Source organism: Shewanella zhuhaiensis, from assembly GCF_022484835.1.
Classification (GTDB): domain Bacteria; phylum Pseudomonadota; class Gammaproteobacteria; order Enterobacterales; family Shewanellaceae; genus Shewanella; species Shewanella khirikhana.
On the sequence record NZ_JAKUDL010000008.1, the window covers coordinates 1 to 115,343 of the forward strand.

At 55.9% G+C, this 115,343-nt stretch carries 101 protein-coding genes, 2 pseudogenes and 1 riboswitch (1 of these 104 running past the window's edge); of the genes and pseudogenes, 71 read left to right on the plus strand and 32 right to left on the minus strand.

What is annotated here, in order from left to right:
* The 4 genes and pseudogenes from MJ923_RS17685 to MJ923_RS17700 form a co-directional block, all read left to right on the plus strand.
* Positions 1-228: pseudogene (locus MJ923_RS17685) on the plus strand (glucose/galactose MFS transporter); the annotation flags it as partial.
* Positions 225-2,816, plus strand: a complete 2,592-nt coding sequence (locus MJ923_RS17690) for a glycoside hydrolase family 3 protein (RefSeq protein ID WP_240592232.1) — start codon at positions 225-227, stop codon at positions 2,814-2,816. The pseudogene MJ923_RS17685 and the gene MJ923_RS17690, both read left to right, overlap by 4 nt.
* A 25-nt stretch (positions 2,817-2,841) precedes the next feature.
* Entirely contained in the window at positions 2,842-3,777 is a 936-nt protein-coding gene (mak, locus tag MJ923_RS17695) for a fructokinase (protein ID WP_240592233.1), read from the plus strand.
* A 239-nt stretch (positions 3,778-4,016) separates the two neighbouring features.
* A complete protein-coding gene (locus tag MJ923_RS17700; protein WP_240592346.1) occupies positions 4,017-4,901 on the plus strand; it encodes a DMT family transporter in 885 nt (294 codons plus the stop codon).
* A gap of 56 nt (positions 4,902-4,957) precedes the next feature.
* Here the strand turns inward: MJ923_RS17700 and MJ923_RS17705 are convergent, their stop codons facing one another.
* Positions 4,958-5,461 carry a glycine cleavage system transcriptional repressor gene (locus MJ923_RS17705; protein WP_126166564.1) on the minus strand — a complete coding sequence of 168 codons (504 nt, stop codon included), beginning with the start codon at positions 5,459-5,461 and terminating at the stop codon, positions 4,958-4,960.
* A 212-nt stretch (positions 5,462-5,673) separates the two neighbouring features.
* Here MJ923_RS17705 and MJ923_RS17710 point away from each other — a divergent pair, with 212 nt between their 5' ends.
* Genes MJ923_RS17710 through phoU form a run of 4 tightly spaced genes read left to right on the plus strand, consistent with a single transcriptional unit; the run spans position 5,674 to position 11,215 of the window.
* On the plus strand, positions 5,674-7,923 hold the full coding sequence (locus tag MJ923_RS17710) for an ABC transporter permease subunit (RefSeq protein ID WP_240592234.1): 2,250 nt from the start codon (positions 5,674-5,676) through the stop codon (positions 7,921-7,923).
* A 51-nt stretch (positions 7,924-7,974) separates the two neighbouring features.
* The gene (pstA, locus tag MJ923_RS17715; protein WP_240592235.1) at positions 7,975-9,627 is read left to right on the plus strand and encodes a phosphate ABC transporter permease PstA; all 1,653 of its coding nucleotides are present in this window, start codon (positions 7,975-7,977) and stop codon (positions 9,625-9,627) included.
* A gap of 35 nt (positions 9,628-9,662) precedes the next feature.
* Positions 9,663-10,481, plus strand: a complete 819-nt coding sequence (gene pstB, locus MJ923_RS17720) for a phosphate ABC transporter ATP-binding protein PstB (protein WP_126166567.1) — start codon at positions 9,663-9,665, stop codon at positions 10,479-10,481.
* A gap of 23 nt (positions 10,482-10,504) precedes the next feature.
* A complete protein-coding gene (gene phoU, locus MJ923_RS17725) occupies positions 10,505-11,215 on the plus strand; it encodes a phosphate signaling complex protein PhoU (RefSeq protein ID WP_240592236.1) in 711 nt (236 codons plus the stop codon).
* Between the two features lie 70 nt (positions 11,216-11,285).
* Here phoU and MJ923_RS17730 read toward each other — a convergent pair whose 3' ends face one another.
* Positions 11,286-11,684, minus strand: a complete 399-nt coding sequence (locus tag MJ923_RS17730) for a VOC family protein (RefSeq protein ID WP_240592237.1) — start codon at positions 11,682-11,684, stop codon at positions 11,286-11,288.
* A 188-nt stretch (positions 11,685-11,872) separates the two neighbouring features.
* Here MJ923_RS17730 and MJ923_RS17735 point away from each other — a divergent pair, with 188 nt between their 5' ends.
* Entirely contained in the window at positions 11,873-12,445 is a 573-nt protein-coding gene (locus MJ923_RS17735; RefSeq protein ID WP_240592238.1) for a DUF502 domain-containing protein, read from the plus strand.
* A 29-nt stretch (positions 12,446-12,474) separates the two neighbouring features.
* Here MJ923_RS17735 and MJ923_RS17740 read toward each other — a convergent pair whose 3' ends face one another.
* From MJ923_RS17740 to MJ923_RS17765, 6 genes are all read right to left on the minus strand, one after another.
* On the minus strand, positions 12,475-12,885 hold the full coding sequence (locus tag MJ923_RS17740; protein ID WP_240592239.1) for a GFA family protein: 411 nt from the start codon (positions 12,883-12,885) through the stop codon (positions 12,475-12,477).
* Positions 12,886-13,015: 130 nt separating this feature from the next.
* On the minus strand, positions 13,016-13,900 hold the full coding sequence (locus MJ923_RS17745; RefSeq protein ID WP_240592240.1) for an MBL fold metallo-hydrolase: 885 nt from the start codon (positions 13,898-13,900) through the stop codon (positions 13,016-13,018).
* Positions 13,901-14,005: 105 nt separating this feature from the next.
* Positions 14,006-17,056, minus strand: coding sequence for an efflux RND transporter permease subunit (locus MJ923_RS17750; RefSeq protein ID WP_240592241.1), 3,051 nt, complete (start codon positions 17,054-17,056; stop codon positions 14,006-14,008).
* Positions 17,056-20,298 (minus strand): efflux RND transporter permease subunit, encoded by a 3,243-nt coding sequence (locus tag MJ923_RS17755; RefSeq protein ID WP_240592242.1) that lies wholly within the window; start codon positions 20,296-20,298, stop codon positions 17,056-17,058. The genes MJ923_RS17750 and MJ923_RS17755 overlap by 1 nt, the downstream gene beginning before the upstream one ends.
* A 12-nt stretch (positions 20,299-20,310) precedes the next feature.
* Complete coding sequence (locus MJ923_RS17760; protein WP_240592243.1) at positions 20,311-21,375, minus strand: efflux RND transporter periplasmic adaptor subunit; 1,065 nt, start codon at positions 21,373-21,375, stop codon at positions 20,311-20,313.
* A gap of 297 nt (positions 21,376-21,672) precedes the next feature.
* Positions 21,673-22,959, minus strand: coding sequence for a citrate synthase (locus MJ923_RS17765; protein ID WP_126166577.1), 1,287 nt, complete (start codon positions 22,957-22,959; stop codon positions 21,673-21,675).
* Between the two features lie 411 nt (positions 22,960-23,370).
* On the opposite strand from MJ923_RS17765, the gene sdhC reads away from it, so the two are divergent.
* The 10 genes from sdhC to MJ923_RS17815 all read left to right on the plus strand — a co-directional run bounded on the left by sdhC (position 23,371) and on the right by MJ923_RS17815 (position 34,520).
* Entirely contained in the window at positions 23,371-23,766 is a 396-nt protein-coding gene (gene sdhC / locus MJ923_RS17770; RefSeq protein ID WP_126166578.1) for a succinate dehydrogenase, cytochrome b556 subunit, read from the plus strand.
* The gene (gene sdhD / locus MJ923_RS17775; protein ID WP_126166579.1) at positions 23,760-24,107 is read left to right on the plus strand and encodes a succinate dehydrogenase, hydrophobic membrane anchor protein; all 348 of its coding nucleotides are present in this window, start codon (positions 23,760-23,762) and stop codon (positions 24,105-24,107) included. Before sdhC ends, sdhD begins: the two co-directional genes overlap by 7 nt.
* Positions 24,108-25,874 (plus strand): succinate dehydrogenase flavoprotein subunit, encoded by a 1,767-nt coding sequence (gene sdhA, locus MJ923_RS17780; protein WP_126166580.1) that lies wholly within the window; start codon positions 24,108-24,110, stop codon positions 25,872-25,874.
* Positions 25,875-25,886: 12 nt separating this feature from the next.
* The gene (locus MJ923_RS17785) at positions 25,887-26,594 is read left to right on the plus strand and encodes a succinate dehydrogenase iron-sulfur subunit (RefSeq protein ID WP_126166581.1); all 708 of its coding nucleotides are present in this window, start codon (positions 25,887-25,889) and stop codon (positions 26,592-26,594) included.
* 193 nt (positions 26,595-26,787) lie between these two features.
* Positions 26,788-29,610 carry a 2-oxoglutarate dehydrogenase E1 component gene (sucA, locus tag MJ923_RS17790; protein ID WP_240592244.1) on the plus strand — a complete coding sequence of 941 codons (2,823 nt, stop codon included), beginning with the start codon at positions 26,788-26,790 and terminating at the stop codon, positions 29,608-29,610.
* A 28-nt stretch (positions 29,611-29,638) separates the two neighbouring features.
* Positions 29,639-30,835, plus strand: a complete 1,197-nt coding sequence (odhB, locus tag MJ923_RS17795; RefSeq protein WP_240592245.1) for a 2-oxoglutarate dehydrogenase complex dihydrolipoyllysine-residue succinyltransferase — start codon at positions 29,639-29,641, stop codon at positions 30,833-30,835.
* Positions 30,836-30,912: 77 nt separating this feature from the next.
* Positions 30,913-32,079, plus strand: a complete 1,167-nt coding sequence (gene sucC, locus MJ923_RS17800) for an ADP-forming succinate--CoA ligase subunit beta (RefSeq protein ID WP_011759544.1) — start codon at positions 30,913-30,915, stop codon at positions 32,077-32,079.
* Complete coding sequence (gene sucD, locus MJ923_RS17805) at positions 32,079-32,951, plus strand: succinate--CoA ligase subunit alpha (RefSeq protein WP_011759545.1); 873 nt, start codon at positions 32,079-32,081, stop codon at positions 32,949-32,951. The genes sucC and sucD overlap by 1 nt, the downstream gene beginning before the upstream one ends.
* 81 nt (positions 32,952-33,032) lie before the next feature.
* Positions 33,033-33,950 carry an AEC family transporter gene (locus MJ923_RS17810; RefSeq protein WP_240592246.1) on the plus strand — a complete coding sequence of 306 codons (918 nt, stop codon included), beginning with the start codon at positions 33,033-33,035 and terminating at the stop codon, positions 33,948-33,950.
* Between the two features lie 66 nt (positions 33,951-34,016).
* A complete protein-coding gene (locus tag MJ923_RS17815; protein ID WP_126166585.1) occupies positions 34,017-34,520 on the plus strand; it encodes a GNAT family N-acetyltransferase in 504 nt (167 codons plus the stop codon).
* A 59-nt stretch (positions 34,521-34,579) separates the two neighbouring features.
* On the opposite strand, the gene fur is transcribed toward MJ923_RS17815, so the two are convergent.
* Complete coding sequence (fur, locus tag MJ923_RS17820; RefSeq protein WP_126166587.1) at positions 34,580-35,011, minus strand: ferric iron uptake transcriptional regulator; 432 nt, start codon at positions 35,009-35,011, stop codon at positions 34,580-34,582.
* 253 nt (positions 35,012-35,264) lie between these two features.
* Here fur and cobB point away from each other — a divergent pair, with 253 nt between their 5' ends.
* Together cobB and MJ923_RS17830 are read left to right on the plus strand one after the other, a co-directional pair.
* A complete protein-coding gene (gene cobB, locus MJ923_RS17825) occupies positions 35,265-36,011 on the plus strand; it encodes a Sir2 family NAD+-dependent deacetylase (protein WP_240592247.1) in 747 nt (248 codons plus the stop codon).
* A 27-nt stretch (positions 36,012-36,038) separates the two neighbouring features.
* On the plus strand, positions 36,039-36,479 hold the full coding sequence (locus MJ923_RS17830; protein WP_240592248.1) for an AAA family ATPase: 441 nt from the start codon (positions 36,039-36,041) through the stop codon (positions 36,477-36,479).
* A gap of 154 nt (positions 36,480-36,633) precedes the next feature.
* On the opposite strand, the gene MJ923_RS17835 is transcribed toward MJ923_RS17830, so the two are convergent.
* Positions 36,634-37,110 carry a DUF417 family protein gene (locus tag MJ923_RS17835; RefSeq protein ID WP_240592249.1) on the minus strand — a complete coding sequence of 159 codons (477 nt, stop codon included), beginning with the start codon at positions 37,108-37,110 and terminating at the stop codon, positions 36,634-36,636.
* A gap of 79 nt (positions 37,111-37,189) precedes the next feature.
* Complete coding sequence (gene grxC / locus MJ923_RS17840) at positions 37,190-37,474, minus strand: glutaredoxin 3 (protein WP_240592250.1); 285 nt, start codon at positions 37,472-37,474, stop codon at positions 37,190-37,192.
* Positions 37,475-37,600: 126 nt separating this feature from the next.
* Between grxC and MJ923_RS17845 the strand changes: the two genes are divergently transcribed.
* A complete protein-coding gene (locus MJ923_RS17845; RefSeq protein WP_240592251.1) occupies positions 37,601-38,449 on the plus strand; it encodes an AraC family transcriptional regulator in 849 nt (282 codons plus the stop codon).
* A gap of 93 nt (positions 38,450-38,542) precedes the next feature.
* Here MJ923_RS17845 and bioA read toward each other — a convergent pair whose 3' ends face one another.
* Entirely contained in the window at positions 38,543-39,853 is a 1,311-nt protein-coding gene (gene bioA / locus MJ923_RS17850) for an adenosylmethionine--8-amino-7-oxononanoate transaminase (protein ID WP_240592252.1), read from the minus strand.
* Between the two features lie 110 nt (positions 39,854-39,963).
* On the opposite strand from bioA, the gene bioB reads away from it, so the two are divergent.
* Genes bioB through bioD form a run of 4 tightly spaced genes read left to right on the plus strand, consistent with a single transcriptional unit; the run spans position 39,964 to position 43,611 of the window.
* Positions 39,964-41,040 carry a biotin synthase BioB gene (gene bioB, locus MJ923_RS17855; RefSeq protein ID WP_240592253.1) on the plus strand — a complete coding sequence of 359 codons (1,077 nt, stop codon included), beginning with the start codon at positions 39,964-39,966 and terminating at the stop codon, positions 41,038-41,040.
* Between the two features lie 8 nt (positions 41,041-41,048).
* A complete protein-coding gene (locus MJ923_RS17860) occupies positions 41,049-42,170 on the plus strand; it encodes an aminotransferase class I/II-fold pyridoxal phosphate-dependent enzyme (RefSeq protein WP_240592254.1) in 1,122 nt (373 codons plus the stop codon).
* Positions 42,167-42,931, plus strand: a complete 765-nt coding sequence (locus MJ923_RS17865; RefSeq protein ID WP_240592255.1) for a methyltransferase domain-containing protein — start codon at positions 42,167-42,169, stop codon at positions 42,929-42,931. Before MJ923_RS17860 ends, MJ923_RS17865 begins: the two co-directional genes overlap by 4 nt.
* Positions 42,931-43,611, plus strand: coding sequence for a dethiobiotin synthase (bioD, locus tag MJ923_RS17870; protein WP_240592347.1), 681 nt, complete (start codon positions 42,931-42,933; stop codon positions 43,609-43,611). The genes MJ923_RS17865 and bioD overlap by 1 nt, the downstream gene beginning before the upstream one ends.
* A gap of 157 nt (positions 43,612-43,768) precedes the next feature.
* On the opposite strand, the gene pepE is transcribed toward bioD, so the two are convergent.
* On the minus strand, positions 43,769-44,476 hold the full coding sequence (gene pepE / locus MJ923_RS17875) for a dipeptidase PepE (protein ID WP_126166597.1): 708 nt from the start codon (positions 44,474-44,476) through the stop codon (positions 43,769-43,771).
* Between the two features lie 308 nt (positions 44,477-44,784).
* Here pepE and htpX point away from each other — a divergent pair, with 308 nt between their 5' ends.
* From htpX to MJ923_RS17925, 10 genes are all read left to right on the plus strand, one after another.
* A complete protein-coding gene (gene htpX / locus MJ923_RS17880) occupies positions 44,785-45,645 on the plus strand; it encodes a protease HtpX (RefSeq protein ID WP_240592256.1) in 861 nt (286 codons plus the stop codon).
* Between the two features lie 318 nt (positions 45,646-45,963).
* On the plus strand, positions 45,964-46,314 hold the full coding sequence (gene cctA, locus MJ923_RS17885; RefSeq protein ID WP_126166599.1) for a tetraheme c-type cytochrome CctA: 351 nt from the start codon (positions 45,964-45,966) through the stop codon (positions 46,312-46,314).
* A 147-nt stretch (positions 46,315-46,461) separates the two neighbouring features.
* Positions 46,462-47,625, plus strand: coding sequence for a tetratricopeptide repeat protein (locus MJ923_RS20855; RefSeq protein WP_240592257.1), 1,164 nt, complete (start codon positions 46,462-46,464; stop codon positions 47,623-47,625).
* A gap of 155 nt (positions 47,626-47,780) precedes the next feature.
* Complete coding sequence (locus MJ923_RS17895) at positions 47,781-50,432, plus strand: nitrate reductase (protein WP_240592258.1); 2,652 nt, start codon at positions 47,781-47,783, stop codon at positions 50,430-50,432.
* On the plus strand, positions 50,425-51,273 hold the full coding sequence (cobA, locus tag MJ923_RS17900; RefSeq protein ID WP_240592259.1) for a uroporphyrinogen-III C-methyltransferase: 849 nt from the start codon (positions 50,425-50,427) through the stop codon (positions 51,271-51,273). Before MJ923_RS17895 ends, cobA begins: the two co-directional genes overlap by 8 nt.
* Positions 51,266-52,549, plus strand: coding sequence for a hypothetical protein (locus tag MJ923_RS17905; protein ID WP_240592260.1), 1,284 nt, complete (start codon positions 51,266-51,268; stop codon positions 52,547-52,549). The genes cobA and MJ923_RS17905 overlap by 8 nt, the downstream gene beginning before the upstream one ends.
* A 222-nt stretch (positions 52,550-52,771) precedes the next feature.
* Positions 52,772-55,369 carry a nitrite reductase large subunit NirB gene (gene nirB, locus MJ923_RS17910; protein ID WP_240592261.1) on the plus strand — a complete coding sequence of 866 codons (2,598 nt, stop codon included), beginning with the start codon at positions 52,772-52,774 and terminating at the stop codon, positions 55,367-55,369.
* Positions 55,366-55,692, plus strand: a complete 327-nt coding sequence (gene nirD, locus MJ923_RS17915) for a nitrite reductase small subunit NirD (protein ID WP_240592262.1) — start codon at positions 55,366-55,368, stop codon at positions 55,690-55,692. The genes nirB and nirD overlap by 4 nt, the downstream gene beginning before the upstream one ends.
* Positions 55,693-57,156, plus strand: coding sequence for a NarK family nitrate/nitrite MFS transporter (locus MJ923_RS17920; RefSeq protein ID WP_240592263.1), 1,464 nt, complete (start codon positions 55,693-55,695; stop codon positions 57,154-57,156).
* 9 nt (positions 57,157-57,165) lie between these two features.
* Positions 57,166-58,950 (plus strand): bifunctional protein-serine/threonine kinase/phosphatase, encoded by a 1,785-nt coding sequence (locus MJ923_RS17925; RefSeq protein ID WP_240592264.1) that lies wholly within the window; start codon positions 57,166-57,168, stop codon positions 58,948-58,950.
* On the opposite strand, the gene MJ923_RS17930 is transcribed toward MJ923_RS17925, so the two are convergent.
* Entirely contained in the window at positions 58,947-59,696 is a 750-nt protein-coding gene (locus MJ923_RS17930; protein ID WP_240592265.1) for a cytochrome b/b6 domain-containing protein, read from the minus strand. The two genes, MJ923_RS17925 and MJ923_RS17930, sit on opposite strands and share 4 nt — an antisense overlap.
* A gap of 229 nt (positions 59,697-59,925) precedes the next feature.
* Between MJ923_RS17930 and MJ923_RS17935 the strand changes: the two genes are divergently transcribed.
* From MJ923_RS17935 to MJ923_RS17960, 6 genes and pseudogenes are all read left to right on the plus strand, one after another.
* Entirely contained in the window at positions 59,926-60,432 is a 507-nt protein-coding gene (locus tag MJ923_RS17935; protein ID WP_240592266.1) for a curlin, read from the plus strand.
* A 26-nt stretch (positions 60,433-60,458) separates the two neighbouring features.
* Positions 60,459-62,192, plus strand: a complete 1,734-nt coding sequence (locus MJ923_RS17940; protein ID WP_240592267.1) for a curlin — start codon at positions 60,459-60,461, stop codon at positions 62,190-62,192.
* A 178-nt stretch (positions 62,193-62,370) separates the two neighbouring features.
* Positions 62,371-63,002, plus strand: a pseudogene (locus MJ923_RS17945) (LuxR C-terminal-related transcriptional regulator).
* Positions 62,999-63,463, plus strand: coding sequence for a curli production assembly/transport protein CsgE (locus tag MJ923_RS17950; RefSeq protein ID WP_240592268.1), 465 nt, complete (start codon positions 62,999-63,001; stop codon positions 63,461-63,463). The pseudogene MJ923_RS17945 and the gene MJ923_RS17950 overlap by 4 nt, the downstream one beginning before the upstream one ends.
* A 14-nt stretch (positions 63,464-63,477) precedes the next feature.
* Positions 63,478-63,864 carry a curli assembly protein CsgF gene (locus MJ923_RS17955; protein WP_126166605.1) on the plus strand — a complete coding sequence of 129 codons (387 nt, stop codon included), beginning with the start codon at positions 63,478-63,480 and terminating at the stop codon, positions 63,862-63,864.
* Entirely contained in the window at positions 63,864-64,715 is an 852-nt protein-coding gene (locus tag MJ923_RS17960) for a CsgG/HfaB family protein (RefSeq protein WP_218567776.1), read from the plus strand. The genes MJ923_RS17955 and MJ923_RS17960 overlap by 1 nt, the downstream gene beginning before the upstream one ends.
* 125 nt (positions 64,716-64,840) lie before the next feature.
* On the opposite strand, the gene MJ923_RS17965 is transcribed toward MJ923_RS17960, so the two are convergent.
* Positions 64,841-66,607 (minus strand): M61 family metallopeptidase, encoded by a 1,767-nt coding sequence (locus MJ923_RS17965; protein WP_240592269.1) that lies wholly within the window; start codon positions 66,605-66,607, stop codon positions 64,841-64,843.
* A 429-nt stretch (positions 66,608-67,036) separates the two neighbouring features.
* Here MJ923_RS17965 and hinT point away from each other — a divergent pair, with 429 nt between their 5' ends.
* From hinT to MJ923_RS18015, 10 genes are all read left to right on the plus strand, one after another.
* The gene (hinT, locus tag MJ923_RS17970; RefSeq protein ID WP_126166607.1) at positions 67,037-67,390 is read left to right on the plus strand and encodes a purine nucleoside phosphoramidase; all 354 of its coding nucleotides are present in this window, start codon (positions 67,037-67,039) and stop codon (positions 67,388-67,390) included.
* 3 nt (positions 67,391-67,393) lie between these two features.
* Complete coding sequence (locus tag MJ923_RS20905) at positions 67,394-68,383, plus strand: PaaI family thioesterase (RefSeq protein WP_240592270.1); 990 nt, start codon at positions 67,394-67,396, stop codon at positions 68,381-68,383.
* A gap of 80 nt (positions 68,384-68,463) precedes the next feature.
* Positions 68,464-68,862: a YcfL family putative periplasmic lipoprotein gene (locus MJ923_RS17980; RefSeq protein WP_240592271.1), complete on the plus strand. Its 399-nt coding sequence runs from the start codon at positions 68,464-68,466 to the stop codon at positions 68,860-68,862.
* Positions 68,863-69,026: 164 nt separating this feature from the next.
* A riboswitch (TPP riboswitch) is annotated at positions 69,027-69,132 on the plus strand.
* A 57-nt stretch (positions 69,133-69,189) separates the two neighbouring features.
* Complete coding sequence (locus MJ923_RS17985; protein ID WP_240592272.1) at positions 69,190-71,379, plus strand: TonB-dependent receptor; 2,190 nt, start codon at positions 69,190-69,192, stop codon at positions 71,377-71,379.
* A 57-nt stretch (positions 71,380-71,436) separates the two neighbouring features.
* On the plus strand, positions 71,437-71,697 hold the full coding sequence (locus MJ923_RS17990; protein ID WP_240592273.1) for a hypothetical protein: 261 nt from the start codon (positions 71,437-71,439) through the stop codon (positions 71,695-71,697).
* A gap of 3 nt (positions 71,698-71,700) precedes the next feature.
* A complete protein-coding gene (gene pnuC / locus MJ923_RS17995) occupies positions 71,701-72,348 on the plus strand; it encodes a nicotinamide riboside transporter PnuC (protein ID WP_240592274.1) in 648 nt (215 codons plus the stop codon).
* Positions 72,345-73,346 (plus strand): phosphotransferase, encoded by a 1,002-nt coding sequence (locus tag MJ923_RS18000; protein WP_240592275.1) that lies wholly within the window; start codon positions 72,345-72,347, stop codon positions 73,344-73,346. The genes pnuC and MJ923_RS18000 overlap by 4 nt, the downstream gene beginning before the upstream one ends.
* A 62-nt stretch (positions 73,347-73,408) precedes the next feature.
* Positions 73,409-74,260 (plus strand): DUF6279 family lipoprotein, encoded by an 852-nt coding sequence (locus tag MJ923_RS18005; protein WP_240592276.1) that lies wholly within the window; start codon positions 73,409-73,411, stop codon positions 74,258-74,260.
* 174 nt (positions 74,261-74,434) lie between these two features.
* Positions 74,435-75,031 (plus strand): HvfX family Cu-binding RiPP maturation protein, encoded by a 597-nt coding sequence (locus tag MJ923_RS18010; protein ID WP_240592277.1) that lies wholly within the window; start codon positions 74,435-74,437, stop codon positions 75,029-75,031.
* 121 nt (positions 75,032-75,152) lie between these two features.
* Positions 75,153-75,701, plus strand: a complete 549-nt coding sequence (locus MJ923_RS18015) for an NAD(P)H nitroreductase (RefSeq protein ID WP_240592278.1) — start codon at positions 75,153-75,155, stop codon at positions 75,699-75,701.
* Between the two features lie 306 nt (positions 75,702-76,007).
* Here the strand turns inward: MJ923_RS18015 and MJ923_RS18020 are convergent, their stop codons facing one another.
* Positions 76,008-76,739, minus strand: coding sequence for an oxygen-binding di-iron domain-containing protein (locus MJ923_RS18020; protein WP_126166616.1), 732 nt, complete (start codon positions 76,737-76,739; stop codon positions 76,008-76,010).
* Positions 76,740-76,754: 15 nt separating this feature from the next.
* Positions 76,755-77,366 (minus strand): chemotaxis protein, encoded by a 612-nt coding sequence (locus MJ923_RS18025; RefSeq protein WP_126166617.1) that lies wholly within the window; start codon positions 77,364-77,366, stop codon positions 76,755-76,757.
* Positions 77,367-77,475: 109 nt separating this feature from the next.
* Between MJ923_RS18025 and MJ923_RS18030 the strand changes: the two genes are divergently transcribed.
* Both MJ923_RS18030 and MJ923_RS18035 read left to right on the plus strand, forming a co-directional pair.
* Entirely contained in the window at positions 77,476-77,985 is a 510-nt protein-coding gene (locus MJ923_RS18030) for a GNAT family N-acetyltransferase (RefSeq protein ID WP_240592279.1), read from the plus strand.
* A gap of 184 nt (positions 77,986-78,169) precedes the next feature.
* Positions 78,170-78,793 carry a 2OG-Fe(II) oxygenase gene (locus MJ923_RS18035; protein ID WP_240592280.1) on the plus strand — a complete coding sequence of 208 codons (624 nt, stop codon included), beginning with the start codon at positions 78,170-78,172 and terminating at the stop codon, positions 78,791-78,793.
* 138 nt (positions 78,794-78,931) lie between these two features.
* Here MJ923_RS18035 and MJ923_RS18040 read toward each other — a convergent pair whose 3' ends face one another.
* Genes MJ923_RS18040 through MJ923_RS18050 form a run of 3 tightly spaced genes read right to left on the minus strand, consistent with a single transcriptional unit; the run spans position 78,932 to position 82,971 of the window.
* Positions 78,932-80,452, minus strand: coding sequence for an OprO/OprP family phosphate-selective porin (locus MJ923_RS18040; protein ID WP_240592281.1), 1,521 nt, complete (start codon positions 80,450-80,452; stop codon positions 78,932-78,934).
* A gap of 26 nt (positions 80,453-80,478) precedes the next feature.
* Positions 80,479-81,786: an OprD family outer membrane porin gene (locus tag MJ923_RS18045; protein ID WP_240592282.1), complete on the minus strand. Its 1,308-nt coding sequence runs from the start codon at positions 81,784-81,786 to the stop codon at positions 80,479-80,481.
* Between the two features lie 9 nt (positions 81,787-81,795).
* Positions 81,796-82,971 carry an amidohydrolase family protein gene (locus tag MJ923_RS18050; RefSeq protein ID WP_240592283.1) on the minus strand — a complete coding sequence of 392 codons (1,176 nt, stop codon included), beginning with the start codon at positions 82,969-82,971 and terminating at the stop codon, positions 81,796-81,798.
* 314 nt (positions 82,972-83,285) lie between these two features.
* Between MJ923_RS18050 and MJ923_RS18055 the strand changes: the two genes are divergently transcribed.
* The 9 genes from MJ923_RS18055 to MJ923_RS18095 all read left to right on the plus strand — a co-directional run bounded on the left by MJ923_RS18055 (position 83,286) and on the right by MJ923_RS18095 (position 91,716).
* Positions 83,286-83,885: a GNAT family N-acetyltransferase gene (locus tag MJ923_RS18055; RefSeq protein WP_240592284.1), complete on the plus strand. Its 600-nt coding sequence runs from the start codon at positions 83,286-83,288 to the stop codon at positions 83,883-83,885.
* A gap of 65 nt (positions 83,886-83,950) precedes the next feature.
* Positions 83,951-84,352, plus strand: a complete 402-nt coding sequence (locus MJ923_RS18060; RefSeq protein WP_240592285.1) for a hypothetical protein — start codon at positions 83,951-83,953, stop codon at positions 84,350-84,352.
* A gap of 150 nt (positions 84,353-84,502) precedes the next feature.
* On the plus strand, positions 84,503-85,636 hold the full coding sequence (locus tag MJ923_RS18065; protein WP_240592286.1) for a serine hydrolase domain-containing protein: 1,134 nt from the start codon (positions 84,503-84,505) through the stop codon (positions 85,634-85,636).
* A gap of 300 nt (positions 85,637-85,936) precedes the next feature.
* On the plus strand, positions 85,937-86,182 hold the full coding sequence (locus MJ923_RS18070) for a hypothetical protein (RefSeq protein WP_240592287.1): 246 nt from the start codon (positions 85,937-85,939) through the stop codon (positions 86,180-86,182).
* 229 nt (positions 86,183-86,411) lie between these two features.
* Positions 86,412-87,104, plus strand: a complete 693-nt coding sequence (locus MJ923_RS18075; RefSeq protein WP_240592288.1) for an ABC transporter ATP-binding protein — start codon at positions 86,412-86,414, stop codon at positions 87,102-87,104.
* On the plus strand, positions 87,097-88,095 hold the full coding sequence (locus MJ923_RS18080; protein WP_240592289.1) for an HlyD family secretion protein: 999 nt from the start codon (positions 87,097-87,099) through the stop codon (positions 88,093-88,095). Before MJ923_RS18075 ends, MJ923_RS18080 begins: the two co-directional genes overlap by 8 nt.
* Entirely contained in the window at positions 88,092-89,273 is a 1,182-nt protein-coding gene (locus MJ923_RS18085) for an efflux RND transporter periplasmic adaptor subunit (RefSeq protein WP_126166628.1), read from the plus strand. The genes MJ923_RS18080 and MJ923_RS18085 overlap by 4 nt, the downstream gene beginning before the upstream one ends.
* Positions 89,270-90,466: an efflux RND transporter periplasmic adaptor subunit gene (locus MJ923_RS18090; protein ID WP_240592290.1), complete on the plus strand. Its 1,197-nt coding sequence runs from the start codon at positions 89,270-89,272 to the stop codon at positions 90,464-90,466. The genes MJ923_RS18085 and MJ923_RS18090 overlap by 4 nt, the downstream gene beginning before the upstream one ends.
* Positions 90,463-91,716 (plus strand): ABC transporter permease, encoded by a 1,254-nt coding sequence (locus tag MJ923_RS18095; protein ID WP_240592291.1) that lies wholly within the window; start codon positions 90,463-90,465, stop codon positions 91,714-91,716. Before MJ923_RS18090 ends, MJ923_RS18095 begins: the two co-directional genes overlap by 4 nt.
* Positions 91,717-91,850: 134 nt before the next feature.
* On the opposite strand, the gene MJ923_RS18100 is transcribed toward MJ923_RS18095, so the two are convergent.
* Positions 91,851-92,660: a substrate-binding periplasmic protein gene (locus tag MJ923_RS18100; protein WP_240592292.1), complete on the minus strand. Its 810-nt coding sequence runs from the start codon at positions 92,658-92,660 to the stop codon at positions 91,851-91,853.
* 133 nt (positions 92,661-92,793) lie between these two features.
* On the opposite strand from MJ923_RS18100, the gene MJ923_RS18105 reads away from it, so the two are divergent.
* From MJ923_RS18105 to MJ923_RS18120, 4 genes are all read left to right on the plus strand, one after another.
* Complete coding sequence (locus MJ923_RS18105) at positions 92,794-93,885, plus strand: DUF2157 domain-containing protein (protein ID WP_240592293.1); 1,092 nt, start codon at positions 92,794-92,796, stop codon at positions 93,883-93,885.
* Positions 93,882-94,949, plus strand: a complete 1,068-nt coding sequence (locus MJ923_RS18110) for a DUF4401 domain-containing protein (RefSeq protein WP_240592294.1) — start codon at positions 93,882-93,884, stop codon at positions 94,947-94,949. Before MJ923_RS18105 ends, MJ923_RS18110 begins: the two co-directional genes overlap by 4 nt.
* Positions 94,946-95,446, plus strand: coding sequence for a GDYXXLXY domain-containing protein (locus MJ923_RS18115; protein ID WP_240592295.1), 501 nt, complete (start codon positions 94,946-94,948; stop codon positions 95,444-95,446). The genes MJ923_RS18110 and MJ923_RS18115 overlap by 4 nt, the downstream gene beginning before the upstream one ends.
* Before the next feature lie 187 nt (positions 95,447-95,633).
* Positions 95,634-98,450: an ExeM/NucH family extracellular endonuclease gene (locus MJ923_RS18120; RefSeq protein ID WP_240592296.1), complete on the plus strand. Its 2,817-nt coding sequence runs from the start codon at positions 95,634-95,636 to the stop codon at positions 98,448-98,450.
* A 356-nt stretch (positions 98,451-98,806) separates the two neighbouring features.
* On the opposite strand, the gene MJ923_RS18125 is transcribed toward MJ923_RS18120, so the two are convergent.
* The 9 genes from MJ923_RS18125 to MJ923_RS18165 all read right to left on the minus strand — a co-directional run bounded on the left by MJ923_RS18125 (position 98,807) and on the right by MJ923_RS18165 (position 109,312).
* The gene (locus MJ923_RS18125; protein ID WP_240592297.1) at positions 98,807-99,265 is read right to left on the minus strand and encodes a hypothetical protein; all 459 of its coding nucleotides are present in this window, start codon (positions 99,263-99,265) and stop codon (positions 98,807-98,809) included.
* A 112-nt stretch (positions 99,266-99,377) separates the two neighbouring features.
* Positions 99,378-99,770 (minus strand): hypothetical protein, encoded by a 393-nt coding sequence (locus MJ923_RS18130; RefSeq protein ID WP_240592298.1) that lies wholly within the window; start codon positions 99,768-99,770, stop codon positions 99,378-99,380.
* Between the two features lie 872 nt (positions 99,771-100,642).
* The gene (locus tag MJ923_RS18135; RefSeq protein ID WP_240592299.1) at positions 100,643-100,960 is read right to left on the minus strand and encodes a YdbL family probable chaperone protein; all 318 of its coding nucleotides are present in this window, start codon (positions 100,958-100,960) and stop codon (positions 100,643-100,645) included.
* A gap of 10 nt (positions 100,961-100,970) precedes the next feature.
* Positions 100,971-101,129 (minus strand): YnbE family lipoprotein, encoded by a 159-nt coding sequence (locus MJ923_RS18140; RefSeq protein WP_083766438.1) that lies wholly within the window; start codon positions 101,127-101,129, stop codon positions 100,971-100,973.
* Between the two features lie 41 nt (positions 101,130-101,170).
* A complete protein-coding gene (locus tag MJ923_RS18145) occupies positions 101,171-104,488 on the minus strand; it encodes an intermembrane phospholipid transport YdbH family protein (RefSeq protein ID WP_240592300.1) in 3,318 nt (1,105 codons plus the stop codon).
* Positions 104,489-104,606: 118 nt separating this feature from the next.
* On the minus strand, positions 104,607-105,998 hold the full coding sequence (locus MJ923_RS18150; RefSeq protein ID WP_276313164.1) for an aspartate aminotransferase family protein: 1,392 nt from the start codon (positions 105,996-105,998) through the stop codon (positions 104,607-104,609).
* Between the two features lie 157 nt (positions 105,999-106,155).
* Positions 106,156-107,220, minus strand: coding sequence for a DUF3083 family protein (locus MJ923_RS18155; protein WP_126166640.1), 1,065 nt, complete (start codon positions 107,218-107,220; stop codon positions 106,156-106,158).
* Between the two features lie 202 nt (positions 107,221-107,422).
* Positions 107,423-108,541, minus strand: coding sequence for a DUF481 domain-containing protein (locus MJ923_RS18160; RefSeq protein ID WP_240592302.1), 1,119 nt, complete (start codon positions 108,539-108,541; stop codon positions 107,423-107,425).
* Between the two features lie 114 nt (positions 108,542-108,655).
* Positions 108,656-109,312 (minus strand): arylesterase, encoded by a 657-nt coding sequence (locus tag MJ923_RS18165; RefSeq protein WP_420854496.1) that lies wholly within the window; start codon positions 109,310-109,312, stop codon positions 108,656-108,658.
* Here MJ923_RS18165 and MJ923_RS18170 point away from each other — a divergent pair.
* Positions 109,293-110,030 (plus strand): ABC transporter ATP-binding protein, encoded by a 738-nt coding sequence (locus tag MJ923_RS18170; RefSeq protein ID WP_240592303.1) that lies wholly within the window; start codon positions 109,293-109,295, stop codon positions 110,028-110,030. The genes MJ923_RS18165 and MJ923_RS18170 overlap by 20 nt on opposite strands.
* On the plus strand, positions 110,024-112,480 hold the full coding sequence (locus MJ923_RS18175) for an ABC transporter permease (protein ID WP_240592304.1): 2,457 nt from the start codon (positions 110,024-110,026) through the stop codon (positions 112,478-112,480). Before MJ923_RS18170 ends, MJ923_RS18175 begins: the two co-directional genes overlap by 7 nt.
* A 94-nt stretch (positions 112,481-112,574) precedes the next feature.
* On the opposite strand, the gene MJ923_RS18180 is transcribed toward MJ923_RS18175, so the two are convergent.
* Both MJ923_RS18180 and folX read right to left on the minus strand, forming a co-directional pair.
* Complete coding sequence (locus MJ923_RS18180; protein WP_240592305.1) at positions 112,575-113,462, minus strand: TIGR01777 family oxidoreductase; 888 nt, start codon at positions 113,460-113,462, stop codon at positions 112,575-112,577.
* A gap of 58 nt (positions 113,463-113,520) precedes the next feature.
* Positions 113,521-113,889, minus strand: a complete 369-nt coding sequence (folX, locus tag MJ923_RS18185; protein WP_240592306.1) for a dihydroneopterin triphosphate 2'-epimerase — start codon at positions 113,887-113,889, stop codon at positions 113,521-113,523.
* Positions 113,890-114,019: 130 nt separating this feature from the next.
* Between folX and MJ923_RS18190 the strand changes: the two genes are divergently transcribed.
* Together MJ923_RS18190 and MJ923_RS18195 are read left to right on the plus strand one after the other, a co-directional pair.
* A complete protein-coding gene (locus MJ923_RS18190; protein ID WP_240592349.1) occupies positions 114,020-115,045 on the plus strand; it encodes an AI-2E family transporter in 1,026 nt (341 codons plus the stop codon).
* A 134-nt stretch (positions 115,046-115,179) separates the two neighbouring features.
* Positions 115,180-115,343, plus strand: the start of a protein-coding gene (locus tag MJ923_RS18195; RefSeq protein ID WP_240592307.1) for a class I SAM-dependent methyltransferase. Its footprint extends 751 nt past the window's final position; the window shows 164 of its 915 coding nt (coding positions 1-164); it begins with the start codon at positions 115,180-115,182; its stop codon lies beyond the right edge, outside the window.

Below are 115,343 nucleotides of genomic sequence, written 5' to 3' on the forward strand. Positions count from 1 at the left end.
TTCCCGACTATTTTCAGTCTGGCGCTGAAAAACTTAGGCCCGGCAACGGCTCAGGGCAGCGGTATCCTGTGTCTGGCTATCGTCGGTGGCGCCATAGTGCCATTGGCGCAGGGGCTGATTGCCGATGCGGCGGGGCTGTCGGTGTCCTTCCTGCTGCCGGTGCTGTGTTATGCCTACATCCTCTATTACGGCCTCAAGGGCTCAACGCCGGTGGGGGAGCCAGCATGAGACTCAGGCTTTCCCGAACGGCAGCTGTAATTGGCAGTGTGCTTGGACTCTCGGTCGCTGCAGCCTCGACAACGGCAATAAGCGCAACAAGTACAGGTGCCAGCGGCACTGAATCGCGGCACATCAACACCAGCCTCGACGTTTGGCCACAAGGAGTGTATCGCGCACCTGTGGATGCGGCGCTGGAAGCCAGAGTGGAGACATTGCTGTCGCAGATGAGCCTTGAGCAAAAGGTTGCGCAAATCATCCAGCCGGAAATCCGTGACTTCAGCGTTGAGGACATGCGCCGGGTGGGATTCGGCTCCTTTTTGAATGGTGGCGGCTCATTCCCCGGTAATAACAGTCAGGCCCGGGCAGCGGATTGGGTGACCCTTGCCGATGCCATGTACGAGGCTGCGATGGATGCAAGTCTCGATGGCACGGCCATTCCGCCGCTTTGGGGCACAGATGCGGTGCATGGCCACGGCAACGTGTTTGGCGCGACCCTGTTTCCCCACAACATTGGTCTGGGCGCAACCCAAAATCCGGCGCTTATTAAAGCCATCGCGGCGACTACCGCCAGGGAAGTGCGTGCCACTGGCATCGACTGGGTGTTTGCACCCACAGTCGCCCTGGTGGATAACCTGCGCTGGGGCCGCAGTTACGAAGGCTACGCCCGCGATCCACAGCTGATTGAGCGCTACGCCCGCGCCTTTGTGGCTGGGATGCAGGGCGAGGGTGATAGCTGGCTCGATGGCGCTCACACCCTGGCCACAGCCAAGCACTTTATTGGCGATGGCGGCACTGAGAATGGTGACGACCGGGGCGACACCCGGGTGGATGAAGCCACCCTTGCTGGCCGTCACGGCCAGGGCTATGTGGGCGCACTGGCGCAAGGGGTGCAAACTGTAATGGCGTCGTTCAACAGCTGGAACGGCGAAAAGCTGCACGGCAGTCACTATTTACTGACCGAGGTGCTTAAAAACCGGCTTGGCTTCGATGGTGTAGTCGTGGGTGACTGGCTGGGACATGGCTTTGTGCCCGGCTGCAGTTACGAGCGCTGCGCGGCCGCCATTAACGCAGGGGTCGATATTTTGATGGCGCCCGGCGACAGCTGGAAGGCGCTGTATCCCAACACCATAGCCGATGTAAAAGCCGGTGCTGTGCCGGCGTCGCGTCTCGATGATGCGGTAAAACGTATTCTTCGGGTCAAGCTGCGCGCCGGGCTGTTTGATGGTTTGTCGCCATCGAAGCGCCCCTTTGCCGGTGATGCCAGCCTGATTGGTCATCCTGAGCACAGGGCTCTGGCCCGTCAGGCGGTGGCCGAGTCGCTGGTGCTGCTGAAAAACAATCCGGTGGAAGGGTCGCCACTACTGCCAATCAAGTCATCTGTCCGGGTGCTGGTGATAGGCGAGGGGGCTGACAATATCCCCCAGCAGACCGGTGGCTGGAGCATGACCTGGCAAGGGACGGAAGTAACCAATGCAGATTTCCCCGGCGCCACCAGTATTTTTGCCGGTATCAAGGATGCGTTGAAAGCAGGGGGCGGCGAGGCGCGTCTTAGTGTGGACGGCAGTATTCCTGCTGACTTTACTCCGGATCTTGTGCTCGCCGTATTTGGAGAGTCACCCTATGCCGAGGGCAATGGCGACCTGGACAATCTTGAATATCAGCGCGGTGACAAGCGCGATCTGGCGATGCTGAAGCGGGTCAGGGCAGCCGGTTTACCGCTGGTGTCGGTGTTTTTGACAGGCAGACCTTTGTGGGTCAATCCCGAGCTGAATGCGTCCGATGCCTTTGTGGCTGCCTGGCTGCCCGGCAGTGAAGGCGCCGGTGTTGCCGATGTACTGATTGGTGACAAAGATGCCAAACCCAGAGCGGACTTTATTGGACGGCTGCCATTTCCCTGGCCTGCAACCCCGGATGCCGATGGCTGGCAGAGTGAGGAAAAACCGCAAGGGGTGCTGTTTGAGCTGTGGCAAGGCTTTGATTATCAAAGCGATGCAAGGCTTACCAAACTGGATGAGTCCAGCGGCGCTGAGACTGCGCCGTCGAGGCTGGCGATTTTTGATAAGGCCATCAAGGCTCCCTGGCATTTGGCCGTGGGCGATGACACCGGCATGCACCGAGTGGGTGCCGGAGTGTGGCAACAGGGCCCCTGGTCGGTCAGAAGTATCAACCGTGAGGTGCAGGAAGATGCGCGCCGTTTCAGCTTTGCAGCCGCTGGCCGCTTGAGTTTCCGGGATGATTTCCCGATGGACTTGCGCCGCTTTAACCGTAAAACGGCGGTGCTTGGCTTCGACGCTGCGCTGGAGTCGGTGCCAGCCCAGGCGGAGCTGTCGATGCAATGCGAAGGGAATTGTGGTCAGACCCTGAATCTTGCCGCGTCCCTGGTGGCCGATGCCAAATGGCGCCGATATCAGGTGCCCCTTGGCTGCTTTGGCCTCGGCGTAAATGAACTTGGTCGGGTTTTCAGTCCTATGACGCTAACCCTGGGCGCCGGTGATGCGCTCACCCTGGCCAATGTAGCCATCGAAGAAGCCGGCGCGGCGTCGGCGGCGAATATCCTGTTGGCGGAATGTGGTCAAGCTGAAGCAATGCCACGTTAACCACCAACCTTCTTTGGAGAGCAGTATGTATCGCAGTGGGATAGATTTGGGCGGCACCAAGATTGAGTTGGTGACATTAAACGACAGTGGCGAAGAGGTGTTTCGAAAGCGGGTGCCTACGCCTAAAGATTACCGCGCCACACTGGAGGCGGTGGCATCACTGGTGCGTGACTCCGAGAGCGAGACCGGCCGGGTGTCCAGCATTGGCATAGGGATCCCCGGGGTAGTGTCGTCGGTCACCGGTAGGGTGAAAAATTCCAACGCGGTCTGGCTCAACGGCCAGCCGATGGACAAAGATCTGGGGGCCATGCTGTGCCGCGAAGTGCGCATTGCCAATGACGCCAACTGCTTTGCGGTGTCAGAGGCGGTGGACGGCGGCGGCGCCGGCAAGGGCGTGGTGTTCGGCGCCATTCTCGGCACCGGCTGCGGCGCGGGCATTGCCATTCATCATAAGGTGCACGCCGGCGGTAACGGTATTGGTGGTGAGTGGGGCCATAACCCCTTGCCCTGGATGACGCCGGAGGAGTTCAACTCCACCCGCTGTTTTTGCGGCAATGCCGATTGTATCGAGACCTTTGTGTCCGGCACCGGCTTTGTGCGTGACTTTCGTGCCCACGGCGGTGAGGCGGCGAGCGGCATTGAAATTGTGGCACTGATGACGAAGGGCGATCCTTTGGCCGAGGCTGCATTTGGCCGCTTTATCGACCGCTTGGCCCGGGCGCTGGCCCATGTGATTAATACCCTGGACCCGGATGTGATAGTGCTGGGCGGCGGGGTATCCAACATTGATTTGATTTACGAATGTTTGCCAGCGCTGCTGCCCAAATATGTGCTTGGCGGCGAGTGCGCCACCGCGGTAGTGAAAAATCGCCACGGCGCCTCGTCCGGCGTTCGGGGCGCCGCCTGGCTTTGGGCGCCCGGTGAGCGTGCTGCATTGCCCGGGTTAACGACCGGCCGCTAATTGCGTCGGCATTTACTTTGTAAGGTTTGTTTTTCAGGAGGTTTTACCGCTGATCCGGTTTGTGTCTGCCTTGTCTCAGGGAAGAGACATTTTGTGCTTGTCCTTTCTGGCGCCCCGGCTTATCGCCGAATCGGGCGCCGTTTTTTATTCTGCACATGACGTTGTAAATCGTTTGCCGGCTCGGCAGAATAGCCGCTCGCTGTAGGTTTTGAAATTTTGGGGGAAGTGTGGCCAATTTGATGTTATTGCTGGCTGCGGCCATTTGGGGTTTTGGCTTTGTGGCGCAGCGGCTTGGGATGGACCATCTCGAGCCGTTTGCTTTTAATGGCCTGCGCTTTGTGATTGGCGCACTGAGTTTGCTGCCACTTATCTGGATGATGAAACGTCAGGGCCGTCTGAAAGGTTTGTCTGACAAAGATTTTTTACGCAGGGCTTTTGCCGGTGCCCTGGGATGTGGCGGCATTTTGTTTATTGCTGCTTCGTTCCAGCAGGTGGGGCTTTTGCACACCACTGCGGCCAACGCCGGATTTATCACCGGGCTCTACATTGTGCTGGTGCCCGTGCTGGGGCTGGCGCTGAAACACAGTACCGGCCTTAACACCTGGCTTGGCTGCGCCGTGGCCGTGGTGGGACTGTATTTTTTAAGCGTGGGCGATGATTTCAGTATCTCTTATGGCGATGGTTTGCAGCTGATTGGCGCGCTCTTCTGGGCGATGCACATTCTGGCGGTGGATCATTTTGCCGCCCGGGTGGCCCCGGTGGTGCTGGCCTGTGGTCAGTTTTTGGTGTGTGCTCTGGCAAGCTTTGGGGTGTCTTTGGTGCTTGAAACCACCACGGTGGAAGGTATTCAGGCGGCCTGGGCGGCGCTGGCCTATGCGGGCGTGGTGTCGGTTGGGGTGGCGTACACCCTGCAGGTACTGGCGCAAAAACATGCCCATCCGGCCCATGCGGCCATCATCCTGAGTTTGGAGACTGTGTTTGCTGCCATTGGCGGTATGCTGTTTCTCGATGAAAGCCTGTCTGGCCGGGCGCTGTTTGGCTGTGGCCTGATGTTGGTCGGGATGCTGATAAGCCAGGTGCCACTAAGGTATCTGGTTAAATCCCGCCATCAAAAAGCGGCATAAACTGCCGCTTTCAATGCATCCGGTTGCTGGGTCGGCTTTCCTCGCGATTATCAGACTTATTCGCTGACAAGCTGATCCAGCAGCACATCATCGCCAATCAAATACAGGGATTCGGCCAGCAGTTCCTGCTTGCCAAGCTCTTCCAATCCAAGCACAAAGGTTGCTCTGAACAGTGGCACGCCTGTGTGACTTGCGCTTTCAAGCTGGGTCGAAAAGTGCTCGATATTAATGCCCAGTGCATTGATTTTATTTGATATTTCAAGCACCAGTCCCGGTCTGTCGTAGGCCACAAGGGTATAGCTGCGCTTGTGGGTGGGGCGCTTGGCCGCACGGGTACTGGCGTGGGTGAGGGTCAGGCCCTCGATACATTCGAGGTTCTCAATCAGGCCGTCCCAGTTATCCGCCGGGATTTCCAGCACTATGATGGCGGCGAAGATGCCGTCGATATGGCGCAGCTCAGAATCCAGCCAATTGCCACCATGGCGGCTCACCGCGTGGGCAATCTGTTCCACCAACCCGGTTCTGTCCGGGGCCTGCAGGGTGATGAGGTATCTCAGCATCGCTCGCTTACTCCTTGTGTTTGCTAGAAAATGGCGTCTTTGATGGCTGCGTATTTTTGCCAGTGAATTGGCGCTGGCGTAACACAACTGTCATATTGGCGTCATATAATGCGCCCATCCCAAGTTGGGTGTGACCCGGATAAGTATAGTTAGCACAGGCTAACGGGCATGCCCAGCGAAAAGAGCTCAGGCCAATCAATCAGAGGTTATGAATGGAAATTCAGGTCACTAAGCCTGAAATGGCTGCCAGCATACTGGCAGGCAGGGGCACGGGGCGACGCGCCCTCAAGGACAAGGCAACGGCAATCGGCGTCAGTGTTGGCGGCGTGATGGTGTTCGTGGCCCTTTTGTTGATCTTCTTTTACCTGCTTTATGTGGTGAAACCGATTTTTGATGGTGCTTCGGTGAGCGAACGCACCGCCATTCCTTATGCCGATAACAGTGCCCCGGCGCTGATGGTGGGCAGCGATGAGCAAAATGAATTGCTGTTCCGGGTTGGCACTGACGGTCAGGTACAGTTTTACCGCGCCAGCGGTGAACTGGCAGAGACTGTTCAGCCTGAGCTGCCAGCGGGTGTGACCGTTGTCAGTTCTGCCGCCTCAGTTCCCCATGAGCAAAGCTTTGCGCTGGGGCTGTCAAATGGTGAGCTGCAACTCTACCGGGTGGAGTTCGGAGTAACCTATCCGGACAACCGCCGCATGATAACTCCACGCCTTCGCCGCCTGAGTCAGGATGGCGAGCTGGTGATTAGCCAGTCCGGCGCCCCTATCAGTCAGTTTGCTTTTGGCCGTACCAATGAGCAGTTAACCGTGGCCTTTAATGGCGAGGGTGAATGGCAGCTGACTCGCCTTGAAGGGGAGGAGAACCTGCTCACCGAAGAGATTGAATGGACCAACAGCAGCGCCTCGCTGCCGGATGCGCCATCTCAGGTTGAGCAGCAGTTGATGACGCCGGATCAGCGTCAGTTGATGCTGCGCTCCGGCAACAAGATTTTTGTGTATGACATCCGCGATGCCGAAGAGCCTTCGCTGATGCAGGTGATTGATGCCGGCCGTGCCAAGAGCCGTCTTACCGGCGTATCGCTGCTCTCAGGTGCAAGTTCGCTGCTGCTGGCTTACGACAACGGTGAAATGGTGCAGTACTTCCAGGTCAGCAGTGACAAGGGCCGTCTGTACCGTGAAATCCGCGACTTCAAAGGCCTGGGCCACATTGAGTCCGTGGGCACCGAGTTCTACCGCAAAAGCTTTGCCACCGTCACCGATGATGGCCGCCTGACACTGCTGTACACCACCAGTCAGCGTGAGCTGTTAAGCGAAAAGTTCGATATTGCCAAGCCCCAGGCGCTGGGCTTTAGCCCCCGCTCCAACGCACTGGTTGTGGATGCCGGTAACAAGCTGCATCTGTTTGCAGTGGACAACGCCCACCCAGAGGTGAGCTGGAGCGCCCTGTGGAATAAGGTGTGGTACGAAGGCTACCCAGAGCCGCAATTTGTGTGGCAGTCTACCTCGGGTTCCGATGACTTTGAGGCCAAACTCAGCCTGATGCCACTGGCATTCGGCACCATGAAAGCGGCGCTTTATGCCATGTTGTTTGCGGTGCCGCTGGCCATTGCCGGTGCCATTTACACCGCTTACTTTATGTCGCCCAAGGTGCGCGGCATTGTGAAACCCACCATCGAAATTATGGAAGCCCTGCCAACCGTTATTCTGGGTTTCCTTGCCGGTCTGTGGCTGGCGCCGCTGATTGAAGAGCACCTGCCGGGCATTTTGGTGATGCTGATTCTGCTGCCGGCCTCGATTCTGCTGAGCGCCTTTGGCTGGAGCAAGCTGCCAGGTCGCTGGAAACAGCGTCTGCCTGAGGCATATCAGGAATTGATGCTGGTGCCTGTGCTGTGTCTTGTGGGTTATCTGTCATTTGCCATCAGCCCGACCCTGGAAGTGCTGTTCTTCCACGGCGATACCCGCCAGTTTATTACCAACGAGCTTGGGATCACCTTCGACCAACGTAACGCGCTGGTGGTGGGCATTGCCATGGGCTTTGCGGTTATCCCAACCATTTTCTCCATCGCCGAAGACGCTATTTTCTCGGTGCCGCGTCATCTGTCCAACGGCAGTCTGGCTCTGGGCGCAACCCAGTGGCAGACCCTTACCCGGGTAGTGCTGCTGACCGCCAGCCCCGGTATCTTCTCAGCCATCATGATGGGTCTTGGCCGCGCCGTAGGTGAAACCATGATTGTACTGATGGCAACCGGTAACACCGCCATTATGGAATGGAGCGTGTTTGAAGGTATGCGTACCCTGGCGGCGAACATTGCGGTGGAAATGCCTGAGTCGGCCATTGGCAGCAGCCACTACCGTGTGTTGTTCCTCGCGGCCTTTGTACTCTTTGTCTTTACCTTTATTTTCAACACAGTAGCTGAGGTTGTACGTCAGCGTCTGCGTGAGCGTTACAGCTCGCTGTAAGCAGGAATGAATTCAAGATGGAATGCTTTGATTTGAGTTGGGGACAGCACTATGGGTAAGTGGTTTAAATCGGGTTCCCCCTGGATTTGGATGACAGGCGGCGCGGTGAGCCTCAGTCTTATCGCCGTACTGGGTCTGCTGCTGCTCATTGCCTGGCGTGGTCTGTCCTACTTCTGGCCTGCCGATATCTATCAGTGGCAGCTGCGTGATGCCAAGGGCGTTGAGTCCACCCTGATTGGTGAAATCTACGACAGTGAACAGGTGCCAACCGAGCGCCTGATCACCGCCGGTGTAGAGTTTGCCGAGCATCCGGGCGAGTTTGTGACCCGCTATCTGGTGAAAACCGGTAACCGTGAGTTCGTAGGGCTGGATTTCCGCTGGGTGCTGGCAACTGACATTGTTTCCCGCGATACCCCGGAAGGGCTGGCCAGACTTGAGCGCAGCAAAAACGGTAACTTCTACGGTTATCCTGTTGCTGTGATTGAAGATGGTAAGCGTCTGGAGCTCACCGATGTGCAGCACTCGCTGGAAGAGCACATTGAGCGCGCCGTTGAAATCAGTGACCGTGCTACTGCGCTGCAAAAGCGCGATATTGGCGCCATTAACTACGAGCTTGAGCGCCTGCGCCTGAAAGAGCGCCGCGCCGAACTCGATGGCGAGCTGACCGACAGCAAGAAGCAGGAATTTGCCTCGGCCCGTAAGAAGCTGGAAGCCGACTACCTGGTGCTGGAAAAAGAACTGTTTGCCCTGCGCGATGAAGCGGGCAGAGACAGCGTGATTGTGCGTGATATGCGCGGCGAAGAAGTGGTGCTCAAGCTCGACAGCGTGCTGGACGTTACCTACGCCAACCGTCTCGGTTTTATGGGCAAGCTGGGGCACTGGTTCAGCGGTGTCGCCAATTTTATCAGCGCCGATCCCCGCGAAGCCAACACCGAGGGCGGCGTATTCCCGGCGATTTTCGGTACCGTATTTATGGTGCTGCTGATGGCGGTGATTGTGACCCCATTCGGCGTGATTGCTGCCATTTACATGCACGAATATGCCAAGAAAGGCCCGCTGACCAAGATGATCCGCATTGCGGTGATTAACTTAGCCGGTGTGCCATCCATTGTGTACGGCGTGTTCGGTCTGGGCTTCTTTGTGTACATGCTCGGTGGCTCCATCGACCAGCTGTTCTACCCCGAAGCACTGCCATCGCCTACCTTTGGCTCACCCGGGGTGATTTGGTCGGCACTGACGCTTGCCATTCTGACTCTGCCGGTGGTGATTGTATCTACCGAAGAAGGCCTGTCACGTATCCCCAGCGCCGTGCGTCAGGGCAGTCTGGCCCTCGGTGCCACCAAGGCCGAAACCCTGTGGCGGATTGTTATTCCTATGGCAAGCCCGGCGATTATGACCGGTCTGATTTTGGCCGTGGCCCGCGCCGCCGGTGAAGTGGCGCCGCTGATGTTGGTGGGTGTGGTGAAGCTTGCCCCAACCCTGCCAGTTGACATGAATTTCCCCTTTGTGCACCTGGACCGTAAGTTCATGCACCTGGGTTTCCATATTTACGACGTGGGCTTCCAGAGCCCCAACGTGGAGGCGGCGCGCCCGCTGGTGTATGCCACCTCCTTCCTGCTGGTGTCCGTGATTGTGGCGCTCAATTTGACCGCCATCAGTGTACGTAATCACCTGCGTGAGAAATACCGCTCTCTTGAGCATTGATAATCCGGCGATTATCCTGAAAATTGGTACAGAATATGATTTCGATAGACAGCTCAGTAATGAAAACCGAAGCCCTGGATCTGGAAAATCTGCCCGCGTCGGAAACGGCTCTGGAGATCCACAACCTGAATTTGCACTATGGCACCAAGCAGGCGCTGTTTGATGTGTCGATGAAGATCCCCAAGAAGCGGGTGACGGCCTTTATCGGCCCCAGCGGCTGTGGTAAGTCGACCCTGCTGCGTTGCATCAATCGCATGAACGATCTGGTGGACAACTGCAACATCAGCGGCGAAATCCGCCTGCACGGCCAGAACATCTACGACAAAGCCGTGGATGTGGCTGCGCTGCGCCGTAACGTCGGCATGGTGTTCCAGCGCCCCAATCCGTTCCCCAAGTCCATCTACGAAAACGTGGTTTATGGCCTGCGCCTGCAGGGTATCAACAATCGCCGCGAGCTGGATGAGGCCTGTGAGCGCTCCTTGCGCGGCGCAGCGATTTGGGATGAAGTGAAAGACCGGCTGCACGATAACGCCTTCGGCCTGTCCGGTGGTCAGCAGCAGCGTCTGGTGATTGCCCGCGCCATTGCCATCGAGCCGGAAGTTTTGCTGCTGGACGAACCTACTTCGGCGCTGGACCCTATCTCCACCCTGACCATCGAAGAGCTCATTACCGAGCTTAAGACCAAGTACACAGTGGTTATCGTAACCCACAACATGCAACAGGCCGCGCGGGTGTCGGATCAGACCGCCTTTATGTACATGGGCGAACTGGTGGAATACGCCGACACCAACACCATCTTTACCACACCGTCCCAGCGCAAGACGGAAGACTACATCACCGGCCGTTACGGTTAACAGCAAGAGGCAGCTGAATTCTCATGGATAAACTGAGTACCAATAAGCACATTTCCGGCCAGTTCAATGCCGAGCTGGACGATATCCGTAACCGCGTTCTGGCCATGGGTGGCCTGGTTGAACGCCAGTTGGAGCAGGCGCTCGACGCCCTGGGAGGCCTGGATGCCGAGCTTGCGCAAAAGGTGATTGACGGTGACCACAAGGTCAATGGCATGGAAGTGGCCATCGATGAAGAGTGCACCCGCATCATCGCCAAGCGTCAGCCAGCGGCGAGCGATTTGCGTCTTATCATCGCAATCTCCAAAACCATTGCCGATCTCGAGCGCATTGGTGATGCCTGTGTGCGTATCGCCAAGGCTGCGCTGGAGAAGCGCAACAATCAGCAGCAGCCGCTGCTGGTGAGCATTGAGTCAATGGGTCGACACGCCACCCGCATGCTGCATGCCACTTTGGATGCGCTGGCGCGGATGGATGTGGAATCAGCTCTGGAACTGCACCGCGAAGATGCGCGCCTCGATAAAGAATACGAAGGCATTATCCGTCAGCTGATGACCTACATGATGGAAGACCCGCGCTCCATTCCCGGCGTGCTTGATGTGCTCTGGGCCGCCCGTGCCGTTGAGCGGGTAGGGGATCGCTGCAAGAACATTTGTGAATACATCATCTACTATGTGAAGGGTAAAGATGTGCGCCATACCTCCTACGAGGACATGGAAAAAGACATCAATCGCTGATTTCATGCCGGTGAAAAAGGGGCCTTAGTGGCCCTTTTTTTATACCCACAAAACGCCAGCAGCAGACAGCTTAGGCGACCCGGTAGCGGGAAAGCTCAATCAAATTGCCATCCGGGTCGCGAATATACACCGAATCCAGGGCGCCGGTGGCGCCGCTGCGGGCAACAGGTCCGGCTTCTATGGCAAAACCAAGCCCGGTCAAATGGGCTATGACGCCGTCAATCGGCTCAGACACCAAAAAGCACAAATCCGCAGTGCCAGTGGCGGCAGCCTTGGCGTTGGGCTTAAATTCCTGCCCCAACTGATGCAGGTTGATTTTCTGATCGCCAAAGTAAAGTGCATGGCGCTCGCTGCCGTCGGTGGCGGTAAACACCTGATGGCGCATACCCAGCACCTTGCTGTAAAAGGCGCAACTTGTGTCTATATCGGCAACCGTCAGTACCAGATGATCCAACATGGTAACTCGCATTCTTCCCCCTAAAAAGCGCTCGCAGTAACAACAGGATAGCAGGGCTGTTACCGCCAATTTGTGATAGATGAGTTCTTATAACAGAGTGCTGATAAAAGCGCGATCCACTGTGCTACCATAACGGCTCATCAGCCCGTCAGCCGGGCTTTTTTGCGGCCATTTTTTGCAGAGACTTTTTCGAGGAACACATGAAAACCACACTGACCCGGGGTTTGATGAATGTACTGCCGATGGCGCTGAGCCTGTGGCTGTTTTGGTCTCTGTTTGTCTCCTTGGATGAACTGGGCCGATTGCTGCTGGAGCTGGTGGGATTGCCACGGCTGTTTATCGGCGAAGGCTTTATGCTGGTGATAGCGCTGGTGTTTGCCGCAGGGCTGTTGTTTTCCGTCAGCCCCATCGTGTGGTTGTGGGGCAAGGTCGAGCGTGCCCTGATGCGTTTTCCGCTGTTTAAATCGGTCTATGGCAGCATTCGCGATATTGCGTCGCTGATGAACCGTGATGGCAAGCCCAAGAACCAACAGGTGGTGCTGGTAAAGCAGGCCAATGGTGGTTATGTGGTGGGCTTTATCATGACCGACAAGGCGCCAGAGCCTTTGTCTGAGGCCCTTGGCGAAGGGGATTGGGTGCCTGTGCTGTTTCAGCTGTCCTATCAAATGGCGGGGGTCACCACTCTGGTGCGCCGGGAAGATTTGGTACCGGTTAACTGGAGCTTTGAAGAGGCAATGCGCTTTAACCTCACCGCCGGTATTTCCAAGTCGTAGACGCCAGCGCCAGTCGCGCTCACGGTTTGCTACTTGGATGTTTCGCTGCGTGGGCCGGGGTAACGTGGGCTGCGGTCATCTATCACCAGCCAGGACGGCGCGTCTTTGGTGTAGATATGATATTTGGGCGCCATCAGCGCCGGGTCGTCCAGTGAGCCGATTGCTACAGTGAAATAGTCAGGATGGGCGGTACTTCGATAACTCAAGGTGCTGCCACACTCGGGGCAAAAGCCGCGGCGGATGGTTTCCGATGAGGCATATTCCTTTGGCTTGGCGCCATGCCAGCTTAGCTGCGTCGTTTTGATATCCACCCAGGCACTCACAGGCGCGCCGGTGATTTTATGGCAATCACGGCAGTGACAGTAATCGGCATCGAAAGGCATGCTACTGATTTCATACCGAATATGGCCGCAGTGACAGCCGCCGCTTAATCTGTCCATGCTGACTCCTTGTTTGCAGGGTTATGGGTGCTGAACCTGGAAGCGTTTAGGTTTGATCCCAAAACTGTCCCGGTTCAGCATGTGTTGATCCAAGGGCATCGCGCTCGATGCCGCTCATCCTCATGGCTGATCAGTGTGCCAATCCCTTGTGCAGGGTAGCAATCCACTTCTTTTCGTCGATAAACTGCCAGCTCCAGCTGTCATAATTGGGAATGCCGTCGGCGGTCATTTGCTCCAGGGTTTTGCCTTGCTCTTTTGCAGCCTTGGCCCAGTTAATACTGGCATCCAGCATATGTTTAAAGCGCAGCAAATCGGTTTTGGAGGCAAGTTCGCCATGGCCGGGAATGACCTGCGTCTTATCATCTATCATGGCGAGCACGGCTGCCACATTGTCGCGATAACCAATCACAGATCCACCGGCATCGAGGTCTATGTAGGGAAAGCGGTCTTTAAAAAACAGGTCGCCCATATGGACCACATTGGCGTTTTGCCAGAACACCACACTGTCGCCATCGGTATGACCCGGGCCAAGGTGCACTACCTTGAGGGTGTCGCCGTTGAAGCGGATATTGATGCCTTGCTCATAGGTGATCACTGGCAGCGCCGCCGCGGCGGTCTTGTCGTCACTTTGCAGCCTTTTCAGTACATTATCGTGGGCCATAATGGTGCCCTGTAACCCGAAGTGGCCGTTTCCACCGGTATGGTCACCGTGGTAATGGGTGTTGATGATATATCTGGGCATGGCGGAGGTTTTGGCCCCTGGGGTGGTCGCAAGCGCGGCGGTTATTTTATCGGCCAGCGGCGCAAACTGATCGTCGATAATCAAAATACCATCATCGCCACTGCTGACGCCGATATTGCCGCCGGCGCCTTCAAATAACCAGGCACTGGCATTGAGATGGGTACTCTTGATGTCGACTTTGGCAAACCTGTCATCGTCGGCTGCCTGGGACAGAAACGACAGCGCCAACATCGATGGCAGCCAAAGTGTGTGCAGGCGAGGGGACTTGTTCATCTTGTTATCCTTTTCCTTACGGGGAGCCGTGTAGTTTTTGTTTTACCTCATAAGCCAAAGACCGCGTTGCGGCGGTCTTTGTTTCTGTCTTTGCACTATATTTGGTTATTTTGCCAGCCAGGGCAAGAAGCGATTTGCGCGCTTGTCTGCCATCCACAGGCCCTGGGCCGATCTGTGTCTTAACCGATACAGCGCCTGATAACACAGGGGCACCAGATACAGACTGGTCAGGGTGGAGAAGCTCAAACCACCTATGATGGCAATGGCCATGGGGTAGTAAGGTGGGCCGCCGCCGCCAATCTGGGTGTCGCCCATGGCAAGGGGCACCAGCCCCAGCACAGTGGTACCCACCGTCATCAGCACCGGCCGCAGACGGGTGACACACACCGCGTGTATGGTCGCTGACAGTTCATCCAGCTCCGGCGTCATCTGGTTGATTTGGTCAACCAGTACAATGCCGTTGTTCACCACAATCCCCATCAAAATCAATATGCCAATCATGGCCATAATGCCGTTGGGTGTGCCGGTAAGCCACAGGGCCCAGAACACCCCTGTGATGGAGAACAGGATGGAGGTAATGATGGCAGAGGGCAGCAGCAGTGACTCGAACAGCGCCGCCATCACGATATAAATCATCGCGACCGCCAGCAGCATGTTCACTACCATCAACTGCTGATCTTCATCCTGACGCTCGAAACCACCGCGCAGCGAATAGGCATAACCGTGGGGGAAGTTCATATGGCTCATGGCCTGATTGATCTTCTCCTGGGCCTCTTCGGTGGTGATGCCTTCAAGATTGGCGCCAATCGACAGTGAGGTCTTGCGGTTATAGTGGCGTATGGTATCGAAGCGCGGCACGATTTCCACTTCGGCCAGGCTTGAGAGGCTGTACACCTGCTCGCCAATTCGCAGCACCGGCAGCTGTTTCAGACGCTCGAGCGACTGCTGCCAGGATTTGTCGTAGGCAAGCTCGATGCGGATTTCACCGCTCGGGTCGTGACGAAAACTTCTGAGCATCTGACCGCGCAGGGCGGTGGCAATACTGCGGGCGATGTCACCGGCCTGGGTGCCCAGACGCGCTGCCATTTCACGGTTCACCTTGACCAGCACTTCCTGCTGGGCGCCGTTGACCTCAGAGTTCACATCTTCCAGCCCTTCGATGGCGGAGATCATGGGGATCACTTCTTCGCTCAGGCGGATCAGCTCAGTGGTTGAACGGCCGGTGAGGGTAATGCGAATGCCCTGACGGTCGTTACTCCAGCCAAATTGTGGCTTGGCGATTGAGAACTTGGGGAAGCCTTCGCGCATGGTCTTTTTCAGCGCTTCCAAATCAAACTCGGCGCCTTTTTTGAACAGCACAGTGGAGCTTGCCCGCTCGGGGTTGTAGTAGCTGTAAACCGAATCGATAAAGAACTCTTCCTGATGGGCGTACAGGTAGGCTTCCATTTCGGACACCACAGCTTCGGTGACTCCCAGGGAGTGGCGGCCTTCAATCTGGTAATTGATAAACACCCGCTGCTTGTTGGAGCCATCTTCCTGATCCTGCTTCACCATGCTGATGGGCAGCGCGGTAGAGGCCAGCATCAGCAGCGCAATGGCGGTGCTCCACTTGGGATGATGCAGTACCCAGCCAAGAGACTTCTCATAAAAGCGCTGCACCACAGACTTGTTGAGTTTGTCCTCGTGATGAATATGCACATGTGTCAGCATCAAGGGGATCAGGGTTTTGGCAACCAGCAGCGATGCACCCAGCGAGATACAGATGGCAATGGCTACGTGCTCAAGGAAGATGGTGAGCTGCACCTTGGCACCAAAGATATTGGGGAAGAACACAATGGCGGTGGTCAGAGTGCCGGCCAGCACCGCCAGCGCGACTTTGTCTACCCCGGCCAGCACGGCCTTGTCTTTGGTTTCATGCTGCTCTTTTTGCTTTTCCTGCAATACGCTCTCGGTCACCACCACGGCGTTGTCAATCAGCATACCCACGGCCAGCAGCAGCCCCATCATCGACAGAATGTTAAGGCTGTAACCGAGGAAGTACATGGCTGCCAGCGTCATACAAATGGAGATGGGCACAGACGAGACCACAATCAGCGTCATGCCTATGTTGCGCAGGAACAGGTACAGCACCGCAAAGGAGAGCAGGGCTCCAATCAGACCGGCCATCATCAGATCCCACAGCGAGGACTTAACGCCTTCAGCCTGATCTTCCATGATAAAAAGCTTAATGCCGCTAAACTGCTTGTCGGCTTTCACCTCTTCAATCACCCGCATCACCCGGCTGGAGACCTCCACCAGGTTGGCGCCGGACTCTTTAAATACGTCCAGACCCACGGCATAGCGCTGATCCAGATGGCGCCCCTCGATACGCTCGGGCAGTTCGTACTGCACAGTGGCAATATCACCCAGACGCAGGCCACGCTTGAGCACTATGGCCTGAATTTCTTCCAGCGAGCGGAATTCGCCCTTGGGAGACACCTGATATACAGAGCCTTGCTGACGCAGCACACCACCGGTGAGCACGAAGTTTTCGGCCTGCAGACGGCGATTGAGCTCAGCGGCAGAAATGCCCGAGGCGGACAGCCTGTCGGCATCGACACGGATACTTATCTGCTTTTGCTCAACCCCGTACAGGGTGACCTGAGATACGCCATCAACCCGCTCAAGTGGCTGACGCAGCTGCTTTTCCAGCAGATCGTAAGCACCGGAAAGCTCACGCTCGCTGGAAATACGCAGGTTGAAAATCGGCATGTCCGAGGTGGAGAACTGCTGAATAAACACCCGCTCCACATCCTTGGGCAGCAGGTGGCGCACCGCGTCCACCTTCTCGCGGGCTTCGAGGCTCTTGGTGGCGACATTCTCGCCCCACTTCATGTCCAGGCTGATAAAGGCGCCATCCTGGCTCGATTCAGAGGTCATCTCCTCGATGCCACTCATGGTGGCGAGGGACTCTTCCAGTACCCGGGTGATGTCTCTTTCCACTTCGGCAGGGGTGGAGCCCTTGTAGGGCACCTGCACCATGATTTGGGGAATGTCGATGCCTGGGAACAGCTCCAGCGGCAGCAGGCGGCTGGAGGCCATACCAAACAGCAGTATGGCCACAAACGCCATGACCGTGGTGACAGGGCGGCGCACCGCCAGTTTAGTGATTGTCATCAGGCCATATCTCCATCCAGTGGCGCTTTGGGCACAAAGGCTTTTCTGTCAAACAGTGCATAGAGCACTGGAATAAGTACCAGTGTCAGCAGGGTCGACAGCGCCAGACCGAAAATCACCGTGATAGCCATGGGCGCACGTACTTCACTGCCATCGCCAAGGCCCATGGCCATTGGCAACAGGCCAAGCACTGTGGTCAGGGTGGTCATCATGATGGGGCGCAGACGTGACTTGGCCGCCTCAGTAATGGCATCCAGCTTGTCTATGCCTTCTTCCCGCAGCTGATTAATGCGGTCAATCAGCACGATGGCGTTGTTCACCACAATCCCCGCCAACATGATAAGGCCGATAAACACCACCACTGACACATGGGTGCCGGTGAGATACAGGCCAAACACACTGCCGCTGACTGCCATGGGCACGGCGAACAGGATAAGCAGCGGATGCAGGAAGGACTCAAACTGACTGGCCATCACCAGATACACCAGGAATACCGCGAGGATGAGTGCAATCTTCAGCGACTGGAACGAATGCTCCATCTCTTCATTCTGACCGCCAAATTCCGCCTGCACCGAGGCGGGCAGTTGCTGGCTGGCCAGAATGCTGCGGGCTTCGGTGACAGCTTCAGCCAAATCACCGTAGGCGAGGTTGGCAGACACAATCGCCACCCGTTGCTGACTGATGCGGTTAATGGCCGAGGGGCCAAGCTCCAGGGATACTTCCGCCACCGCTGACAGCGGGATAGGCGTGGTCGCATCGGGGTTGATAATCATGTTGGCGATATCACTGACCTGATCGCGCTCTTCTTCTTCGGCACGCACCAGAATATCGATTTTACGGTCGCGCAGGCTGTACTTGCTCGCCACAGTGCCGCCGATACGCTGGGCGATACGGTTGGCCACTGTGGGCGCATCCAAACCGAGGGCAGCCAGACGGTTGGTGTCGAAGTGAATAGCAAGCTCCGGCTGGCCGTCACGCAGGCTGGTGTTGATATCGGTAAAGCGATCAGACTCGCCCAGCGCACGCACCAGGGTATCGGCGCTTTGCTTGAGCAGGCCAAGTTCGTAGCCGCGCAGTTCGATTTCAAGTGGGGTGCGGAAGCTGAAGAGTTCAGGGAACTTAAGCTTGGCTTCCAGCTCAGGAATACGCTGAATTTGACTGCGCAGTCTGTCGCTGACCACCTCAAAGGCGCCGTGATCCTTAAGTACCACCTGCAAGCGGCCCCAGTTCTCACCGCCGCGGCTTACATCTGATGTCATCAGGCCGCCACTGCCGGCCTGGCTGTAGGCGTGTTTGACTTCCGGCATGTCCTTGATGGCGTGGGCCAGATACTGCAGCACCCGGTCGGTCTCGCCCACTTCGGTGCCGGGAGGCAGCAGCACTTCCACGTAAAACTCACCCTGATCCATGTTGGGGATAAGCTCCATGCCAAGGCGTGGCAGCAGCAAACCGGCACTGGCGGTCACGCCAAGAGCCACCACCAGGGTCAGCACGCGTGCCTTAAGGGCGCCTGCCAGCAGCGGATGATAAATGGCCTCCAGCGCCCGGTAACCCAGGTTAAACAGTGACGACAGCGGTCGCATCACCAGCCCGGCAAGCCAGGACAGCAAACGGGTCAGCATCAGCACCAGGGTCAGCAGCATGGCCGGTACCCACTTGAACAGCAGCACAAACGGGAAGCTGAACACAGTGGCACTGTAATGCTTGAGTTTACCCATTTTGCCTTCGGGCTTGGCTTTGGGCGTTTTATCCAAAAGCGGTGGCAGGGCTTTAAAGCCTTCACGGGATGCCAGCATGGGTATGGATGTCAGAGCAACCAGCAGTGATGCCAGCAGTGCAAAGGTCACTGTCAGTGCCTGATCGGAGAAGAGGGCGCCGGCAATACCGTCCACAAACACCAGCGGCACAAACACCGCCAGCGTGGTAAGGGTAGAGGCAAAAATGGCGCCGCTGACTTCCTTGGTGCCCTTAATGGCCGCATCCATCCGGTTCAGGCCCTGCTTGCGATAACGGTCGATGTTTTCAAGCACCACAATGGCGTTATCCACCAACAGGCCCACCGCCAGCGCAATACCGCCCAGCGACATGATGTTGAGGCTGATATCCGCAAAATACATCATGTTAAAGGTGGCTATCACCGAAAACGGAATGGAGATAGAGATAATCAGGGTAGGTATGATGTCGCGCAGGAACAGGTAAATCACCAGCATTGCCAGCACAGAGCCTATCAGCGCGGCGGAGGTGACTTCACTCACGGCGCTTTCGATAAACTCAGACTGGTCATAGATGATTTCCATCTTCGCCAGCGGCTCCTTGCCGTTGATGCGCGCTATGTCCTGCTTCAGCTTTTTAGCAACGGTTACAGTGTTGGCATCGCCCTCTTTGTAGATGGCAAGCTCGATAGACTCGCGATCGCCAATGCGGGTGATGTCGCTGCGCTCTTTGTGGCCGTCGATAATGGTGGCCACTTCAAACAGCCGCACCAGGCTCTGGCCGTTTTTGTACACTACCACCTGGCCCAGCTCCTCGAGGGAGTTGAACTGGTTAAGGGTGCGAACCAGATACTCTTTATCGCCCTGAACCACTTTACCGGCCGACACGTTCAGGTTTTCGGCGGCGATCCGGCTGCGAATTTGCTCGGCGCTCAAATCAAGCTGGGCCAGACGTTCCTGATTGAGCAGGATTTGCACTTCCTGCTCCAGACCGCCGGACAGGCGTACGGCTGCAACGCCGGGCAGACCTTCGAGCTGACGCTTAAGCTCTTCATCGGCATAAGTGCGCAGCTGTTTCAGATCATCGCCACTGGCGTTATCCAGCGACAGGGCAACGCGCATGATGGGGTCGAGGTTGGGGTTAAAGCGCAGCAGCAGTGGCTTTTGCACATCCAATGGCAGCGCGATGATATCGAGCTTTTCGCGCACCTCCAGGCTTGCCATGTCCATATCGGTTCCCCATTCAAACTCGAGGATGACATCGGACATGCCGGAGCGGGACACTGAGCTGATTTTACGCAGGCCTTTTACCACACCCACAGACTCTTCGATGGGTTTGGACACCAGTTGTTCTACTTCAACCGGCGCGGCGCCGTCGTAGAGGGTGCGGATAGTGACGGTGGGGTAGCTTAAGTCCGGCAGCAGCATCACTGCCAGACGGGAAAAGCCAACCATTCCAAAAAGGATCACCGCCAGCATAAACATCCACACGGTGACCGGCCGTTTTACGGAAGTCGTGATCACAGACATGGGATGGGCTCCTTATTTTTTGGCCGAAGCCACATCCAGTGGGGTGATAACTTCAACCAGCGATTGGTCCTTGAGGTTCTGCTGGCCCCGGATCACCAATTGCTCGCCAGGCTTGAGGCCCGCAGTTACTTCCACCATGCTGCCTTCGCGGTAGCCCAGTTGTACTTCACGGCGCTCGGCCGTGGTGTCGTTAATCACATAGAGGGTTTGTTTGTTGTCCTGATTGATGATGGCGTTGTAGGGCACGGCAATCACGTCTTCGTGGGTGTCGTACTTAAGCTCAACCCGGGTAAACATACCGGCTTTGAGGCTGCCATTCTGGTTGGGCACCTTGAGGGTGACTTTAAAGGTGCCACTCTGGGCATCCACTACGGGGCTAATGCGCAGCACTTCGGCGTTCACGGCCTGGTTTTTCTGACCACTGGCGTAAACATCGGCGTGTTGACCGAGGCGCAAACTGGTGAGCTGCTGCTCAGGCAGGTGCACTATGCCGTGCAGCTCATCCTGATTCACCACGTAAAACAGCTCTTCGAATTCCTTGGCCATATTGCCGGCCTTAACGTTCCGTTTGGCAACAATGCCGTCAACGGGTGACACTATGCGGCTTTCTTTCACCTGCAGCTGTGCCAGATCGCGACGGGCGATGGCGGCCTGCAGGTTGTATTCAAGTTTGGCGATGGAGTCGGCGCTGACGAACTCCTTGTTTTTCATTTTCTTTACCCGCTGCAGTTCCTGCTCGATGATGAGCACTTCGGCTTCGGAGCGGTCAAGATCGTATTGCTGACGCTTGGCGTCAATCACCGCCAGCAGCTGGCCTTTCTTCACCCGGTCGCCTTCTTCTACGTGAATGGCTTCAATCAGTCCGGCAATGCGGGTCACCACGTGAGCTTCAACCGGAGCTTCAAGGGTGGCGGTGGTGGAATAAAATGAGGAAACGTTCCCTTGCATCACCAACTGGGTTTCGACAGGTATTGCGTACTTTTCTTCTTCCTTTTTGACTTCTTCCTGGCCGCAGGCGGCGAGCATACCGATAAGGAGCAGGGGCAGGGCGAGTTTGAATGTTTTACGGGCTTCCATTGTTCTACCTGTAGTGTTAACTGTGATGAGCGTATAAAGCAGCTTCCGTGCCAATGGTGAAAAAACCATTTAAAACAAAGCCATATATAAAATTTATGATTTTAAGCCACCGTTAAGCTTTGCTACAAAGGTGGCGAGAATGTTTATCAAGTGGTGAGAATTACTAAAGCTTGTTAACAAGGTAAGTTCAAGGACGGAATTGCAACAAAAGATGATGGGGGGCGCTGGTGCCAAGGGATAAGGCAAATAAAAAAAGGCGCCCTTGGGCGCCTTTTTCAGAACGGTTGCTGTTTGTTATCAGCGCTTGTCCAGGCTGACATAATCGCGGCTGTGTTCGCCGGTGTACAGCTGACGTGGACGACTGATCTTGTGACCAGGCTGATCCAGCATTTCTTTCCAGTGAGAGATCCAGCCAACGGTACGGGCCAGAGCAAAGATCACGGTGAACATGCTGGTTGGGATACCGATAGCCTTCATGATGATACCTGAGTAGAAGTCTACGTTCGGGTAGAGCTTCTTGGAGATAAAGTACTCATCATTCAGGGCGATACGCTCAAGCTCCATGGCAACGTCCAGCAGAGGATCGTTCACTTTAAGCTCGCTCAGTACCTCGTGGCAGGTTTCACGCATTACCTTGGCACGTGGGTCGAAGTTCTTGTACACGCGGTGACCGAAGCCCATCAGACGGAATGGATCATTCTTGTCTTTGGCGCGTTCAATGAACTCAGGAATGCGGTCAACAGTACCGATTTCTTCCAGCATGCGCAGACAGGCTTCGTTGGCACCACCGTGCGCAGGACCCCACAGAGACGCAATACCGGCTGCGATACAGGCGAATGGGTTGGCACCGGAGGAGCCGGCCAGACGCACAGTAGAAGTAGAGGCATTCTGTTCGTGGTCAGCGTGCAGGATGAAGATACGATCCATAGCGCGCTCGATGATTGGGTTTACCTTGTACTCTTCGCAAGGTACGGCAAACATCATCGACAGGAAGTTACCGGCGTAGCTTAAGTCATTGCGTGGGTACACGAATGGCTGGCCGATAGAATACTTGTAGCACATGGCTGCCAGTGTCGGCATCTTGGATACCAAACGATAGGCCGCGATTTCGCGGTGGCGGGCGTCGTTTACATCCAGGGAGTCCTGGTAGAAGGCAGACAGCGCGCCGGTCACGCCACACAGCATGGCCATTGGGTGTGCATCGCGGCGGAAACCGCGGAAGAAGAAGGCCAGTTGCTCATGAACCATGGTGTGGCTCTTCACTGTGTGGGCAAATTCTTCGTATTTTGCTTTGCTCGGCAGTTCGCCGTACAGCAGGGCGTAGCAGAGTTCCAGATAGTTGGACTCTACCGCCAGTTGCTCGATAGGATATCCGCGGTGCAGCAGGATACCTTTGTCGCCGTCGATATAGGTAATTGCTGATTCACAGGAAGCTGTTGCCAGAAACCCCGGATCAAAGGTGAAATAGCCTTTACTGCCCAGCTTGCTGATGTCGATAACATCAAAACCTTCGCTTCCCTGTTTAACAGGCAGTTCAATCGAGTCGTTCCCTGGTAATTCCAATTTGGCTTTCAAATCAGCCATACCCCGTTCTCCTTACTTCATTCTTGTGGTGAGTGCGGCATGTCAAACGGCCACTACTTTACAGGCAATCTGGATCACATTTCAATTTAAATAAGCGTTTAAATTCCTTAGACCATGGTATAGGTCTGACCAATTTCCCTGTCAAGACTAGTACTTACTCAAGAAAAAGGCCAAAAAAACTAAATTTGCATAATGTGACGTTTGTATTTGACTTTTGCGGCGAGTATACTTGCTGCGGCTCGAAAGGGCTGATTACAGAAGGCTTTAGGCACCTTTTCTCTGCATGAAAAAACGGCTGCCGACAAAGCGCTCTGTCGACTATACTTTTTACTTTTGTGACGACTCGCACCGTGACCCAAATCATGGTTCAAAGTTTGACCAGAAGCGGTTCGCATAACAATAAAATGCTCAATGGAGCTGAGTGAGCAGAACGTGAAAAAGCAAAGACCTGTCCATTTAGATCTGCAAACCATCCACTTTCCTGCTACAGCGAAAGTGTCCATCCTTCATCGCGTCTCCGGTGTGATCATGCTGTTCGCCATGGGTATCCTTATTTGGTTGCTCCATGCGTCACTGGCCTCTGCCGAGAGTTTCCAAGGCGTTCAGGCTCTGTTTGACAACTTCCTGGTGAAGTTCGTTATCTGGGGCATTCTGACAGCACTGGGTTACCACTTGCTGGGCGGCATTCGTCACCTGGTAATGGATACCGGCCGCTGGGAAGAATTGGGCTCTGGTAACGCGTCGGCCAAGGCTGTATTCGTGCTGGCGATTGCCTTTTCAATCATTGCGGGGATCTGGGTATGGTAACCAATGCAGCAAGTTTCGGACGCAGTGGTGTCCATGACTTTATCCTTCTTCGTGCCAGTGCCGTCATTCTGGCGTGCTACACCATCTTCTTGGTGAGCTTTATTGCACTGAGTGCTCCTCTGACTTATGAAATCTGGCACGGGCTGTTCGCAACCCTGCCGATGAAAGTCTTCACGCTGCTGGCCCTGATTGCCTTGCTGATCCACGCCTGGATCGGTATCTGGCAAGTGCTGACTGACTATGTCAAGCACACAGCGCTGCGTGGCGTATTACAGTTTACTTTTGTCGTGACTGCCTTTGCATATCTGGCTGCCGGCATTGTGATTGTGTGGGGGGTTTAAGTGAGTATTCCAGTTCGCGAATTTGATGCAGTCGTGATTGGTGCCGGCGGTGCCGGTATGCGCGCTGCGCTGCAGATTTCCAAAGAAGGCAAGAGCTGTGCGCTCCTGTCAAAAGTATTCCCAACCCGTTCGCACACTGTATCTGCCCAGGGCGGTATCACAGTAGCGCTGGGCAATGCCCACGAGGATAACTGGGAATATCACATGTACGATACCGTTAAGGGCTCCGACTTCATCGGTGACCAGGACGCTATCGAATACATGTGTCAAACCGGTCCTGAAGCCATTATCGAGCTGGAGCACATGGGTCTGCCATTCTCCCGTTTCGAAAACGGCAAGATTTACCAGCGTCCTTTCGGTGGTCAGTCCAAGAACTTCGGTGGTGAGCAGGCCGCTCGTACCGCTGCGGCTGCCGACCGTACCGGTCACGCCCTGCTGCACTGTCTGTATCAGCAGAACGTGAAGAACAAGACTCAGGTTTTCTCTGAGTGGTACGCCCTGGATCTGGTGAAGAACGAAGACGGCGCTGTGGTTGGCTGTACTGCCATCGACATCGAATCCGGTGAAATCGTTTACTTCAAAGCCAAGGCCACTGTACTTGCCACCGGCGGTGCAGGCCGTATCTATGCTTCTACTACCAACGCACACATCAACACCGGTGACGGTGTGGGTATGGCCTACCGTGCCGGCGTGCAGTTGCAGGACATGGAAATGTGGCAGTTCCACCCAACCGGTATTGCCGGTGCCGGCGTACTGGTAACCGAAGGTTGCCGCGGTGAAGGTGGATACCTGCTCAACAAAGACGGTGAGCGCTTTATGGAGCGTTACGCGCCAAACGCCAAGGACCTCGCGTCCCGTGACGTAGTGGCCCGTTCCATGATGACCGAAATCCGTGAAGGCCGTGGCTGCGATGGTCCTATGGGTCCACACATCAAGCTCAAGCTTGATCACCTGGGTAAAGAAACCCTGGAAGCGCGTCTACCAGGCGTGTGTGAACTGTCACGTACCTTTGCTCACATCGATCCGGCCGATGGCCCAATCCCTGTGATCCCAACCTGTCACTATATGATGGGTGGTCTGCCTACCAAGGTATCCGGTCAGGTTATCCGTAAGAACGACGATGGCAGCGAAACCGATGTAGTCGGTCTGTTCGCTGTGGGCGAAATCGCCTGCGTATCTGTTCACGGTGCCAACCGTCTGGGCGGTAACTCGCTGCTCGACCTGGTGGTATTCGGCCGTGCGGCTGGTCAGCATCTGGGTAAGGCGCTGGACGAGACTGCCGATCCAAAAGATGCGACCGATGCTGACATCGACGCGTCACTGGCTCGTCTGAACCGTTGGGAAAGCAACAAAGACGGCGAAGATCCTGCGCAAATCCGTAAAGACCTGCAGATGTGTATGCAGCTTAACTTCTCTGTGTTCCGTACCGGTGAAGCCATGGCCGAAGGCCTGGAGCAGCTGCAAGCTATCCGCAAGCGTCTGGAAAATGCCAAGCTGTCTGACAACTCCAAAGAGTTCAACACTCAGCGTATCGAGTGTCTGGAGCTGGATAACCTGATGGCCACCGCCATCGCCACTGCTTACGCCGCTAACTTCCGTACTGAGAGCCGTGGTGCTCACAGCCGTGAAGACTTCACCGAGCGTGATGATGACAACTGGCTGTGCCACAGCCTGTTCGACCCCGTGACTGAGGCTATGTCCAAGCGCGAAGTGAACATGTCACCCAAGCACCGTGAAGCCTTCCCACCGAAGAAGCGTACCTACTAAGGAGTTGCGAAGATGAAGTTGGAGTTTTCAGTTTATCGTTACAATCCTGACGTAGATACCAAGCCACGTATGCAGGATTACAGCTTCGAAGTGCCTGATGGCTCAGACATGATGGTGCTTGACGCGCTGTTGAAGCTGAAAGAAATCGATCCGACGCTGTCGTTCCGCCGTTCATGCCGTGAAGGTGTGTGTGGTTCGGACGGTATGAACATGAACGGTAAGAACGGCCTGGCTTGTATCACGCCTATCTCTACCTTCAAAGGCAAGAAGATTGAAATCCGCCCACTGCCCGGTATGCCTGTGGTACGTGACCTGGTGGTAGACTTGTCTCAGTTCTACAAACAGTACGAGAAGATCAAGCCATACCTCATCAACGACGAGAAGAAGCCTGCCCGTGAACACCTGCAGAGCCCAGAGGAGCGCGCGCACCTCGATGGTCTGTACGAGTGTATCATGTGTGCCTGCTGCTCGACCGCCTGTCCATCGTTCTGGTGGAACCCCGACAAGTTCGTGGGTCCAAGTGGTCTGCTGCACGCGTATCGCTTCCTTATCGACAGCCGCGATACCGCGACTGAAGAGCGTCTGGCTGAGCTTGACGACGCCTACAGTGTGTTCCGTTGCCACGGCATCATGAACTGCGTAGACGTATGTCCAAAAGGACTGAACCCGACCAAGGCGATTGGACACATCAAGTCCATGCTGCTGAAGCGGGCTGTGTGATGCAACAAAACGAGCTAACGATAATAATGATATAGCTCAGCGAGAGTCACTGTCCCTTCTGGGGGATGGTGGCTCTTTTGTGTGTAAAGGAACTACTTGAAGCCGTAATGTTGGAACCCTCGGGGCGGCTGTCGGCATACCTTGTATGCCAAACCATGGCTAAGCACGTGTATAAAGTTTGAAAGGATAAGAAATGCACCAAGGCAGCATGAAAGCCTGGCTGGAGTCATCTCACCTGTACGGATCGAACGCGACCTACGTGGAGGAGATGTACGAAGCCTATCAAGAAGACCCCACTTCAGTGTCTGAAGACTGGCGTGCGGTGTTTGACAATCTCCCTCCCGTGAACGGTGCCTCTGCTGACGTACCTGAAGCTGCTCATTCCAAGATCCGTGATTACTTCCGCTCTCTGGCCCAGGAAGGCCATCGTAAAGGCGCTGGTCGCGTTACCGACCCCGAAGTAGACGCCAAACAGGTTAAGGTTCTGCAGCTTATCAACGCTTACCGTTTCCGTGGCCACCAGAACGCCAATCTGGATCCGCTGGAACTGTGGAAGCGTGACGCAGTAGTTGAACTCGACCCGGCATTCCACGGCCTGACCGCCGACGACATGCAGCGTGAATTCAACACTGGCTCGTTCGCCTATGGCGGCGAAACCCTGAAACTGGGTGAGCTGGTAAAAGCACTGAAGGCCACTTACTGTGGTTCTATCGGTGCCGAATACATGCACATTACCGACACCGACGAAAAACGCTGGATCCAGCAGCGCCTCGAACCTTCCATGGGTCGCGCTGCGTTCGATAAAGGCGTAAAAAGCCGTATTCTCGAAGGCCTGAACGCCGCCGAAGGTATGGAAAAGTACCTCGGTGCCAAGTTCCCCGGCGCCAAGCGCTTCTCATTGGAAGGTGGTGATGCGCTGGTGCCAATGATGCGTGAAATCATCTATCGCGCAGGCGAAGCCGGCACTAAAGAAATCGTTGTTGGTATGGCCCACCGCGGCCGTCTGAACGTACTGGTTAACGTGCTGGGTAAGCGTCCTGCCGAGCTGTTTGACGAGTTCGCCGGTAAGCACGGCGAAAGCTCAGGCTCAGGCGACGTAAAATACCACCAGGGCTTCTCCTCTGATTTCGAAACCCCCGGTGGCAACGTGCATCTGGCGCTGGCGTTCAACCCATCGCACTTGGAAATCGTCAACCCTGTGGTCATGGGCTCTGTACGTGCCCGTCAAGACCGCCGTGGCTGCAAAGATGGCCTGTCTGTTATGCCTATCACCATTCACGGTGACTCGGCGATTGCAGGGCAGGGCATTGTGCAGGAGACATTCAACATGTCTCAGACCCGTGGTTTCCGCGTTGGCGGTTCCATCCGCATCGTCGTGAACAACCAGGTGGGCTTTACTACCTCTAACCACCACGACGTGCGTTCTACCGAGTACTGTACCGACATCGCCAAGATGGTACAGGCGCCGATTTTCCACGTGAACGCCGACGATCCGGAAGCTGTAGCCTTTGTGGCTCAGGTTGCCGTTGATTACCGTAACGCCTTCAAACGCGACGTGGTGATCGATCTGGTGTGTTACCGTCGCCATGGTCACAACGAAGCTGACGAGCCAAGTGCCACTCAGCCGCTGATGTACCAGAAAATCAAGAAACACCCTACGCCACGTAAAATTTACGCCGACCGTCTGATTGCCGAAAATGCTATCAGTACCGACGAAGTGACTGCCATGATCAATGGCTACCGTGACGCCCTGGATCAGGGTGATTGCGTAGTGAAAGAATGGCGCCCCATGTCACTGCGTACCGTAGACTGGTCTCCGTTTATCGGTCAGGACTGGGATGCGGCCTACGAGCCAACAGTGGCCGTTGCCCGTCTGCAGAAACTGGCTGAAAAGCTGGCTTACGTGCCTGAAACCCATCCGCTGCAGTCTCGTGTTGCCAAGATTTACGCCGACCGCGGCGCAATGGCCAAAGGCGAGAAGCTGCTGGACTGGGGTTTTGCCGAGACACTGGCCTACGCCACTATCCTCGAAGACAACAACCGCGTGCGTATTACAGGTCAGGATTCTGGCCGTGGTACCTTCTTCCACCGCCACGCCGTGCTGCACAACCAGAACGATGCCACCACCTACATGCCGCTGCGTAATCTTGCGCAGGAGCAGGGCCCGGTTGATATCACTGACTCTGTGCTGTCAGAAGCCTCTGTACTGGCGTTCGAATACGGCTATGCCACTGCTGAGCCAGGCGGCCTGACCATTTGGGAAGCCCAGTTTGGTGACTTCGCCAACTGTGCCCAGGTGGTAATCGACCAGTTCCTGTCTTCCGGTGAGCAAAAGTGGGGCCGTCTGTGCGGTCTGACTATGCTGCTGCCACATGGCTACGAAGGTCAGGGCCCAGAGCACTCTTCAGCCCGTCTGGAGCGTTTCCTGCAGCTGTGCGCCAACCACAACATGCAAGTGTGTGTGCCTTCAACGCCCGCGCAGGTTTACCACATGCTGCGTCGTCAGGTGGTTCGCCCGCTGCGTCGTCCGCTGGTGGTGATGTCGCCCAAGTCGCTGCTGCGTCACCCTCTGGCCGTGTCTTCTTTGGAAGAACTGGCAAACGGCACCTTCCAGAACGTTATCGGTGAAATCGATAGCCTGGATCCAAAAGGTGTTAATCGTGTGGTCTTCTGTAGCGGCAAGGTATACTTCGAGCTGCTGGAACGCCGCCGCAAGGAAAATCTGACCAACGTTGCTATCATTCGTGTCGAGCAGCTGTATCCGTTCCCAGCCGAAGAAATGGCTGCGATTCTGGCGGATTATCAGCATGTGAACGACTTCGTTTGGTGTCAGGAAGAGCCGCAGAACCAGGGTGCCTGGTACTGCAGTCAGCACCACTTCTGGGCCGCAATTCCCAAGGGTGCCACTCTGACCTACGCTGGCCGTGAAGCTGCTGCTGCACCGGCCTGTGGTTATCCGGAATTGCACGCTCACCAGCAGGAATCTCTGGTGGTAGACGCTTTGAACTTGAAGTAACAGACATTTATAAAAAGGATAGCTTTCAATGAGTATCGAAATTAAGGTACCCGTTCTGCCAGAATCCGTGGCTGATGCCACTATCGCCACCTGGCACGTTAAGCCTGGTGAGGCTGTATCTCGTGACCAGAACCTGGTTGATATCGAGACCGACAAAGTTGTATTGGAAGTGGTTGCACCTGAAGATGGCCACATCGCTGAATTCCTGGCCCAGGAAGGTGACACTGTTCTGGCTGAGCAGGTCATCGCCAAGTTCGTGGCTGGCGCCGTAGCCGGTCAGGAAGTGACCAAGGCTGAAGCTGAGGCCGCCGCCCCAGCCGCTGCCAGCGACGACAGCAACGACGCCCTGAGCCCATCAGTGCGCCGTCTGATTGCCGAGCACAACCTGGATGCCAGCAAAATCAAAGGCACCGGTGTAGGTGGTCGCATCACCAAAGAAGACGTAGAAGCCTTCGTCAAAGGTGGCGCTGCCAAGGCCGCTCCTGCTGTTGCAGCCGCTCCAGCACCTGTGACTCTGTCTGGCGACCGCTCAGACAAGCGCGTGCCTATGACCCGTCTGCGCAAGACCATTGCCAGCCGTCTGCTGGAAGCCAAAAACTCTACCGCCATGCTGACCACCTTCAACGAGGTCAACATGAAGCCCATCATGGATATCCGTAAGCAGTATCAGGATATCTTCGAGAAGAAGCACGGTATCCGTCTTGGCTTCATGTCTTTCTACGTGAAAGCCGTAACCGAAGCCCTGAAGCGCTTCCCTGAAGTGAACGCGGCTATCGATGGCGATGAAATCGTTTACCACAACTACTTCGACGTGAGCATCGCTGTGTCTACTCCCCGTGGTCTGGTTACCCCAGTGCTGCGTGACACCGACACCATGAGCCTGGCTGACATCGAGAAAGCAGTACGCGATCTGGCCATCAAGGGCCGTGACGGCAAGCTGACTGTGGAAGACATGACCGGCGGTAACTTCACTGTGACCAACGGTGGTGTATTCGGCTCGCTGATGTCTACCCCAATTCTGAACCTGCCACAGAGCGCTATCCTCGGCATGCACGCCATCAAGGACCGCCCAATGGCAGTCAATGGTCAGGTTGAAATCCTGCCCATGATGTACCTGGCTCTTTCTTACGACCATCGTATCATCGATGGCCGTGAGTCTGTTGGCTTCCTGGTAACCATCAAGGAATTCCTGGAAGACCCAACCCGTCTGCTGCTGGACATCTAATCAGCACAGACAAAAAACCTCGTGACTGGCCCCTCGGGGCCAGTTGGATTTAAAACGTAGTATACGGATAGATCATCATGAACTTGCATGAGTATCAGGCAAAAGCCCTCTTTGCCGAATATGGTTTACCAGTGTCAGAAGGCTATGCCTGCGATACCCCTCAAGAAGCGGTAGAAGCGGCCGGTCGTATTGGCGGAAATATGTGGGTAGTCAAGTGTCAGGTACACGCTGGCGGCCGCGGTAAGGCTGGTGGCGTTAAAGTGACTGGCGACAAAGAAGAAATCCGCGCCTTCGCTGAAAAGTGGCTGGGCAAGAACCTGGTGACTTACCAGACTGACGAAAACGGTCAGCCAGTTGCCAAGATCCTGGTTGAAAGCTGCACCGACATCGCCAACGAACTGTACCTGGGTGCCGTAGTTGACCGCGCTACCCGTCGCGTAGTGTTCATGGCTTCTACCGAAGGTGGTGTGGAAATCGAAAAAGTGGCTGAAGAGACTCCTGAGCTCATTCACAAAGCCATCATCGATCCTATCGCCGGTCCACAGCCTTTCCAGGCTCGTGACCTTGGCTTCAAGCTGGGTCTGAACCCAACTCAAATGAAGCAGTTCACCAAGATCTTCATGGGCCTGGCCCAGATGTTCCTGGATCACGACTTCGCTCTGCTGGAAATCAACCCACTGGTAATCACTACCGAGGGTAACCTGCACTGCCTGGACGGCAAGATTGGTGTAGATGGTAACGCTCTGTTCCGTCAGCCAAAAATCAAAGACATGCACGATCCTTCTCAGGATGACGCCCGTGAAGCCCACGCTGCCAAGTTCGAACTGAACTACGTAGCTCTGGACGGTAACGTAGGCTGCATGGTGAACGGTGCCGGTCTGGCCATGGGTACCATGGACATCGTAAACCTGCACGGCGGTAAGCCAGCCAACTTCCTCGACGTAGGTGGCGGCGCGACCAAAGAGCGCGTTTCCGAAGCGTTCAAGATCATTCTGTCTGACAGCAATGTGAAAGCCGTTCTGGTTAACATCTTCGGTGGTATCGTGCGTTGTGACATGATTGCCGAAGGTATCATCGGTGCGGTGAAAGAAGTAGGCGTGAAGGTGCCTGTAGTTGTGCGTCTGGAAGGTACCAACGCTGAACTGGGTGCCAAGGTGCTGGCTGAATCTGGTCTGGACATCATTGCTGCCAAGAGCCTGACCGACGCTGCTCAGCAAGTTGTTAAAGCTGCGGAGGGCAAGTAATGTCTGTATTGATCAACAAAGATACCAAGGTAATCTGCCAAGGTTTTACCGGTGGTCAGGGCACTTTCCACTCTGAGCAGGCTATCGCTTACGGTACTCAGATGGTTGGTGGTGTATCTCCTGGTAAAGGCGGTACTACTCACCTGGGTCTGCCAGTGTTCAACACTGTGAAAGATGCCGTTGCTGCCACTGGTGCCACTGCTTCTGTTATCTACGTACCTGCGCCTTTCTGTAAAGACGCCATTCTGGAAGCCATCGACGGTGGCATCGAGCTGATCGTATGTATCACCGAAGGTATCCCAACTCTGGATATGCTGCAGGTGAAAGTGAAGCTGGAAGAAACCGGCGTTCGCATGATTGGTCCTAACTGCCCAGGTGTTATCACTCCAGGCGAATGTAAGATTGGTATCATGCCAGGTCACATCCACAAGCCAGGCAAAGTCGGTATCGTTTCACGTTCCGGCACTCTGACTTACGAAGCCGTTAAGCAGACCACTGACGAAGGTTTCGGCCAGTCTACTTGCGTAGGTATTGGTGGTGACCCAATCCCAGGTACCAACTTCATCGACGTACTGGAAATGTTCCAGAACGATCCTCAGACCGAAGCCATCGTGATGATCGGTGAAATCGGTGGTACTGCCGAGGAAGAAGCTGCTGCTTACATCAAGGCTAACGTGACCAAGCCAGTTGTGTCTTACATCGCCGGTGTGACTGCACCTGCCGGTAAGCGCATGGGCCACGCCGGTGCGATTATCGCCGGTGGTAAAGGTACTGCCGAAGACAAATTCGCTGCCCTGGAAGCTGCCGGTGTAACCACCGTTCGCTCTCTGGCCGATATCGGCAAGGCGCTGCGTGAAAAGACTGGTTGGTAATCCCATCCGGTAGAAAAAGGGCGCCTTCGGGCGCCTTTTTTGTGTGTATAAAGGTGTGTTTGACTTATTGATAGGCCTGGCATGTCCGTAATAGAAATCGTCTTTCCGCTGCTGTTTATCGCCGCCTTGGGCTATGGTGCCAGCCGCAGTGGTTGGTTTAGCCGAGAACACATTGGCGGCATAAGCAAGTTCGCCTTTTATGTGTGTATTCCCGCACTGCTGTTTTCCGCCATGCTGAAAGTGCCGCTTAAGGACAGCATCCGTCTGCCGGTGCTGGCGGCCTTTTATGTGCCTGTGATACTCACTTTTGCGCTAACTTTGCTGTTGGCGCGCCAGGCCCTTAAACGTTCATACCGCGACTGCGCCGTGCTGGCCCTCGGCGGCAGCTACTCCAACACCTTGCTGGTGGGCTTGCCGGTGATAATGGCTGCCTTCGGCCCTGCGCAGATGGCGAGCGTGTTTTTGATTATCCCCTTTCACAGTGCGGTGTTATTTGGGCTGACCTTCGCTTTGTCTGGTAATACGGATGCTGAAGGTGGCAGCAAGGGCGGACAGCTTATCAAAGGGCTGCTGTTTAACCCCGTGGTGGCGAGTATCGGCCTTGGGCTTATTGGTAATGTCGCCGGGCTTAGCCTGCCCACAGCCCTTGGCAGCAGCCTTGAGATGCTCGCCAAACCTGCCATTGCCTGTGCGCTCTTTGTGCTGGGTGCCAATTTGAATCAATATCGCCTCTCCAGCGCCTTTGCCCTGACGGCGGTATTAAGTGCGATTAAGCTCTTGCTGCTGCCACTGCTTATCCTGATTATGGGAAAACTGCTTGCGCTTACCTCACTTGAGCTTGCGGTTACAGTGCTGCTTGGCGCATCGCCTCTTGGGGTGAATGCCTACCTGATTGCGGCTCAGCTTAAGCGTGACAGCGACATCATAGCCGGCGCTGTGGTGCTGTCATCCATGCTTTGTATCCTGACTGTGATCTTCTGGTTAACTGTGTTAACGTGAGGCCTCTTTTTCGGTTGAAGACTCTTTTGGGGGAGCTTTGAGAAGGGCAGTGCAGGAGCGCATTTTATGATAATTACAACAACAGACAGACTGATTTTAAGGCACTTCAACGAAGGCGATGTTGAGGCACTGTTTCTGATGAACAGTATCCCAGAAGTGCTGACCTACATTCCCATGGCGCCACTCACTGATGTAGCACAGGCTGAAAAGCTGCTGCACGAAGTGATTTTCGAAGACTATCGCAGCCGTGGTTTCGGCCGCTGGGCGGTGGAGCACAAGGCCAGTGGCAAGGTGATAGGTTTTTGTGGCCCCAAGTTTATTCCCGAGTACGACAAGGTGGAGCTGGGTTACCGCTATCTGCCCGAATACTGGGGCCAGGGTATTGGCGGTGAAGCCGCCCGCGCCGCCATTGCCGAGTTCAAACCCAGGCTTGGCATCGATGAAGCCATTGCGCTTATTCTTGACGGCAACCTGGGCTCAATGGGCGTCGCCCGCCAGATTGGTATGGAGCCGCTGCAGCGCGATAAATTTATGGAGCATGATGTGACAGTGTTCCATAAGTGGCTGTAATAATGATAGAGAATAAAAAAGCCCTGCAGAGCAGGGCTTTTTTATGGAGTGGTTCCAGCTTATTCGTCGCCGTGGTCACACTTATCGTTGGTGCACACACCGTACAGATACAGGCTGTGGTTGGTGAGCTTGATGTTGTGACGCATGGCAATTTCATTCTGACGACGTTCGATGGTGTCATCAGAGAACTCGATAACCTTGCCACAGCTTAAGCATACCAGATGGTCGTGGTGGTGCTGGGTAGAGAGCTCGAATACTGCCTTGCCGCTTTCGAAGTGATGGCGTGACACAATACCGGCATCATCGAACTGGTTCAGTACCCGATATACGGTGGCCAGACCGATTTCTTCACCGATGTCGAGCAACTTCTTGTACAGATCTTCCGCACTGATGTGCTGGTTTTCCGGTTCTTGCATCAGCTCCAGGATTTTTACTCGTGGCAGGGTGACTTTCAATCCCGCTTTTTTCAGCGCCTGATTTCCATCTGTCATGGTTAATCTCTTGATTGCAGAACCATTGGGCTCTTCTGTGGACAATGGAAGTCATTATATGTGTCTAAATTCAAAACTTAAACCTTTGATGGCGGCTAATTGGTGCCATGTGGCAATATTTGGCGCCATATCAGACAATCCGTTGTGAATTGGCCTTTAAGCCCTGATTTAAGTATGGTTATACCAAGGCCCAATTGTCATCGACCTGCGGGAAATGGCAGGCTGGAAACAAAACAATAAGGAAGGTATCAGCATGTACCGGCACATAGTTGTACTCACCGGCGCCGGGATCTCCGCCGAGTCCGGGATCCGTACCTTCAGGGACCAACATGGTCTCTGGGAAGAGCACCATATTGAAGATGTGGCCACACCCGAAGGCTATGAGCGTGATCCTGAGCTGGTTGAGCGGTTTTACAACCAGCGCTGGGCGCAGCTGAAGTCTGACGAGGTGGTCCCCAATGCCGCCCACGAGGCGCTGGCGAAACTTGAAGCCGAATTTGATGGCGAGTTTTTGCTGATCACCCAGAATGTGGATGATCTGCACGAGCGTGGCGGCAGTCGCAAGCTTATTCATATGCATGGTGAGTTGGTAAAGGGCCGCTGTCCGCGTTCACGGCAAACCTTTCTGCTGCGTGAACCCTTCGGCCCGGACAATCTCTGTACCTGCTGTATTCCGGCTCAGCGCCTGCGGCCCCATATCGTCTGGTTCGGCGAAATGCCTTTTGGCATGGACCGCATCCATGATGCACTGGAGCGCTGCGATCTCTTTATCGCCATCGGCACCTCGGGCACCGTCTATCCGGCGGCCGGTTTTGTGGATACCGCCAATCACCACGGCGCGCAAACCGTTGAAGTAAACCTGATGCCAGCCGACCGCCACAGCCAGTTTCAATGGCATCTTACCGGCAGCGCTGGTCATATCATGCCGCGGCTGACCGAGGCGCTGCTTGCTGGCAAGAGCCTTTGCAGCCTGGCCGATGTGCTGACCGAAAGCGCCTGAACACACATGGAAACCTCAGCGGCAACAATGAAAAAAGCCATTATTCTGCGCGGTCTGCCGGGCAGCGGTAAGTCATTTTGGGTGAATGAGTTTTTGTCAGCGTTGCCACCGGAAATGGCCGGGCAGGTTCGTGCCCATGGGCTGTTTTCCACTGACAGCTTTTTTATGCGCGACGGCGAGTATCATTTTGATGTGGCCAAATTGTCTGAGTATCATCAGCGCAATCTGGCGGGTTTTATTGCCGCCCTTGGACGTAGCGAGCCGCTGGTGATTTGCGATAACACCAATCTCGCCCACTGGGAATTTTTGGCCTACGAAACGGCGGCGACGGCGTTGGGGTATGAGGTGGAGAAGGTACTGATTGGCAATCCGGCCGATAGGCGCCATCAGGCCCTTTGTGCCGAACGTAACAGTCACGGCGTGCCGCTTGCAGCCATCAGACGAATGGCAAGAGCCTTCGAACCCTGAACTTGTTCCCTTGCTGGGCCAACCGGTTAAGTTGGCGAGCAAGTGTATTTGGCTTGCTTGCCGATAAAGGCGGAATACGCGTTACACACGAAAACTTTTATCCTGGTTAGCTAAAAGCCCGGTGCTCTTAATCGAGGCGCCGGGCTTTTTTACATCACTCTTCCTTGGTTAGCGCTTTGCCAAGCAAACTGACTGCTGCGGCAAGCAATACCAGATCTTTGAGCAGAAACTGTCCTGGCACCACCGAGATGGCGGGGAAGCCACCCAGGCTTGGCTCGGTGATGGGGGCGCTTAACAAAAAGCTGCTGGTGACGGCGAAGGTCAGCACGGCACTTGCTGCGCCTGCCACGGCAATGGCGCGGTGCAGGGGGGCAAGCAGCAATGCCAGCGCGGTGGCGACTTCCACGGTGCCAATTAAATTAGAGGCCGCCTGCAGGCTGAACACGCTGTAGAGCCAGCTGGTCAGTGGACTGGAAGCAACCAGGCCTTCAATGGCACCGGCTTCGTAGCCGGTGAACTTCATGGCGCCAATCCAGCCCAGTACTATCACGATGGAAAACTTAAGGCCCTGATCGGCAACCTTGTTGATTGTGTGGGCGAGGGCACTGTGGTTTTGGGTAAATTTAGTCATGGTGTTATTCCTTACAATTGAACTTTGTGTCTGATTTGAACTTGGTATCTGGTTAATGCGGCCTTGTGGGACTGCTGGCTCAACGGGATCTGGTTTTTGGGGATATACCCTGTGCCTTCAGCACCTTGTCGAATTCGCCCGCTTTGATGGACGCCATCAGATCCTGATTGCCGCCGATGTGCACATTTCCTATGAAGATTTGTGGCACCGTCCTGCGTTGGCTGCGGTTAAGCATTTCGTTGAACAGCTCCTGGTCGTCGGTGACATCAAATTCGCGAAACCCCAGGCCCTTCGCCGCCAGGGTCTGTTTGGCTGCCTTGCAGTGTGGGCAATAGCTTTTGGTGTAAATTTCAATCTGTCCCATGTGGATACTCCGGTGTGGTTGCTGTGTGGGACTAATGTAACTATTAGCGCCTATACTATCTATGCATGATAATCTTGACTTGATACATTGAAGGTCTAATTGTGGTGCTGCGAACCGGAGAACGGCATGGAAGTGATGAGCGATATACTGCGGGCTATCCGCGTGGTGGGCAGTGTGTATTTTTGCAGCCAGGTGGAGGCGCCATGGACCAAAACCTTCTCAGCGCTTGAGCACGCCAGCTTTCATATGATCCGCCGCGGGGCCTGCTGGGCAAAGGTGGACGATGCCGTTGAGCGGCTGGAGGAGGGCGACCTTATCTTTCTCGGGCCGGGTCAGGACCATGTGCTCAGCAGCCAGGCGCCCGATGCTGAACATGCTGACATCAGTGAACCAACCTTGCTGCTGTGTGGCTCGTTCAGTTTCAGTCGCAGCGCCACCACGCCGCTGCTGGATATATTGCCGCGGGTGACCATAGTGCGCGACCGGGACTTGGCCAATTATCCCTGGCTTCGCAGCACCTTTGGTCAGTTAAGTGCCGAGTACATGGCCCAGGGACCGGGCTCGGAGCTTATCGTGAATAAGCTCACCGAGATAATTCTGGTGGAGCTTATCCGGATTAACTTTGGCCGCACTGAGCGCAGCCCGTTTCTGGATGCCCTGAACGACAAACGCATTGCCCGTGCGCTGCAACTGCTGCACGAGCGGCCCGAATTCAACTGGACCTTGCAGTCGCTGGCCAATGACATCGGTATGTCGCGCGCCGCCTTTGCCAGCCGCTTCAGCGCCATGGTAGGGCGGCCGATGTTTGACTATCTTACCCAGCTGCGGATGCAAAAGGCCCAGGAACTGCTGACTGAATCCCTGCTCACTATCGATGAGATTGCCGAGCGGGTGGGGTACGGCTCGGAGCGTGCCTTCACCCTGACCTTTAAGAAGCATTCAGGCACCACGCCGACGCGCTTTCGCGCCCGCTAAGCTGTAGCTGGGTCCGACGAGCGTTTTTGAAGGCAGAAAAAAGGCCGCTTATCGGCGACTTTTTGTCTGCTTATTACCTATGGGTTTTTGCCCTCAGCCGTGGGCCGGATTGTGGGCTGTCTTGCAAATGCCCTCCAGCGCGGCAACCTCGACCATGGCCTTGGTGAGCATGGCAAGCTCTGCATCGCTGATGCAGTAAGGCGGCATCACGTAAATCAGTCTGCCAAAGGGGCGAACCCAGACGCCTCGCTCGGCAAATGCCTTCAGCGCAAAGGCGGTATCCACGGTTTGCGCCATTTCAATCACGCCCACAGCGCCAAGTACCCTGACATCAACCACCTGAGGCAAGACGCGGGCGGCTTCGAGGGTGTCGGTCAGCTGGGTTTCGATATTGGCCACCTGTGACGTCCAGCGGTTTTCGGCAAACAGAGCCAGGCTGGCGATAGCGGCTGCGCAGGCGAGCGGGTTAGCCATAAAGGTGGGGCCATGCATAAACACACCGGCGGGAGAATCTGAAATGCCCGCAGCCACTTCATCTGTGCTCAGGGTTGCCGCGAGGCTCAGCATGCCGCCGGTAAGCGCCTTGCCTAGGCATAACAGATCTGGTGCTATGCCCGCGTGTTCATAGGCAAATGCCTTGCCGGTGCGGCCAAAGCCAGTGGCGATTTCGTCGAGGATCAACAGCACCTGGTACTCGTCACAAAGGGCACGTATCGCCTGTAAATATTCCGGGCTGTGGAATCTCAGTCCCCCGGCGCCCTGCATAATGGGCTCAATAACGAGTGCGGCGATTTCATGGTGATGGGCTTGCAGTAACGTGCGCAGCTCAGTGATGTCGGCATCAACAAACGGCCTGTTAAAACCTGCCGGTGGCGCCTTGGCGAAAATCTGCCTGGGTACCAGATGGCCGAACATACCGTGCATGCCCGAGTTGGGATCGCAGACGCTCATGGCCGCAAAGGTATCGCCATGATAACCACCAAGCACGGTCAGCAGCTTGTGTTTCTGTGGCTCGTCTCTTCCCTGCCAATATTGGATGGCCATTTTGAGGGCCACTTCCACCGCCACTGAGCCTGAATCGGCATAAAATACCTTGGTCAGCTTGGGATGAACGAGGCTAAGCAGCGCTTTGCCAAGCTCGGTGGCTGGCTCATGGGTGAGGCCGCCGAACATGACATGGCTGAGTGTTGCCGCCTGTGTTTGCACTGCGCTAACCAACGCGGGATGACCATAACCGTGAATGGCCGACCACCAGGAAGAGGTGCCATCGACCAGCTCCCGACCATCTTCCAACGTCAGGCGGCAGCCGCTGGCGCTGGTTATCCCCAGCACCGGCAGAGGTGTGGCCATGGAGGTATAAGGGTGCCAAAGGTGGTTTCGGTCGAACTCGAAATCTATGCTCATTTTGTTAGCTCAAAATTTAACCATCAGTAAACCTTGCCAACTGGTTGGCGTTGACAGTGTAAGGGCCAACGCTATCCTAGCCAACAGAAAACATTTTATAGGGTAATACCATGCCGTCTTTTACCGTTCGCCGCGACTGGAGCCGTCAGGAAGTTGAGGCCTTGTTCGCTCTGCCGATGAATGACCTGCTGTTCCGGGCTCACAGCATCCACCGTGAGGTGTTTGACCCCAACGAGGTGCAGGTCAGTCGGTTGCTGTCCATCAAGACTGGTGCTTGTCCGGAAGATTGTAAGTATTGCCCCCAAAGCGCCCGTTACGATACCGGCCTTGAGAAAGAACGCCTGCTGGAAATGGAAAAGGTGCTGACAGAGGCACGCGCCGCCAGAGATGCCGGTGCCACCCGTTTTTGTATGGGCGCCGCCTGGCGTAATCCCCATGAGCGCGACATGCCATACCTCACCGAGATGGTAAAGGAAGTCAAATCTCTGGGGCTGGAAACCTGTATGACCCTGGGCATGCTGTCTGCTCATCAGGCAAGCCAGCTTGCCGATGCCGGGCTTGATTACTACAACCACAATCTGGATACCTCGCCCGAATACTACGGCGACATTATTACCACCCGTACCTATCAGGACAGGCTCGATACACTCTCCAACGTGCGGGCGGCTGGTATGAAGGTATGCTCCGGCGGCATTGTGGGTATGGGCGAGCAGGCCACCGACCGCGCCGGGCTATTGCAGCAACTGGCGAATCTTGAGCAGCATCCGGACTCAGTGCCCATCAATATGCTGGTGAAGGTGGCTGGTACGCCGCTGGATAACCTGGACGATCTGGATCCGCTGGAGTTTGTGCGCACCATTGCCGTGGCCCGTATTCTGATGCCGCTCTCACGGGTGCGTTTGTCGGCCGGCCGCGAGAAAATGACCGACGAGCTGCAGGCCATGTGCTTCTTCGCCGGAGCCAACTCGATTTTCTACGGCTGCAAACTGCTGACCACTGCCAACCCGGAAGAAAACGATGATATGAGCCTGTTCCGCCGTCTGGGGCTTAAGCCTGAACAGGGCAAGGCTGCGACGCTGGAAGAGGACGCTGCCATGGTGGCCAAGGCGGGACGAAGCGTAGAGCAGGACAATGCCGCCAAGGGCGCTGCCGCTAAATCGGCACTGTTTTACGACGCCGCCAATTGAGCCAAGCCATGAATCAGCTGCTTGCCCGTCTGCAAGTATCGCGCGACAAGGCCAAAACCGATGGCCTGTGGCGCGAAAGGCGGGTGCTCGATGAAGGGCTTTGCGACTTTGCCTCCAACGACTATCTTGGGCTGGCGCGGGACCCACGTCTCGCCGATGCCCTCAGCGAAGGCGCGCGTCTTTACGGTGTAGGTAGCCGCGCTTCACCGCTGGTGAGCGGTTACCACAAGGCCCACCAAATCCTCGAGGCCACACTGTGCCAGGCCACGGGGCATGAAGCAGCGCTGCTTTTTTGCTCCGGTTTTGCCGCCAATCTGGCGCTGTCCAACGCGCTTTTTACCGCAGAAGATACCCTGATTGCTGACAAGCTTATCCATGCGTCCATGATAGATGGCGCGCTGCAATCCGGAGCCAGACTGCGCCGTTATCCCCACTGCGATACCCGCGCCGCCGAAAGATTACTTTCGCAAAATCCAGGCACGGCGCTGCTTACCGAAAGCATTTTCAGCATGGATGGGGACCTTGCGCCGCTTGGCGAGTTATCCGAATTGTGCGATGCACACCAGAGTCTGTTGATTGTCGATGATGCCCACGGCTTTGGCGTGACAGGTGAGGGCGCCATGGGTGCCAGTCGGCTGCCGGGTGTTCGGCCCGCGCTGCAAATCGTTACCTTTGGTAAGGCCATGGGGTGTCAGGGGGCTGCCATTTTGGGCAGTGCTGAACTGATCGACTCCCTGGTGGCGAGGGCGCGCCATTACATTTATTCCACTGCGTTGTCGCCAGCATTGGCCCACGTGGCAACCGCCGCAATTGCGATTATCGCGGGCGGCGATATGCATGCCAGATTGCTTGAGAATATTGCCGGTTTTAAGCGCCTCAGTGAGGCTGCGGGCCTGGCGCTGCTGCCATCATCAAGCCCAATCCAATTGCTGCCGGTATCTTCCAATGCCGAGTGCTTGGCGCTTGGTTTGCGGCTGCGTGATGCCGGATTTTTGGTCGGCGCTATCCGTCCGCCCACAGTGCCGGCGCCAAGGCTCAGGATCACCCTGAGTGCGAGTCACAACGCCGGGCAGATAGCGGCGCTGGTGCAAATCCTCGCCGCTGAGTGCGGCGCAGGGGCTGGTAAATGATGGCGGGCCAGATTGCCGACAAGACTTGTGATGTGGCAGGTCACTTTTCCCGCGCCGCCGAATACAGCCGCCACGATGTGCTGCAGCGGCGCACGGCCGCGCGGCTTAAATCCTGGGGGGCCCAGAGTGGAAGAGTGCTGGACTTGGGCGCAGGCCCGGGCACGGCGTTTGATACACCTGCAATCAGCCGGGTGATTGGCGTCGATTTGGCCTTTGGCATGTGTGAGCGCCTTAAAAGCCGCTTTCCACAAACGGATGCCGTATGCGGTGATGCCAGACAGTTGCCATTTTTAAGCGCAAGCTTTGACAGCCTGTATTCCAACCTTGCGCTGCAGTGGTGCCAGCCCTTTGCTCAGGCTATCGATGAAGCGGCCAGGGTACTGAGGCCCGGCGGTGAGGCGGCGATAGCAGTGGTGTGCGACGGCTCCTTGCCTGAGCTTGAGCAGCTGGGGTTTTCAGTGAATCACTTTATTGATGCACTCGCCGCTCTGTCTGCATTTAAGGCCGAACACTGGCAGCTGCTTCACACTGAAATTACTACTGAGACGGTGCATTTTGCCGATTTGCGCTCGCTGATTTATTCCATCAAAGGGGTGGGCGCCAATGCGCGGCAGGACGCCGGTCAGGCTGCTAAGCTTCGTGGACGACAAGACTGGCTGGCGCGGCTTGAGGCGGCTGAAGCACTTCGCACCGACTCAGGATTACCCCTCAGTTATCAAATCCTTTATGTGGTGGCCAGACGACAACAGGAGAGCTCATGATCCATTTTGTGACCGGCACGGATACTGATTGCGGCAAGACACTGGTGTCGGCGGCCATGCTGGTGGCGGCGCAAAAGCTGCCTGGGTGTCACTCAACCCTCGGGGTAAAACCCATTGCCTCCGGTTGCAGGCGGACCGAAGACGGGCTTAGAAACAGTGATGCAGAGCTCTTGATGGCCCACGCCAGCCGTGAGTTTGACTACGACAGGGTGAATCCCATCGCCTTTGAACCTGCCATAGCACCGCACATTGCAGCCCGTGAAGCGGGTGTGGAAATCAGCCCCGAGGCCATTATGGCCAAGCTGGACTGGACCAGTATCGCCCGCAGCGATTTTTGCCTGATAGAAGGGGCTGGCGGTTGGCGTTTGCCATTGGGCGAGGGCCGGTTTATGCCGGAGCTGGTCAAGGCGCTGGACTTACCGGTGATTTTAGTGGTGGGAATGAAACTTGGGTGCCTTAATCATGCGCTGCTGACCCAGGAAGCGATTCTGGCCGATGGTTTGCGGTTGGCAGGCTGGGTTGCCAATCGGGTTGACCCCAATATGGCGCACTTTGAGGATAATCTGGACACTTTGAAAGAGCTGATGACATCTCCCTGCCTTGGCACTGTGCCGTATATTCCCAGTGCATCGCCGCTGGAAGCCGCTGCCTTTTTGGATTTAACGCCACTGGTGCAGTGAAAGCCCAAGCCCAAGCCCAAACCAAAGACAAAAACAAAAAGGTCGCCTTGGGGCGACCTTTTTAGTGCGTGCTGCTCGGTGTTTGATTTGCCAGCTGCGGCTTACATCCGCGGTGATGGGCTTAGCAGCAAAACACCGAATAAGCTGGCAGAAAGGGTCACAGCAGGTGGCTTAAGTCAGCACCAATGGCGATAGGCTCTTTTTGGACGCTGCCTTTAAAGAAGTAGGCTTCTTTGTCACCCAGCAGGCTCAGCTTGTCGCCCTGACGATGCAGTGCGCTGCCTTCCTGAATACCGACGATTGGCGTCAGCGGGTCAACTACCGTGAACTCCAGCAGTCGTTGGGCACGGGTTTCACCGTTGTGGCCCGGCGCCTGGTAATCGCTGTAGTGAGGGTTTAACTGGAACGGCACCAGGCCCAGCGCAGTAAAGGATGGCGGCTCAATAATGGGCATGTCGTTGGTGGTGCGGATGGACAAACCGGCGATGTTGGATCCAGCCGACCAGCCTACATAAGGTTTGCCTGCTTCAACCTGCTCGCGGATGACAAACAGCAGATCGTAACGATACAGCTCGTGCAGCAGGTGGAAGGTATTGCCACCGCCAACAAAGATACCATCGGCGTCGCGGATGGCCTGACGGGGATCGGCGTGTTCATGGATGCCACTGATGTTGATATTCAGCGGCTTAAGCCCTTCGCGCACTTTTTCAAGGTAGGCATCGTAGCCCAGGCTGATCCCGGCGTAGGGGATAAATACCCAGTTGCGGGCGTCCTGAGTCAGAGGCGCAATAAAGGGCAGGGTATGTTCAAGATAAGGGGTGTCGCCAACGCGGGAGGCGCTGAGGAGCAGGGCATTGATGGTCATGGGTCGTCCTGATCTGCGAGGTCGTTATTATGGTGTGGTTATTATCTTTGTTGCCGCTTGGGCTGTTTGTGGCAATGTTAACAAAGATTCATGGTGATAAACACCTAATCAGCGGGTCAAAAATGGCGTCTGTGTTGGCAGGGGGCAATCTTAAGTTTGGCTTAAGAAAGCCCAAATAGACTGCCGCCAAGATGTAAAACACAAGGGATATTATCTTTTTAATCTTGCCTCCCTTGAAAAATGATAATCAGGACATATTATGTCCCTTGTGAGTGTGAATGGGCGACGTGCCCGATAAAGGAGCTGAAATGAAACGCGTACTTCTATTTCTGTTGACCAACCTTGCCGTAGTGGTAGTTGCGTCGATAGTGATGTCGCTGCTGGGTGTAAATACCCAAACCATGGGCGGTCTGCTGGTGTTTGCTGCACTGCTGGGCTTCGGGGGCTCACTGTTCTCGCTGGCCATCTCCAAGTGGATGGCGAAAAAGTCCATGGGTTGTGAGGTTATCACCACACCACGTGACGCTACCGAAAAATGGCTGCTGGACACTGTTGCCCGTCAGGCGCAGCAGGCCGGGATCAAGATGCCAGAAGTGGCTATCTACAATTCCCAGGAAATGAATGCCTTCGCCACCGGTCCAAGCAAGAACAACTCGCTGGTGGCCGTGAGCACGGGTCTGCTGTATGGCATGACCCAGGATGAAGTGGAAGGGGTGCTGGCCCACGAAGTAAGCCACGTCGCCAACGGCGACATGGTAACCCTGACCCTTATTCAGGGCGTGGTGAACACCTTCGTGATTTTCGCCGCCCGCGCTGTGGCTGGTGTGATTAATAACTTCCTCTCCAGCGATGAGGACGGTGAAGGTCTGGGCACGCTGGCCTACATAGCTGTGGTGGTGGTGCTGGAAATCCTGTTCGGTATTCTGGCGTCGGTCGTGGTGATGTACTTCTCGCGCATTCGTGAGTACCGCGCTGACGAAGGCGGTGCCAAGCTTGCCGGTCGTGCCAAGATGGTGGCTGCCCTTGAGCGTCTGCGTAATGGCCCAGAAACCGGTGCTATGCCTGCGCAAATGGCTGCCTTCGGGATCAGCGGCAAGCGCTCGCTGACCGAGCTGCTGATGAGCCACCCTCCGCTGGAAAAGCGTATTGCAGCACTGAAAGCAAACTGATTGCGTTATTGATTGAAAAAGAGGCCTGCGGGCCTCTTTTTTGTTATCAGCGTTTTGTCTCATTTGACGAAACGGGTTTTTCCGTTATGTTAAGTAGGCGGAACGCTGTGTTGTGATAGTGTAAAAGTCCATTTCGCGCAGTCGGTTACATGATTCAGCGCACATTTTGTTAAATGCTGAATTGTTAAACTGGGCCCAAGTTGAAATCGGGCCAAGATGGCCGCAACGATTACTATTGAGAACGTCGTGCTAAGACTCAGATGGCCGATGGGAGCAAAAAGAATTCCCACATTGCCGTCTCTTTTGGAGGATACCATAGTGAATAAAACACTCTTGAGCGCCATCTTCGGTGCCGCATTCGCGGCCCTTGCCATGACCCCAGCGGCTTTTGCCGGTGATCAGACTCTGGCCGAATTCCACGTAGAAAACGGCGGCTGTGACTCTTGTCACCAGGACGAATCACCTTCTGCTGATGGCGCCTACGAATTTGAACAGTGCCAAAGCTGCCACGGCACCCTGGCTGAAATGGACGATGTTCACAAGCCGCACGATGGCAACCTGGTTTGCGCCGACTGCCACGCGCCACACGACAACAACGTAGGCCAGAAGCCTACCTGTGATGCCTGCCACGACGATGGCCGCACTTCAGATACAGTGCTGAAGAAGTAACAGCTGGCACGAGTTAGCTGATAAAACGCCGGCCCAGTGTCGGCGTTTTTTATTGCGTTAAATTAACCTGCTGGGCTACTGTGAAACATTGATTTGAGCGCAGGAGAGCGGGAAATGCTGTTCATGGCAAGCAGGATGCAATCTACAGTGAAAGCCGCAACACGGCTGATAACAGCTGTGGTCTCAGTAGTATTGGTCAGTGCCTGTGCCCAGGCGCCAACATCTCAGGTGAAGCCGCCACCGCCCATCAATGAAGCCCTGTTCAGCCCCATCGCTGTGCCATCGCCAGACACCTTTATCAGCCTCACCGAGCCGCAGAAACGCGAGCTTGCAGCCTATGTGCAGCGCCCTGAAATTGCCCTGTTACCGCCCTACAGGCAGGTCGAGCGGTTCCTGTCGAGCAAGCTCGCCGACTTTAGTTATGAAGGTAAAAATCTCGGTGCGGCCACGGCATTAGCGCAGCTTGGCGGGAATTGCATGAGTCTGGCGCTGGTGACGCTGGCGGTGGCCAAAGAGCTCGAGGTGCCGACCCAGTTTCAGTTGGTACACGCCTCACCGGTGCTGCTGGATGCGGCGGACGATTTGGTAGTGCTGTCTGACCATGTGCGTACCCTGCTGTACGATGCGCCCGCCAATACTGAGAGACTCAGCCCCTTTTTCAGTGGCTATCGGCTCCTGGCCGTGGATTACTTTCCCTCCAACAACAACCTTTTCGGCGCTGTGCTCGAGAATGATACCTTCATTGCCATGTTCTACCGCAACCTCGCCTCCGATGCGCTGATTAAAGGCGATTTGCCCTCGGCATATTGGCTTGCCCGCGAAGGGCTCAAGTGGGACTCAGGCTATCTGCCGCTGCTGAATCTGGCGGCGATAGTGCACAGGCGCAGTGGCGATGCGGTCAGCGCCGAGGCGCTGTATCGCTATGGGCTTGCACTCGCGCCGGACAATATTAATTTGATGGCCAACTATCGCACGCTGGCGTTGTATGAGGGCAAGACTGAGCTTGCCAGGGAGCTTAAAACCAAAATGGATGCCGTGGATGAGTATCGTGGCTTTGACTTTTATGTGCTTGGCCGGGAAGCATTGGGGCGAGGGGAGTTGGCGGATGCCAAGCGCTATCTGAACAAGTTTTTGCGCTCAACCGAGTATTTCCATCCCGCCTGGTTTGATATTGCCAGGGTCTACCACGGCCTTGGCGACGAGGAAGCGGCAAAAGCGGCGCTCAGGCAGGCACTGAAGCTGGCATCCCAGAAAGAAGACCTGAACCGATACAATGCCAAGCTACAGATGCTGAAGACTGCCGCCCGTTAAGGTCTTGCCACTTTGACCCATAAGGGTGCAGCCTTTGCACCCTTGTAGCGCCCCATCAAAAATCCACTCCCTTGTAGTCAAATAAAATCAACAAGATAACTCTTGGCCTCTCCCTTGCCTGTGATCTGTAAACGCGAACTAAGCAGGAGAGGGCGGTGGGAGAAGTCAATACAAGCTGTGCCTATTGCGGGGTTGGCTGCGGCGTGACTGTGGCAGCAGATGGAAGTTCGTTAACCGGTGACCGCCACCACAGTGCCAATTTGGGGCGCCTTTGCCAAAAAGGGGAGCGCTTGCTCGAAAGCCTGCCGCTGCCATCGGCCTTAAGGTATCCGCGCCTTGGGGGCGAGCGTATCGGCTGGGATGATGCCATCGCCCTGATGGCCAAAACCTTCGCTGAGACCCTCGCCGAGCACGGCCCGGATGCGGTGGCCCTGTATCTGTCGGGGCAACTGCTGACAGAAGACTATTATGTGGCCAATAAGCTCGCCAAGGGTTTCTGGGGCACGGCCAATGTGGATACCAATTCACGGCTGTGCATGTCATCTGCGGTGAGTGCCCATCAGCGCGCCTTTGGTGAAGATCTGGTGCCCTGTGATTATCAGGATCTGGAGCTTGCCGATACTGTGGTGCTGGTGGGCAGTAATGCCGCCTGGACCCATCCTGTACTGTTTCAACGGCTGCTGCGGGCAAGGGAAGAGCGCGGCACCCGCATCGTGGTGATAGACCCACGAAAAACGGCCACCGCTGCTCAGGCCGATTGGCACCTTGCGCTGGCACCAAGCTCAGATCTGGCGCTCTACTCGCTTTTGACAATGGCGCTGCACGGGCGCCAAGTGGTGGATGAGGGTTTTGTCGGTGCCCATACCCAGGGACTGGATGCGCTGATTGACTGTCTCGCTCAGGCGTATCCCGACACTCAGCAGGCTTTGGCAACCATAGGGCTTGTGCACGAGGCCTTCGAGCGGCTCCTTGCTCTTTATGCCAGCGGTAAGGTGGTCACCGCCTTTTGTCAGGGGGTTAACCAGCAAGTCAGGGGCACGGATACCATCAATGCCATTATCAATTGCCATCTGCTGCTCGGTCAGATAGGCAAGCCCGGCTGTGGCCCCTTTTCTCTTACCGGTCAGCCCAATGCCATGGGCGGTCGGGAAGTGGGAGCGCTGGCGACTCAGCTCGCCTGCCATATGGGCTTTGGCGATAAAGAGCGGGAGCTTTTGGCTCACTTCTGGCCCCAAAGCCTGCCGCCAAAGGCGGCCGGACTCACTGCTACCGAGCTTTTCAGTGCCATGGCCGATTGCAGGATAAAAGCGGTGTGGATAATGGCCACCAACCCTCTGGTGTCGCTGCCGGACAGGGCATTGGTGGAGCGGGCGCTCAAGACCTGTCCCTTCGTGGTTGTGTCGGATATCTCGGCCGACACCGACACAGCAAAACATGCTGATTTGCTCCTGCCCGCCCTGGGCTGGTCCGAAAAATCCGGCACAGTTACCAACTCCGAGCGCACCATCAGTCGCCAGCGCGCCTTTATGGCGGGTAAAGGTGAGGCCAAAGCCGACTGGCAGGCTGTGTGTGAGCTCGCCAACGCCATGGGTTACCCCGGATTTGAGTTTGCTTCTGCCGCAGCGATTTTCCGTGAACACGCGGCCCTCTCCGGTGAAGTGACGTGGGCCTTTCCCGAAAAGCACTTTGATATTTCCAGGCTTGCCAGTCTTAGCGATGAAGCCTTCGATACCCTCACACCGGTGCGCTGGCCCTTCGTCCATGAACGTCATCCACATCAGTTATCTTCCCGCAGGCTGTTTGCCGATGGCCGCTTCGCCTTTAAGGATGGCAGAGCCAGATTTGTGGCCCCAGCCACAACTCATATTGCTCCTGACAAGCTGCCCGATGCTGAAGGCGTGTGGATGCGGCTGAACTCGGGCCGCAGCCGCGATCAGTGGCATACCCGTACCCGCACCGGCCATGTGCCGGCGCTCTGTCGGCAGGAATGGGAGCCCTGTCTCTATTTGTGCAGTGCTGATCTGGTCCGTCTTGGTCTCGCCGAAGGGCAGCTGGTTTCCCTTCGTGGTCAATCTGCCGAGGAAGGGGCGGCGGAGCTGTTGCTGCCGGTAATGTGTGACGATGGCCTGCAGAGCGGGCAACCCTTTATGTCCATGCACTGGACGGGCAATGAATTTGGCTCTGGCGTCAATGCTCTTACCAGCGCTCTGATTGATCCCATCTCCCGCCAGCCCGCCTTTAAAAGTCAGCCGGTGCTGCTTAAGCCTGTCGGCTCTCTCTGGCGGCAATATGCCTATGGCGCAGTGCCGCCACCAGAGCAATCCATGCTCCGGCGTCAGCGGCTGTGCATCGACTCAGGGGTTGCCGAGCTTAGTTATTTTTCTGAGGGAGTGACCCCAGTGCCTGCTGGCAAGCTTCGCTGGCAGCGGCGACTAGGAGAGCAAAAGGTGCTGGCGCAGCTTTGGGCTTCTTTGGGCACTGTAACTGGATTTGCCCTTGCCAGTGACTCGCCACTGTCCCTCAATCATCAGGCCTTTGCCAACCTTATCGGCCGTGAACTGACCCCGCGGCTTATCGACGAGATTGAGGCGCTGCTGGTTGCCGGTGACAGCCCACTGGTCTGCCTGTGTAAGGGCGTCAGCCAAAAAGCGATAAAAGCGTCGCTGGCCACTTGTCCTGAAGGGATGGACCGAGCGCTGTGGGTGCGAGAGAGCACGGGTTGTGGCAGCGGCTGCGGCAGCTGTGTCGGCGAGCTTGTTACCCTTTCATCAGAATTTACTTTAACCGGAGAGCTGACACATGGCTGAGTTCGACTCAATGATTGACTCGCTGGCGGCGGACTTTGCCCCCGGCTCAGTGGTGCTGGCGGGGGCCGGTTTTGGCGGCATGGGTAGCCTGACACTGGAAGTGCTGGCCTGCCTGCGCCGCTGCGATGTGCTGGTATTCGATGCCCTGGTGGATGAGTCAATACTGGCGCTCGCCAATCGGGCTGCTAAGCGCATCCCTATGGGCAAGCGGGCTGGCGGGGACAGCAGCCATCAGGACGACATCAATCTGTGCCTGCAGGAGCAGGCGCAGCGTGGGCTGCGGGTGCTGCGGCTTAAGGGCGGCGATCCCGGGGTGTTTGGCCGGGGCGCGGAAGAGGCCGCTTTTTTACTCAAGCGGGGCATAGATTGCCGCTGGCTACCGGGTGTCAGTGCGGCGCTTGGCTGCGGCGCGGCGGCCATGATCCCGCTTACCCACAGGGGGCTTGCCCGTTCAGTGAGTTTCGTGACTGGTCAGCAGATGGGTGGTCAGCAAATCGGCGGCGAAGGCAGCAGACACTGGCAGCAACTGTTGGCACAGGGCAACACCCTGGTGTTTTACATGGGGGCCAATCAGGCCGGGCTCATCTCGGCCAGTCTGCAGCTTGCCGGCGCCTCACCGGCATTGCCCTGCGCCCTGGTGCGCGATGGCGGCAGGCCGTCCCAGCAGCTTAAATTTTGCCCCCTGAAAGACTTAAGTACTGCGGCCTCCACTTTGAAAGGAGAAGGCCCCTGCCTGATGTTGGTAGGGGAGGTGTGCGCTTTGGGCGAAGAGCTCAACCAATTAAGGGCTGAGCTGCTAAATGGCGTTGATGCCTGCGCTGCGGAGGTGGTCTATGGCTGAATTGACATCCGCTAAGGGGCGCGAGCCACAAGATGAGGCAGCAACTTGCGCCAAAACCCTGCTTAGAGCCGTAGCCTGTGGCCCCAAGCGGGCAAGAAGTCTCACCCTGATTGAGAGCCGGTCGTTGCTGCTGGGCTGGAGTGATAGCTGGGTGCCTGATGTGTCCCTTGGCGCGGCGCTGATGGTGATGCGAAGCCGCGGCGAGAGCTGCGCCGAGGTCGCCGGTATGGCGCTGGCGCTGCGGGATCTGATTGACGCCGGGCAGCCCGAACCAGGCCTTGGCGGTTGGGTGGATGGGATGCCGGACTTTTTCGACTGGCCCTGCTATGCCGGTAAGCGTGGCCAGTTCCCCTGGCTGCTGTATGGGGTAAAGCGGCTGGAGCGTGAAGGCATACCTGTGCTGCTGCACGGCGACAGTGAAACTGACGTGCCCAGCCGCCGCTGCCATGTGGGTCAGATGCTGGCGCAGGTGGGGATCCCAAAGGCGAGCTCCATAGCCGAGGCGCGCTACTTTTTACGGGAGAGAAAGAGCTGCTATCTGCCCTTGGGCGCCATACTGCCACAGTGGCCAAGGCTTAAGGCGCTTCATCAACAGCTTGGGATCCGCAGCCTTATCACCCAGGCACTCAAGTTTATCAACCCCCTTGACGCGCCCATGGGGATGCGGGCGTTTTTTCATCCCAAGCTTGAGGGGCATTACGCCAGGGTGATGGGGCTTATCGCCAACGAGACGGCGGTGGACTGTCGGCAATTGCTGTTTCGTGGTTTTCAGGGGGAGACTGAACCCAACCCCCGGGTGGATACGCCGCTTTGGTGCATAGAGCCATTGGCGCAAGCCGCCAGCGACCTAGACCCCTTGCAGCCTCGCTGGCACTTGTCTGCCTGCGCCCCCGAAGGCACCCAGGCGACCCTGACGGCGCTTGGTGACGATATGCTGGCCCATAGACGCCTGGCGGCCGCCGAGTTGCCCGGTGCCTTCGATGATAGCCTGCAGGGCGCCAGTGTGCGCGCATCATTAGCGGCCGCCTACCTGCTTGGCAAGCGGGCGCGCACGGCGGATGAAGCCTTAAGGCTCGCCTATGGCGACGGCGCTGAGGGCGAAAGCCTGGTTAAAGGCTCGGGCGCCGTGGCAACCCTTTGCAGAGAACTGATGGCGGCTGGCGCCGCTGAGGCGGAGGCGGTGGGTCTTGTTCGCCGCTACTCGATGCAAACCGGCAAACCCATGGTGCAGCTTGCCCAAGAGCTGCTGCGCCAAAGGAGTGCAGCTGCCCGATAATGGCGCAGCTTTAGGGGCATGCACCCATGGCTTTATTTTAAATATTTAAATAAAACAGAAAGATAAAAGTTGGCACAGGCTGTGAATTACTGCTAGGGCTCCCCAGGGGGCAACAGGCTGTCAAACAGGGGCGCTTCGCCGCCCCACCTGATTTCTGATTGAATTGGCAAAGGCGCCACACTCCAGTTGGGAGTGGGCGCTTTTTTGTTTTCTGGAGGTCTAATGTCCAATCGTAAACCCAGGGTCGTGGTAGTGGGTAACGGCATGGTGGGTCACCACTTTGTCGAGTATGTCTGTGAGCAGGGTTGGCAGACCCAATGGGAACTGGTGGTCATTGGCGCCGAAGCCAGCATTGCCTATGACAGGGTGCAGCTGTCGTCTTATTTTCAGGGCAAGCCGCTGGATGACCTGTCTTTAAGCTCTGTTGAGGCTTACCGCAAGTGGGGTGTGGAGCTTAAGCTCGGCACCCGGGTGCTGGCGCTTGACCCGGTGGCCAGAACGCTCGGCCTCAGCGATGGCAGCAGTGTCACTTATGACTATCTGGTGCTTGCCACCGGCTCCTTTGGTTTTGTGCCCCCCATCGCGGGCGCTGACAAGCCCCAGTGCCTGGTGTACCGCACCACAGACGACCTGCTTGCCATCGAGGCTGCGGCCAAAAACGCCCGCAGCGGGGTAGTGATTGGTGGCGGTTTGTTGGGGCTTGAAGCGGCCAATGCACTTAAGAGTCTGGGGCTTAAGACCCATGTGGTGGAATTCGCCCCCCAGCTGATGCCGGTACAGCTCGATAGCGCCGCAGGCGAGCTTTTAAAGCAAAAAATTGAGGCGCTGGGGGTGTCTGTACACACCTCAAAGGCCACCCGCATCATCGAAGATGGCGAGAGCGCCGAGCTTAGGCTGACCTTTGCCGAGGGCGATATGCTCGAGACCGACATGCTGGTGTTTTCGGCCGGTATTCGCCCCCACGACGAGCTGGCCACGGCTGCGGGCATAGCCAAAGGGGCGCGCGGCGGCTTTGCGGTGGATGATCTGATGCAGACCTCGGCGCCGGGGGTATTTGCCATTGGCGAGTGTGCCAGTTGGCAGGATAAGATTTTCGGCCTGGTGGCACCCGGGTACCAGATGGCCCGTATCGCCGCCGATACCCTTCGGCACTTAAGTCACGCTTCCTCACAACCGCTGCCCGCACCCTTCACTGGCGCCGACATGAGCACCAAGCTCAAGCTGCTTGGCATCGACGTGGGCGCAGTGGGCAATAGCCGTGGCAACGACGACTCGCCCTTTGTGGAGTTCAATGATGCCGTCGCCGGGGTATACAAAAAACTGTGGCTCGATGAGGCGGGTACCCGGGTTACCGGGGCGCTGCTGGTGGGGGATGCCAGCGATTATGGCACCCTCTTGGGCCAATATCTTGAAGGGACCGACATTGAAGGCAGCCCCGCATCTTTGATGCTGGGTGAGCCAAGCGGTGCCGACATCGCGGCCAAGAAGGATGCGCTGGTGTGCTCCTGTCATCAGGTGAAAAAAAGCGGCATTGTGACGGCGGTTAACGAGGGCTGCGAGACCCTCGGTGATATCAAGCGCTGCACCAAGGCCGCCAGTGGCTGCGGCGGCTGTGGTCCAGAGGTACAGAAGATAATAGATACAGCTCTGGCCGAGGCGGGTAAGGTCCGGGATAAGTGCCTCTGCCCCCACTTCAGCCACAGCCGTCAGGCGCTGTATCACCTCTGCGCCGTGGAAGATATCCGCGACTTTGCCACCTTACTCAGCCGCCATGGCAGTGAAGGGAGTGCTGATACTGGCACTAAGGCCTCAGGGACTGCCCTGGGCTGCGCCATCTGCCAGCCGGTGGCGGCCTCCATCTTTGCCACCCTGCATAACGACCATGTACTCGGGGACGAGAGAGCGCGGCTGCAGGACACCAATGATGCCTTCCTCGGCAACCTGCAAAAGGATGGCAGTTACTCGGTGGTGCCACGCATCGCGGGCGGTGAAATCACCCCTGAAAAGCTCATTGTACTGGGTGAGGTGGCACGGGACTTTGACCTTTACACCAAGATCACCGGTGGACAGCGTATCGATCTCTTCGGTGCCCGCCTCGATGAACTGCCCGCTATCTGGCGCCGCTTGGTGGATGCGGGTTTTGAGACCGGCCATGCCTACGGTAAGTCGCTGCGCACTGTTAAGTCCTGTGTTGGCAGCACCTGGTGCCGCTATGGGGTACAGGACTCGGTGTCCATGGCGATTGAGCTTGAGCACAGATACAAGGGGCTGCGCTCGCCCCACAAACTCAAGCTGGCGGTGTCTGGCTGTGCCCGCGAATGTGCCGAGGCCCAGAGCAAGGATATCGGCGTTATCGCCACCGAAAACGGCTGGAACCTCTACGTTGGGGGCAACGGCGGCATGAAGCCGCGCCATGCCGACCTGTTTGCCTCGGATCTCTCCTCTGAAGCCCTTTTCGATTGCATCGACAAAATCCTGATGTTTTACGCCGCCACTGCCAATCGCTTGCAGCGCACCTCGGTGTGGCTCGAGTCCCTCGATGGCGGTGTCGACTACCTGCGTGAGGTGGTGCTTAACGACAGCCTGGGTCTGGGGGATGAGCTCAAAGCACGGATGCAGCGGGTGGTGGACAGCTATCGCTGCGAGTGGAAGGCCGCCATTGAGGAGCCAGCCCTCGGCAGTCGCTTTGTGGAGTTCGTGAACCCCACTCCCGCCGAGCTGACTCAACTGCCGTATCGCCGGGTGAGGGGACAGAAGATGCCGCCGCTTGCGGGCGAAATGAGTGAAGCATTACGCATTGAAATCAAGGAGCTGTCATGAGTTGGACACAGATTTGTTCGTTGGCATCTTTGCCGCACAATGCCGGGATTGCCGCCTGGCTCGGCACCCGCCCGGTGGCGATTTTCAATCTGGGAGAGCGGGGCCTGTTTGCCCTGGATAACCGTGAGCCGGGCTCAGGGGTGAGCCTGCTGGCCCGGGGGCAGTTATGTGAGCTTGATGGAGAGCTCTATGTGTGCTCGCCGCTTTACAAGCAGCACTTTCATCTGCTTAGCGGTGAGTGCCTTGAAGAGCCCGGCCTCAAGGCCGAGCCCCTTGCTATCAAGCATGAACATGGCGCCGTTTGGCTCGCCGGGGAGGTATAAATGGACAGTAAATTCAATCTCTTCAGTTTCCGAGGCCGGATGCGGGTGCTGCATTTAAGCTGGATTGCGTTTTTCGTGACCTTTGTGGTCTGGTTCAACGCGGCGCCACTGCTCGGCCCTATCGCCACAAGCCTGGGGCTTAGCAAGGAAGAAGTCAAAACCCTGCTTATTCTCAACGTGGCGCTTACCATTCCGGCGCGGGTGATCATAGGCATGGTCACAGATGCGTATGGGCCAAGGCGGGTCTACACGGCGCTGCTGCTTTTTTGCAGCTTACCCTGTTTCGCCTTTGCTCTGGCCGATGATTTTGCCGAGCTTGCCGCAGCGCGCTTTTTGCTGGGTTTTATCGGCGCAGGCTTTGTGGTGGGTATTCGCATTATCGGTGAGTGGTTTCCGGCGCGGGAGCTTGGCACCGCCGAGGGGATCTACGGCGGCTGGGGCAACTTTGGCTCGGCGGCAGCCGCCTTTTGTTTGCCGCTGTTGGCGCTCTGGGTTGGCGGCGACGATGGCTGGCGGTATGCAGTGGGGCTGTCAGGCGTGCTCTGTCTTGCAGCGGCGCTGGCGTTTTACCTCGGGGTGCGGGACACCCCCAAGGGCTCGACCTATTTTAAGCCCAAGCAGTCCGGTGCCATGGAGGTGAGCAGTAAGGGCGACTTGCTGCTGCTGTGCATCATGAAACTGCCGATGTATGCAACCTTGCTGCTACTGTGTTGGAAGCTATCGCCAAGCGGTGTGGGCCTCTTGGGTGACTTCAGCGTCAATCTCTGTGTGGCATTTTTGCTCACTGTACTGATAGTGGACCTGGCGCTCACCTTCAGGGTCAATCGCAAGCTTTTCAGCGAGGCGGTGCCCGAGTTTGAGCGCTACTCCTTCAAGCAGGTGGCTGTGCTCAATGTGCTGTATTTTTCAACCTTTGGCTCTGAGCTTGCCGTGGTATCCATGCTGCCGCTGTTTTTTACCGAGACCTTTAGTTTGGGGCTGGCCGAGGCGGGCATGGTGGCCTCCAGTTATGCCTTTATGAACCTGATGTCGCGCCCCGGCGGTGGCCTGCTGTCGGACCGTTTCGGCCGTAAGTCGGTGCTGCTTATCCTCACCGCCGGTCTGGCTGTGGGTTACTTCACCCTGGCGCAGATAAACAGCGGCTGGCCGCTGGCGCTGGCCGTGGTTGCTGTAATGGCCTGCTCCTTCTTTGTACAGGCCGGAGAGGGCGCGGTATTTGCTGCCGTGCCGCTGATTAAAAGGCGCCTGACCGGGCAGATTGCGGGCATGACCGGTGCCTATGGCAATGTGGGGGCGGTATTTTTCCTGACCCTGTATTCCATTGTGTCGGTAGAAGCCTTCTTTTATGCCATTGCTGCGAGCGCACTCTTTGGCTTGATTTGCCTCACGTTTATGGCCGAGCCCAAGGGCCATATGGCCGAAGTGGACGCCGATGGCAAGGTGACGCTTATCAGTGTGGGCTGAGGACAGAGCATGGAATTGGTCGACAGGGGCAGGTTGCCCCTTGGCAGCGCCCCCAAGATTATGGCTGGGGCATATTCCTGTGCGGGCAAGAAAGCACGTAACGAGGATGCGCTGGGGCTGAGGTTGCCGCCACGGGGGCTTGAGGCCACCAAGGGTATTGCCGCCGTGATTGCCGATGGAGTCAGCGCCGCCGAAGGGGGCGGCGAGGCGGCAAGAACGGCGGTCACCTCCTTTTTAAGCGACTATTACAGTACGCCGCAGACCTGGGGGGTGGACACGGCCGCCCAGAAGGTGATTGGGGCCATCAATCACTGGTTACTGGGGCGGGGGCGCGACTATCGGGACGCGGGCAAGGGCTTTGTCTGTACTTTTACGGCTTTGGTGCTCAAGTCCCGCTTCGGCTATCTGTTTCATGTGGGGGATGCACGCCTGTATCGCCTCCGGGGCAGAGTGCTTGAGCGCCTGACCCGGGATCACTGCGTGGGGAATCGCCATAGCGGTGGCCATTTTCTGACCCGTGCTCTGGGGCTGGAGGCCAATCTCGAGCTGGACTTCCAACGCTTCGCGCTGGAGGAGGGGGATCTGTTTTTGCTGCTCACCGACGGCATTCATGGCAGCCTCTGCGAACGGCAGCTGTGTGAGCTATCTCTTGATATGCAGCGTGAGGCTGAAACGCAGGCTCAGGGCTACCCGCCCGAGGGCTGGCTGGATGCCCTGAGTCAACGGCTGGTGGCCGAGGCCGAGCGTGCCGGCAGCGAGGATAATCTCAGTTGTCTTGCGCTAAGCGTTGGCCCCCTGCCGGAGCAAACGCCCGAGTCTCTCATCAGTCAATTGTCCGGACTGCCGTTTCCGCCGCCGCTGTTGCCGGGGCAGACACTGGATGGTTTGAAGGTGCTGCGCATTGTGCACGAGAGCCGCCGCAGCCAGTTGTATCAGGTGCGTGATAGCGAAACTGGCGTTCAATACGCCATGAAGACCCCGTCACTTAACTTTTGCGACGATGCCGCTTACATTGAGCGCTTTTTGATGGAGAGCTGGATAGGTGCGCGCATCAAGCATCCGGCGGTGCTTGAGCACGTGCAGCCGAACCGGCCCAAGACGGCGCTGTATCATCTCAGCGAATGGTGCGATGGCATCACGCTCGCCGATTGGGTCAAGGCGAAGCGGCCGGGGTTTGAGGAAAAGCTCACGCTGCTTGGCAGGATAGAGCAGGGGCTAAGGGCATGTCATCGCAAGGACATGGTGCACAGGGACTTAAAACCCGACAATGTGCTGGTGTGCCCTGATGGTCGGGTCAAGCTTATCGACTTTGGCAGTGTGCTGGTGCGCGGGCTGTCGGAAATTCACAGTCCGATAATGCCGGAGTTGCCCCTCGGCACCGCCGAATACTCGGCGCCTGAGCTGGTGCTTTATGGTCAGGCTACGGTGAAGTCAGATCTGTTTTCGCTGGCGGCATTGGCTTTTGAGCTGTTTACCGGCGCGATGCCCTTTGGCGGCAGACTGGCCCAGTGCAACGATGCCCGTGACTACGGGGCGCTTAAGTATGTCAGCGCCCGCAGCCTGAGTCCGGCGCTGCCATCCTGGGTGGACGGGGCATTGGAGCGGGCGCTGTCCATCGAACCAGGCAAACGCTTTGCCGACAGCCATGAATTTGTGTTGGCGCTCAGCCGCCCCAGCGCAGACACAAGCCAAGAGCCACTGCTCATCCGGCGTGAGCCGGCGCTGTTTTACCGCCGGCTCTGTCTGGCTCAGTTTTGGCTGATTTTGCTATTGCTGATGCTGTTGGTGGTTTAGGGCTTATTATTCCCATCGACGGGGGACTCGCTCAGGTACTTGTTACCGGAGAACATCGCGGAAATCAGCCCCGGCTGACGGCGACAGTCGGTATAGATCACCGCAGCAATATGGATAACGGCAAACAGCCACAGCAGATATACCGCATACACATGGGTCTTGCCCGCCAGTGATTTCATCGGCTTGATGGCATCCGCCTTGGCCTTATCGACATAGGTTTCATCGTAGGGTTTGATGGCGGCGGGATCGGCGCCTTCTTTGACTATCTGGGCCTGGATACTGCTGCCAAAAGGCGGGTAGTAGATATCGGTTCCGGCACGGTACAACCCGGTTACCCCAATCACCAGCATCAGCAGTACCATGGCGCCAACCGCCAACTTGCCTTTGGGGTTGTGCCCCAGATACTCAGGCTTTTCACCGCGTTTGGTTCGCGCTTTATATTCCGTCAGCGCCTTGATGCTTGATGGCCCCGGCAGCATATGCCCAAGGCTGCCGTAGCCACGGCTGATTAAGCCATAAATAAGCCGTAGCGCCAGATTGGCGACAAACAGATAGCCTACCACCACGTGAGCGGTTTTGAGGCCCACCTTGGCATCGGTGCCGCTGATCCCAAGCTCTGGCTTGAACAGCATGACTAATCCCAGAAAACTCAGGGTCAGCACCAACAGCAGGTTTACCCAGTGAAATAGCCGTACCGGTAGCGGCCAGACCCGATACTCCCTCAAGGTTTTGATTTCAGGTGTCATTTAGATTTCCCCATCTTGAATTCCCGGACTCATTTTATGCCCCTTTGGGGGCTTTATTAAATGAAATTAGCTTCATTCGTCTTAAGCGATTGGCAATCTTCCTAATCCTAAAGTGGGGGTTGGCGCCATAAATTAGCCTGATCCGGGGGGGGGTTATTAATACCAGTAGGGGACGCTATGCGATAAAAGCCTCAGCATAATTAGCGTCAACAGTTTGACGGTGTCAAAGATGATGAACAAAGGATTAATCGCAATCGCCCTCGGATGGGCACTGGCTGCCCTCCCTGGTCAATCACAGGCCGGGCAGGATATCAGCGAGATTGACGAACTGGCGCTCGGGGCCAATCAGGCCAATGTGATGCAGCTGGGGGATTTCCTGACGGTGAACGCCAGTCAGCTAGGTCAGGCCAACCAATTGACCCTGCTGCAAGACGGCTTCGGCAGCGAGGCCAATATTCAGCAGCTGGGGCAGGGCAACGAAATAAGTCTGTTGCAGCAGGGCCAGTATCTTGAGGCCAGTTTGCTGCAAGCCGGGAGCATGAACCGGATTGAGGCCACCCAACAGGGGCTTGGACATCTGCTTGATGTGGATCAGTACGGCCAAAACAATCAGGCCATCATCAATCAGACCGGCAGTGACAATTCAATTTGGATCCAGCAGTACGGGTCCGGACACGCAGTAAGTGTGACTCAATGGGGTCAGGGACAACACACAGTTGTGACTCAGGGTCACTAACCCACACCATGGAAAGGAATGAACCGATGAAAAAGTCCAAAATCGCTCTGCTTGTTGCCGCAACTCTGGTTGCTGGCTCAGCAATGGCAGCCAGCTCTGAAAACGTTGCCAATGTAAACCAGTCCGGTAGCGCCAACAACGCGCTGGTGACCCAGGTGGATCAAAGCAACCAGAACAATGCCGGGATCAGCCAGACTGGTGACAGCAACAACGCTGTAACCACTCAGGCCCGTACTTCAAGCACCACCGCCTCCACCACTCAGGTGGGTAATGGCAACGCTGGTTTCATCAACCAGAGCGATGCCACTGCTACCGCCACAGCCACTATCGCGACCGAAGGTGACAATAACACCGCCACCATCACCCAGAAGCTGAATAACCAGCAGTCTGCTGCAGCCCTGGTTACCCAGAACGGTGATGACAATAACGCCACTATCACTCAAAACAACGCCGATGCGGCTCAGTCAACCATCGACCAAAATGGTAGTGGTGACACAGCTGAAATCAACAACTTCTGGTCTGATAATGCTGACGCTACTATCACCCAAAACATTGGCGCCGGTAATGATGCTTTGATTTCTCAGGATACCTCAGACGCAGCAACTGCTGCGCTGACTCAATCTGGCGAAGGCAACATCGGTCGTATCAACCAGGATACCGGTAATTTTGGCCACAGTGCCGGCAGTGACGATACTTCTGCATCCCTCACTCAAAATGGCGTTGGCAACCAAGGTACTATCAACCAAAATGCCATGCACAACACCGCTTCTGTTGACCAGGACGGCAACAGCAACCAAGCGATTGTCACCCAGAACGCCGAAAGCAATAGCGCAACTGTTGGCCAGATTGGCGACAGCAACGTAGCTCTGGTCACCCAGGATGGCGTTGGTGCCACTGCTGGCGTGAGCCAAAACGGCACTTCGAACAACGCGGTTGTTTCACAGTTCGATGGCGCCAACACTGCCTCTGTTGACCAGGATGGTACAGGTAATCTGGCGTCGGTATCTCAGCACAGCAGCGGCAACTCTGCCACCGTGACCCAGAACGGTATCGGCAACAACGCCTCAGTAAACCAATTCGACATGGGTAACATGGCGGAAGTAGACCAACAAGGTGACGGCAACTTCGCCAACGTGACTCAAAGCGCCGGTACCGGTACTGGTGCAAACAAGGCCACTGTATCTCAGTTGGGTGACAACGATTCTGCTACCGTGGCTCAGGTAGGCAGCAACAACGAAGCCGTGGTACGTCAGGCTGCCAACAGCCACGATAACACTATCTCTATCAATCAAACTGGTACTGATAACTATGCCGGTGCAGCCTCCCAGTTCGGCGGTGGCAGCAGCATCAGCATCAGTCAGGACGGTAGCCGCAACCGTGTTGCCAACAGCCCAATGGCTGAAAACTACTATGGCGCGGACATTGGTGCCGGTACCTACGGCGCCGGTAACACTGTGGCCATCACGCAAACCGGTGAAGACAACCTGGCCTATGCCGATTCAGCGCACGAAAATTCGTCAGTTGATATCATGCAGGTTGGCGAATTCAACAGTGCAGCCGTTGAGTCCTGGGTTGGTCAGAACAATGACCTGGACGTAGTGCAGGTTGGCGACAACCACATTGCTGACGTATACGTTCGTGGCGGTTCTTACAACACTGTGGCTGTAACCCAGTATGACAGCAGCAACCAGGCTTATGTCACCAGCATGGGTTCCAACAACACAGCGATTGTGAATCAGGGAACTCCATCGTCTAACTGATGATTCCATGAACAAAGGGTGCTTCGGCACCCTTTTGCTGTGACAGAACAATTGACGGTAAATGGCTTTGGAAGGGGTAGATACTGTCGTTTATTTGGTGTAACTTGTGCTTGTTCTGCTTGGAGATTAGTGCGGAGCAGTGCGGGTTAACCCAAATTTAACACGGAGGTTGAGCGTTATGTTCAAGATTATTCATTGGATGGTTGTATCTCGTTCACATTTATTGGGTGATTTGCTGGATTGCCGTTGGCCTCAGGAATTCCTGGTCAAATTGACTAAGGCTGAACCTGAGGAAATGAGCAATAAATTGCATCTCAGCCAGATTTCACTGGTAGTCGTGGATCTGGCATCTGTGGATTTGCAGAAGGCGTATCAGCTGCAAAAGCACATCGAAAGGGAATATTCGTCTATCAAGGTGGTATTTATCCACTTCCCCGTCAAACCGATGCCCGTTTTCTCATTAACCCCTCTGTAACCGCAGGGGTGTTTTTCTTTGACGCCAGTTTGGCTGAAGTTGGTGAAGGCCTGGGAGAAATCCTCAAAGGCCGCAGTCAACTGCCAGCGCAACTGCTTCGCAACGCCAATGGCGACGATTACGAAGAAGACAGCGACAAGCTGACCATTCGTGAGCGCGAAGTGTTGCAGGCGCTGCTGTCAGGCAGCACCAATCTGGACATTGCCAATCGGTTGTTTGTCAGTGAAAGCACCATCAAGACCCACCTGTATCGCGCATTTCGCAAGATAGGTGTGTCCAGTCGTGGTCAGGCGATTGCCTGGGCTCAGACGCACCTGCATGAGGTTCATGTGTGAAAATTTGGCTGCTGGGGGCGTTGCTGTTTGGCAATGTCGCCCTGGCATCTGATGAAGGCATGATTCTGCCTTCCCAGACTGCCGAAGGGCAGGCAACCAGCGATGCCAAACCTCGGAATGAGGCCGACTTGATTGATGGCCTAATTCTGAATCGGGCCATGACCCGCATGGGCCACAGATTCTACCGTGAGTTTGTGGGTGCCTGGCGGGACATTGGTGGAACGGGAGAACATGCCGGACTGACAGTGGTGGAACAAGCCACGGCACGCAGTGGCAGCAAAATCAGTGTGCTGCACAACCGCAAAGCGGTATATGTGACCGTGGTTTCTCCCGCCAGTCGGCAAATCGATGCCCAGGCCATGGCGGCCGCAAAACGGGTAGACGAAATGCTTCGGCAACAAAAGCAACAGGCCGTTTGGCAGGCAATGGCGGATCCGGACATGGCCGCCGATGAGTTTTAGACAGGGAATGCATAATGAAACTATGGCTGACGGCAGCGCTGTTTTTATGCACCAGCGCAGGGGCGACACAATTGGTGTACACCCCGGTCAACCCCGCCTTTGGCGGAAATTATCTTAACGGTTCGTATCTGCTGGCCAATGCGTCGGCACAAAACGAGCACAAAGCGAGCTCAGGCTACACCCCGCCGTCGGCATTGGACCGACTGGCCGGTTCTTTGGAAGCCAGGCTGATGAGCCAGCTGTTCAACGATGCGGCCAATGGCGGTGAAGGCTATCTGAGCACCAACGACTTCAATATTCAGGTGGTAAACGAAGACGGCGTGCTGTTGGTACATATTACCGACAAGGCTACCGGTGAAACTACTGTGATTGAGGTTGGCGGCCTCGGAGGAGGCAGCTGATGCTACGTGTAGCTATGCTTTGCAGCGCAGCGCTGCTATTGGGCGGCTGTGCAGCGTCGCTGGACACGGCTCCCACGGCCCAGGCAAGCAGTCTGATGCCAAGGGGCGCCTCCTACTATGACCTTTTGGGACTGCCTGAACCGGCGGGTCCCATGTTTGCTGCTGTGTATGATTTTCGCGATCAGACCGGGCAGTACAAGCCTATTCCATCCAGTAACTTTTCCACTGCCGTCCCTCAAAGTGGCACAGCGTTTCTGGCCAAGGCACTGAACGACTCCAAGTGGTTTATTCCGGTCGAGCGGGAAGGGCTGCAGAATTTGCTGACCGAGCGCAAAATTGTCCGCGCCTCCCTTGGCGGTGATGGCAGCAGATTGCCGCAGCTTTCCAGCGCGCAGATCCTGATGGAAGGTGGCATTGTGGCCTACGACACCAACATTCGTACCGGCGGCGCCGGTGCCCGCTATCTGGGCATAGGTGCGTCGGGGCAATACCGGGTAGACAGTGTCACAGTAAACCTGCGGGCGGTGGATATTCGTACCGGTCGCTTGTTGTCCAGTGTCACCACCACCAAGTCGGTGTTGTCCAAGGAGATGTCAGCCGGGGTATTTAAATTTATTGATGCCCAAAAACTGCTGGAAGCCGAAGCTGGCTTTACCGCCAACGAGCCGGTGAGCCTGTGTGTCGCGGCGGCCATTGAAAGTGCTGTGGTACACCTTATCGCCGATGGTATTTGGAAAGGCTCCTGGGCGCTCGCCAACCCGCGGGATGATGTGAATAACCCAGTGCTGCAAAAGTACTGGCAGGAAGCCCATCCAGAGGCGGTCATCTATCAGCAAGGTAATCAAAGCTGACGATTGATATCATTGAAAAAGGCACCCTTAGGGTGCCTTTTTTATGTGCATCATTCGCCTCAGCAGCAACAGAAGATCCGTTGGAGTCTTTCTGCTGCAACAAGTCTCTCAGCGCCAGGGGGCTTTTATGCTCCCAGCCAAGCAGCGGCTGCTGCTTTATCCTCAAGGTGCAAAGAGACAGTGTCCAGCGGCGCCGCCTGAAGATGCAAAGTGGCGGTATGCAGCTCGTCCCGGCGCAGGAAGTGAATCGCCAGTTCAGTGCCAGCACCATAACTTTCGAGCTGTTTTTCAAGTCCGGCGCCAGCCTGCAGATGGTCGACTGCAATCAGCAAATCGCCCACCGACAGCCCGGCCTGATGGGCACTGCCACCTTCTGCAACCGTTTGAATGCGAACTCCAAGGGTCTCGGGTTTGAATTTGGCGCCAAGGGCGACTTTCAAAGTGTCGGGACGGCCGCCGCCGCTATCGCTTTGGCCTGAGGCTGGCCGCAGTTCCATCCGCACCCCAAAGTGAGCCAGCAGCAGCTCGAGGGGCAGATCGTCGGTATTGTCCAGATAGGCGAAGATGTCGCTGGCATCCCGTTCCAGCAGTTCACTTACCAGCTCAAAGTGGCTGGTCTCTGTGGTGCCCTTTCCCTGAAGGCCAAAGCGTTGCCAAAGCAGCTGCATCAAAGAGTCTATGTTCTTTTCGCTGCCTGTTTCCTTGCGCAGGGTGAGGTCAAGATACAGGGCAAAGAGTGCGCCCTTGGTGTAATAGCTCACGATGGCATTCTGGGCATTCTCGTCCTGCTTGTAGAACTTGGTCCAGGCATTGAAGCTTGAATCCCGCAGGCTTTGCTTAAAGCGTCCTTTGCCGCGGTACACCCGGGTCATGGTTTCGCTCAGCATATCCAGATATGCCTCAGCATTTACCCGTTCTGCGCGCAGGGTGAGCAGGTCGTCATAGTACGAGGTAATGCCTTCGTAGGCCCACAACTGGCGGGTGTAGCTCTCGCTCTCAAGGGCGTAAGGCAGGAACACCTCCGGCTTGATGCGTTTAACGTTCCAGTTATGAAAATACTCATGGCTGCAAAGGGATAAATAAGTGCGGTAATCCTTGCTGACCGCTTCATCCATGGTGAGCGGTAAGTCCTTGCGCGAGCACACCAGCGCGGTGGAGTTTCTGTGCTCAAGGCCACCGAAGCCGTTATCCAGCACCATGGTCATAAACAGGTACTCATCGAACGGGGCTTTGCCGCCAAAGAGCTGGATTTGGGTTTCGCAGATGGCCTTTAAATCGGCGCAAAGTCTGGGCATATGGCAGCGGTGACGGCCGGTCAGCACTATGTGGTGGGGCACGCCGCAGGCGTCAAAACTCGCCAGGGTGAAATCCCCCATCTCTACCGGATGGTCAATCAGGGCATCGTAATCGTCGGCAACAAAGTCACCGAATTGCCAGGCATCGCCGCTGCGTCTTGTAAGACCTGTGGCAAGGCGCCAGTGCGCAAGCTCTGACAAATCAGGTGCCTGCATGGAAACCAGTAACGGTTGCTCAGTTTGGCCTTCCACTGCCAGAAACACGCTGGAGCCATTGAAAAATCCGTGGCTCATATCCAAATGGGCGCTTCGCACCGACATATCGAAAGCGTACACCTGATACTGCACTGTCACTGACTCGCCTTGGGCGCATGCCAGCTGCCAGCGCTGTTTATCGAGCTGATTGAGGGCAACGGGGGCGCCGTTTTGGCTGGCTCGGATGGAGATCAGATTGCGGGCAAAATCCCGGATCATGTACGAGCCCGGGATCCAGGCCGGCAGCGATAAACACTGGTTTGCCGCAGGGGAGGGAATGTCGATTCTGACGTCAAACAGATGGGCTTTGGGATCGCTTGGGAGAATGCTGTAACGGATCATAATGGTTCCCGATGTCTAGGGGCTGTTGATCTTTAGTGGTTAAATTTTGTTCGAGATAAAAGCGTTTTAATCAAGGGGAGTGCTCTGCCGCCTGGTGATTCTAAGTCTTGGTGATTCTAAGTCCTGGTGATTCTAAGCAAGGAGCGCTCCTAAATGCTGGCATGCTGCCAAAAAACGTGGGCCTTGGCAAAGCCTTGGATGGGTGTGGCTGTGGCTCTTGAATACCTTTCCTAATGGAAGGCATAAGGCAGACACTCACCCAAAAGACGCTTACCCAAATGCCGCTGGCCTTGCTATCATAAGCCCATTGAATTTCAGGCAGAAAGCCGGATCATTTTTTTAGGGCAAACTGTCTTTTAGAACAAACTGTCCTGTTAGGGCAAATTTGGGCAAGCCATTGGCAAAGCCTGGCAGCATATGGAGTTCACCATGGCCGAAGAAACCATTTTCAGCAAGATTATCCGCCGCGAAATCCCCGCCGACATCCTCTATCAGGATGAACTGGTTACCGCTTTTCGGGATATAGCACCCAAGGCGCCAACCCATATTCTGATTATCCCCAATCACCTTATTCCTACAGCCAACGATGTAAAGGCATCCGATGAGCTGGCCTTGGGGCGTATGTTTACCGTGGCAGCCAAGCTTGCGGCCGAGGCAGGCATTGCCCAGAGTGGCTACCGCCTTATCATGAACTGCAACAGTGACGGCGGCCAGGAGGTGTATCACATCCATATGCACCTGGTGGGCGGCGAGCCGCTGGGCCCTATGCTGAGCAAGCGATAAGCCATGAAAGTGAATCCGGATTTTTTCCCGCTGACGACCCTGGCCAAGCGCTTTGTCAGTCAGCTGGCACAGTGTCGTCGTCTGGGGATTGAAGTGCTCGAAGGCAGTGAGCACCACGTGCTGCTAGAGCTGCCCTACAGCCCGGCGCTGATTGGTTATCCCGACACCGGGGTTATCCATGGCGGGGTTATCACCACCTTGATTGATACCGCCAGTGGTACCGCTGTGGTGTGTGCCATCCAGGAGAAATTCAACACCCTGGAGATTTCGCCCACCCTGGATTTGCGGGTGGACTACATGCGTCCGGCCGAACCCGGCAAGCCTGTGTATGCCTTTGCCGAGTGTTATCGCTTATCCAGCAACATTGCCTTTACCCGCGCCATTGCCTATCAGGACAGCATAGACGAACCCATCGCCCATGCGGTGGGCTCCTTTATGCGCATCAGTCCGGAAATGGTCGGTGAGCAGTTCCGCGGCGCCCTGCTTGAAGATGATATAGTGCTTGGGCCGGAAGTGACCGAGCTTTCTCACTGTCAGGACGAAGCCACCCGCTCAGCGCCCATGGACGTCAAAGAAATCGTTCGCCGGGTTACTGAGCTTAATGACTTTGGTCATCTGTTGGAGCAGGTGCCTTACGCCCGCTTTATCGGCATGGCGGTGGAGCGATTCGGGGATGAACTGGTGTGCCGTTTGCCGGCGCGGGACGCCAACATTGGCAACCCAGTGCTGCCTGCTATCCATGGCGGCGTGATTGCCGGTTTTATGGAAATGTCGGCGATTGTGCAGCTGATGGTATTCATGCAAACATCCAGAGTGCCCAAGGTGGTGGACTTTTCCATCGACTATCTGCGGGCCGGGCTGCACAAGGACACCTTTGCCGAGTGCATCATCACCCGCCAGGGGCGCAGGGTGGCTAATGTGAACATTAACTGCTGGCAAACCAACCGTAAGCAGCTGATTGCCACCGCGCGTGCTCACTTCCTTATCGATTGATAACGCGGATAGCAAGGTCGATAAGCTTGGATTCAGCAAGGTCGTGGCACTCTGGTGGAATTCGTTAATCGGGAGGCAAGATGAAAAAAGGAATGACATTGTTGCTGGCAGCTGTGCTGGCCATGGGTGTGGCAGGCTGTGCCAAACATACCGCCGGGGTTTCTGTGGCCTCCAGCGGCGAAACCCGGGTCGATAACGCCACTTTTGGCCGCGAAGTCTCGGTAACTAATCTCAGTCTGCTTGGCAGCGGCGATATGCTCAAAGGGACGGCGCTCATCGCCAGCAAGGTTTCGACCGATCTCAGGCTGCAATACAAGTTCAGCTGGTATGACGCCCAGGGGATTTTGGTTGAAGGGGAAGGCCAAAGCTGGCAGTCCCTTAAGTTGCATGGCATGCAGCAGCAACAGGTCAGCAGTGTCGCGCCCAATCAAAGCGCCAGCCGCTTTGAAGTCTATGTACGTAAGGCGTTTTCGAACTGATCTTCGGCGCGTGAATAACTGAAAACATCGGCTTGGCCGGTGTTTTTTTATGGGCCGAATTCATCCCACCTGGCCGCTGGTCACAAAAATGGCGCCACTGCGGTAAATTTCATCAAAGCCGTTGCAACAAAAGTATCATCTTTGTGATGGATAAGCGTATAATTGGCCGTGCCAAGGGGTGTCCGCCGCAGGCGGACTGAGATGTCTACCGACAAACCCTTAGAACCTGATCCGGCTGATACCGGCGTAGGAATGGGCCTAAGATAGCAACGTATATTCTTGCCGCTCCGAGCTTGCCGGATCTCAAACATTTTTGTTGAGGTCCCCATGTTTACACCATCCCGCAGTTCCCGTTTCCCCTTGTTTGGTCTGGCGCCGGTCGCCCTGGCCGTGGCATCTGTGATGTCACCTGTGGCTATGGCCAATGAGCCTGCCGCTGAAGCGCCCATGGAAGTGATGCTGGTCACCGCCGATTTCCGTGGTCTGGCGGTTGAAAAAATTCCCTCCAGTGTCACCGTAATTGATGCGCAGAAGCTTGAAGATGAAGGCGCGCAGCACTTTGAAGACATTCTTGGCGCCGTGGCCAACTTCAACTGGTCCGGCGGCACCTCGCGCCCGCGTTATTTCCAAATTCGCGGTGTGGGTGAGCAGGAAGAATACAAGGGCGCTCCGAACTCCTCTGTGGGTTACCTGATTGATGATATTGATCTTTCTGGCCTTGGTATGGTGTCGTCCATGTACGATATGCAGCAGGTGGAAGTGTTGCGTGGTCCCCAGGGCACCCGCTATGGCGCCAATGCGCTGGCGGGCTTGATTTACCTGAAAAGCAACGACCCCACTGAGCAGTTTGAGCACGGCGCTCAGCTGAGTCTGGGTTCTGACAATCTGCGTACTTTCTCCGGCTTCAGCTCGGGCCCTATGATGGACTCGGGTGAGCTTTTGTACCGGGTGTCGCTGCAACAGCACAATCAGGATGGTTTCCGCGACAACCTGTTCCTTGACCGCTCCGACACCAACGAGCGTGATGAACTGAGCCTGAGAACCAAGGTGCGCTGGTATGCAAGCGATAACACCCAGGTGGATTTCACCCTGCTGCATGCCGACTTTGACAACGGCTACGATGCCTGGACGCTGGACAACAACGGCTTTAATACCCTGACCGATCAGCCCGGCGTGGATGCCCAGCGCACTACCGGGATTGGCCTTAAGCTCAATTACGACGGTTTCAGTTCTGCCGAACTGACCTCGCTCACCAGCTTTGCCGGCACCGACCACAGACACGCCTACGACGGTGACTGGGCCAACCCAGAATATTGGGCCAGCCGCGAGTGCGAAGCCTATGACGATAACTGGAATGTGATTGGCACCGAGCCCTGCGTGTACGACTACACCTGGGATAAGCGCGGCGATCGCACTACGGTATCCCAGGAATTTCGTCTGGCGAGTAAAGAGGAAGGGCGCATTTTGGGCGGCAGTACCGACTGGCTGCTTGGCCTTTACGGCATGCAGTTGAATGAAGATAACGATCTCGCCTCTTTCTACAACGGCTGGGCTGATGAAACCCTGCGATCCGAGTACGATGCCCGTAACCTGGCAGTATTTGGTCAGCTTGATACCGACTTTGGCGATGGCCTGAATCTGTCGGTGGGAGCCCGGGTTGAGCGCCGCGATGCCGATTACGTGGATGATGCCGGTGATGCCTTCAGCCCGTCTGAAACCATGTGGGGTGGTCATATCGCCCTTGGCAAGCAGCTGAATGACAGCCATAACCTCTATGGCCGAATTGCCCGTGGTTACAAGGCTGGTGGTTTTAATATGTCGCTGCCGGCCGAGTTTGCCGACAAGAAAGAGTTTGATACCGAAGTCCTGTACAACTACGAAATAGGTCTCAAATCCAGCTTCCTCGATGGCAACCTGGGCACCAATCTGGCAGTCTTCTTCATGGATAGGCAGGATCAGCAGGTTTCTGCATCGCAGCAGGATCCAGAGCGGCCACAGCGTTTTATCCTGTTTACTGAAAATGCCGGTAGCTCAACCAATTATGGCGCCGAGCTCGATGCCAACTGGTACGCCACCGACAATCTGCATTTTTATGGCAGTCTGGGCTACCTCAAGGCCGAGTACGGTGATTACAGCTATCAGGACAAATACGGCACTGTGGTTGATCTCAGCGGCCGTGAGCTGGCCCATGCGCCAAACTGGACCTGGTCTGTGGGTGCCACCTGGCGTGGTGACAGCGGCTTTTTCGCCAATCTCAATGCCAATGGCAAGAGCAAGTTCTACTATTCTGACTCCAATGACTCAGTGTCAGAGGCGTACTCTGTGCTCAATGCCCGTGCCGGTTATGAAGGCGATACCTGGTCTGTGTATCTGTGGGGCCGTAACCTGCTCGATGAGCAATATGGTGTCCGAGGCTTCTACTTCGGTAACGAGCCAGACAATGGCTGGGCCGATAAGCAGTATATCCGCTATGGCGACCCACGCAGTGTGGGCCTGACTGTGGATGTCAGACTCTAAACCAGACGGCACTTTATCTTTTATCCGGCGCCTGCGGGCGCCGTTGGAGACAAGCACATGAAACTCACCGCTGAAATCAGCATGTATCCCTTGCATGAAAACTACCTTGAACCTATCCGCTGGTTTATCGGTCGCCTGGACAGCTATCCCGGCATCACCCGTCGTACCAACGCCATGGCAACTCAGATTCAGGGCGACTATCAGGAGGTGATGACCATGCTCGCCACCGAGATGCAAGCGGCCCATGAGAAGTTCGGCAAGGCCGTGTTTGTGTGCAAGTTCATCGGCGGCGCCCTGGACTTGTCCCACTCGGAGTAAAGCATGCAAGCGGATTTTTGGGGCTGGATTGGCGGCGCCCTGCACAGCGCTTTTGGTGAAATGCAGGCGTTGTCAGTATGGGAAGCCGTGGCCGTGGTGTTGGCGCTGGCCTACCTGCTGCTGGCAATGAGACGCAACCGACTTTGCTGGGCTGCGGCCTTTGCCAGTACAGCCATCTACACAGTGCTGTTTTACGAAGTGGCGCTATTGATGGAGTCGGCGCTCAATGTGTACTACATGGCGATGGCCGTATATGGCTATTGGCTGTGGCAGAAAGAAGATGCCGACACCTTGAAGGTCAGCAGCTGGCCGCTGTCAAGGCATCTGCTTATTATTGCGCTGACGACATTGGCATCCCTTGGCTGCGGTTATCTGATGGCCAATTACACCCAGGCATCTTTCCCGTATCTGGATGCGGCCACCACCTGTTTTGCGGTGATGACCACTTATCTGGTGGCCAAAAAGGTGCTCGAGAACTGGCTCTACTGGGTGGTGATAGATGTGGTATCAATTTATCTCTATCTCAGCAAAGGGCTGATGATGACCTCTTTGCTGTTCGTGCTCTACGTGGGTCTGGCTGTGGCGGGTTACTTTGTCTGGCGCGCCGCGCTGGCTGAGCAGCGTGAGCCTGCTTTGGCGCTTGAGTCATGATGAGTCAAACCGCTGATATTACCAACTGCTGCCCCTGGGAAACCCCGGGGGTACGTGCATTTGTGGCGCACATCCTGGGTGAAGAGACGCTGACGCAGGCGCGCTTCAGTGCACTTACCCAAGGACTTAGCAACGATAACGCCTTGATTGAGGCCGGAGGCCAAGCCTGGGTGCTGCGGATTAATCGCGATGAAAGCAGTGCATTTTGTCAGCGAACCTTTGAGGCAGACAACTGGCAATTGGCGGCGAGGGCAGGGTTGGCGCCGCCGCTGCTGGGGATGAGCGGCGACGGCCGCTGCTATTTATCAGCCAGGCTCGAACAGGGTGACTGGCCACAGAAATACGCTGAAATTCCCGCCTCAGGTTTCAAGCATTTTGCAACGCTCAGCACACCCGGCAAAAGTGTTTGTCCGGGTCCAGATGAAACGAGCGACGCGGGCTTATTGTTCGCGCTTCTAAAAGGCTTACAACAGCTGCCAACCCCCGCCAATCCCAAGGGCTTTGCTGCCCAGTGGCAGGATTACCAGCGGGCGCTGGATGAAGGCTTGCCCCGCTGGCAACACTGCCAGGAGTGGCGCCGGGCGCAGCGGCAACTGGCATCTTGCTCGCAGGCGATCCAGGGCGCGCTGCAGCGCATCGAGCATAAGCCGTTTGCTTTGCAATACAGCCACCGCGACCTTACGCCCCATAACCTGCTCTGCCACGGTGGCAAGCTGTATTGCATCGACTTTGAGTATGCCTGTGCATCCCACCCGCTGTGGGATCTTGCCGCAGTGCTGGCCTCCCATCGGCTGACTGCCGATGCCCAGTCGTCGCTGGTTCATGCGTATCTCGATTTTCACCCGCAACTCGACCAAAGCGATGCACCACTGATTGTCGATGCGGTGGCCCTGCATTGGTACTTTGGCGCCATTTGGGCGCTATTAATGGCAGGGCAAAGTGGTGACAATAATTATCTTTCTTGGTTTTACAGATACTTACAATTAGCGGTAAGTTGAGGGATTTGCAGCTCTGGCCACCCTTGGTAACCTTGAGCCAGACTGATGTGGAAGGATCCTCAATGAAATCTCGAGTCATTTTTACCCTGATGCTGGTGTTTACTCTGGCGGCATGTTCCACCAAGATGAGCTACTACTTCCTGGATTGGGCCATCGAGTGGGAGCTGGACGACTATGTCAGCTTCGATAAAAGCCAGCAGCAGGCGTTCGACAAGGTATTGGATGAGTTTATCCTTTGGCATCAAAAGGATGAATTGCCTCGCTATGTGGCTCAGCTCGATAACCTCAAAGCCCAGATGCAGTCCAACACCCTCACGCCCGCGCTTTGGGCCGACCATGTGAACTACGCCCAATCCCATTGGTTCAGACTGTTTGACTACGTGTTTGATGGCATTTTGCCGATTATCCAAAGCCTGTCTGACAAGCAGGTGGAGCACCTTATCGCCAAACTCAAAGAAGACGAAGCCGAAACCGTGGCCGAGTATGCCGGTAAGAGCCAGGCAGAACTGGTCAAAGACTCCGATAAGCGCCTCGAAGAGCGGGCCGAAAAGTGGCTTGGCAAGCTGAGCGACAAGCAAAAGGCGATGATCCACGACTCCAACACAACCCGGCTGGCAACCCTGGATATGTGGCTTGAATACCGCCACGAATGGCTCAGGCAGTTCGAGCAGGCGCTCAGGCAACGCAGCGACACCGAGCTGCTCGCCAGCCGTTTGCGCCAATTGATGATGGCGCCGCATACGCTGCGCTCACAGGCACATCAGGACGCTATTCGTGTGAATCAGGAGAACTTTGGTCGTCTGGTGATGGACATCTACCGGGATCTGTCCGATAAACAACGTAAGAAGCTGTGGCGCGAATATGACGCCCTGACAGAAGACTTGCGTGAATTAGCACAGGAAGCGGCCCAGTAATCGGATGCCGTTAGCGGGGAATGACCTGATTGGGCGGGGAAGCTCAAACCCTCTACGCTGATTTGATAAACATTCGGCGCCGCTGAAATAAACTTCTGCTACTGCGGGTCTTTAAGGCAAGGCAACTTATGTTGCGACAGACGCAAATAACGCACACCAGGCTGCGAGGACCCCATGCTGCAACTTATTCAAAAGCTCAACACCCAGGGCCGTTATATTGGCGACGCCCTTGCCCCTTTGGCTCTCAGGCTCTATCTGGCACCGGTACTGATGCAGGCCGGTTACAACAAGCTCGCACATTTTGAAGATACCGCCGCCTGGTTTGGTAATCCCGATTGGGGATTGGGACTGCCGTTTCCGTCTCTGATGGCTGGCCTTGCCGCCGGCACCGAGTTTTTGGGTGCCATCTTGTTGATCCTGGGGCTGTTTACCCGTCTTATCTCGATCCCTCTGATGGTAACCATGTTGGTGGCCGCGTTTACCGTGCACTGGCAAAATGGCTGGCTTGCCATTGCCGACCCCTCCAGCTGGCTTGCCAATGAGCAGGTGATGCAGTCCGCCGAGCGCTTGTCCCGTGCCAAAGAGATACTGCAGGAATACGGGAATTACGACTATCTCACCGGCAGCGGCAACTTTGTGGTGCTCAATAATGGTATCGAGTTTGCCATCACTTATTTTGCCATGTTGCTGGCGCTGTTCGCCCTGGGCGGTGGTCGCTACACCAGTATCGACTGGTACGTGGGCAAGCGTTTTGGCCTGACCAGAGACTGACATAACAGGGCTTGCCAAGCCCCTGCAATGGACATCCCGAAAATCCCGTACGCCTGTGGCGGCGGGATTTTTGCGTTTTTCATGCTATGCTGGCGCCATGCATGATAAAGAGGATAAATCATTGGATGCCTTAACCTTATTGACTACCCGTCAGTCCTGTCCACGGCTGTTGGCGCCGGCGCCGGATGCGGCGCAGCTGAAGCTTATTTTGGATGCGGCGGTGCGGGTGCCAGATCACGGTGCCCTCAATCCCTGGGAGTTTATTATTGCCGAAGCTGAGGGACTGTCGCGGCTCGGGGAAATATTTGTCGCGGCCGCCAAGGCCAACGGTGGCGATGAGGCGTTTTTGACCAAGGCCGAAGGCATGCCCAAGCGGGCTCCCATGGTGATCACCGTGGTGGCCAAGACCCAGGCGCACCCCAAGGTGCCGGTACTCGAACAGCAAATTGCTGCAGGCTGCGCCGCCATGGCAATGCAGCAGACCGCCTTTGCGCTGGGACTTGGCGGCATTTGGCGCACAGGTGATTTTGCCTTCGATCGCAAGGTGCATCAGGCGTTGGGGCTCGGTGACGACGACCAAATCGTCGGCTTTTTGTATTTGGGCACGCCAGCGGTGGATGCTCCCATCAAGGCGCCGCGGGACCCAAGCCCTTACGTGCGTTATCTGTAACTGAATTAGGAAAGGCGCGAGCAAGTCCTCGCACAGCTCTGGCTTTGATAGCGACGACAGTTGAATAACGCTGAAATGGTGTTGCTACCAAAGCCCCGCAGGGCGTGGCTTACAGCGGTATCTGCTGCGTTAGTAGGCAAGTTCCTGATAAGCGCTGCAGCCAAGCACAGATAGCAACAAAAAAGGCCCATTTGGGCCTTTTTGTCTTTCGCGATGAATTTGTTTGTGAGGCGCTTTCTTGCCTTATTCCGGGGCAGCAGAGCCTGGCTATTACTTCTACGGCAGTGCCCGGAAGGCGCAGCCTTGTTAGAGGGCAATACCCACTTCCAGCGCATCGAACCAATCCAGAAACTGCTTTACCTGCTGGCCTTTGAAAATCCGCCCGTGCTGCGGGCACATATATTGAATATCCAGCTCGCGCATGCGGCTGACCCAGTTGCTCTTGGCGCGGTTTGACGGCATCCAGCGGCGGTGAAAGTAGTCCATTTTACTGACATGGCTGGCAAAGTCGTCCACAAAAATATCGGCCTCGGCAGGTTCGAGTGCGGCGCCCACATCCCCGGACATCAGCACCTTGGCCACAGGGTCGTACACATGGAAGTTGCCCGAGGCGTGCAGATAATGGGCCGGAATAAACTGCAGCTCCACCTCGCCAACCAGCAATTTGCCACCTTTATCCTTGATGGGCTCGTAACTGATGTTGTTCATGCCGAAGTGACGAATAAAGCCTTCCCACAGCCAGGGCGCAAACAGTTTGGCTTTGGGCAGGGTTTGGTCCCACAGCCCCAGAGACGAGATGATATCGGGGTCCTGATGCGAGGCAAAAAGGTAAGTCAGTTGCTCCAGCGGCAGATGGCGTACCAGACTCGCCAGCATGGGGGCAAAGAGTTCAATGCCGCCCGGATCCATCAGTAATGATTGATTGCCGCTTTGGACCAGATACTGGTTGGTGTCGATGATTTTTTCGTTTTTCTCGGGATCGCGACCGAAATACAGCCACTTGTGTGTTGGCGTCTCTACCAGCAGTTGGGTTTTCATGATTAATCCTTAACGTCAGTGAGAATCAAACAGGCGAATAGCGGTATCGACGCGTTCGCGAATTTGCGCCGCAACGGTATCGACCTTATTGGCAACGTCCACAAAAATGGCCTGGAAACGGCCGTCGACCCGGCAGGCCTCGACCCGGCAAATGCTGGCGAGCGCATTGGCGCTGCGAAGGTTTTGCTTTAAGTCCATCAGTTGCACCTGCATTTTGCTGAGCACCTGATTAAAGTCGCTCTCAAGCCTGGCGTAGTTGTCTTCGGTGGCATAAATGGCGCCTTCCATGCTGTAGGCGTAGGCAGCGTTACCGGCTTTATCGCGGGCGGCGTGAAAATAGTGCAGGGCGGTGGCGGTGCGGGCGGTGTGGGTTGCCAGCTTGCTGGCATCCTTGGCCAGCTGATTGATTTCGTTGGCGGCTCTTTTGGTGTAGCCCGCCAGCTCATCAATGTAGTGGGTGAGCGCCTTGAAACCGAGCGCCGCACTGCCAATCCGGCTTGAGGCGGCCTGGGCATTACTGGCGGTGAGATTGATTTCTTTACAGCAGGCGAGGGTGTGATTGAGCTCGGCGGCCACCATGGCGGCGGTGACGTAATAAGGCCTGCTTCCCTGAGAAATTGTCTTCATCGCCAAATCCCCTCCCGATAACGGGCAAATATCCATGCGCAACGGTATAAAGTATAGTCATAGCTTAAAATTTTGCCTGTGAAGCAAAAATTCGATACCCGGAGGCAAGGTGCAACCTTTTACAACCGAGAGACTGACGCTGCGTGAGTTTACTGCTGAGGATTGGCAGGAGATCCTGGCGCTGGTCAACACCCAGGACTTTATCAATAACATTGGTGACCGCGGTATTCGCGATGAAGCGGGTGCCAGGCAGTATTTGCAGGATGGCCCTATCAACAGCTATGGCACCCACGGCTTTGGCCTGTGGCGGGTGTCCCTGACTGCAGATGACCGATTTATCGGCACCTGCGGCCTTATTCGCCGTGATAGCTTGCCTGACGTGGACATAGGCTATGGACTGCTGCCTGCATTTTACGGTCAGGGTTACGCGCAGGAGGCGGCCAGCGCCTGCATGACACTTCGCAGCCGCTTTGGCATCAATCAGGTGGTTGCCATAGTGACCGAAGCCAATCTGCCTTCCAGGCGACTGCTGGAGAAAATTGGCCTTGAATTTTCACACAAAATTCAGTTTGGTGAACCTGCGGAAGAACTCCTGCTTTACAAGCTTTTAACTGATTGAAATTCGGTTATTTATTTTGATTGTCAAGCGACCGGTTCTGCCATAAAATTTGCGCGTTTTCCGGGGCAAAGACACCCGCGTGTGTCTTTGCCGTATTGACGCCCTACCTCGAAAAATAGGCCCATTCTCCCTCCCGGGCCCTTGAGTACAGCGAAAGCGTAGCTTTTGTGCGGATCTTGCAATCATGGTTTGTAAGTTCAGTGAGTCTGTGCTCGATGAAGTAGCAGACGCGCTTGTCGATCGCGGTTATATCTGCATTGACAGTCTCTTTGCGCCCGAATTGGTGCTCAAGCTCAGACAAAAGGTGTTCAGCGAGGCTGACGATACCTTTAAACCGGCCAGTATCGGCCGTGGCAATGAACAGCACCGTAATGTTGATATCCGCCGCGACAGTATTCGCTGGCTGGAGCCTGGCTGTGCCACTGACAATGGTTTTTTAAGCCTGATGGACACCCTCAAAGACGGGCTGAATCGCCGCCTGTTTATGGGGCTGTTTGACTATGAGAGCCATTATGCCCTCTATCGCCCGGGCGCATTTTACAAAAAGCATGTGGATGCACTGAAGGGCAGTCAGAACCGTATTCTGACCACGGTGTTTTTTATGAATCCGGACTGGCAGCCTGAGCATGGTGGGATCCTGAAACTTTACGATGAAGACGATACGTTGCTTGAAGAGATTGCGCCGACCATGGGCCGTTTGGTGATTTTTCTGTCGGAGCGTTTTCCCCACGAAGTAATGCCAACCACGGTGGAGCGGGCAAGCATTGCCGGTTGGTTCCGGGTGGCGGGCAGTCAGCACGGCTTTTAACGGCCGTAGTCTGGCAAATACCTTTATGCGCGCCCAAATCCTTCAACGCATAAATCCTTCAACGCATAAATCCTTCAGCCCGTAAATCAGTCACAATAAAAAAGGGATGCAACTGCATCCCTTTTTTCATTTTTGGCCTTAGAAGGCCAAAATCACATCGGTCGAGAAGGCCCAGCCGTTGGCACCCACCTGGAATGGCACACTGGAGTAACCTACGGGTGAGTCGTTCAAATACAGTGCCTGCATGTTCAGGCGCAGCTCGCGCCTGTCCAGCGGGAAGTAGTTCACGCCCAGGCTGACATCGTAGGGATCGCCATAGTCACCAAAGATTTGCGAGTAACCGGCATAGGCCTGCAGTTTACCCGGGATAACCATGGCGCTGCCCTGAATTTGGAAGCCAGAGTCATCCACCGAATCCACCGGAATGGGGCCTGTGGTCACGAAATCATCCAACCAGCGCTGATACACCTCGGCTTCCAGCGACCAGCCCTTGTATTTGAAGCCGCCGTTGATGGCTGCCATCTGGTAGGTGGCTTTACGGATATCACCGCCGGTACCGAAGGGGTCAGTACGGAAAATAAGGGTACCGTCAGACAGGCGCAGCTGGCTGTTTTCAAAGCCTTCTGTGCCGGGCTGGCCCTGAGCATCTTCACGGCTGTGGGTGAAATGTACCCCGAACAGGGTGGCAAATTCATCGTGGAACTCGTAGTCGCCGAGACCTTGACCGGGGCCGTATTCACCCGTAGTTGGCATCCACCACAGGGCACCGGAGACGGTATTTAGCTCGCCATCGAGCTGGGCGGCGTTCACCCCGAGCTGACTTAAGTTGTTACCCAGCATGGCGCGGTACTCCAGTCCCGGAGCGAGCTTGCCGCTGGCCCACAGGCCTGAGGTATAGGAGCCACGAAAGAATTCATCGGCGATGGTTCTGTGGTCGTTTTTGAGCCAGTTGGGGAAGGTGTAGTTGGTCGAGCGGGTCGACGGCAGTGCGCCAATCCCTGCGTACAGGTTAAAGGCTTCATCGAACTGGAAGCCGAGGTTACCACCCAATACTACCTGAGCCGGATCGCCCTGGCTGGTGTTGGATGTCCAGGCATACATCAGGTACTTAAAGCGTGGGTCGAACAACCAGCCCTTGAAGTTCAGGGTGATTTTCTGGAACTGCAAGTCGTTACGCAGATCCAGATTGCTGGTGCGACCAAAGCTGTCGGTGTAGGTGTCATCAAAACCCTGTTGATTCAGATAACGGGCGTAGGTAAAGGCGCTGATATCCAGCTCGCCCATGCTGTCGCGGGCAACCACAAAACCCTTGCCCGGCTCATAGAATCCGGCTTTTGGGGTATCGCTGCCAGGTTTTGGTGGCGGCCGTTTTTGCGGGGCGGCGCTGCGCTCAACCGCAGTTTGATTGGCGCTGGTAGCTGCATTGGCGGCGGCCAGGCTGGCGGCGGCTTTTGGCGAGGCGTCGGTGACTTCCGATTCCAGGCTTTCAATGCGCTTTTCAAACTCGCGGCTTTTGGCATCCAGCTCGGCTTTCATCGCCTTGAGTGCCGCCAGCTCCCTGGCGATTTCCGCGGCCCGGGCATCGGTGATTTCAGCAAGCGCCAGATTGGGGCTCAGCAGGGCTGCGCCAACCAACAGGCTTATCAGTGATGGTTTCATCATTCTTTCCCTGTTTATTGTCTCGGTTACAGCAGATTAAAGTCGTAGTTGACTATCACCCTAAAATCGAGGAAGTCATCTGCACCGGCAAAATTATCGTCCTGATCCACATAGGCGGCACGCATACGCACCCAAACCCGCTCGCTCCAGCCTTCTTTCAAACGCCAGTCGAGGGTGAGATCGTATTCGGTTTCATCGGCGCTGGCAGCAGGGCCGCTTTCAGGGGTGTCGCCATGGACGATATTGGTAAACACGCTCATGTCGCCAGGGCCAACCCGACCGAAATCCATGGAGAAGCCCAGCATATAGGCGTCTTCACCGGCGCGGTCAAAGTCGTCCACTATGATGGACAGGTAGTTGGCGGGGTTACCGAATGGCTTGATGATGCCGTGATCTTCATCTGTGGTGCTGGCGCCAAAACGCCAGGCGAAGGGGCCATGCTTCAGCTCAACCTTGGCCGCCCACATCTGGGTATCAAAGGCGCCAATAAGCTCATCACCGCTGCTTTGCTGCCCTGTGTATTGCAGGTTGGCGCGGATGCTGCTGCCTTTGACGATTTCAAAGGGGTGTTCCACTTTGGCGAACACAGTATCGAAGGTATCGAAGGTGCGCTGGTAGATGGCGCCCACCGTGGTACCGGCATCGCTGATGTAGCGGGCACCGGCAAAGCCCAGGCCTTCATCAGTTCCGGCGGCTCCGGCAGCTTCCGACATGGAGATAAAGTCATCGTCGCTCTTGCCTTTTATCTTGTCCACGTAGCCGGCCATGTAACCAAAACCTGTGGGTGAGGTATTGCCGATGGCAACCCCTTCAAAGGTGTTGGGCACCATGCGGATATCGTGGCTGCCAAGGTAGGGCAACTCGAAGCGCTGACGACCGATGCGCATTCCGTGGTTTTCGGCAAAGCGGATGGTTACGTTGGCTTCACCTAAAACACTGAAGCTCTCCTGCCCGGGTTTGAACAGGCCGGTACCGTCCTTATCGTCCGGGCCGTACAGTTTTTGTGAGGTATAAGCCGTGGCATTGAACCTGAGCCAGTCGTTGAACCAGCCGGACTTGTATTCCAGTGCGCCACCGAGAGCCCAGCCGACACTGTCGGCCTTGGTATCGCGGTCGCGGTCCAAATAGTAGGTTCTGGGTTTGAGCACCAGACTGCTGTCACCCAGAAAGTCACCCTTGTGGGTATCCGGGGTGTCTATGGGGTTCACGTCACTTTGCTGGTTGGGTTCGTGATCGCGCTCGTCACCGGCCTGTTGCTGTGCAAAAGCCGTGGCAGGAACTGCCACGGCCGATGAAAGCAGCCAGGCCACGAGCAGAGGATTGCGAGTGGCCATGGTATCTCCTTACTTGCCTGGAGCCTTGCACACCTCTGGGGCGTGATAATCCAGGTTCATCAGACGGAAGAAGTTTTCACCCAGCGCAATGTGGCGGAAGGCGTTATCGTCCATGTATTTGAGGGCGCGGCTGGTGACTTCCAGTTCTTTGGCGTACTGATCCCGTGCCTTGCTGTCGGCGGCAACGAAGTCGGAGCCAGGCAGGATACGGGTTGGGTAGGCGTTAAAGAAGTCGATAAAGATGGGCCCCCACTGGTGATAGGCGTTGTAGAGCACATCCCAGGAGATATCCAGCATCAGGTTAGGGTACTTATCCAGCAGATCCTGCATGATGGATACGTGCATGTTGGGCGGGATCTTGGTCAGCTCTTTCGACAGACCCATGTGAGCCCAGACAATCTTGTTGTCGGGGTACTTGGCCAGCACGTATTCCATCAACGGCAGGAATTCAGTTGGGTTGGCGTTGTTACCCAGATCCGAGTGCAGGGTCACCGGAATATTGCGCTCTTTGAGGATGGCCATAAAGGGCGCCCAGGCATCGATGCTCTCGAAGGTGGCTGGTTCGTGCTTGTTGCCAAGCAGCGCCTGCTTCATCACGTTGAGCTCACCGGCCCAGCTGAACATACCTGGGTATTCTTTGTCGTACATCTCGATGGTTTTGACGATATCGTCAGGATGGGCCAGATCCATAAAGGTCATCGACAAAGTGATGTGCAGGTTTTCGTGGGGGTAAGCCACCACATCCATGCCGTTGACGAAGTCATTCTTCACACTGGGGCTGGCAGGAGTGCCTTTACAGTCGAGGTAGTAGGTACAGCCGGACTTGAGATCCAGTACCTGGCCAATACCGAAGTAGTTCACAAAGCGCACACCGAGCGAGTCGAACATGGCAAACAGCTCAGGTGCAGGCATGGCCGCGCCGCCGAATGGGCGTGGGTGGAAGTGTGCATCTACCAGTGCAGTGTAGGGTTCTTTGGCTCTGTCGTAACAGGCCTGCTCACTGGCAGGTTTGGAGAAAGATGCCAGCGAACGCTGAGCCACTTTGGTGTCGGCACTCGCCTCCGCCTGGGCTTCTTCTTCGGCCTTGGGAGTAGAACTGCACGCCGACAACAGCGCCAGTGCAGGCAAGGTGGCCAGCAGTGGACGCAGGGCAGAAGACATACGGGAAAGACGATGGGTTTTCATGGTAACTCCTTGTTATGGAACTTACTCCGCTCCGGGAGGAAGCCAGCTAAACTGCAACCGGCGACGCGGCGTGGGGGCAGAGGTGTGCTGATCCTTTAGGGGTATAGGTGCAGCATAGGGTAAAAGCCTGAGGGTTAAACTCCGTCGAAAGATTGATAATGATTGTTATCAATCACTTACGGGCTGTTATGGGTGTGTGGTCACGCCGTTATCCTGGGTCCGGGGATGTCAGGGCTGCATCTGAGCATGCTTTTGTCTTAATCATTTGATACAACTGATACTTATTGACGTTACACATTGTCCAAGGAGTGAGCATGTCTGAGGCCGCGGTACCAAACCTGTCCGGCGAGCTGGTGATTTTAGAGCCCCTGAGCCTGAACCATGTGCCTGCGCTGCAGCTGGCCGTCACCGATGGCAAATTGTGGGAGCTGTGGTTTACCAGTGTGCCCGAGCCGGACGCGGTAAAGGCCTACGTGGAAAAGGCGCTGATGCAGCAGCGGGAAGGCTCGGCAATTCCATTTGCCGTGCGATCCCGCGCCAGCGGACAGATTGTCGGTGCGACCCGCATCTGCAATATCGAGCCTGAGAATCGGCGCATGGAAATTGGTTACACCTGGTATGGCAAGAGCGCACAGCGCACCGGCATCAACACCGAAGCCAAATTGATGTTACTTGGCTATTGCTTCGAGACGCTCGATGCCATTGCGGTGGAATTTCGAACCCACTGGCACAACCAGGCATCGCGCCAGGCCATCGCCCGTTTGGGAGCGCGGCAGGATGGGGTGCTGAGAAACCATAAGATCCTTAAAGACGGCACTATTCGCGATACCGTGGTGTTTTCCATCCTCGACACCGAGTGGCCCGTGGTGAAGCAGGATTTACGCTTTCGCCTGACCAGACACGCCAGTGTGTGAAAGAACTTGATTGCCGAGCGTACGTCCGGTAGTTTTGCCAAAAAACTTTGAGGGAAATCACACTTATGTCCATCAAAAAACAGGCGTTGCTGGCGCTGGCCCTGACGATTACCGCTGGCGCTGCCCAGGCTGACGAAGCCGAAAAGGCGCTGGCAGGTGAGCTGCTGGACTGCACCGCTTATTACCAAATCAGCTCTGAGGCCATTGCCGCCATGAATGCGCCGCAAATGCAGGCCGTGGGTGACCGTCTCAAACATTCTGCCACTGACGCCTATGCGCTGGCCGGTAAGTACTTTGGCGAAGGCGATCTTGAGGCCGCGCTGCAGGCCGCCCGTGATAAGCAAATTGCTTCCATGGCGGGCTCTTCCAGCCTTGGCAACCTGATGGCCAAATACAAAGAAAGCTGCAAAGTGCTGGTGGCCAACCCTGAAAGCCGCCTCGAATACTGGCAAATGGCAACTATGTAATGGGGTTGGCGTAATGGGGTTGGCGCGACGTGCTAATGTGCGCCTGCGGCTTGATGCCCCGAGCTGGGTTTCTCAGTCTCAGGCTCAACCTGGAACCACGCCCAAACCATGCCGATGAAGCCTGAAACACTGCGACTGCTGAGGATAATTATGCCCCTCGTTGGGCTTATCTCGGCGGTCGTTTTTGTTCCCTGGGCAGGCGTGTGGCTGTGGCTCTCGCCGCTGCCGGATACTGTAGAGCAGCAACTGGATGAGGCCACTGCCCTGGGTCTTGGCAGCGTCATCCTCTATATCGACCATTCAAATCGCCCCGCCGAGCAGTATGCCGCGACCGCAAAAGACAAGCGATTGTCTCTGCCAGAGGGCGCCGACTCGCTGTTTAAAATCGCCAGTATCAGCAAACTCTATATTGCCGCAGCTACCGCGAAGCTGGTGGCAGCGGGGCAGTTATCACTGCAAAGCACAGTAGCCGAGTTGTTACCCGAGCTTGCCGGACGTATTGCCAATGCCGATAGCATTACTGTGGCGATGCTGGTTAGCCATAGAAGCGGCATCCCCAATTTTGTTGATGCACAAGGTTTTGACTGGGCTGGCGGACAGCAAGACCCGAACGATAATCTGAAGTTGGTGTTGGATAAGCGCGCTGATTTTGCGCCCGGCAGCGATTATGCCTACTCCAATACCAATTACCTGCTGCTTGGCCGCATTCTGGATAACACCCTTGGCTATCCGCATCAGCATTACATCCGCAAGCAATTGCTGGCGCCGCTTGGCCTGAACGATACCTTTGGCGATGTGGCGGCGCTTGAACATCAGCGCGCTATCGAAAGCCAGCATACCCTTGAACACCAGCAAGCTTCCAAGAGCGCTTATTTGCTGGCCAGCGGTTTCCATCAGGGCGTTGATGAGGACCTTAAATCGCTGATATTCAATACCCCCGGCGGTTCCATGCTGGCCACTGCCCGCGACGTAGGTGTGTTCTTACGGGCGCTTATCACCACGGCGCCGGATGCTTCGCACTCAGGATCTCAGGCGCAAACTGCAACCGCATCAGTATCAGCAAAAAAGGCATTGTTAAGCGCCGAAGAGCAGGCCATTTACGCCTCGATTTACGAGTATGAACACACGGGCTGGTTGCCCGGCTATCAAAGCATCGCCCGCTATCACAGTACCCCCGATGCCGTGGTGGTGCAGTTTGTCGGCAGCACCGGCGGTGAGTCAGAACTGCTGGCCCATGTGCTGTATCAACGGGTAGTGAAGATAGTCAGTCGCGAGCCCCATTAACGCGCGACTTTTTCTTACCGCGGCCAAGATGGGGTTGCTGATGGCCGCTCATTTCCGGTTTCTGTTTGCTTGCCACTGCCAATAATCTTGCGTTGCTGTGAAAGATAAGCGCCCCTGTTTCTGTCATCTTGGCATGGAGGTACGATTATGGTGTTTGTGGCGTTTTTTCTGGCGGCGTTTCAGCTGGTTTGGTTGTGGCGCTGTTATCTGGACAGTAAGGCAGACAGGAGTATGAGGCCGCCAGGTCAGCTGTTGCATAGCCATGGCTGTGACTTTAACGGTGCTATGGCAGGGAGTTTTTTGCTGCTGCTTACCAGCTTGAGTCTGCTGCTTATCCCGATTGGCTTTGGGCTTATTCCCCGCAGTCAGGCGATGGTGTTTATCTGCCTGCACGCGCTGGTGCAGGGGGTGATGGGGATCTGGCTCGCCGGTCTGGCCTGGCTTGGGGAACTGCCCAATCGGCTGGGTGAGCGTTGGCTGTGGCTGTTGTGTTTCGTGCTCTTTGCTACCCTTATGGCCGCATCCGGGATGATACATATGCCTTAGCGAGTGGCGTTAAGCGGTTAGTTATCAATATTTTTTCAACTGCCAAGGTGCAGATTTACTGCTGATGGGCATTTATTGAAAATGTTTCAATCTCTTTGTAATGAAAAGTAAATCTCTCTTGCAAAGCGAGCTGTTTTATAAGAAAACTGGATACTCTTTACCACAAAGGTCGGACAGCCGCTTCGGCCCAAAACAAAGTGCTCAGGATAGAGTGCGAGAGTGTTGAGTCATGATATCGCTACAGGCTTTGACAAAATCCTTCAGGATGGGGGAAGGGGAAGTGCAGGCCCTGCGGGGTGTGGACATCCACATACGACAAAACGAATTTGTTGCCATCATGGGGCCATCAGGCTCTGGAAAATCCACATTAATGAACATCATAGGTTGTCTCGACAGGCCAACGTCCGGCGAGTATTTGCTGAACGGCCAGGCGGTAGGTGGGTTATCCGATGATGCGCTCTCTGCGGTACGAAACCGTGAAATAGGCTTTGTATTTCAAAGCTTTCATTTGTTGCCAAGGCTGTCGGCGCTGGAAAACGTGCTGTTGCCACTGCGCTTTTCTGAGTCGCCCCGTGGCGACAGAGACCATGCCATTGAACTGCTTACCCGTGTTGGGCTGGGCACCCGGCTCGATCACAGGCCCAATCAGCTCTCCGGCGGTCAACGCCAGCGAGTGGCCATTGCCCGGGCGCTGGTCAACCGGCCGACCTTGCTGCTGGCGGACGAACCCACAGGGGCGCTGGACTCCAAAACCTCGGTGGAAATCATGCAGCTTTTCGATGAACTGCATCAAAGCGGCCAGACCATAGTGCTGGTGACCCACGAGGAGGAAGTAGCCGACTGCGCCGAGCGGGTTATTCGTATGCGCGATGGCTTGGTGCAGCGGGATGATTTCCGCCAGCGGGAGGTGAGCAATGGCTAAATTCAATCCTGCCATGCCAGCCAATGGGCGGCGTCTGCTGTGGGCTGCCGTGATGATGGCTGCCGCGACCAGTGCCCAGGCACAAGACTGCAGCGGCGGCGAAGCCAGTCTGCTGCTTACCGGCAGTATCAGCTCGACCCGTTCCCAGCCCTTTGCCGTGCCCAAGGCAGGCGATGCCTGGCGGCATCAAATCCAGTGGCTGTTCCCGGAGGGCAAGCTTGCCAAACCCGGCGATACCATAGTGATTTTCGATAAGAGCCAAATCGCCAACCAGATTGAGCAGCTCGAAGCAGGGCTTTTGAGGGTGAAGGCCCAGGAGCAAAGCCAGAGTATCGATTTGGAGTCCGCGCTGCTGTCAGCCAAGTTTGAAGTGCGCCGCGCCACACTGGCGCTGGAAAAGGCGCGCCTCGATGCATCAATCCCGGCGGATTACATTGCCGCCAAGGACTATGCCGATAACCAGTTCAAGTTGCTGCAGGCCAACACCGAGCTTGATAAAGCCAAACAGGCGCTGAAGGAAGCCATCGAGCGCCAAAGCTCAACCCTGGCACAGCTTGCCATCGAAAAGCGCAAGGCCGAGGTCGAGCTGGACTCGGCGCTGAAGGCTCTCGATGCCCTTGAGCTTAAAGCAGAGTTCGCAGGTCCGGTGATCATTGGGCGCGACTGGAACGAAAAGAAATATCAGGCGGGCGATACTGTGCAGTTTGGCCGCCAAATCGCCAGTATCCCTGCGCTGGACGGACTGGAAGTATCGGCCTGGGCCAATGAGGTGGATGTCGACAAAATTCGCGCCGATCAGAATGTGTGCCTGTCCCTCGATGCTATCCCCGGCAAGCTGTTTGCCGGCAAGGTCGACAGCATAGGCCGTCAGGCCGTTACCAAAAGCGCCTGGGGTCAGAGTAAATGGTTTAAGGTGGATGTCACCCTCGCCAATGTTGATGGACTTGAGCTGTCGCCCGGCATGAGTGTGATGGTGGAGGTGCAGCCATGAAATCCTCTGTAAAGGTTTTTCGCCTGGCGCCGCTGGCGCTTATCGCCGGGCTGCTTGGCGGCTGCGAAGATGGCGTGCGGGTCGAAGTCAGTGAAGGCCAGTTGGTGCAGCAGGTGGAAGTGACAGGTGTGCTCACCTCGGCCGATACCCTGTCGATGATGCCACCGGCGATGCGTCGGGTGTGGCAGTATCAGGTCAAAAGTATTGTCCCTGAAGGCAAAGAAGTTGAAGCGGGCTCTGTAGTGGCGCGTCTGGATACCTCTGAGCTGAATCAACGGCTGCAGGTGAAAAGTGCTGAGCTGGAAGCCACGGTGCAGGATATAGAAACCTCACGCCTGAGAAATGCCAAAAAGCTCGAAGAGCTCAAGCTCGAGCTGGCCGAAGCCAAAATGGAAGAGGAAAAAGCCCGGCGCAAGTTCGAGCTGTCTGATGAAACTGTTGCGGCTATCGACAAAGAAAAATATCAGCGTGATGCCGTGATTGCCACCGAAAAAGTGGCGCTTATCGAGCGTAAATTTACCCTGGAGCAAGAAAGCATCAAGGGCCGCATGGCCATGCTCGACGGCGACAGACAAAAGTTCGCCTCTGAAGTCTCAGCGCTTAAAAAAGGCATTGCTGCCATGAGCTTAAAAGCGCCCCGCACTGGCATGGTGGTGTACGGCAACGATCCTCAGGGCAACAAAATCAAGGAAGGTCAGTCGGTATTTGCCGGCGATGCGGTGTTCTCCATGCCGGATCTTGAGCGGATGCAGGTGGCCATGACCATTCCAGAAGTGGAAGCCAACCGCGTCAGGAGTGGCCTCAGGGTCAAAATCCGTCTCGATGCCAACCCCGAACGGGTGTTTCACGGCACCCTGACCGAAACCGGCGCCGTGTTTCGGGTCAAGAACGATGATATTCCGCTGGTGGTGTTCGATGCAGTGGCGGATTTCGACGAGATAGACAAGGAACTGATGCGCCCCGGGATGACCGCCAAGATCAGTATTGATGTGGTGCGCGAGAAGTCGGCACTGCTGCTGCCGCTGGATGCACTGCACTACGATGAAGGCCGCCCCTTTGTGTGGCAATCGGGCATGCTGGGCGATAGCCGCACCTTTGTTGAACTGGGTGATTCCGGCCGCGACAAAGTGGAAGTACGCGCGGGTCTGGCGCTGGGGGATGAGGTGCTGCTGCGATGAAAAAGTTAATGATTGCAACGGCAGTGATGCTGCTGTGGGGCTGTAATGAGCAGGGCGACAACGGTGTGCTCACCATGGAAGTTGGGCGCAGCCATTTTGAAGTGACCATTCCGGCAAGGGGCGAACTTGAAGCCAAGAGCGCTACACCTGTGTCTGTGCCCGGCGGTTTGCGTGGGCCTCAGTCGCTGGCATGGATCCTCGACAACTTCTCTGAGGTGAAAGCCGGTGATGTGGTCGCCAGGCTCGATGGCCGCCGCGAAACCCTGGAGCTGGAGCTTGAACGCTTTGATTTTGACAAGCTTGCGCTTGATGGCGATATACAGAAGCAAAAAAACCTTACCACCGCCAAGGAGCTTAATATCGGCCGCGACGTGACTGAAGAAGAGCTGGATTTGGCCGAGCGCTTCTTTGTGGATGATGAGCGGGTTTACACCAAGATAGATATCATCGACCAGATGCGGAACAAGGATTACCTGGAGGCCCGCCTCGGTTACTACGATTGGGGGCAAGACAGCCACGATGCCCAGGCCACGGCGGAGCTTGATCTGATCCGGCTGAAGCAAAAAGGGCTTGAAGCCAAAATTGCCACCTACCAGAGTAATTTATCGCAAATGGAGATAGTGGCGCCCCACGATGGCCTGTTTGTGATGCAGCCCGGCTGGAGCGGCGCACTGCCCATGGCCGGTGACATGGTATTTTCCGGGATCCCGCTGGGCACACTGCCGGACACCTCAGTGATGCAGGCCAAGTTGTGGGTGCTGGAGTCTGAAGCTGTGGGGCTGGCTGTGGGCAAGAAAGTCACTTTGACGCTGGATGCCTATCCCGATAAGCCTTTCAGCGGCACTGTTGCCCAGGTGGATGCCCTCGCCAAGCCCAAGGACAGGGACAGCCCGGTGAATTACTTTGAATTTACCGTGGTGCTGGATAGCACAGACACCCACATCATGTTACCCGGGCGTCAGGTGCAGGCCAGGGTGGCGGCGCTCAGCGAAGAGTCGGTGCTGACCGTACCCAATCAGGCCATTTTCCAGCGCGAAGGCCGCTACTGGGTTTATCTCAAGAGTGATAAAGGCTTTATTGAACAAACCATTCAACCCGGTAGCCGCAGCCTTAACCGCACCGTGGTTATCGATGGCCTAAAGGAGGGCGATGTGGTTGCCCTTACCGTGCCGCCAAGGAGAACTCAGGCATGATGCAGGATAGATTTCGTCAGTATCAATCCGGCGTGGTGCAGGCGCTTGGCGAGATGTTGCACCACAAGCTGCGCACCGCGCTGACCCTTCTGGGGATGATATTCGGCGTGGGCGCCGTTATCGCCATGCTCAGTGTGGGTGAGGGTGCGGAGCGTGAAGCGCTGAAAATGATTGAGTCCATGGGGCTTAAAAACCTGGTGGTGAACGCCAGACCATCGGAAGGTGAAGCACTGAAAACCGTACGTGAGCACAGCATTGGCCTGAGTTTGCGGGACATCGACAGCGCCATGGAAACCCTGCCGTTTCTCGATGCCTACAGCGCCAGCAAGCAGGTGAAGGTGTTTGGCCTGTTCAGCTTACAGGGCCGCAGCGACGCCCTGGTGCAGGGGGTGACACCAAGCTATTTCGACCTAAGCGCGCTCAAACTCGCCGAGGGCCGTTTGCTCGATGCCAATGATGAGCAGCACTATCGGCAGTTGGCGGTGCTCGGGCCTGAAGCCGCCCGCAGCCTGTTTCCCCGCGGCGAGCCTCTGGGGCAGCGGATTAAGATTAACCATCAGTGGTTTACCGTGGTGGGGGTGCTGAGGGAAGGCCAGAGTGGCAAGTCGGCTATCGAAGGCGTGAAGGTGGGCGGTGAGCGCAATCAGGTGTTTATTCCGCTGGCGACTGCGCTGAAAAAGATGCAGTTCAAGCCACTTGAAGATGAGCTCGATACCATCAAGTTTGCCCTCAAAGATGGTGTAGACCCATCCCTTGCGGCCCAGAGTCTGGATCATCTGGTGTCACGTCGCCATGGCAAGGAGCAGGATTACGATATAGTGGTGCCTGCCGATCTGCTGGCACAGCATCAACGTACCCAGCAGATATTCAATATCGTCATGGCCTGTGTGGCCGGGATCTCGCTGCTGGTGGGCGGTATCGGCATCATGAATATTATGCTGGCGACCATTTTGGAGCGGACCTCCGAGATTGGTTTGCTGCGTGCACTGGGGGCGACTCAAAAGGACATAGCGCGTCAGTTTTTGATTGAAAGTATGGTGATTTCAGCCACCGGCGGCCTTATCGGCATAGGGGTTGGGCTGCTGCTGGCGCTGGTGATCTCTGCCGCTGCCGGGTGGCCTGTGGCCTGGTCGCCGTTTGCGATATTGCTGTCGCTGGTGGTGTGTATGGCGGTGGGCATTGGCTTTGGTCTGTATCCGGCGAAAAAAGCCGCACGGCTCGACCCTATTGTGGCCTTGCAGCGCGACTAGGGTGCAAGGTCGCTCAGCCACTCAATGTTGAGCATAAACAGAAAACCAAGCCCCGCCGTAACAGCGGGGCTTTTTCGTTGTACCAATTGGGGGTACTCGCATGACTTGCTTTAGTGTTGGCCGATTAGCGGCAACTATTGCGCTTCAGTTAGGGTCAGATGGTATTTCCCCAGCAGCGCCTTCAACACCCCACGCTCGCTCAAGGTGTTTAGCTGCTGGCTGAATGCCTCCGGTGTCAGCGGGCTTTGGGGATGCAGCAGGGCGGTGTGCTGATACTGCTGATCCCCGCGGGAGGAAATCACCAGTTTGTTGGCCTTGTCCGGGTGGGCGGCAAGGTACCAGTTTAGAAATGACTGGCTGATGGGGGCAACCTCGGCGCGGCCCAGCAGCAGGCCTTCGAGGGCTGCGCGGGAGTCTGGCACCAACTCGGCCAGATAGTCCTGGCGCAGCTTCATCTCATCGGTTTCAAAGCCTGCCAGATGGTAATGGTAGCCGCGCACCAGCAGCAGTCGCTTTTGTTGTAAATCGGCAAAATAATCCGGCGCGGCGGCAGCCGGATGACGCCCCACAAAGACTTCACCATCCGGTACCTTAAGTGGCAGCACTGCCTTGTCAATCTGCTCCCAGCCCCAGTGCGGGCTTTCAAACAGCAGTACATCGAAGCGGCGCCGGGTAAAGGCCTGATACCTGTGTTCTATGCTGGTGGGCACGAAGCTGAACTGAAAGCCGCTGCCAAGCCGGTTCAGCTCGTCAATCAGCTCAGGTACTACCCCGGAATGCCCCTGGGGCGAGTCGATAACATAGGGGGGGAACGAATAGCCGCCCACCACCACGGTAACGGGCGTGGTTGGGGTGTTCATTGACTCAGCAGTTGAGAAACCTGTTAAAAAGCAAAGGCCAAGCAGCGATAATTTCAGCGAAGAACGGCGGATTTTTTTGCTCATTACGGGGCCTTATGGCAATGTCGATTCAGCAGCTGGCAAGTTTACTTCGGGCACACTGCCCTTAAAAATAGGCAATTAGGCCAATATTCACCAGTGACCCATTCAGGTCGAGGGAAAACGACAGGACACTGATATGAAAGCTATCCTTCCGGATAAAGACTCACGGGCCGCCTTGCTGGCAAGCTGGTTCGAGCAAGGGGCGATTGAGGATGCCAGCCCCGCCAGAGCCTGGGCGCTGGCCCAGAACGAGCTGGAACCCCATGGAGCCAAAGACTTGGACTTAAGCTCAGGCGCCGACGAAGATGACCAAGACCCAGGCAGAGCCAGAGCATCGTCTGCCCGCTACTGGTATGAGCGGCTCGCCCACCTGGGCCTCTATTTGGGGGCCTTGTCGCTGGGCGCCGGGGTGATTTTCTTTTTTGCCTACAACTGGGAAAACCTGCATCACCTCGCCAAGTTTGCCCTGGTGCAGGGGGCTATTCTGTTAAGCCTGTCGGGGCTGTATTTTGTTGATAAAAAACAAACGCCTATTGTAAAAGGCTCGCTGCTTTTGCTGCTCGACCTGCTGGTTGGTGCCATGCTGGCGCTGTCGGGGCAGGTGTATCAAACCGGTGCCGACCCCTGGCAGTTGTTTGCCATCTGGGCGGCTTTCAGCCTTATTCCGGCACTGACTTATCGCAGTAGCCTGCTTTGGTGCGCTTTTATCGTTCAGGCCAATCTGGCGCTGTGGCTGCACTTTACCGGCCTTGGGCGACTGTGGTTTTTGGCATGGGATGTCGAAATTGCGCTGCTGCTGATTGGCGTGGCGAATTTTGGCTTGCACCTGCTGATGGACCTTGGCGCCCGCCGGGGATGGCCGGAGCTGACTCAGCCTTTGGCAAACGTCTTTGCGCTGACCGTGGCCGCCGGTCATCTGGTGTGGCTTGGCTGTTATAAGGTGCTCGACAGCGGACTTGGCCAATCTGCTTTGGCGGTGGTGCTGGCTCTTTGCCTGCTCGGACCGCTGGGCTACTTTTACTACCGGCTGCTTCGGCTCAATGTGCTCGCGCTGGGATTGTGGGGCTTTGGCGCTATTGCGGTGCTGGCTTGCTTCCTCGCCAGACTGATGTTTGAAGGAAGCGATCCAGTTGGCGGATTTATGCTGGTCGGCGCCTTTATCGTGGGCAGCAGCAGCGCCCTGGGGGTGTACCTTAAGTCACTGTTGTCAAAGCGGGAGGAGCTATGAGTCATTCATTATGGCAGCGGCTCAATGCCGCCGGTTTGATGGCCGATGAGCCGGACAATCAGCTTCAGCCACTGTGGCTTACCTTGCTGACCGGCTTTGCTGGTTGGGTTGCTGCACTGTTTTTCCTTGCTTTTTCCATTGCGCTTATTGAATCCATCAGTCGTTTCGAAGGCTCTCAGGCGCTGGTGATAGGCCTTATCTATACCGGCCTTGCCCGATTTATTTACCGTCAGGCAGGTAAGATGGAGTTTTTGGTGCAGCTTGGCTTTGCCATCAATATGGCGGCCATGATTGCGGTAGTGTGGGGCATAGGCGAGGCATTTGATATCGAAGATGAGGCGCTGTTTCTTTGTGGTGCTGCAGTGCTGATAATTAATGCCTGGTTTGCCCGCTATTGGTTGGATGCGCAGCTGTCGCTCTTTACCGCAGTAACTTTTATCGGCATTGCCTTTGAAGAGGCACAGCTGCTGGGCTGGTTTTTGCCCATGCTGCTGGTTTTGCTTGGGGTGCTGAGTGGCGTGTGGTTGCCAAGGTCTGGTACGGGCACGCTGGGTGCCGCCGGGCACGATAACCGCCCGTGGCAATTGGCGGTCCATCCCTTTGCCAGACGTTGCCAGCACACGCTGTTTTGCGGTGCTTTAATGCTGCCACTGCTGTTGGATGGACGTCTTGCGCTGTGGAACAGTGCCCTATTGGTCTTGGAGGGGAGTCGCGGTCAGCAGGCGCTGGTTTTCGCCGACATGCTGGCGTTTGCCGCGCTGATGGCGGCTGTTCTCTACCAGATAGCGGGCAAAACGCTGACCACACTGGCCTTTACCCTGGCGCTGACACTGCTTTATTGGTATTTCCCGGGGCTTGCGTTGGCGCTTGGCTGTTGGGTGCTGGGCTGGCGTTTGGCTGAGCGTTACTATGTGCTCTTGTCGCTGCTGGCGGCGCTTGGCTATTTCAGCGCTTATTACTACGAAATGTCGATGACATTGCTCGCCAAATCGCTGGTGTTGATGTTGCTTGGGGGCGTGCTTATCGCCATGGGGCTGTATTGCAAGCGGAGGGCGGACGCATGATCATATCCCGCAGTTTTTGGATAACCCTGGTAGGTACCTTGCTGTTACTTCTTGTAGTGAACACAGATATTGTTAAGAAGGAACAACAGCTTGCCGAAGGTACGGTAGTGCGGGTGGCCTTGGCGCCTGTCGATCCCCGCTCGCTTATGCAGGGCGACTATATGGCGCTGAGATACGCGCTGGAAGCGCCCATTCGCGATGCTCTGAGCGAGGATGAGCGTAGTCAACAGCTTGATGGTTATGCCTGGATAAGGCTCGATGACAATCAACTGGCACATTTTGTCGCCATCGACAGAGGTGAAACCGCGCCCGAAGGCGCGCTGCGGGTGCAGTTTCGTCAGCGTGACCATGCCATAAAGCTGGCCAGCAACGGCTGGTTTTTTCAGGAAGGAGAAGCCGCCCGCTTCGATAAGGCAGAATTTGGTGAATTCCGCCTGGGCCAGAATGGCAGTCTGCTACTGGCTGCGCTTTTGGACGAAAATTACCAGAGGCTGTAAAACCTTAATACTTTCTGCTGTTGACCCCGGGTTTGGACAAGTGTTTTACATATGACACCCATCTGTAACATTTGTGGTGTACAATCGCCGTCGATTGCCGCCATAAAGGTTGGGTAAATCAATACGATACAAAATATCGTGCGGATAATTCATATAAAAAGCACAACACCAATTTAGGGGTTAACACATGAAAACCAAAGCGTCCCTGGTCGCTTTGGCGCTGGGCAGCGTGTCTGCCGGCGCCTTTGCAGCCGATACTCTCGTCATGTCTGAATATGTCGAGGGCTCCAGTAACAACAAAGCCATTGAAATCTACAATCCCACCAACGCCACAGTGGATTTGAGCGAGTACAGCCTCAAGTTCTACTTCAATGGCAACAGCAGCGCAGGCAGCCAAATTGCCCTGACAGGTTCGCTGGCCGCCGGTGCCACCCATGTAGTGGCCGACAATGACGCCAGTGCCGATATCCTGAGTCGTACCCAGCAGCAAAGCAATGTGAGCTTCTTCAATGGCGACGATGCCATAGTGCTTGAGCATCTGGGCTCCGTGATAGACAGCCTGGGCCAGATTGGCGTGGACCCCGGCAGCGAGTGGGGCACGGGCGATCTGTCCACCGCCAACAACACCTTGCGCCGCGACCCGAACAATCTTGTTGCCGATACCGACCCTTTTGATGCCGTGACCCTGGCCACCTGGCAGGGCTTTGCCCAGGATGATTTCAGCGACCTGGGTAACTTCTCAGCAGGTCCGGTAGAGCCACCCTCGGAAGGTTTGGTGTGTGGCGATGCGGCCACCGCCATCCATGCCCTGCAGGGCAGCGGCGATGCCAGCCCGCTGGTTGGCCAGATTGTGGAAGTGGAAGCCATAGTCGTGAGCAACCAGGAAGCCGGACTCAAGGGGCTGTTCCTGCAGATGAGCGATGCTGAGGTTGATAACGACCCTGCCACCTCTGAAGGTGTGTTCCTCTATACCGGCAGCGCGCCAACCGGTTATCTGGCCGGGGATCGTATCCGCGTAAAGGCCAAAATTGTTGAATATCAGGGTCTGACCGAACTGTCGAACATGACCGACAAGGCGCTTTGTGCGACTCAGCAGCCACTGCCCGGCGCCGCGCAGCTCAGCCTGCCGGTGAATGATGTGGCAGAGCTTGAAGCTTTTGAAGGCATGCTGGTGAACTTCAGCCAGAATCTGGTGGTGAACGAGGTGTATAACCTCGGCCGCTACGGTGAGATCATGCTGGGCGGCAGCCGCCACTTTATCGGCACCCAGGTGGCAACACCCGGCGCCGATGCGCTGGCGGTGATTGCTGCCAACAAGCGCGACAGCATCCTGCTGGACGATGGCAAAACCAGCCAGAACCCAGATCCTGTTATCTATCCGGCGCCGGGCCTTTCTGCCAGCAACACAGTGCGGGTAGGGGACACAGTGACCAACCTGAGCGCCGTGATGCACTATGGCTTTGGCGTGTACCGTTTGATGCCGGTGGATACAGTTAACTTTGTCACCACCAACCCACGTACCGAGGCGCCAGCGCTGGATGCGGGCAACCTCAAGGTAGCCAGCTTCAACGTGCTTAACTACTTCAATGGCGATGGCCTGGGCGGCGGCTTCCCGACAGCCCGTGGCGCTGATACCGCCGAAGAGTTTGAACGTCAGCGCGCCAAAATCATCAGCGCCATGGCGGCCATCGATGCCGACGTGCTGGGTCTGATGGAAATTGAAAACGACGGCTACGGCGCTGAGTCAGCGATTGCTGATTTGGTAAATGGCCTGAATGGCGCCACCGAACCCGGTCGCTACAGCTTTGTTAACCCGGGCGTAGCCGCCATAGGCTCTGACGCCATCAGCGTGGGCATTATCTACCGCGCCGACCGCGTCAGCCCCGAAGGCGCTGCCAAAATCCTCTACAGCAGCAACTCTGCCCTGGACGAATCAGGCGCAGTGCTTTTTAACGACGGTAAAAACCGCCCCATGCTGACCCAGGCATTCCGCCATCTCGATACCGAAGAAACCCTGGTACTTGCGGTGAATCACCTTAAGTCCAAGGGCAGTGACTGCGTGGCTGAGAACGACCCTGATCTGGGCGATGGTCAGGGCAACTGTAACCTGACCCGTACCCGCGCTGCCAAGGCCGTTGGCCTGTTCCTGGCTGCCGAGTACCCCGAGTCCAAGGTGCTGGTGATTGGTGATTTGAACTCCTACGCCAAGGAAGATCCGCTCACGGCCTTGAGCGACGCCGGTTTGACCGAGCTCTTCGCCCATCTGGGTAAAGAAGGCGCTTACTCTTACGTGTTCTCCGGTGAGTCTGGTCAGCTCGACCACGCACTGGCAAGCAATGAACTGCTGGATCAGGTGGTGGATGTGACCGAGTGGCATATCAACACCGACGAGCCACGCATTCTCGACTACAACGTCGAGTTCAAGAGTGCCGGGCAGATTGAGTCGCTCTATAGCAACGATGGCTACCGTTCATCGGATCACGATCCAGTGGTGATTTCACTGCAACTGGAGCGTGCCAATGAGCTGCCGGTTGCCGACTTCGGCTTTGACATCCGTGGCCGTAAGGTGAAGTTTGCAGCCAGTGCCAGCGATGCTGACGGTCAGGTGCAATCCCTTGCCTGGGACTTTGGCGATGGCACTCAGGGCAGTGGTGATGCTGTGACTCACAAGTACAAGGCCCCGGGTAACTATCAGGTGACTTTGACTGTGACCGACGACATGGGTGGCAGCACTGTGGTCAGCAAGCTGGTTTCCGTTCAAACCAGCCCTGATAACGTGGCGCCTGTAGCTGTGATTGAGCACTATGACCTGGTGTTTGTGGACCTGTTCGTATCTGCCAGCTACGACACCGATGGCCGTATTCGTAAGCAGCGCTGGGAGTTCAGCGACGGCGTGAAGTTTGCCTCCAAATGGGTGCTGCGCCGCGCTGGTCGCGCCGACAGCGTAACCCTTACCGTGACCGACAACGAAGGCGCCACTGACAGTACAAGTCTGAGTTTTTAAGTAATGGCAAGGTGGGATTAGCCAGCGGTCATCACCAGATTATCACTGGCGAATTTAAATAAAAAAACCGGCGCAATGCGCCGGTTTTTTTAGTTTATGCGTGCAGTATTGCCTGTGTTCACTCTGTGGCTTCAGGTAGCGAGCGAAGTGAACCATTACCTTTAAAAATGCAGATAGCTATACGCGCCCAGATAGGCACAGGGAATACTGCCAAGGTGGCGTTAATCGCTTGCATGCGTAAGCTCTTGGTCACACAGTTTCCTTCATAAAGAGTCATGATAAAAAACGGAACTCGCTGGGGCGAAAAATCACCTGGATTGGCGTAATAAATATTGATGGAATGCCACAGTCACTTGTTAGGCTTTTTGCTTATATTGATAAACAAGAGCATCTCGCTCAAACCACTCCATACCATGTTCACTTTCGCATAAAGCATGTGAAAACTTCATCTCGGAGGGGTTATTTAGTATCCCATTTTCCCCGAAATACTGTTCTTTATCACCTACTAAGTCAATGCCTGGATATCCGAACTGTCTAAATTTAAACGTATCATTATTATATATGATTCGTATTTCAGATTGATTTTTCCATGGATATGTCAAAGATTCCAAGCCCACCTCTTCAAAATTCAAATTATATTTGTAGGCTAGAGTTTCCACTACGAGATGGCGAAATAATGAATCGTTAAACTCTTCCCAAGGGTCGTAGCAAATTAATCCCACATTTGAGGTATAAGGCCAAATTGAATCTAATGCGGATGCGTAATTCAACATGATTTCAGATACGTTTCTTTCTCTAAATAGAGGCATGTTCATTAACCTAGCCTAACGCCCGGCTAAATCGCCGGAACTGAGTTGATTGTTTTGCGCTAGCGTAGCGAAAAAGCGCAAAACGAGCAACGCAGTGGAGGTCGGTTTGAGCCGTTTGTTAGCAGTTGATGGCTGTAAAATCTTCATAGCAATTGTGAATAAACTTTAAGCTTTTACCACTACTGAAATTGAACTCAGCTGAGACAACCTCGCCATTCCCAGAATATTGAATTTTATTTAGATCACTACCAACCACGCCGTCTAATTCGCATAGGTTTAGCAACGCCAGACATATTCCAATGTTATGGTTTACTGGCTCAGATGGAACCTCATGGCGCCAAAATATGGTGTCACCATCGAAACAAAGCTTGGACCATACGGAATCAAATTTTAAAAAAATGGTGTTGGCTGGATCAGTTACAGATTCACCTTCCTGCTGTTGAATAAGGTAAACGCCTTCGCACTTCTTACCAGTGATCTTTGGCTCATCTCCATTTATTTGATATTCCATGGTTGATTCCTAATGGACTGCTAATATTTGTATAACGAGCCGGCATGTTTATCACCTCAGACCAGTAAAAAGCGTGCCGGGGAATCTGTTTATTATTCTTTGGGTTAGCCGACTTTGTTCATATCAATTTACAAGCAAAGCGTGCTGGCACGCTTTGCGCGTTGTTACGGCCTGTTATCTCATCAAGCTAACTTAGTAAGTATCTGAAAAGCTGAACTTACCTTAAATCTTCATTCAACAAACCGTGCACCATCAGGCGGCAAAGTGTGCTGGCGGTGACTCTTTACTCTGTGAATGACAGCCGTTTGGGTCTGCTGCGCTGAGTGCTTAGCAGTCAGCATCGAGCATCGAGCACTGAGCCATAAGTGGGTGCTGCTAGGCGTTTTTCACCTTGGGGAATGCCTGCGCAGCATCCGCGCGCTCGTTTAACATGATCGCTTTAATATGGCCGTTTTAGCATAGCTACCGCAGGGGCGGGGTGAGTATAACCTCGTCCTGAGGAGCTGAATTTCATTTTGATTACAGCATCTTGTCAGTAATCAGACCCGCTTGGCAAGAAAGATTAGACCCACCTGTATCTTTTTAAGAATGCTTACTGAACTAAGTGTGGTGTATTCAACTGTTGCATCATGTCAGAAAATGAAAAACAGCGCCGAGATGGTCAGCGCTGTGATGCCAAGCAAGCGATAGAAACATCTGGCGCGTTTAAGCGCTGTGACCTTGTCGTGCTCTTTTTCACAAAGCCAAGATTCATAAAGCCAACGGCCAGTTTGGCCGTCGAATGCCAGAATAAATTCCGTTGGCAGAACAAGCAGTAAAGCCCCGATTATGCCGATAACAAGCAGCAGAAACTCGGTCATTGACAATGGACGTTACTTTTTAACCCACTTGCCAGAAGGGTCCTGAATAAAGTGACCCTTATCGGCGGCTTTAATGGCCTTTTCGGCAGCGAGTTTGGCCACATCTGAGGTGGCAATTTTATTTTTGGCGGCAATTTTTTCGTAATGGGCGCGGCGCTTGGCGTTGACTTCATCCATCACGGCGCGGGCCTCGGCGTTGTCTTTGACGAGCCCAAGGTAGCCATTTTGCTGTTCGCCCACCAAGCCCTGGGATTTTGCCTGTTGCAGGTCCATAGCGAACAGGTTGAAAGACAGCAGGGTGGCGGCAGCCAGCAACATGAATCGTTTCATCGCATTCTCCTTAGAACAGCTGGTCGTCGGCGAGCAGGGCATCAAGCTCCTTGTCCACCTTGATGCGGATTTCGTGTTCTATTTTCACGTTCAGATTAATAACAATCGGCTTGTCCGGCGGTTCAATTTTGACCGTGGGCGAGCAGGCTGTTATCAGCAGCGCCATCATGGCGCCAAGGCCGGGTGCGATTAATTTCACGCTCTTGTCCCTCAGTTAACACTCTGTTCAATATGACTTTGCAGCTTATCGCCTATGGTCAGGCTGCGGATAAGTTGCAGTAAGTTCTCTTCGTGAGAGTAATTCAAGTGAATGGGGCGTTCAATGCCTTCACTCTTTCCTTTCACTTCAACATTGATAAGGGCATCGCCGTTATCGCTCATATCGAAGCTGCCGGCAAGGCTTGAATATTCAAGATGCTTGAGCGCATCAAACACCAGCGCCAGATGGGGCTGGGAGGCAACCAGTTCATCCACGGCCGGGTTATTGGAGACTTCAATCAGGCCGCCTGGGGCTCGGGCGGCGAGGCGACCGCCGCTGACACTGACCTTTCCGCCACGCATATCCACCGGCAACACCCCATCAAACAGGCCATCTGCTTTAATGCCTTCCACCGGCTGCAATGCCAGCAGCTCTTCTAGGCTAAGCCCGGTCAGCACCAGATAGGCGTGGGATGGCTGCTTGAGGTTGAGTTTGAACAGTGGCAGTAAAAATTCCCCTTCGAGCAATTTGCCGCGGCTGGTGAGGTCAATATCGAACTCAGACAGGGTGCCGTCGTCGGCGCTTTGCAGGGCCAGTGTGCCCTGACCGCTGACGTCACTGAGAATGATGCCGGGCTGGAAGTGGGCCAGCGACCAGCTCAGCTTGTCGCAGCCGAGGCGAAAATCGTTGTCCTGGCGTTTATCCTGATGCAGGGCGCAGCTTGCGCTGACATTTCCGCCGTGAAATGGATAGGCGCCCACGCTGCCTTCAAGTTCGCTGAAGTGAGTGTTCAGTTGAATATCTGTGGTTTGCTTAATCAAATCCAGCGCAATCCCGGCGGTAACGCGGGTATCGCCGGAGAGTGGAATATCACTTGAAAGACTGAGGCTGCCTGCCAGCGCCTCGCGCCAATTGGCAAGGCTGTTATCCCCCTGCCAGTTTGCCTTAATAGTTTGAATACTATCGGCTTTTATGCCAAGGCGGTGTTCACTTACAAGCCTTATCGGTTGATACTGGCCCAATTGCCACTGCTCATGGCTTTGCAGCAAACCGGGTTTGCCTGTGAGCTGCTGATTAAGCTGCAACCAATCCACATTGAAGCGATTGGTTTTAAGGCGCTTACTGCCGGCACTGCGGGGCGCCTGGCTCAGGGCTTTGATGCTGCTTATTGTCAGTGTTGAACCAAGCTCGGGCCTCGCAGCCAGCAGACTGGTCAGCAGCGGTGTTTGTAGAGGGGCTGCGGGTTTATCTGCTGCTTCGCCCCTGGCGCCTGTGTGTGCTTTGCCGTCCGCTTTGGCGCTAAGTGGCAGAGCAAACGTAAATGGCTTTTGTACCTTGGTGCTAAAGCTCAGCGAAGCGATATCCAGTTTGTTGAGCTTGTAGTCTGAGGCCTGTTTATTTTCAGCAGGCTGGCTTTTCGCCGCGCCAGGCTTGGCGATTGAGTCTGCGGCAGAGGCGCTCATGCCGGAAGAGCTCATGCCAAATGAGCCAATACCAGCTTTCTGGCTCAGGGAAATATCATCAATACTCACATCCAGCCCGGCCTTGCTGGCGGCAATCTTGAGTTGGCGTGCTAGGTCGCCAGCACCACTTGCATCAGAACCGTTCGCATCCACACCACCCGCATCCGCAGCAAAACCTAAGCTGAAACTGGCCGCATCAGCGTTTGCCAGCCTAAGTTTGCTGCTGCCAACCATTAACTGGGTGTCGGTGTTGGCAGCCAGTTGCTGCACACTGGCGCCAGCAAGATTAAGCTCCAGCGTATTCAGTGCAACCTGGATGGAATGGGAGGTTTCAGCCTGTTTGCCCGCCGGAGCAGATTGGCTGGCCATCACGCCTTTATCGCCCCCGGCTTCTTTGCTGCCGAGTTCGGCCGACAGGGCTATCCTTGCTTGGCTTAGGCTGATTTGGGGCTGGCTCAGGTTTGTTGGTTGTGTGCTGAGGCTGGGCTTTGCGGCGGCGCCAGGGTTTACGCCCAGAGCGCCGAGTAAATGGCTTATATCAAGCTCGCCACTGTGGCTGAGGCTAAGGTCAACAGGGCCGCTGATCCGCTGTAGCCAATCCTGCTGAGCTTCTTGCTGAGGCGCCGCTTGAGGCGCTTTTTCTCGTTGTTTTGTGATAACAGGGCTGGCGGTAAGCCCAAGCAGCCAGGGGCCTGAGTGTGCCTGCAGTGTCATCTCGGTGGATATTGGCTGGCCGCTCGCCATGGCAACGCCCTTGGGTAAACCAAGTTCAAGGTCGAGCGCGCCTGAGTCATGCGCGCTTGGTGAAAAGAGCGCCGTATCTATGCGTTGCAGCGTGGCTACGGACTCTGGCGCCAGTGCGACATTTGCTTGCAGGTAAGCAAGCAGTGCATGCCGTTGGGCCTTGCTCAGCTGACTGGTCAGCGTCAGAGGGCTTAGACGCATGCTTGCACCATCCACATCCATGTTGGCCTTAAGCTCAGTATCGCTTAAGTTGAGACTGAGTGAGTCCAGAGCGCGCAAGCTGAGGCTCGCGTCTTTGAGGCGAAGCTCGCTCGCCAGGGCGGCGGTTTTCAGGGTGAGACTGCTTTGAAGAACCAGGTCGCCCTGAATGACAGGACCGAGTTTGGATTCGAGTAAACGCAGCTGCTGCAAAAAGCCGAACAGTGGGTTGTCCGGGGTGATGGGCAGGGCGGTGTCGGCCAGGCGTTTAAGCAAATTATGCCCCGCCGGCAGCGACAGAACCAGCGCAGTCTGCCAGGTCTCTTCACCCAGGGTTGCGTTTAAATCCAATATCTTATCGCCATCCGGGTTGGCTATGCGGCTAAAAAGGCGCCTGTCTTCACTAAGGGATAAATAGTCGAGCCGCAGCAGTTTGCCCTGCTGGGTGTCTATGTCGATGGGCCCCAGGGCAATGTGCGGCAACTTATCCAGATCCAGCGCCAGCGCGGCTCTGTCATCGGCCTGATGGGTACCGGCGGCCATCAGTGAACGACTGCCAAGGAACACATAGCTGTGCTCAAGGCCAATGCTTTGGGGTAAGGGCAATGAGAGGTTATTTTGCCAATAACCACGCGCGGCATCCATGGCGAGGGCCGTCAGGGGCTTATCGAAGGTGACCCTCAAGCCCGAAAGTTGCAGGCGGCTGTCTTCAATATCCAGATTGAGGTTTTCGATGGTGATGCCGTGAGTCTCGAGTCGCCAGGCAAGACTATTGAGGGTTACACCTGATTTGGCCAGTTCACTGCGGGCAAGGGAGGTGAGCCAGTCCTTGCCCTGATACCAGAGCACAGTGGCGGTGCCGGCAATAAGCAGCATCAGACTGAGCAGTAAAATCCCAATCAGGCGAACAGCGCGTTTTGCCAAAGTCCCGTTACCGTAAAATCCATCTATGGCGCGAGTTTAGCACGATGACGCTCGGTAACTACACCCCGCAGTTCGCCATATCAGCGCACCCTGACATCAAGTTAGGCCGCCGGCAGGGTTACAACCTGGCACCCTCAATCGCCAGCAGCTCGCTCAGTCCAGCGTCCAGTGTGGCAATCAGTTTATCGACATCAGCAGCGCTGGTATGGGGGCAGCACAGGGTCATGTTGTGAAACGGGGTGATGAGAATGCCACGGTTAATCAGGTACAGATGCAGAGCCATTTGCAACTCATCATGGAAGGCGGCTTCTGCCTCGGCGCCATTGCGGGGCGGGGTCTGGCAGAACTGGAATTCGCAGCGGGCACCAAGTTCGGTTACCGACCAGGGCAGTTGATGCCTGGCGATAAGCTCACGAAAGCCCGAAGCCAGGCGTTTTGCCAGTGGCAACATATGATTGTAGGCCGCCTGGGTCATGACTTCTTCAAGGTTGGCGCGCATACAGTGCATAGCGAGCGCGTTGGCCGACAAGGTAGTGCCCATGCCGCTGTGGCCGTGGCCTGTAGACGCTTCGTTAATGTGTGCCTTGGCCTCCCGCATTGCCTGACTCATGGCTTCACTGCAACCGAATACACCGCAGGGCACGCCGCCTGCCACGGGTTTGCCCATCACAAAAAAGTCCGGCTCAAGCTGCCACAGCTGAGTACATCCACCTAGATTGGTGGAGATGGTATGGGTTTCATCCATCACCAGCAGGGCGCCGTACTGACGGGTAAGCTCACGGCAGCGCTGCATAAAGCCCTCGTCTGGCAGCACCATGCCGATATTGGTCATGGCGGGCTCGCACAGGAGCGCACACACATCTCCCTGTTTGAGAGCGGCTTCGAGCGCTTCTGTGTCATTGAAGGGAATGGCGCGGCTGTACTGGCTTAAATCGTACACCTGACCCACAAGCCCGGGTCTATGCACTGTGTTGTCGCCTTCGCTTCGCACCATCACATCATCCATGGTACCGTGATAGCAACCATCAAACACCAGCAATACCGGCTTTTGGGTGATGGCCCGCGCCCAGCGCACCACATAACGATTGGCATCGGTGGCGGTAGCCGTGACCTGCCAATAGGGTAAGCCAAAGCGCTCGCTTAATATTTCACCGCAGACAATGGCATCTTCGCCGGGCAGCATGGTGGTTAAGCCTTTTGTGGACTGGCGCGCCAGCGCCGAGGCAACCGGCGCCGGAGAGTGGCCGAACATGCTGCCGGTATCACCGAGGCAAAAATCCACATATTCGTGACCATCTACGTCGCGAAAACGGGCGCCACTGGCGCTGTCGACAAACAGAGGATAGGGCGTGGACCAATCGGCCATCCAGTGCATGGGCACGCCGCCGTAAAGTGACTTTTGCGCCCGTTCGGCCAGGCTGCGGGATTTGGGGTTACGCTCGATAAAGTAACTTCTCTCAAAACTCATGAAAGTCTCTACGGCGTGTGAACTAATCCCGCTGGCGGTCATTTGTCGGCTCCTGTTTGTTTTATTTATTGAACGCGATGTTCATTATTATCATTGCCCATTTCGGTTGGCAAGAGGGACAAAATTGCAACAGCCAGCGCCCGCCCGGCAACAAAAAAGGAGCCGCCTGGCTCCTTTTACATGTAAAAACAGATAAGTATCAGCGTTTGTAGCTGATGTGCTGATGGAAACGCACCACCAGATCCTGACGCTCGCCGTCGATTTCAATGTCGCGGGCGAACTGACGCAGCGCGTCTTCCACTTCATTCATAAAGCGGCCAAAACCGGCGTCTTCATGATCTTCCTTCCCGGCGGCAACCACGAAAAAGGCGGTTTCTACCAGGTTGTCGGCCTGCCAGTGCGCCAGGAATTGCGGTTCGGCGGCATTGGGGTCAAACCCCAGCATTTGCACGCCCTTGTCGGTGCTCAGGCGGTCAAACTTGGAGTTACGCACCAGTGGCAACAAGCCGTTGGCCACCATGGCCGAGCGCTTGAAACCATGTTCGTTCACGGCCTTGTGGAAGCTGTCCTGCAGCTTTTGGTACATGGCGCCGTAGTTGGCGTTGTTGTCACCGCCAAGACGCTGCTTGAGGCGACGGCCAAGGGGCAGGGTCACAGTGACGTAGCTCAGGGAACTGACATCTTCTGGCAGCTCACACTTACGGGCCTTGTAGCGCTGGGCGATGCCGCGCAGCTTAAAGCCGTAGGTCTTTTTGTTGCCTTTGGCGCGGGCGAACAGATCGTAGGTCAGGTGCTGGTGGTCACGCACCTTGATGGGCTGCTCCAGCGCCAGTGTCGGCGCAAATTCAGCCAGCAGGCCCTGAACCTGGGTGTGGAAGGTGGCGGAGTTGGCACGCAGCTCGTCACCCACGGCCAGGAACAGGAAGCGGATTTTACGGGTGCGGTAGTCGGCACGGGCGAACAGATTCTGGGCTTCGTGGTAGCGCGGGTTGTAGAAGAAAATGACCTGCTGATCGGTCTCCAGGCAGTAGGCTTCGGTGTGGAAGCGGACAACGGGGAGTTTGTCATTGGCGATTACATGAACATTGCGCAGATCGTGCTTGTCGGCCAGCTCGAAGAACTGTTTGGCCAGCGCCTGATAGCAGCTCAGGTAATCGGGGTATTGGCTCAGCAGGGCGTCCGTGAGTTTAATTTCTGCCGTAATGTACTGGTTGGTACGGGCGTCCGTGGGCAGATAGACCTTTTGCTGATGGTTGAAAGACATAATCACTCCTTGGGTACAAAGAGCCACTGACGGGCTCGCGTTGCAGCGGATCCTACCGGGGATTTGCTACAGAAATGTTGTTCCGGCACACATTTTTAACTCACTCTAGCCGGGGTGTATGAGTTTTCGCTTAAAAAGCGATGGGGAAAGCAGGGCGAAGGCCGAAAAAAGGGAGCAGAATGCTCCCTTTGTGATCCAGGCCTCAAAGATCGATGCCGATGCCAATAATCAGCTGATAATCATCACTTTTGGGGATGCTGCCGTCGGCATTGGCGCGGGGGTTGTTGGTTCTGTCCCACACCAGCGACACATCCAAATCGAACATATCGGTCAGGTCGATGGAGATCCCGGTCAGGGCATGGTGGGAGTAACCGCCTGAGTCCTGATTGCCGTAAAGCAACTGGTAGCGGGCATTGAGGTCAATATCGTCGGTCAGCTCGTGCTCAAAACGGGTATCCAGCACGAAGGCGGCGGTGCCTTCGGTGTCTGAGCCACCGGTCTCCACTTCGCTGAAGCGGGTATAGGTGTAGGCCGGGCCACCACCTATGGTCCATTCGGTCTTGGAGTTATCGATGATGTCATAACCCAAACCGGCGTCCAGGGTGAGCTTGGTGTCGATGTTCAGGAAGGGGTCTTTGTAGTATTCGATAAACACCGGCCGCAGGTAGAACTGCTTGGAAATGAACCAGTCAAAACTGCCGGTGATACGGTGGTTGTTAACTGTGTTTTCGCCGTCATTTTTGGAGTATTTGCCGATGTAATCGCTGTTCAGGCGTGACTCCGTGGTGCGACGCTTGATGTTGGCGGTTGCGCTGTAATCAATCTGGTCGGTGTTGCCCGAGCGCAGGTTGGCCCCCAAAGACATCTTGCCGGACCAATAATTGGCCTCAGTTTGGGTTCCGGCAATAATGGTCAGAATTTGGCTGCGATCAAAGGGTCTGCCGTCCAAATAGGCTTTGCCATCAATAATTTCCAGCTTGCCGGTTTGGGTGCTCAAATCCACCATGCCCACGGATACTATCCCAGAGCTTCGCAGCGCCTTCACGTCTTCCCAATCGAAATAGAGGGTGTCGAGGTTATCACTCTCAAATTCCAGCTTGTCGTCGTAGAGGTTTTTTAGCTCGCCCTTGAGCAGCTCGTTGGAGGTCAGCAGCAACCAGTCGAAACTGTCATCCACCGTTATCTGAAATGGATTGGGGACCTGAGGGCTGGTGGCGAGTGCCAGGGGGGACAATGCCGTGGCGATGCCGCCGAGGGCGGCGAAGGTGATGGCCCGGGTCAGGGCCTTGAAATGAGGTTTCCTTGTCTTGGCGTTCAACATGGTGCTCCTTGCCAGAGTTGTCGCAAATTTGTTGGATTTTACCGACAAGCTCTTGGCTGTATCAACAAGTCAACTACCTATTTTACAAGGATAATACTTAAGTTTACCCCCGGTTCAGCCCGGGTTGGCCGCTGTGGCTGGCGAGCTCACCATGGCGGCAAACCAGGGCAACATAATATCGGCAATCTCGCCCTGGGCAGCTTGGTTGGGGTGAATTCCGTCCCGCTGCATCAGTTCGGGGCGGGTCACGATTTGGGTCATAAAAAATGGCATCAGGGTTACGCCGTCGCGCTGACCCAGCTCGGCGTAAACCTGGGCAAAGGCCTTGGCATAGCGGGGGCCGTAATTGGTGGGCACCATCACTTCGCTCAGCAGCACGTTTGCGCCACTGCTCTGAGCCAGGTCAATGATTTTTGTAAGATTCTTTTTCAGCTCAACCGGCGAGAATCCCCGCAGACCATCGTTGCCACCCAGCATCACAAACACCACCGAGGGCTTGGCAGACTCAAGCAGGCCGGGCAGTCGCCTAAGACCGCCAGCGCTGGTTTCGCCGCTCACAGCGCCGTTGACCAGGGTGTGTCCCTGCAGTTTGGGGCGCATCAGATTGATCCAGCCTTGATTTTCTTCCATACCATAACTTGCACTCAAGCTGTCGCCGAGGATTAATATAGTTTCGGCCTTCAGGGGGAATGCCAGAAACAGGCAAGTCAGCATCCAGCCCATGCCACGAAATTTACGGAATTCAGAAACTATGTCACAAAGCCATGCCATCAAAGTCGCCCACCTTAAAAAAATCGTCCAAACCCAGGAAGGGGAGCTCACTATCCTGAAAGGGGTGGATATGGAAGTCAAGCCGGGGCAATCGGTGGCCATTATCGGCCCCTCTGGCTCGGGAAAGTCGACCCTGCTTGGGTTACTGGCGGCGCTGGACACGCCCTCGGAAGGGGAAATTTGGCTCGACGGCAGTCCACTGTCAGGGCTCGGCGAAGAGGCGAAAGCCGCACTGCGGAAAAAGAAAGTCAGCTTTATTTTTCAGTCCTTTATGCTGGTAGATACCCTGACGGCGCTGGAAAACGTGATGTTGCCGGCCGAACTTGGCGGCATGAAAGACGCCAAAGAACGGGCGCTGGCGATGCTTGAGCGGGTTGGGCTTTCGCACCGCATCAACCACCTGCCACGCCAGCTCTCCGGCGGCGAGCAGCAGCGGGTGGCCATTGCCCGAGCCTTTATCGGTGAGCCGCGGGTGCTGTTTGCCGATGAGCCAACCGGCAACCTCGATGGCGGTAATGCCCACAGGGTTGCCGACATGCTGTTTGAACTCAATGCCGAGCTTGGCACTACTTTGGTGCTGGTCACCCACGATAACCAGCTGGCACTGCGCTGTGAGCGTCAGTTCACCATGACCGAAGGCGAGCTGGCCGAAACCACTGTAATTGCGGAGTCGAGTGCTGCTGATGCGACAGCCGAAGTGCGGGAGGCGGCATGTTAAGAGCGCTCGCCTTACGGCTTTTCTGGCGTGAACTGCGCCAGGGGCAACTTATGTTGATCCTGCTGGCCATTGCCCTCGCGGTTATGGCGGTCACAGGCCTGGCCCGGGTCAGTGAGCGGCTGCAGGTGGCCATTAACGGCGAGGCGGCCAAATTTACCGCGGCCGATCGCATCATAGACTCGCCTCAGCCACTGCCGGCAGCACTGCTTGCCAAAACCGATGCGCTGGCGCTTAAACGCACCGATAGCATGCTGTTTAACTCCATGGCCTGGTCCAATGATCAGTTTCAGTTGGTCACAGTGCGCGCGGTTGGTCCTGGCTATCCGCTCAAAGGCCAGATTGAGCTTGCCGATGGCCCTACCGCTGCGCTGCCCGAGCCCGGGGCTCTGTGGTTCGAAGGACGGCTCGCCGGGTTAATTGGCAACGCCGATAAGCTGGAGATAGGTGAGCGCAGCTTTGCTCTTGCCGCTGAAATCCGCCGCCTGCCGGATGCTGGCTTCAACCCCTTTGCCTCGTCGCCCGTGGTGCTGATGCGCATGGACGATGTAGCTTCCACCGGGATCGTTGGCCCCGGCAGCCGGGTGACCTATCTGTATCAGTTTACCGGTGACAGCGCGGCATTAACTGAGCTCGATACCCTGATGAAAGCCGAGCTTTCAAGCTCACAGCGCTTAAGAGATGTGAAAAGCGGCGATTCGCCCATTGCGGGTGCAGTGGAGCGGGCCGAGCGCTTTTTACTGCTGGCAAGCCTGCTGGGGATTGCGCTGGCGTGCGCCGCCATCGGTATTGCCGCCCAGCGCTATTGTCAGCGTCATTATGACGTGGTCGCCATGTTCAAAACCTTTGGCGCGTCTTCAAAGGAGATCCGTACCCTGTTTGCCCTCCATCTGGGGCTGGTGACCTTGGTTGGCGTGATGGTTGGGGTGCTGGCCGGGCTTGGGCTCGATGCGCTGGTGGCGGCTTTCCTGCCCGATGAGCTTAAAGCCTACAGTGCGCCGCTGGTGCGTCCTATCCTGCTTGGCGTCTTGACCGGCGGGATCAGTGCGCTGATGTTTTCAGCCTACCCACTGCTTAGGCTGCTTGCCATTCCGCCGCTGCGGGTGCTGCAGCGCGAGCTGACCGGGCAGGGTGCCGGTGTGTGGCTGCATGCGCTGCTAAGCCTCAGTGCGATGGCCATTCTGGGTTATGCCTATTCGCGCTCGTGGCAATTAACCGGTGCTGTGGTGACTGGTGCCTTGCTGCTTGGCGCCATTTTGTTTGTGCTCGGTTTTGTGATGATCCGTATCGGTCATGGCGCCGGGCTTAAAACCACCAATCCATTGCAACTGGCGCTGGCGGGACTCAGGCGCCGCGCTGCACAAAACTCGGTGCAACTGGTTGGCTTTTCCACCGCGCTGGTGTTGCTGCTGACCATTTTGGCGCTGCGTCAGGACTTGCTGGATGATTGGCAGCGCCAACTGCCGCAAGGTGCGCCCAACTTCTTTTTGGTGAACATAGCCCCTGAGGATGAGGCGCCGCTGGCCGAATTTCTCGAGCAACATCAGATAGAGCGCACGGACATTTATCCTGTGGTGCGTGGCCGTTTGGCATCGATAAACGGCGAGGCTCTTATCAGTCAGCAACAGGCTGAAGAGGGCGCCCAGGGCCGGGTAGGTATTGGCCGTGAACTCAATATGACCTGGCGCGACACCCTGCCACCCAACAACAGCCTGGTGTCCGGCGAATTTGGCGAGGATCCTGATGGGGTGTCGGTGGAGGCCAAGGTGGCTGAGCGGCTCGGGCTCAAGCTGGGTGACAGTCTGTCGTTTGTGATTGATAACCAGACGCTGGATGTGCACGTAACCAGTATCCGCACCGTGCGCTGGGAAACCATGCAGCCCAATTTCTTCATGATTTTCAGTGAGCAGGCGCTGCAGCGCTTTGCCTATACCTCGATGCTGAGCTTCCATCTGGAAGAAGCGAAACGGCCGCTGGTGGTTGAACTTATCAAGGGCTTTCCCACCATTTCGGTGATAGACGTAGGCGCCATGGTGGCGCAGCTCAGGAATATAGTGGCGCAGGTGTCGCTGGCGCTTGGGGTTGTTCTGGCCTTGGTGATTGCCGCTTCAAGCCTGGTGCTGTGGGCGCAAACGGAGGCGGGCATGTCGGTGCGCCAACGTGAGCTGGCGGTGCTGCGAACCTTTGGTGCAGGCGGCAGCTTGCTGCAACTTGCCACCACCATGGAGTTTGCCGTGCTTGGCGCTGTGGCCGGGGTGGTGGCTGTGGTGGTCACCGAAGCTGTGCTGTTTATGCTAAAGACCTGGGTGTTTGAATTGACTGTAAACTGGCATTTGCAGTGGTGGCTCTATGCACCTGTGCTTGGCGCGGTGTTGGTTGCGTTGCTGGGATACTGGCGCTGCCGCGAGCTGTTGTCCCGCAGTTGCCTGTCGCTGCTGCGCACCCAGGAGTAGTGGACAGGAACTTAAAGTACAACCATTTAAAAGGCGCCCTTGGGCGCCTTTTCTTTTCGTTGCTACTGACACTTAAGCTGCACTTTTCCGGGGCTCAGAGCAGATTTTCCAGTGCCTGGCGCAGCTGTGGGTAGCGAAAACCAAAGCCTGCTTCTTTTGCATGGGTGGGCAGCACAAATTGCCCATCCAGCAGCAGGGTGGCGGCCTCCCCAAGCAGCAGCTTCATCGCAAACGCCGGAGCCGGTACCAGCGCCGGGCGATGCAGAACTTCGCCGAGTGTATGGGCGAACACCGCATTACTGACAGGGTTCGGTGCAGTGGCGTTGAAAATTCCTCGGCAGCTGTCGTTGGCAAGTAAAAAGCGGATAAGGCCGACCATGTCTTCGATATGGATCCAGCTCATGCCCTGGGTGCCTTTCCCTATGGGGCCGCCGAGGCAAGCTTTGAAGGCGGGCAGCATTTTTGCCAGCGCGCCGCCATGTTTGCCGAGCACTATGCCGGTGCGCAGTACACACACCCGGGTTTGCTCGCTGGCGGCATCCAGCGCCAATTGCTCCCAATTGGCACACAGCATATGGGTAAATTCAGGATGGGGCGTTGATGACTCACTGAGGCGATCAACGCCCTGGGCGCCATAAAAGCCAACCGCAGAGCCACTGATAAACACCGATGGCGGGTTATCGCTTTGGGAAATAAGGGCAGCCAGCAGTTCGGTAATATCCCAGCGGCTGTGACAGAGCAGCTTTTTTTGCGCCTCGCTCCAGCGCTTGCCCACTATGGGCTCGCCGGCGAGGTTAATCACCGCATCGTAGCCGTTGAGGTTATCCAGCTTGTCGAGGGTACGCAGATAGTCGTGCTCATCCCCGAGCAGTTCCCGTGCGGCGGCGGTGTCGCGACTGACAATGCTCAGCTGATGTCCTTGCAGTGAGGCCACCAGTTGGCGGCCGATAAAGCCTGTGGCGCCGGTCAGCAGGATTTTCATGAATGGCTCCCGAAACGTCTCTTCCTACAAGCATATACCGAGATTGGCGCCTTGGAGATCACTGCTCGCGTTTGAAACTGAGCTCCATGGACACAGAATCGGCAAAACGCAGGGCATGGGGCTTGTCGACTTCAACGCTGGCTTCGGTCACGCTGGGGTGCTCGCTGGCAATATCCAGGATACGGGCAGTGAGGTGTTCGAGCAGGGAAAAACGGTTGTCTTCCACCAGGGCGATGATGCGTTTGGTGATGGTGCGATAATTGAGGGCGTCATCCATGTTATCGCTCTGCTGGGCCTGCTCGGCATGGTATGCTATGACGACATTGATGATAACGTCTTGTTTATTCTGGATCTCATCTTCTTTGATCCCTATGTGGGTACGAAGGCGCAGATTTTTGATGCGAATGGTGGCGATCTCTGATTTCATAGCCGTGTCAACTTGCTCGTCTTTGATGGAATTTCAGGGCAAGGTTAACAAGTTTCGCTTGAAATAGAAGGATTTTATTTTGGTTAATCCCCTCGAAAAGACCTCGGTCGCCTTCCGTGGTTTTGCCATTATGGCGTTTCTGGTGGTGATCCTGGCTGGGATCAAGGCGGCAAGCCCTATCGTCGTGCCCTTTGTGCTGGCGGCCTTTATCGCGGTGATCTGTAATCCGGTGATCAGCTGGATGATGCGCTTTCGGGTCCCCAAATGGCTGGCGGTCATGCTGCTGATGTTTTTTATTGTGATGTTGGGGCTGTGGCTGGCATCACTGGTGGGCAGCTCCATCAATGAGTTTTCCAAACAGTTACCACAATATCGGGATCAGCTTATTCAGCAATTCGGCTGGGTATTGGAAAAGCTGCACACCTTAAATATCAAGATTTCCAAAGAGCAGGTGCTGGCCTACTTCGACCCGGGTATGGCGCTGTCGATGACCACCAATATGTTGTCTGGTGTTGGCAACGTGATGGCGAATCTGTTTCTGATCATCCTTACCATTGTGTTTATGTTGTTTGAGGCCCAATCACTGCCGAAAAAGGTGCACCTGGCGCTGGATGACCCCGAGATGCGCTTGCAGCAAATCGATAAATTCCTGCACTCGGTCAACCAATATATGGTGATTAAGACCCTGGTGAGCCTGGCCACCGGTGCCATTGTTGGCATTGGTCTGAGCATTTTTGGGGTGGATTATGCGCTCTTGTGGGCGGTTATCGCGTTCCTGTTTAACTACATTCCCAATATCGGCTCGATTATCGCAGCCATTCCCGCTATCCTGCTGGCCTTTATTCAGCTTGGCCCCGCCGCTGCGGGCGGTACGGCGCTGCTGTACCTGGGCACCAATATGGTGATGGGCAATGTGGTAGAGCCCAAATTCATGGGCCGTGGCCTGGGTTTGTCGACCCTGGTGGTGTTCCTCAGTTTGATTTTCTGGGGCTGGTTGCTCGGCTCTGTGGGCATGCTGCTGTCGGTGCCGCTGACCATGATTGTAAAAATCGCGCTCGAGCGCAGTGCCAGTGGCCGTTGGCTGGCGATTTTGCTGAGCGATGATGTCGATGAGCTGAAACCGGCCGACAATACCAGCGGCAGCGAAAAGGCCTAAGCCTGCGCCGCAAGCGGCGGAGTAACTATCAGTTATTGCGGGTGGCCTGGCCGCCCGCTTTGTTTTTAAGCCGTCAGCAACCATGGCTGACGTTGAACGTACCTGTGAGTGCGAGTTAGAAAGGATGACAGGCCATGAACGCCTTTTTTGAATTTATGCAGCAAGCGAGTCTGCCGGAAGATTGCCAGCGAATTTTCCATGGCCGGGGAGGGCGTTTTGTTGGCGCCGAGCACCTTTGTCTCGATTGGTACCCGCCTGCCTTGCTGCTGACATCGTTTCGCGAACTTGGCGAGCAGGA

Excerpts from the sequence above, each read along its gene's own strand:
- MJ923_RS17980 (WP_240592271.1), top strand. The coding sequence starts at position 68,464 with ATGAAAAAAGGAATGACATTGTTGCTGGCAGCTGTGCTGGCCATGGGT.
- MJ923_RS18035 (WP_240592280.1), top strand. The coding sequence starts at position 78,170 with ATGGTTTGTAAGTTCAGTGAGTCTGTGCTCGATGAAGTAGCAGACGCG.
- MJ923_RS18025 (WP_126166617.1), bottom strand. The coding sequence starts at position 77,366 with ATGAAGACAATTTCTCAGGGAAGCAGGCCTTATTACGTCACCGCCGCC.
- mak (WP_240592233.1), top strand. The coding sequence starts at position 2,842 with ATGTATCGCAGTGGGATAGATTTGGGCGGCACCAAGATTGAGTTGGTG.
- MJ923_RS17690 (WP_240592232.1), top strand. The coding sequence starts at position 225 with ATGAGACTCAGGCTTTCCCGAACGGCAGCTGTAATTGGCAGTGTGCTT.
- MJ923_RS18085 (WP_126166628.1), top strand. The coding sequence starts at position 88,092 with ATGAAATCCTCTGTAAAGGTTTTTCGCCTGGCGCCGCTGGCGCTTATC.
- pnuC (WP_240592274.1), top strand. The coding sequence starts at position 71,701 with ATGCAAGCGGATTTTTGGGGCTGGATTGGCGGCGCCCTGCACAGCGCT.
- MJ923_RS18150 (WP_276313164.1), bottom strand. The coding sequence starts at position 105,998 with ATGACCGCCAGCGGGATTAGTTCACACGCCGTAGAGACTTTCATGAGT.
- nirB (WP_240592261.1), top strand. The coding sequence starts at position 52,772 with ATGTCCAATCGTAAACCCAGGGTCGTGGTAGTGGGTAACGGCATGGTG.
- MJ923_RS20905 (WP_240592270.1), top strand. The coding sequence starts at position 67,394 with ATGAAAGTGAATCCGGATTTTTTCCCGCTGACGACCCTGGCCAAGCGC.
- MJ923_RS18050 (WP_240592283.1), bottom strand. The coding sequence starts at position 82,971 with ATGAAAACCCATCGTCTTTCCCGTATGTCTTCTGCCCTGCGTCCACTG.
- MJ923_RS17835 (WP_240592249.1), bottom strand. The coding sequence starts at position 37,110 with ATGACTAAATTTACCCAAAACCACAGTGCCCTCGCCCACACAATCAAC.
- MJ923_RS17750 (WP_240592241.1), bottom strand. The coding sequence starts at position 17,056 with ATGACAATCACTAAACTGGCGGTGCGCCGCCCTGTCACCACGGTCATG.
- MJ923_RS17865 (WP_240592255.1), top strand. The coding sequence starts at position 42,167 with ATGATGGCGGGCCAGATTGCCGACAAGACTTGTGATGTGGCAGGTCAC.
- MJ923_RS17955 (WP_126166605.1), top strand. The coding sequence starts at position 63,478 with ATGAAACTATGGCTGACGGCAGCGCTGTTTTTATGCACCAGCGCAGGG.
- hinT (WP_126166607.1), top strand. The coding sequence starts at position 67,037 with ATGGCCGAAGAAACCATTTTCAGCAAGATTATCCGCCGCGAAATCCCC.
- MJ923_RS18155 (WP_126166640.1), bottom strand. The coding sequence starts at position 107,220 with ATGTCTTTCAACCATCAGCAAAAGGTCTATCTGCCCACGGACGCCCGT.
- sucA (WP_240592244.1), top strand. The coding sequence starts at position 26,788 with ATGCACCAAGGCAGCATGAAAGCCTGGCTGGAGTCATCTCACCTGTAC.
- MJ923_RS18170 (WP_240592303.1), top strand. The coding sequence starts at position 109,293 with ATGTCACAAAGCCATGCCATCAAAGTCGCCCACCTTAAAAAAATCGTC.
- MJ923_RS17810 (WP_240592246.1), top strand. The coding sequence starts at position 33,033 with ATGTCCGTAATAGAAATCGTCTTTCCGCTGCTGTTTATCGCCGCCTTG.
- MJ923_RS17935 (WP_240592266.1), top strand. The coding sequence starts at position 59,926 with ATGATGAACAAAGGATTAATCGCAATCGCCCTCGGATGGGCACTGGCT.
- MJ923_RS18180 (WP_240592305.1), bottom strand. The coding sequence starts at position 113,462 with ATGAAAATCCTGCTGACCGGCGCCACAGGCTTTATCGGCCGCCAACTG.
- MJ923_RS17920 (WP_240592263.1), top strand. The coding sequence starts at position 55,693 with ATGGACAGTAAATTCAATCTCTTCAGTTTCCGAGGCCGGATGCGGGTG.
- MJ923_RS17705 (WP_126166564.1), bottom strand. The coding sequence starts at position 5,461 with ATGCTGAGATACCTCATCACCCTGCAGGCCCCGGACAGAACCGGGTTG.
- bioB (WP_240592253.1), top strand. The coding sequence starts at position 39,964 with ATGCCGTCTTTTACCGTTCGCCGCGACTGGAGCCGTCAGGAAGTTGAG.
- MJ923_RS17765 (WP_126166577.1), bottom strand. The coding sequence starts at position 22,959 with ATGGCTGATTTGAAAGCCAAATTGGAATTACCAGGGAACGACTCGATT.
- pepE (WP_126166597.1), bottom strand. The coding sequence starts at position 44,476 with ATGACCATCAATGCCCTGCTCCTCAGCGCCTCCCGCGTTGGCGACACC.
- MJ923_RS17990 (WP_240592273.1), top strand. The coding sequence starts at position 71,437 with ATGAAACTCACCGCTGAAATCAGCATGTATCCCTTGCATGAAAACTAC.
- MJ923_RS18045 (WP_240592282.1), bottom strand. The coding sequence starts at position 81,786 with ATGGCCACTCGCAATCCTCTGCTCGTGGCCTGGCTGCTTTCATCGGCC.
- MJ923_RS18120 (WP_240592296.1), top strand. The coding sequence starts at position 95,634 with ATGAAAACCAAAGCGTCCCTGGTCGCTTTGGCGCTGGGCAGCGTGTCT.
- nirD (WP_240592262.1), top strand. The coding sequence starts at position 55,366 with ATGAGTTGGACACAGATTTGTTCGTTGGCATCTTTGCCGCACAATGCC.
- MJ923_RS18125 (WP_240592297.1), bottom strand. The coding sequence starts at position 99,265 with ATGAACATGCCTCTATTTAGAGAAAGAAACGTATCTGAAATCATGTTG.
- MJ923_RS18175 (WP_240592304.1), top strand. The coding sequence starts at position 110,024 with ATGTTAAGAGCGCTCGCCTTACGGCTTTTCTGGCGTGAACTGCGCCAG.
- MJ923_RS17710 (WP_240592234.1), top strand. The coding sequence starts at position 5,674 with ATGGAAATTCAGGTCACTAAGCCTGAAATGGCTGCCAGCATACTGGCA.
- MJ923_RS18115 (WP_240592295.1), top strand. The coding sequence starts at position 94,946 with ATGATCATATCCCGCAGTTTTTGGATAACCCTGGTAGGTACCTTGCTG.
- cobB (WP_240592247.1), top strand. The coding sequence starts at position 35,265 with ATGTACCGGCACATAGTTGTACTCACCGGCGCCGGGATCTCCGCCGAG.
- pstB (WP_126166567.1), top strand. The coding sequence starts at position 9,663 with ATGATTTCGATAGACAGCTCAGTAATGAAAACCGAAGCCCTGGATCTG.
- MJ923_RS18020 (WP_126166616.1), bottom strand. The coding sequence starts at position 76,739 with ATGAAAACCCAACTGCTGGTAGAGACGCCAACACACAAGTGGCTGTAT.
- grxC (WP_240592250.1), bottom strand. The coding sequence starts at position 37,474 with ATGGGACAGATTGAAATTTACACCAAAAGCTATTGCCCACACTGCAAG.
- folX (WP_240592306.1), bottom strand. The coding sequence starts at position 113,889 with ATGAAATCAGAGATCGCCACCATTCGCATCAAAAATCTGCGCCTTCGT.
- MJ923_RS18065 (WP_240592286.1), top strand. The coding sequence starts at position 84,503 with ATGCCCCTCGTTGGGCTTATCTCGGCGGTCGTTTTTGTTCCCTGGGCA.
- fur (WP_126166587.1), bottom strand. The coding sequence starts at position 35,011 with ATGACAGATGGAAATCAGGCGCTGAAAAAAGCGGGATTGAAAGTCACC.
- MJ923_RS18190 (WP_240592349.1), top strand. The coding sequence starts at position 114,020 with ATGGCGTTTCTGGTGGTGATCCTGGCTGGGATCAAGGCGGCAAGCCCT.
- MJ923_RS17940 (WP_240592267.1), top strand. The coding sequence starts at position 60,459 with ATGAAAAAGTCCAAAATCGCTCTGCTTGTTGCCGCAACTCTGGTTGCT.
- sucC (WP_011759544.1), top strand. The coding sequence starts at position 30,913 with ATGAACTTGCATGAGTATCAGGCAAAAGCCCTCTTTGCCGAATATGGT.
- MJ923_RS18140 (WP_083766438.1), bottom strand. The coding sequence starts at position 101,129 with ATGATGGCGCTGCTGATAACAGCCTGCTCGCCCACGGTCAAAATTGAA.
- MJ923_RS17930 (WP_240592265.1), bottom strand. The coding sequence starts at position 59,696 with ATGACACCTGAAATCAAAACCTTGAGGGAGTATCGGGTCTGGCCGCTA.
- odhB (WP_240592245.1), top strand. The coding sequence starts at position 29,639 with ATGAGTATCGAAATTAAGGTACCCGTTCTGCCAGAATCCGTGGCTGAT.
- MJ923_RS18055 (WP_240592284.1), top strand. The coding sequence starts at position 83,286 with ATGTCTGAGGCCGCGGTACCAAACCTGTCCGGCGAGCTGGTGATTTTA.
- MJ923_RS17760 (WP_240592243.1), bottom strand. The coding sequence starts at position 21,375 with ATGGAAGCCCGTAAAACATTCAAACTCGCCCTGCCCCTGCTCCTTATC.
- sdhC (WP_126166578.1), top strand. The coding sequence starts at position 23,371 with ATGGAGCTGAGTGAGCAGAACGTGAAAAAGCAAAGACCTGTCCATTTA.
- MJ923_RS17960 (WP_218567776.1), top strand. The coding sequence starts at position 63,864 with ATGCTACGTGTAGCTATGCTTTGCAGCGCAGCGCTGCTATTGGGCGGC.
- MJ923_RS17785 (WP_126166581.1), top strand. The coding sequence starts at position 25,887 with ATGAAGTTGGAGTTTTCAGTTTATCGTTACAATCCTGACGTAGATACC.
- MJ923_RS18000 (WP_240592275.1), top strand. The coding sequence starts at position 72,345 with ATGATGAGTCAAACCGCTGATATTACCAACTGCTGCCCCTGGGAAACC.
- MJ923_RS17745 (WP_240592240.1), bottom strand. The coding sequence starts at position 13,900 with ATGAACAAGTCCCCTCGCCTGCACACACTTTGGCTGCCATCGATGTTG.
- MJ923_RS18075 (WP_240592288.1), top strand. The coding sequence starts at position 86,412 with ATGATATCGCTACAGGCTTTGACAAAATCCTTCAGGATGGGGGAAGGG.
- sdhD (WP_126166579.1), top strand. The coding sequence starts at position 23,760 with ATGGTAACCAATGCAGCAAGTTTCGGACGCAGTGGTGTCCATGACTTT.
- MJ923_RS17815 (WP_126166585.1), top strand. The coding sequence starts at position 34,017 with ATGATAATTACAACAACAGACAGACTGATTTTAAGGCACTTCAACGAA.
- MJ923_RS17905 (WP_240592260.1), top strand. The coding sequence starts at position 51,266 with ATGGCTGAATTGACATCCGCTAAGGGGCGCGAGCCACAAGATGAGGCA.
- MJ923_RS18130 (WP_240592298.1), bottom strand. The coding sequence starts at position 99,770 with ATGGAATATCAAATAAATGGAGATGAGCCAAAGATCACTGGTAAGAAG.
- MJ923_RS18010 (WP_240592277.1), top strand. The coding sequence starts at position 74,435 with ATGCTGCAACTTATTCAAAAGCTCAACACCCAGGGCCGTTATATTGGC.
- pstA (WP_240592235.1), top strand. The coding sequence starts at position 7,975 with ATGGGTAAGTGGTTTAAATCGGGTTCCCCCTGGATTTGGATGACAGGC.
- MJ923_RS18080 (WP_240592289.1), top strand. The coding sequence starts at position 87,097 with ATGGCTAAATTCAATCCTGCCATGCCAGCCAATGGGCGGCGTCTGCTG.
- MJ923_RS18135 (WP_240592299.1), bottom strand. The coding sequence starts at position 100,960 with ATGAAACGATTCATGTTGCTGGCTGCCGCCACCCTGCTGTCTTTCAAC.
- MJ923_RS17965 (WP_240592269.1), bottom strand. The coding sequence starts at position 66,607 with ATGATCCGTTACAGCATTCTCCCAAGCGATCCCAAAGCCCATCTGTTT.
- MJ923_RS17700 (WP_240592346.1), top strand. The coding sequence starts at position 4,017 with ATGTTATTGCTGGCTGCGGCCATTTGGGGTTTTGGCTTTGTGGCGCAG.
- MJ923_RS17730 (WP_240592237.1), bottom strand. The coding sequence starts at position 11,684 with ATGCGAGTTACCATGTTGGATCATCTGGTACTGACGGTTGCCGATATA.
- MJ923_RS17735 (WP_240592238.1), top strand. The coding sequence starts at position 11,873 with ATGAAAACCACACTGACCCGGGGTTTGATGAATGTACTGCCGATGGCG.
- MJ923_RS17985 (WP_240592272.1), top strand. The coding sequence starts at position 69,190 with ATGTTTACACCATCCCGCAGTTCCCGTTTCCCCTTGTTTGGTCTGGCG.
- bioA (WP_240592252.1), bottom strand. The coding sequence starts at position 39,853 with ATGAGCATAGATTTCGAGTTCGACCGAAACCACCTTTGGCACCCTTAT.
- MJ923_RS18095 (WP_240592291.1), top strand. The coding sequence starts at position 90,463 with ATGATGCAGGATAGATTTCGTCAGTATCAATCCGGCGTGGTGCAGGCG.
- MJ923_RS18040 (WP_240592281.1), bottom strand. The coding sequence starts at position 80,452 with ATGAAACCATCACTGATAAGCCTGTTGGTTGGCGCAGCCCTGCTGAGC.
- MJ923_RS18060 (WP_240592285.1), top strand. The coding sequence starts at position 83,951 with ATGTCCATCAAAAAACAGGCGTTGCTGGCGCTGGCCCTGACGATTACC.
- MJ923_RS17845 (WP_240592251.1), top strand. The coding sequence starts at position 37,601 with ATGGAAGTGATGAGCGATATACTGCGGGCTATCCGCGTGGTGGGCAGT.
- MJ923_RS18110 (WP_240592294.1), top strand. The coding sequence starts at position 93,882 with ATGAGTCATTCATTATGGCAGCGGCTCAATGCCGCCGGTTTGATGGCC.
- MJ923_RS17740 (WP_240592239.1), bottom strand. The coding sequence starts at position 12,885 with ATGGACAGATTAAGCGGCGGCTGTCACTGCGGCCATATTCGGTATGAA.
- MJ923_RS17755 (WP_240592242.1), bottom strand. The coding sequence starts at position 20,298 with ATGTCTGTGATCACGACTTCCGTAAAACGGCCGGTCACCGTGTGGATG.
- cobA (WP_240592259.1), top strand. The coding sequence starts at position 50,425 with ATGGCTGAGTTCGACTCAATGATTGACTCGCTGGCGGCGGACTTTGCC.
- MJ923_RS18160 (WP_240592302.1), bottom strand. The coding sequence starts at position 108,541 with ATGTTGAACGCCAAGACAAGGAAACCTCATTTCAAGGCCCTGACCCGG.
- MJ923_RS18090 (WP_240592290.1), top strand. The coding sequence starts at position 89,270 with ATGAAAAAGTTAATGATTGCAACGGCAGTGATGCTGCTGTGGGGCTGT.
- MJ923_RS18100 (WP_240592292.1), bottom strand. The coding sequence starts at position 92,660 with ATGAGCAAAAAAATCCGCCGTTCTTCGCTGAAATTATCGCTGCTTGGC.
- MJ923_RS17860 (WP_240592254.1), top strand. The coding sequence starts at position 41,049 with ATGAATCAGCTGCTTGCCCGTCTGCAAGTATCGCGCGACAAGGCCAAA.
- MJ923_RS18165 (WP_420854496.1), bottom strand. The coding sequence starts at position 109,312 with ATGGCATGGCTTTGTGACATAGTTTCTGAATTCCGTAAATTTCGTGGC.
- sucD (WP_011759545.1), top strand. The coding sequence starts at position 32,079 with ATGTCTGTATTGATCAACAAAGATACCAAGGTAATCTGCCAAGGTTTT.
- MJ923_RS18105 (WP_240592293.1), top strand. The coding sequence starts at position 92,794 with ATGAAAGCTATCCTTCCGGATAAAGACTCACGGGCCGCCTTGCTGGCA.
- MJ923_RS18005 (WP_240592276.1), top strand. The coding sequence starts at position 73,409 with ATGAAATCTCGAGTCATTTTTACCCTGATGCTGGTGTTTACTCTGGCG.
- MJ923_RS17830 (WP_240592248.1), top strand. The coding sequence starts at position 36,039 with ATGAAAAAAGCCATTATTCTGCGCGGTCTGCCGGGCAGCGGTAAGTCA.
- htpX (WP_240592256.1), top strand. The coding sequence starts at position 44,785 with ATGAAACGCGTACTTCTATTTCTGTTGACCAACCTTGCCGTAGTGGTA.
- phoU (WP_240592236.1), top strand. The coding sequence starts at position 10,505 with ATGGATAAACTGAGTACCAATAAGCACATTTCCGGCCAGTTCAATGCC.
- MJ923_RS17925 (WP_240592264.1), top strand. The coding sequence starts at position 57,166 with ATGGAATTGGTCGACAGGGGCAGGTTGCCCCTTGGCAGCGCCCCCAAG.